Here is a 100470-nt window from a genome sequence, read left to right on the forward strand (position 1 = left end):
CAATTATCTGGCGCGGAAATTCGGCGTACGCTCGGCCATGTCCACCTACAAGGCCATGCAGCTGTGCCCGCATCTCAAGGTGGTCCCTCCCGACTTTGCCCGCTACCGGGCGGCATCCATGCAAATCCGAGATATTTTTGCTGACTTTACCGACAAGATCGAGCCGTTGTCCCTGGATGAAGCCTATCTGGATGTTACCGGCATCGACCTGTGCAAGGGCAGTGCGACCCTGATGGCCCAAGCCATCCGGACCCGTATCGAGCAGGAAGTGGGCATTACTGCCTCGGCCGGAATCGGCCCCAACAAATTGCTGGCCAAAATTGCCAGCGACTGGAACAAGCCCAATGGCCAGTTTGTGATTCGTCCGGAAGAGGTGGGGGAGTTTATCCGCACATTACCGGTGGCCAAGTTATGGGGGGTCGGCAAAGTGACGGCTGAACGCTTGCATCAGTTGGGAGCAACGACCTGTGCCGACTTGCAGGCATGGCCGCTCACGACCCTGATCGACCGGTTTGGCAAGTTTGGTCACCAACTATATGAACAGTGTCGCGGCATAGACAAACGACAGGTTGCCCCGCACGAACGCCGCAAGTCCTTATCGGTAGAATATACCTATGATCAGGATTTGCCTGACGAAGCCAGTTGTCTGGAAAAGCTGCCGGCCTTGTATGCTGACTGGCAAAAGCGCATGCAGCGCTCCGCCACCGAGTTGCCGCACAAGGCCTTTGTCAAAATCAAGTATGCAGACTTTACCCAGACTACCATGGAGTGCGTTTGCGATGCGCCGGATATGGCGGTGTTTAGCCGTTTGCTCAAGCAGGCCCTGCCGCGCCGACAGCTGGCGGTGCGGCTCCTGGGCATTGGTGCACGTTTTGCGGACCATGAACCGGTGATGCAGGGCGAGCAACTGCGCCTGTGGGAAGATGACTGAGGCACGGGGCATCCGTCATCCCAATCCGTTTACACGGTTTGTTTTTGTGGTTTGCTCTGGCGCAGTGACAGGATGACCGAACCGGCAATCAGCAAGAACACCACCCCCAGCGATACGCTGACCGGGATCTTCCAGAATTCGACGATCAGCATCTTTACACCGATAAAGCCTAATACCAGGGCCAGGCCATACTTGAGCAGATGGAAACGGTCTGCCATGTCGGCCAGCAAGAAGTACATGGCGCGCAGCCCCAGAATGGCAAAGATGTTACTGGTAAACACGATAAACGGATCCGTCGTGACGGCAAAAATCGCCGGAATGCTGTCTACGGCAAAGATCAGGTCAGAAAACTCGATCATCAGCAACACCAGCAGCAGGGGCGTACCGTAGCGGATACCGTCCTTGAGGACGAAAAACTTCTCGCCATGCAGCTCGTGGGTCAGCTTGAGGTGTTTCTTTAGCCAGCGCAGCAGTCCATTGCTGGCCAGGTCGTTTTCCCCCTCGCTGGCAAACCACATCTTGATGCCGGTAAAGACCAGAAAGGCACCAAAGAAGTACAGAATCCAGTGGAAGCGGGCGATGAGCGCACTACCAACCACAATCATGACGGCCCGCATGATGATGGCGCCGAGAACGCCATAGACCAGCACCTTGCGCTGGTACTGCGGCGGTACCGAAAAGTAGCTGAAAATCATCAGGAAGACAAAAATGTTATCAACCGCCAGGGCTTTCTCGATCAGGTAGCCGGTAAAGAAGGCCAGCGATTTCTCGTTGGCAATGTCTCGCCCGGCAGTAGCATCCAGATACACCCACAGACCCAGATTGAACAGCATGGCAATGCACACCCAGACGGCAGACCAGCCCAGGGCTTCCCGGGTCGAGATTTTATGGCTGCCTTTGGTTTTCAAGGCCAGCAAGTCGATGGTCAGCATGATCAGTACGATCACGATAAAGCCGGACCAGAGGAGCGGGTTGCCTGCGGAAGACATAGGTAGGTACCTTTGGGTGAACAAGAATCAATCGTATTATCTGGCATTGGACAAGACCGGCCTCCGGTTAGTTCATCCGGCGACAAGAGTTTTACGTGCGACCGTGGCTGAATCGTCATGGAGACGTATACAATAGGGGCCGGATTTCTCAGGGGGGCGGACACATGCTACCCGTCGACACACACTTGAATGGACACGCTTGATGACTGAACGCAGCATTTTGATTACCGGTTGTTCCAGTGGTATTGGCTTGTGTGTGGCCAAAGGATTGACCGAGCGCGGCTGGCGCGTGTTTGCCACGGCCCGCCGGCCAGAGGATGTGATTCGCCTGCAGGATGATGGTCTGGAAGCGCTGCAGCTGGATGTGGCCGATTCCGAGAGTATCCATACGGCTGTTGCCATCATTCTGGGGCGTACCGGCGGCAAGCTGGATGCTCTGTTCAATAATGCTGGCTACGGCCAGCCGGGTGCGGTAGAGGATCTGACCCGCGAGGCCATGCGAGCACAGTTTGAAACCAATCTGTTTGGTGCGCTGGAGCTGACCAATCTGCTGATTCCGGTCATGCGCAAACAAGGACACGGACGCATCCTGTTTAACAGTTCGATTCTCGGGTTTGCGGCCATGCCGATGCGTGGCGCCTACAATGCCAGCAAATTTGCCATGGAAGGACTGGTGGATACGCTGCGGCTGGAGTTGCGCGGCACGGGCATTTATCCGTCACTGATCGAACCAGGCCCGATTCGCAGCAAGTTCCGGCCCAATGCGTATCTGGCTTACCAGCAGTACCTGCAGCCGCATATCCAGCGCAAAGCCGACCCGATACACCAGGCCATTTACCAGACTCTGGAAGCCCGGCTGACCAAAGAAGGGGCGGTGGTGCCGTTTACACTGGGGCCGGAGGCGGTCTTGAAAGCGGCGATTCATGCGCTGGAAAGCAAGCGCCCCAAGGCGCGTTATCCGGTGACGACGCCCACCAAGGTATTTGCCATTCTGAAGCGAATCTTGCCGCAACGCCTACAGGACTGGGCTCAAGTAAAAGCGGGGAGCTAAAGCCCCCCGTTGTTTGTTGTGCTTCCGACCGCCATGATCTCAGGTGTTTAGCCAGGGATCAGCACCGTAGAACCGGTGGTTTTGCGTGCTGCCAGGTCAATCTGTGCCTGCGCGGCATCGGCCAGCGGATAGCGCTGGTTGACTTCAATTTTTACCTTGCCGGAGAGGACGACCTCAAACAGTTCACCGGCCGCTTTGTCGAGCGCTGCCCGGGTGGCAATATGCGGCGCCAGGGTAGGGCGTGTCAGGTAGAGCGACCCTTTGGCCGCCAGAAGGCTTGGCTCAAAGGCGGGAACTGCCCCCGATGCGTTGCCAAAGCTGACCATCAAACCACGGGGACGCAAGCAGTCCAGCGAGGTCATGAAGGTATCTTTGCCAATGCCGTCATACACCACCGGTACGCCTTGACCGCCAGTCAGGTTTTTCACTTCCTTGACCAGATCGACTTCCGACAAGATAAACACATGGTCGCAACCGTGTGCACTCGCGATGTCGGCTTTGGCCTGGCTTGAGACGGTGCCAATGACCGTCGCACCCAGTGCCTTGGCCCATTGGGTAGCAATCAGCCCGACACCACCGGCTGCTGCATGTAGCAAGATGGTATCGCCCGCTTTGACGTCATAGGTCTGGCGCAACAGATACTGGCTGGTCAGCCCTTGTAGCATCATGGCGGCCGCCTGCTCGAAGCCGATACCATCCGGCAGTTTGACCAGATTTTTGACCGGGTAATTGCGATCTGACGCATAGCCGCCAATCGGTCCGCCGGCATAGGCAACCCGGTCGCCTACCTTGAAATCCGTGACGCCGTCTCCCACCGCTTCTACCACACCCGCCCCTTCTTGACCGAGGCCAGACGGCAAAGGAACAGGGTAGAGGCCGTTACGGTGATAAATGTCGATGAAGTTCAGTCCGGCAGCATGCTGATGGATGCGCACTTCGCCCGGGCCTGGCGGCGGCAGGTCGATCGTTTCCAGTTTCAGGACCTCGGGTCCCCCATGTTCATAAAAACGGATGACTTGGCTCATGTACTACTCCGGGCAATGACATTCAGGTTGGTACGGATTGCTTGAGAGGGCGCAGCATCATGAAGACGGGGTCTGCATGATGCTGGCGACAGAACAGATGATGATCAGCGCGTGACTTCTGGCAGCTCGATTTTGACTTCCAGCACTTCCAGGTTGTCCTGTTTTTCCAGATGCACCTTGATGTCATCCGGGTTGATGGACACATACTTGGAAATCACGGCAACCAGTTCACGTTGCAGTGCCGGCAGGTAATCCGGTGCTGCAGACTTGCCGTTGCGCTCGTGCGCCAGAATAATCTGCAAGCGCTCTTTGGCAACGCTGGCGGATTTTTTCTTTTCTCCTAGCAGGAAACTCAGGAATGACATGACTTATCTCCCGCCAAACAGACGTTTGAAGAAGCCTGGTTTCACGGCATCCACAAAACGCAATGGCTTGTCTTCACCCAGGAAGCGGGCCACCACGTCTTTGTAAGCTTCGGAGACATCGCTGCCATGCAGGTGAACGGCTGGCACACCCTGGTTGGAGGCTTGCAAGACGCTTTCGGACTCTGGTACCACGCCAATCAGTGGCACGCGCAGGATTTCCTGGATGTCTTCCAGAGACAGCATGTGGCCGTCTTCTACGCGCAGCGGGTTGTAACGGGTAATCAGCAAGTGTTCCTTGATCGGCTCTTTGCTGTCCATGGCGCGCTTGGTTTTGGAGCCCAGCATGCCCAGAATTCGGTCCGAGTCACGGACAGAGGAGACTTCCGGGTTGGTCACGATCAGGGCTTCGTCAGCAAAATGCATGGCCAGCAGGGCGCCAGTCTCGATACCGGCAGGCGAATCACAAATGATGTATTCAAACCCCATGGCGATCAGGTCGTTCAGGACACGTTCTACGCCTTCCTGGGTCAGGGCGTCTTTGTCCCGGGTCTGGGAGGCCGGCAGGACAAACAGGTTTTCGCACTGTTTGTCTTTGATCAGTGCCTGATTGAGGTTGGCTTCGTTGTGAATGACGTTAATCAGGTCATAGACCACACGGCGTTCGCAGCCCATGATCAGGTCCAGGTTACGCAGACCCACATCAAAGTCGATGACGGCAGTTTTGAAGCCGCGCAGGGCCAGGCCGGAGGCAAAGCTGGCACTTGTCGTCGTCTTGCCTACGCCACCCTTGCCAGATGTTACCACGATGATTTTGGCCATCTTGTGTTGTTCCTTTTCAATGTATCTACCTGTTTTCAGGCAGATAGGGAGGTGTAAATCACTAAAATTCTTTTGCAGCCACATCCCTGTATGTCACATGGCTGGCATCGCGGATCAGAGCACCAAAGGCTCCATGATCATTTTTTCGCCATCCAGCCGGATTTGTGCGGCTTTGCCAGCGACATTGGCCGGTAGCGGTGTATCCGTTGTACGGTAGATTCCCGCAATAGACAACAGTTCCGGCTCCAGGTGCGTGGTGAAGATGCGTGCGTCCATATTGCCGCGGGCACCCGCAATGGCCTTGCCGCGCAGCGGGGCATAGACATGGATGCAGCCGTCGGCGATGACCTCGGCACCAAAACTGACCGCGGCCAGTACCACCAGGTCGCCGCCTTTGGCATAGACCTGCTGGCCGGAGCGCAGGGGACGGTCGACCACCATGGTGATACCCGGTGTGGCGACTGGTACTTCCTTGATGATTTCACGTACGACTTCCTGCACCACGGTTTCAACCCGGGTGGCAGGGGCAGCAGCGGCGACGTGAGAATCCGGTGCTTCGGTCAGGCCGGCATCCAGCGCAGCGTTCATTTGGGCATCGTTACCGCCCTTGGCCGCAATCGGGATCATCTTGTACTGGCGCAGAAGGGGAATCAGCGTGGCAAAGTCCGGGACCACGGCGCTGTCAGCCACCAGGGACAAATCAATGACCACCGGGTCCTGGCTGAAGAAGTTGGGGGTCTTGCCCAGACGCTCTGCCAGCTCTTGTGCCAGTTCGTTCAGGTCGGTTGTTTTTAGTACCACTGCGATCAGCGTCAGCGTGGCGCTTTTCAAGTCAAATATGGCCGGGGAATGCCCAGAAGAAGCTACTGTCATGTCGCGATGGGCTCTTAAAAAGTGCGTAATAATCAAAGGTATCAAGTTTACCGGTGAGTGGTAGTAAGAACAAGTTTTACCCGCCAGATTTGCGCTTTTTTGCAGTCGCTTAACCGCGTTCCGCGTGCTTTCGCGTTACAATCGCGTTTTGTCAGTCCGTCATGGAATATCAAGCATCATGGCATTAACCAAAGATACCCTGCGCCAGCGTCTGCAAAAGGCAAACGTTCTGGTGGTTGGCGATGTGATGCTGGACCGTTATTGGTTCGGCGAAGTGAACCGTATCTCTCCGGAGGCGCCGGTGCCGGTGGTCAAGGTCGAGTCCGTCGAGGAGCGCCCGGGCGGTGCCGCCAACGTGGCGCGCAACATTGCGGCGCTCGGTGCATCGGCCGGCCTGCTGTCTGTCGTGGGCGATGACGAACCTGCCATGGCGCTGGACCGGCTGCTGGCCGCAGATGGCGTGGATGCCGGCTTGTTGCGCGACAAACAGCTGGTCACGACCGTCAAGCTACGGGTGATTGGCCGTCAGCAGCAATTGTTGCGCATAGATTTCGAGACTCAGCCAAGCCACGAAGTCCTCGCCGCCAAACTGGCCGATTTTGAAGCCCGTTTGCCAAATGTGGACGTGGTGATCTTGTCGGACTACGGCAAGGGTGGGCTGGCGCATATCCATAAGATGATTGCGCTGGCGCGTGCCGCGGGCAAACCCGTGCTGGTAGACCCGAAAGGATCGGACTGGTCGCGTTATGCCGGGGCGACGCTCATTACCCCTAACCGCAGCGAATTCAAGGACGTGGCTGGCGGATGGTCCAGCGACGCCGAGCTGGCAGAAAAAGCCCGTCAGGTCCGCGAAAAATTCAACCTGGACGCACTGCTGGTAACCCGTAGCGAAGAGGGTATGACTTTGTTTGACGCCAGTCATACCTTCCATCAGCCGACCCTGGCGCGGGAAGTGTTTGACGTCACCGGGGCTGGCGACACGGTGATTGCCACGCTGGGGCTGATGCTGGCAGCGGGCGAGTCGCTGGATGCTGCTGTCGAATGGGCCAACCGTGCCGCAGGGATTGTGGTCGGCAAGCTGGGTACCGCGGTGGTACACCCGGACGAGTTGTTGGCCGACATCTGAGCCGGATGGCGCGTCAGCAAGACGCTGCCAGACAAATGAGGCGTGCGCGCTGGAAAAAATTAACCGGGCTGGTCATGTGACGGGCCCTGGCAGGAGATAGATTATGTACGTTGTAACAGGGGCAGCAGGCTTTATCGGGTCCAATCTGGTCAAGGCCTTGAACGAGCGCGGCATTACCAACATTCTGGCGGTGGATAACCTGACCAAGGGTGACAAATACCGCAATCTGGTGGATTGCGAGATTGCCGACTTTCTGGACAAGGAAGACTTCATCCAGATGATTGCGGCCGGTGATCTGGATGGCCAGTTGACCATGATTTTCCATCAGGGCGCGTGTTCTGACACCATGGAGCATAATGGCCGCTACATGATGGAAAACAACTATCGCTACACCCTGCATCTGTTCGAGTTCTGCCAGCAAGAAGAAATCCCGCTGATTTATGCCTCTAGTGCGGCCGTGTATGGCACCACCAGCGTGTTCCGCGAAGAACGTGAATTTGAAGGGCCGCTGAACGTGTACGGCTATTCCAAGTTCCTGTTTGACCAGATCATCCGCCAGCGTATCGAAACCCTGACCGCACCGGTGGTGGGGCTGCGTTACTTCAACGTCTACGGCCCGCGCGAGCAGCACAAGGGCCGCATGGCCTCGGTGGCCTACCATCTGTACAACCAGTATTGGGAAAACGGCAAGATCAAGCTGTTTGAAGGCAATGACGGTTACGCCAACGGTGCACAGATGCGCGACTTCATCTCCGTTGAAGACGTAGTAAAGGTCAACCTGCACTTCATGGATAACCCGGAAGTGGCCGGCATTTTCAACTGCGGTACCGGCAAGGCGCAAAGTTTTAACGATGTCGCCGTGACGGTGGCCAATACCTGCCGCCAGGCTGAGGGCAAGCCAGTCTTGTCACTGGAAGAACTGGTGAAGGAAGGTGTGCTGGAATATATTACCTTCCCGGACGCGCTCAAAGGCAAGTACCAGAGTTTTACCGAGGCAGACACGGTGCTGTTGCGTGAAGCCGGTTATGAAGAGGACTTCCTGACCGTGCAAGAGGGCACCAGCCGCTATGTGGAAGCACGCCTGAAAGCCGATGGCCGCCTGAAGTAAGCAGCGGACAGGGCGGACCCATTGGGGGATGCAGTGGTGGAAATCGCTGCGCTCCTTGCGCCCAAGATTTTGTGATGCATCACCAGACACAAAGCCAGCAAGCCCTGACCGGTTGCTGGCTTTGTGCTTTTGGGTGGCTTAGGGTGCCGGATTAGGGTGCTGCGTATGGATGGCCTGAATCTCTGCCAGCAAGTCGGCATTCAGGGTGACATGCACGCTCTCCAGGTTTTCTTTCAGCTGATCCAGATTGGTGGCGCCAATCAGATTGCTGGTGACAAACGGCTGCCGGTTGATAAAGGCCAGTGCCATTTGTGCCAGTGACAAGCCATGTTGGCGTGCTACCTCTGCATACAGGGCCGTGGCGCTGGTGGCTTCCTTGTTGGTATAGCGGCTAAAGCGCTCGAACAGGGTCAGCCGGGCTTTGTCCGGCTTGGCACCATTGAGGTACTTGCCGGACAGTACGCCAAAGGCCAGTGGCGAGTAGGCCAGTAGCCCCACCTGTTCCCGGTGAGCGAACTCCGCCAACCCTACTTCAAACGAGCGGTTTAACAGGCTGTAGGGGTTCTGGATGGAAACGACGCGGGGCAGCCCGAGTGCCTCTGCATAATGCAAAAAGCGGGATACACCCCACGGGGTTTCATTGGAAAGCCCGATGTAACGGATCTTGCCGGCATCCACCAGTTGCTTCAGGGCGTGCAGTGTTTCTTCGATCGGCACGGCGCCCGGGTTGTTTTCTTCTGCGGTATAACCCAGCTGGCCAAACATATTGGTTTTGCGATCCGGCCAGTGCAACTGGTAAAGGTCGATATAGTCAGTTTGCAGGCGCTTCAGGCTGCCATCGACGGCCTCGGTCAGGTTGGCCAGGTTGAAATTCAGTTTGCCGCCGCGTACATAGCCGGGCTGTTTCGGGTTCTGGGCCGGGCCGGTGGCTTTGGTGGCCAGAATCCAGTCCTTGCGGTCTTGGTGGCGGGCAAAGTATTCCCCCACAATCCGTTCGGTTTCCCCTTGGGTCTCGGCACGTGGCGGGACCGGATACATTTCGGCCACGTCGATCAGGTTGACGCCATGCGTTTTTGCCAGCCGGATCTGCGCGTGTGCTTCATCCAGCGTGTTCTGTTCTCCCCAGGTCATGGTGCCCAGCCCGATCAGGCTGACTTTCACATCGGTTTGTCCCAGTTGACGGTATTCCATGTACAAACATTCCTTTAATATGTTGGCTGAGGCAGGATGGCTTGTGCGGTACTTTGCAGGCTAAACGTTGTGAATCATCTTGGCGTAAAATCCAGCGCCTGTAAACTGGTTTGAGAGGTTGGCCGTGATCCCGGAATCATCAACTACTTGCCCATTGTGTGGTGGCAACAACCAGTGCGCGCCAGCCATCTGCGGTCGGCTGGACGTTGACTGCTGGTGTAGTGACAAGACATTTCCGCCGGCTTTGCTGGCACAAGTACCGGCTGACTTAAAGCACAAGGTCTGCATCTGTGCTGCTTGTCTGGAGAAAGCACAAACATCATGAACCGTATTGCATTGGTGACAGGCGCAAGCCGGGGGATAGGCGCAGCGACTGCTCGCTTGCTGGCCACACAGGGCTACCATGTGTGCGTGAATTATGTCCGTAACGAAGCCGCTGCCAATGCCGTGGTGGCACAAATCCAGTCAGATGGCGGGCAGGCATTTGCCGTCCAGGCGGATGTGTCTCAAGAAAAGGACGTGTTGCACCTGTTTCAGCAGATAGACCGTTATCAGGGCTACCTGCATGCGCTGGTGAACAATGCGGCTATCCTGATGCCGCAGATGCGGGTAGAGGACATGACGGCAGACCGGATCAACCATATGCTATGTCATAATGTGACCAGTGCGTTTCTCTGTAGCCGCGAGGCGGTGCGCCGCATGTCAACCCGGCATCTGGGCAAAGGCGGGTCTATCGTCAATGTTTCGTCTGCCGCCGCCCGGCTGGGTTCTGCGGGCGAGTATGTGGATTATGCGGCCTCAAAAGGCGCCATCGACACCCTGACCAAGGGGTTATCGATTGAAGTCGCGGCAGAAGGCATCCGGGTGAACGCGGTCCGGCCTGGGTTTATTTATACCGACATGCATGCCAGTGGCGGTGAGCCTGGTCGGGTAGACCGCATCAAGTCCAGCTTGCCCATGCAGCGGGGCGGGCAGCCGGAAGAAATTGCCGAAGCGATTGTCTGGTTGCTGTCGGATGCCGCGTCGTATGTGACCGGCACCTTTGTGGATGTAGCAGGAGGGCGATAAGCGTGACAACATTACCGGTACAGCGGGTCTGGATAAGACAGGATACCCCGGGTAAAGAACGATGCTGCCTGGCGCAACACGGCGACACATGGCGTTTGTCAGGCGAGGTAAGCGTCGAGGCCGAAGATGCCCGTCTGTCTTACGAGATCATTTGCGATGCCGGCTGGATCACCAGAACCGCCAGCATCAAGGGCAGTCTAGGGGCTGCTGTAGTCGACCTGCAGATTTGCCGTGACGCGCAGGGCCAGTGGTGGAGCAACGGCGAGTTGCTGCCCGATCTGGCTGGGTGTGCCGATATTGATCTGGGGTTTACGCCGGCAACCAACACCTTGCCGATCCGCCGCTTGCAGCCGGCGATGGGTACAACGGTGGCGGTGACGGCCGCATGGTTACGCTTCCCGGACCTGACATTCAGCCCTTTGCCCCAACGCTATACGGCGCTGGCGGACGGCTTGTACCGGTACGAGAGTGCCAATGGCAGTTTTACGGCCTTGTTGCGTGTGGATGAATATGCGCTGGTGCTGGACTATGGCGATATCTGGCACGCCGGATAATCAAGATACCTGGGAGACATGCAGCATGAATGTAGACGAAACCGGTTTACCCCCGGTGCTGATGGTGGCCGGCTTGTGGAATTCGGGCCCGCAGCATTGGCAGACCCACTGGGAGCAGCGTCACCCTGACTGGCAGCGCGTCCAGCAAGCCGACTGGACGACGCCTGTCTGCAAAGACTGGGTTGACGCCCTGGAGCTGGCGATACGGGCCTGTAAAGCGCCGCCGATACTGGTAGCGCATAGCCTGGGGTGTGCGCTGGTTGGCCACTGGGCGGCTTCTTCGCCCCGAGGGCGTGTTGCAGGTGCCTTGCTGGTAGCCCCCAGCGATGTGGATGCCCCAAGTTACCCGGACTGTACCCAGGGTTTTACACCCATGCCAATGGCCGCCTTGCCGTTCCCTTCGCGGGTAGTGGCCAGTACGGAAGACGAATACGTCACCCAAGCACGCGCCAGCCAGTTTGCCCGGGCATGGGGCAGCGAACTGACCTGGCTGGACAACGCCGGCCATATCAATGGCGCTTCCGGCTATGGTCCGTGGCCAGAGGGCGAGGCCTTGTTGTTATCGTTTGCAAGCAACATCTCTTCATCATCTTAACAAGTTAAAGGGGGTTATGTTGGCCTATGCTTCTCATCAAGGTGCGGTACTGGACCCTGTGACACCGGTGGCTGTGCATCTGCTGTTTGATATTGCCGATACCCATTTGGTCAAGGGGGCTTTGACCCGCTTGGCGACCATTGCCGATGGACAGCAACTTTGTATCGGGATTGGTCAGCCGCTTGCGACGCTGCTGAATGTCAGCCTGCCGGGCTTGAGTCAGTTTCAAGCACCAGACGGTGCCCGGGTGGACGTACCGTCCACGCCCCATGCCCTGTGGTGCTGGGTGCGTGGCAGCGAGCGGGGGGATCTGGTCCACTTGCAGCGCCATCTGATGACCGCGTTGGGTGGTGCGTTCCGGCTGGCCGGGCAGGTAGAGAGTTTTTGCTATCACCAGGGCCGTGACCTGACCGGTTATGAAGATGGTACCGAGAATCCGGAGGGGGATGACGCTGCCGATGCCGCGTTGCAACCCTCAGGCGCCAGTTGCGCTGTCCTGCAGCAATGGCAGCACCTGTATGACAAATTCGAGGCCATGAGCCCGGCCGAACAGGATAACGCGATTGGTCGCCGCAAATCAGATAATGAAGAGCTGGAGGATGCACCCGCATCTGCGCATGTAAAGCGGACAGCACAAGAGAGTTTTACGCCGGAAGCTTTCATGCTTCGGCGCTCGATGCCCTGGGCTGCCGGTGATGCTTCCGGGTTGATGTTTCTGGCATTTGGCCGCAATTTTCATGCGTTTGAAGCACAGTTAACCCGCATGACGGGCGCCGAGGATGATGTGGTGGATGCCTTGTTCACGTTCTCCCGGCCCTTGTGGACGGCGTATTTCTGGTGCCCGCCCGTCAAGCAGGGATGCGCCGATTTGTCGGCACTGGATTTGGCATAATTGTTCTCTGGGCTGAAAGAGGAGATGGCATGAAAAGAGTATGGGCAAGTTTATGGGTGTTCACCGGTTGCATGTCGCTGTCTGCGCTGGCTTTGGATCTGACGCAAATTCAGGCGCTCAAGCCGGCACAGGTACTTTCCATTCCACAGGGCGGCACCACTCGGGATTGGGTTGTCGAGCACATGAATACGTATGTTGAACCGGATGGTAACTGGTATGAGCTACAGATCAGAAACCAGGCTGGTGAAGAGCAGCATCTGTTTCTGACGCTGGATGGCAAAGCGGTGGATGGTGACATCACGGTCAAACCCATGACCCTGGACGAGCTGGGTACTAACCCGGACCAGCTGGACAAATTTGCCGAGCATGAAAAAGGCAAGGTATTCGTGGATGGTGTGCCCTTCCCCTATGATGATGCAGGTGATGCCATCATTCAGCGGGACGGGGATACGGCGTCAAAAGAGTCTGTGTCCTATATCGATTTTGTCTCGAAAAAGGACGAGAACGATGGCGTGCAAATCCTGGGGTACGACGATGATACCTACAAGGCTTGGCTAACCCGCACGGTAGACGTGCCGTCCATTGCCCTGAAGCCGTGATGATGCAAGTGATACCTGCCCCTGCCGAGATCTATTTTGCCGAAGATGAAACCGGCCAGTTTGCGGGCCGGCATCTGCTGCTGGACATGTGGGGGGGGCAGGGGCTTGCAGACATTCCGTTCATAGAGTCCACCTTGCTGGCAGCATCCCGTGCGGCTGGCGCAACGGTGCTGCATGCCCATTTTCATCCGTTTGGCGAGGGACAGGGCATTACCGGGGTATTGCTGCTGGCCGAGTCTCACATGTCTATCCATACCTGGCCCGAAGTCGGGTTTGCTGCGCTGGATATCTTCATGTGTGCGAGTTGTGACCCGATGCTGGCCCTGCCGGTGATCCGAGACGCCTTTCAGCCCCAGCGGCTGATAGTGAATCCGTTACGCCGGGGTGTGATTTCGCCTGCCGTGTCACCAGACAATCATTAGTCAGATGTTGGCGTGCCTGCCCATGGGCTCGCTGGCGAGCCGATCCAGCGGGTGCCTGCCGGAATGTTTTCGCCTTTCATGACCAGCGTCAGCGGTCCCAGGCGGGCATCTTTGCCGACGGTTGCATCGTAGAGCACGGTGCCGCGCGGATGCACCGTGGCGCCAGCTTCGATGCGGACTTGGCCAATCTTCATGATCCGGTCTTCAAACAAGTGCGTTTGTGGGCCTGTCAGGGCATTCATCTCGACATTGTCGCCAATATGAGCGCAATCAAACTCGGTAATGTCGGTGGTATCCAGATACACCCCTTTGCCGATCTTGGCTCCCATCAGGCGCAGCAGCCAGGGCAGCATGGGAGTGCCTCGCAGAAAGTTAACGCTATTGGGGACTGCAATCGATTCGTACAGGTTGGTGACTGCCTCGCTCAGCCAGACAAACGGGGTCCACATCGGGGCTGCCTTGGGCTGGTAGCGGCCAATCAGTACCCACTTGAGCAGAATCACAAACAGGAAGCAGCCCACACCATACAACACACCATCCAGGGCCAGCTCGCCAAACACGGTACCCCAGGCATCGTCTTCTACCTGTGGCAAAACATTCAGGACGATCAGGTAGCCCACGCCGATAATCAGGGCTTGCGGCAGGACGATGCGTGCGGCTTCAATCAGTCCCCTGGCCAGACGTCTGCGCCAGGAAGGGCGGAACGTCAGGTGCTCCGGAAAACCGGCCAGCTGCTCGCGGGCGGGCAGGCGCATGGACGGCGAGCCCATCCAGGTGTCTCCGCTACGAATGTCTGCATTGGGGGGTACCGTCGACTGCACGCCAATCAAGACGCCTTCCGGCAAGATCGTGCCATCCGGGACGTAGGCGCCATTGCCTACAAAACTGCGATCACCGATCACGGTCGGACGAATGGTCATCCAGCCTGCGTCAATCTCGTCGTCCCCCAGCATGACGGCGTCCGCGATGAAGGTATCGTCACCCAGCGTCAGCATGTCAGGTACCACCCCCATGGCAGTGGAGATTTCTGCCCCCTTGCCAATGCGGGCGCCCAGCAGCCGATACCACCAAGGCGCATACAGGGTAGCGTACACGCCGTGCAGTACACTTAAACTGGCCTCCTGAATCTGGTTGGTCAGCCATTTACGATAATAAATATGACTATGTACGGACCAGCTACCGGCTTCCAGCCGCGGCAAGACCGCCCAGCGGACTGCGGCAGACAGCAAGGCGGTGGTCAGAATCAGAATGGCTGTGGCCGGAATGGCCAGCAAGAAATACACAAAAGCGATAAAACCCGCACTGTAGCTGCCCTCCGACAAATCCAGCCAGGAGGCATCCAGCCAGTCCACCAGCACAAATGCCGGGAAAATCGGCACAAAGAACAACACAGCCATAAACATGGCGCCCGTCAGATACATCAGATGCTCGGCGGTGATTCTTGCGCGAGACGCAGGTACGCGGTGCGGCAGTTGGGCATGGTCCAGTTGCTCTTTGAAAGCAGCGGGTGCGCCGGCCCAGCGCTCGTCTTTGGGCAGTCTCGTGCCTTGGGGCAGAGAAGACAGGCCCTCCAGATGACCGTGGGCTTCAATGCGGGTATCGACGGCCAGGACGGCATATGAGCCCACATAGGCTTCATCTGCCAGCGCAATCCGGCCGACATGCAATTCGCCGGCCTCGACATGGGCGTTTTCGAAGTTGGCAGATGAACCGATGCTGACACCATAGCCAAGACTCAGCAGAGACGGCACCCGGATGGTCATGGAGCCAATGACGGTCTCCTTACCGACTTTGGCGCCCAGTGCCCGCAGGTAGACCGGGTACAGCGATGAGCCGGAAATCAGATTGACGGGTACGGTTTCCAGAAAACGGTTGCTTAGCCACCAGCGGAAATACTGAATGCCCCAAAGCGGATACTTGCCCGGTTTCATGTGCCCTTGCAGCAGGCGGGTCATCACAACCGGAATCAGGAAGCTCGCCAGAATGCTGAGCAAAAAGACCCCAATCGACATCAACAAGGCAAAAGGGATGCTGTCGGTCTCTTCGCCCGTGAGCATATGGTAAGTAAAGAATGGTGCCAACCAGTGCAAGATGCGCAGTGCAATCAGCGGTGGCAAGGCAATGGCTTGGGCTATGCCGCAACGCAACCGGCGCAGGGTACTGTTGTTGTGATCATGGGTGTGGTCCGCCGCTGGGGTGGTCTGGCTGTTCTGCAGTTGCAGTATGGCCTGGGCAATCCCCCCCACGCTCCGACGGCGATAGACGTCCTGTACTGTCAGGCAGGCAAAGGCAGCTTGCTGACGCACCTCAGACACCAGTCGTGCGGCCAGCAGCGAGTGCCCACCCATGTCATCAAAGAAATCCGCCCCCAGACGAACCGGCTGGCCGGGGAAGAGTTTTTTCAAGATGCCAAACAGCAATACTTCAGCCGGGTTTTGCGGCTCGTCTTCTTCCTCGTCAGGTTCCTGCGGGGATAATTCGCGTGCTTTAAGTGCTTTACGGTCAATCTTGCCAGAGGTCAGCCGGGGGATCGTCTCCAGAAATTCGACATACGCCGGCTCCATGTAAGCGGGCAACTTGCTGCGCAATCCCTGACGCAAGGCAGAGAGGGTCGGGCGCGTATCGCCTTCTGTCGCGATAAAGGCCACCAACTGATCCAGACCATTCAACTGCTTTAACAATACTGCTGCCGTGCCGACATGGGGCTGCTCGCACAGGACGGCTTCAATTTCTCCCAGTTCCACCCGGAAACCACGAATCTTGATCTGGTCATCTGCCCGACCCAGACACTGCACATTGCCTTCCTCGTCAATCGAGGCCAGGTCTCCGGTACGGTAAAGACGGCTGTTTTGCGGATGCTCCGCATACGGGTTGGCGATGAATTTTTCAGCGGTCAGGTCCGGCCGGCCAAGGTACCCATAAGAGACGCCCGGTCCAAAAATGCACAGTTCGCCGACTTCGCCGGCCGGGACGGCGTGACCTTGTTCGCTGATGACCAGCAAGCCATAGTTAGGCAGCGGTTTGCCAATGGTGACGGGCGTCCCTGCCTGCAAGCGTGCCAGACTGGCGGATACCGTGGCCTCGGTAGGGCCGTAGGTATTGAACATTTGTCGGCCCGGGATGGCCCATTTGTCGACCAGCGCATCCGGGCACATTTCGCCACCCAGATTGATAATCCGCAGCGACGGCACCTCTTCTGCAAACAGCGCCAGCAAGGTAGGTACGGCATGCATGACCGTAATGCCCGCTTCACGCAAAGCCTTGGGCAGGGCTTGCGGGTCACTGACCAGCTCTTTAGGGGCAATCCACAGACTGGCACCCACCAGATAACTGATCCAGATTTCTTCAAACGACATGTCAAAGGCTGCAGAGAAGCCTTGGTAAACATGGTCTTCTTCGCGAATGCCCAATTCGTGGTTTTCAGACCGCAAGAAATGACAAATGCTGCGGTGATGAATCTGGATGCCTTTGGGCTTGCCAGTGGAGCCAGATGTATAAATGACATAGGCTGGATGGTCCGGCGTATGGCCCTGCCGACGCAGCAGTGGCTGGATTGGGTCTTGCGTCAGGGTAGTGACGGTCCATACGGCAATACCTGCTGGCAAGGCACAACTTGCCAGTGTGACAATCCCCACGGCATTGGCATCAGACAAGCAGTCCAGTACCCGTTCCAGCGGAATGTCCGCATCCATGGGTAGCCATGCCGCCCCTGCTTTGGTGATGCCCGCCATGGCAACCAGCAGGTCCATGCCGCGCGGTAGCCACAACCCCACCATGTCGCCAGCCTTGACGCCGTTGGCAATCAAATGATGCGCTACGATGTCGGCTTGGTGATTCAGCGCCTCATACGTCAGGGATTTGTCCTGGAACGTGAGGGCGGTTTTGTGCGGGATGCGGGCCGCGGTGGCTTCTAGCAGATCAGGCAGGGTTTCTTCCCGCAACAAGTCGGGAACATGTGGGCCAAACAGGATTTTAGGGGCAGAATAAGACAATTGGATGCTCGGTATCGGGTGGCGAATATGCGTGTGTGACAATATGATGATTGTTACTTTACAAAGATTAACGCAGTCGGGATGATTGTGCTGACACGTCATTTGTAATAAATCATGTCAATCCAGCGGGGGGGTATATGTTTGGCATTCAAAACTACAGCAGCTTTATTCTGGCTATTCTGGTGTTTCAATCCATACCGGGCGCAGGGACGCTGGCGATTCTGAACGCAACGGCCAGAAACGGTGTTGGCGTCGGTATGGCGTCGGTCGCCGGTACACTGCTTGGCGATTTTTGCATGATGCTGGCCGCCGTGCTGGGTTTGGCCGCCGTCATGAAGGCTAACCCGATGCTGTTTAGCCTGTTGCAATGGTTTGGTGCCGCTTATCTGGTCTGGATGGGCGTACAACTCCTGCGTGCCAGACTGTCCGGCGCTGAGCAGATGGCGTCCGAAAAATTGCCCGCCCGTTTTTACTTCCGCCAAGGGTTTCTGGTCAGTCTGACCAACCCGAAGGTGATTCTGTTTTTTGTGGCCTTCTTCCCGCTGTTTCTGGACCGGTCAGCTTCCAGTCTGACGCTGGGCATCATGATGCTGCACGTGACGCTGCTGAGTCTGGTGTATCAGGCCGGGCTGGTGCTGGTAGGGAACCAGCTGGCTAAACGCCTGGCCGGTTTTCCGTCCGCCAGAAAAGTGGCAACCCGTCTGGCCGGCGTTGCCCTGGTCGGGTTCGGGGTCAAGCTGGCATTGGGTAACCGGTAAGGGGGGCGATGAGTCTCCGGATGTGCGGGCCAAGCCGCTTCGTTGCAAATTTCTTACACCGTTCGTCGACTTGGGTTGGCACGCACAATGTTGTGGTGCAAAATAACATACGCAAACTGATCAGGCGGGGATTCCGTCGTTAAAACAGGCTGCAAGGTCCGCAGCGATGCAGTCTTCGCTGTACTACATATTCAGAATATCCGGTGGCCAGAGAGACTGGCTACCCTTATATGCGTAGGAGGAACTCCTATGGCCAAGGTCGTTACACTTGCCCATTATTACACCACACCTGAAATCCAGCAGATGGCGGACAAGGTGGGTGACAGTCTGGAATTATCCCTGTTTGCCCGCGATGCCGAAGCCGACATCATTGTGTTTGCCGGTGTGCGTTTTATGGCCGAAACCGCCAAAATCCTGAACCCGAATGCCACCGTGGTGTTACCGGACCGTGGTTCTACCTGTTCTCTGGTCGAACAGACCGACGTGACCGCGCTCAAAGCCTGGCGCGAATCTTACCCCGACCATGTGCATGTGTCGTATATCAATTCTTCTGCCGAACACAAAGCACTGTCCGACTGGATCGTGACCAGCCGCAATGTGGACGACATCATTGCCCATCTGTATGCAGAGGGCAAAAAAGTGATCTTCTCGCCAGACCGTAACATGGGTGCCTACCTGAACTTCCAGTACGGCTACGACATGCCGCTATGGTCTGCCGTGTGCGAAGTGCACGACAAGTTCAACCAGAAAGCGCTCGACGAAGGCTTTGCCAGCGTGGGCGATTTGCCGCATTACCTGATTGCCCATCCGGAAAGCCCGTTGCCCGTGCTGCAACAGGCCGACTATGTCGGTTCGACTTCCGGCATGTTGAACTGGGTCAAGGCGTTTGACAAAGCCCCGGAAAGCGTCATTTTTGTCGCGACCGAAGACGGCATTTTGTACAACATGAAGCTGGCACGTCCGGATCTGGACATCCGCCAGGCGCCGATTTATGCCGGTTGCCAGTGCAACCAGTGTCCTTACATGAAGCTCAATACCATTGAAGCGGTGAAACGGGCCCAGCAAGGGCAGGGCGTGGTGATCGACTACCTGACGCCTGAGCAGATTGAAGCCGCGCGCGTGCCGATTGATCGCATGCTGGCTTTTTCTGAGCGTCAATACGCGCTGAATGTCGCTGTCAAACAACCAGAAGCGGTTCCTGCCTGATGCTGGATTACATCATCTACATTGGTCGTTTTCAGCCGTTCCACGTCGGACATTTGTCGACGGTGCAAAAAGCACTGGAACTGGCTGAAAAGATCATTGTGGTGTGCGGCTCTGCCCGACGGTCCAAAAGCTACGAGTTGCCGTGGTCGGTCGAAGAGCGCGAGGCGATGCTGCGCGCGTGTCTGACGCCTGAGCAGCAAAACCGGGTGTACTGCGTGGGGGTTTCCGACCGCATGTACAACGATCAGCAGTGGGTGACCGAAGTCCAGAATGCGGTGGATAAGGTGATTGCGGTGGATACCGCCAGCCTGGGTAGCCGCCCGGCCAGTTTCCGGATCGGCATGATCGGCACCCAGTTGGGGCTGGATACGGCATATCTGGATTTCTTCCCGCAATGGAAGCGCATCGGCATGGACGAGGTGCCGGGGCCGAACGCGACCGCCATCCGCCATGCCTACTTTGAAAATGCCGAGGCGTTTGAGCCCTTCGAAGCGCTGTTGCCCGAGTCCGTGCAAAGCTATCTGCAGCAATTCAAACAAACCCCGGCCTATGAAAACCTGGCCTCGGAATACCGGTTTATCCAGCAATACAAGGCTGCATGGCGTGCAGCACCGTATGCGCCGACCTTTGTGACGGTTGATGCCGTTGTGATTCACTCGGGCCATATTCTGCTGGTCAGACGGCGTGCGCAGCCCGGTAAAGGCCTGTGGGCGTTGCCTGGGGGGTTTGTCGAGCAGGAAGAGCGACTAAAAGACGGTGTCATTCGCGAACTGCGTGAAGAAACGCGCCTGAAAGTGCCCGAGCCGGTATTGGCGGGCTCCATTCGTGCTTCGCGTGTGTTTGATCATCCCGAGCGCAGCTTGCGTGGCCGGACCATTACCCATGCATTCCTGTTTGAATTGGCGCCGACCCAAGAGGGTTTGCCAAAAGTGAAGGGTGGGGACGATGCAGACAAGGCAAGCTGGGTGCCGCTTTCGCACTTTTCCAGAATGGAAAGCGACCTGTTTGAAGACCATTTCTACATTGTGAACTGGTTCTTGGGGCAGATTTAACGCTGGTTTGGCATCATCCTGCTGAAGGTATCCGGCGGTAGCTGGCTGGGGCTCAGAAGTCCAGTTCGTGGCTGGATTCTTCCGTCTGCGTGAACTCTGAGGTGATTTCTACATTGAAGCGGTAAAAATTGGCACCGATTTCTGCCAGCTCAATGATCCTGACCATGGCTTTCTCGCCATGAAAATAAATACCGTAAGTTTTACCGATACTGACGTTCTTGCTTTCCAGCATGATCATGGCCTGGCCATGGCTGTGCGGGCTGGCCGGAATCCAGATGCCAAAGATATTGTCGAACGCGGCGACATTGGTGCTGGTTTCCCACACCGATATCTTGGCTTCTTCCACCAGCCGGATGGATAACGGTGCCAGCGAGAGAACCTCTATCCCCAACAACAGGCTATTTTCTGCTTCCAGCGCGGTGACGCGCCGGATCACGCCGACCACCCATTTGGGGCTGCCTGCTACTTGCATGCCAATCGCCAGACCAACCTTGGCCCAGGTTGCATTCGGAATAGTGAGACCGACACCGCTTTGGCTGATGTCCTGTAGCACGCCTTTACCCAATCCCAGCGTGGCTGTTTTGAGCTGGAAATGCTCCGAGCCTGACAACTTCACCCGGATGGTCGGAAATTCATAGGCAATTTCGGCATCCCGCCCTAGTTTGCGACGTTCGTGGCGGCGGGTTTTGACCTTGCCCATCCATTTGTCACGCACCAGCTTGATGGTGACCAGCACTTCAGTGGTCTGCAGCGAATCATCGTAGTTCAGCTTGTTGGGTAGCTGAGCCTGTTCACCAATCAGGTACTCCAGTGAGCGCAGTTCATCCAGTACCCGCTCGTAATTCAGATACACGATATTATCGACACGGCTGACCGGTGTTTCGTCCGTGACCATGATCGGCGGCTGCTCTTCGTCCATGGACAAGACGTAGCACAGGCCCATCGGTTTCTTTTGCTCAAAATTGACAAACGGAGCAAGGCTTCTGGACAAACGGTTCAGAATCTCGACTTGCCGGACTTCGAGCTCCGAGGCCAAGCCCGTTGCGACCAGGCAAAAATGGGCCAGTTCCAGCTTGGCAGCCGACAGCGCCTGTGTAGGCAGCTTGTTTTGCAGGATGAGAGGGGCGCAGGCATAGATTTCGGTCCAGCGGGTATTCTGCGCCTGGTGCGTCGTGATGAATTCGATTTCCAGACGGCGCCCTGCCCACCAGAGCAAACCGGCATGCGGTGAGGCATTCTGGTTCATCAGGGTGCTTTTGTACTGGTTTACGCAGCGCAAATAGCTCTGGTACATGGCATCGATGAACGGAGCGGTGCTGGATGCAAACAGGTGCAGACGAAGGCGCGTTAGCTGGCCGCGCATCAACTCGGTTAACAGGGTATTGAAATGTTTTTGGCAGACAGGATCGATGCCATTGAGTAATTCAAACAACTTGCCAGACTGTTCTTGCATGCCTTGCTGCTGCGGAAGCCAGTCAGCCAGAAAGGCCACGGCAGCAGACGCTGTCATGTTTTCTGTATCCAACGCCGTGTCGATGGCCCGTTGTACCGGACTGAGCGATTTGGACAGGGCTTTTAGCTTGTTGAACATTATCAGATCGCAAGTTATATGAAAGAAATCAAACCATGAACATGTAGAATGAATATTAGCTTTTCAATTATAGGCAGCAATTTTGGGGGCGTGTGGATTTTTTGCAGCCGTTGCGCAATAACCGGTCAGTATTTACGCTGTACTCACGAAAAACCGCATGAATTAGCTGGTTTGGCGAAGGTTAATGCTGGGTGAGCAGCAAATGCCACAAGCCATAAATCCCGAGGGCGGCAACCAGACAACCCGCCAGCCGGCGCCATTTGGGGTGTTGTACAAACTGGCGCAACTGCAAAGAAAAACGGCCCATGACCAGCAGGTTGGGCAGGGTGCCGAGGCCAAACGCCAACATGGTGAGTGCCCCGGTTTTCACCGATCCAGCCAGCATGGCGCTGGTGAGTGCACTATAGACCAGGCCGCAGGGCAAGCCGCCCCAGAGCAAACCAGCCAGAAAACCTTGTCTTGGGGTGGTGGGCGGTAGCAGCGGTGCCAGGCGGGGTTGCAGATGCCGCCACAGGATTTTGCCGCGTTTTTCCAGCTGCGGCACGATGGACGGTAAGCCTGCCAGATATAGCCCCAGCGCAATCAGCATTAGCTGGGCGATGACATAGAGCGTGACCTGTACCGGAAAAAGCCGGCCAAATCCGTGCAGACCGGCACCGATCAAACCGGCTAGCGCCCCTAGCAGGCTGTATGTGCAGAGCCGTCCCAGGTTTAGTAACAATAGCTGGCGCATGCCATGCTGCTGGTGGCTACCCATGCCAAACGCCGCGACCAGCGCGCCGCACATGCCGATGCAATGCACGCCACCAAGCAAACCGACAATAAAAAGCGCGGAAAGAGATTCAAACAGGGCGGACGGCATAATGCACACAAGTAAACGGGATGGGTGCATTGTAGCGGATAAAACTGCCACTTGGTGGCGAGGTGGTCATCCCCTTGCCGGTTGGCCATGGTTTTGGCAGAGGGAATCTCTGGGAGCAACAAGCGCCAGCACAACGATGCCGGATTCCTGAAACTGCTGATTTCACTCGAAAAACACCTCGTTTTCGGGTATGATTCGCGGCGCTTGGCGTGGTTTTGTTCGCGCTGCTTTTCAATCGGTTTTCAACCTGTTTCTGGTGTCCGCATGCCTCAGATTACCCCGCTGTTTGGCGCTCAAGCGCTTTCTGACTTCCGTTTGGCAAAACTGGCCGATGCGCTTGCCGCAAAACTGCCACATGTGCCACGTATCCAGACCACTTGGGTGCACTTTATCGAACACGACGACGCGTTGACCCAGAACGCGACCGATACGCTGCAAAAACTGCTGACGTATGATGAATTCAAACCGGCCAGCGAGGGCAAAGGCAGCTTGCTGCTGGTACTGCCTCGCCTGGGCACGATTTCCCCTTGGTCTTCCAAAGCCACAGACATTGCCAGACATTGTGGCTTGTCCTCTGTTAAGCGCATTGAGCGCGGTATTGCCTACTATGTGAGTGACGCCAATGGCGCACCCGTAGACGATGCCACCCTGCAAGTGGTTTACGGGCTGATCCACGATCGCATGACCGAAACCGTGGTTCGCCGGCTGGAAGATGCTGCCGGTTTGTTCGTTCACCAGTCTCCTCGTGGTCTGGAGTCCGTGGATATCCTGACCGGTGGGCGCGATGCCCTGGTCAAGGCCAACCGCGAGATGGGCCTGGCGCTGTCCGAGGATGAGATTGATTACCTGCTGGAGAACTACCAGCGTATCAACCGTAACCCGACGGATGTTGAGCTGATGATGTTTGCGCAGGCTAACTCCGAGCACTGCCGTCACAAGATTTTCAATGCCGACTTTATCGTGGATGGTGAAAAACAGCCGCTATCCCTGTTTGGCATGATTCGCAATACCCACAAAACCAGCCCGGAAGGCACAGTGGTTGCCTATTCGGACAACTCTTCCGTGATTGAAGGTGCCAAGATTGAGCGCTTCTATCCGGACGGTTCGGATTACGCCTATCACGAAGACACCACCCACATTCTGATGAAAGTGGAAACTCATAACCACCCGACGGCGATTTCACCATTCCCGGGGGCGGCAACCGGTTCTGGTGGCGAGATTCGTGACGAAGGTGCGACCGGTATCGGCTCCAAGCCGAAGTCTGGCCTGTGCGGCTTTACCGTTTCCAACCTGAATCTGCCGGGTGCGACTCAGCCATGGGAAGTGGTCGAGGGCAAACCAGAAGGTTACGGCAAGCCGGACCGCATTGTGACCCCGCTACAGATCATGATTGACGGCCCGATTGGCGCCGCCGCGTTTAACAACGAATTTGGTCGTCCTAACCTGGCCGGTTACTTCCGCACTTTTGAAGAAACCGTCGAAGGTGAGCGCCGTGGTTACCACAAACCGATCATGATTGCCGGCGGCATGGGCAATATTGATGACCGCCACACCTTCAAGAAAGAAGTCATCCCTGGTGCCTTGCTGATCCAGCTGGGCGGTCCTGGCATGCTGATCGGTCTGGGCGGTGGCGCGGCATCCTCCATGGATACCGGTTCTAACGCAGCGGATCTGGATTTTGATTCTGTACAGCGTGGCAACCCGGAAATGCAGCGTCGCGCCCAAGAGGTGATCGACCGTTGCTGGCAGCTGGGCGACAACAACCCGATTCTGAGCATCCATGACGTGGGTGCTGGTGGTATTTCTAACGCCATGCCGGAACTGGCACACGGTTCTGAGCGTGGTGCGGTATTCCAGCTACGCGACATCCAGATCGAAGAATCTGCGATGGCGCCAAAAGAAATCTGGTGTAACGAATCGCAAGAGCGCTATGTACTGGCCATCGCACCCGAATCTCTGGACCTGTTCCGCAGTTTTGCCGAGCGCGAGCGTTGTCCGTTTGCGGTGATTGGCCACGCCACGGCGGAAAAACAGCTGAAAGTGGAAGACAGCCTGCTGGGGACGCCAGCGGTGGACATGGAAATGGACGTGCTACTGGGCAAACCGCCACGCATGACCCGTGACGTGAAACGCATCAACCGCCAGCTGCCTGATTTGGACCTGGCCGGCGTGTCGGTCAAAGAGGCCGCCTACCGCGTGCTGCGCCTGCCTACCGTGGCCGACAAATCCTTCCTGATTACCATTGGCGACCGCACCGTGGGCGGTTTGACCGCGCGCGACCAGCTGGTGGGGCCGTGGCAGATTCCGGTGGCGGACGTTGCCGTGACCATGATGGGTTACAAAACCTGGCAAGGCGAAGCCATGGCGATGGGCGAACGCACACCGCTGGCGCTGATTGACGCCCCGGCTTCTGGCCGCATGGCGATTGGTGAAGCCATCACCAACATCGCGGCAGCGCCGATTGCCAAACTAGGCGATATCAAGCTGTCTGCCAACTGGATGGCGGCCGCAGGTCACCCGGGGGAAGACGCCAACCTGTTTGATACGGTCAAGGCTATCGGTATGGAGCTGTGTCCGGAACTGGGCATCAGCATCCCGGTGGGTAAAGACTCGCTATCCATGAAAACCGTCTGGCAGGAAAACGGCGAAGCACGTGCCGTGACCTCGCCATTGTCGCTGATCATTTCTGCCTTTGCGCCGGCAACCGACGTGCGCAAGACACTGACGCCAGAACTGAAGGCGGGTGTGGACAGCAGCCTGTTGCTGATTGACCTTGGGTTGGGGCAATCCCGACTGGGTGGTTCTGCTCTGGCGCAAGTCTACAAGCAGGTCGGTAATGAAGCGCCGGATGTGGATAACGCCGCCTTGCTGTCCGGCTTCTTTAATGCTGTCCAAGCTCTGAACCAGCAAGACCTGATTCTGGCGTACCACGACCGTTCTGATGGGGGTGCTTTTGCAACGGTTGCGGAAATGATGTTTGCCAGCCGTCTGGGGGCAGAATTGCAACTGCTGGCAGAAGCCGATGTACTGGCCGCCTTGTTTAACGAAGAGCTGGGTGCGGTACTGCAGGTGCGTACAGCCGATATCGCAAAAGTACAGCAAGTACTGGCAGATGCCGGTATTGCCGCTGCAGGCAGCATCATCGGGCGTGTGAACGACAGTGACCGTCTGGTGATCCGTGCCGGTGATTCCATGGTGCTGGATGAGAGCCGTGTAGACCTGCAACTGGCCTGGTCAGAGACTTCATGGCAAATCCAGCGCATGCGTGACAACCCGGCTTGTGCCGATCAGGAACGCCAGCGCATTGCCGACAAGACCGACCGCGGTTTGTATGCAGAGGTGACGTTTGACCTGGCTGCGCCATATGTGTCTACCGGGGCCAAACCGAAGATGGCGATTCTGCGCGAGCAGGGTGTGAACGGCCAGCTGGAAATGGCTGCTGCATTTGATACCGCCGGGTTTGCCTCTGTGGACGTTCACATGAGCGACATTCTGGAAGGCCGAGTCTCCCTGAAAGACTTCGCTGGTGTGGTGGCGTGTGGTGGTTTCTCTTACGGTGACGTGCTGGGCGCCGGTGAAGGCTGGGCCAAGTCCATCCTGTTCAATGCCCGTGCGCGCGACGAGTTTGCCGCTTTCTTTGCCCGTAACGACAGTTTTGCACTGGGCGTGTGTAACGGTTGCCAGATGATGAGTAACCTGTACGAACTGATTCCGGGTGCCAACAACTGGCCGAAGTTTGTGCGCAATGCATCTGAGCAGTACGAAGCGCGTCTGGTGATGGTAGAAGTTGCTGACAGCCCGTCGATGTTCCTGAAAGGCATGTCTGGCAGCCGCTTGCCAATGGTGGTGTCTCACGGTGAAGGACGTGCCTGGTTCCGTCACGATGGCGACCAGTCTGCCAATGCCGGTCTGACTGCCCTGCAATATGTGAACAGCCAGGGCCAGGCAACCGAAGTGTATCCGCACAACCCGAACGGTTCACCAAACGGGATTGCCGGCGTCACAACGCCTGACGGCCGCTTTACCATCATGATGCCGCATCCGGAGCGGACCATGAAAGGCATTAACTTCTCTTGGCATCCAAGCGAGTGGACGGACGAAGGCCCATGGCTGACCATGTTCCACAATGCCCGCAAGTGGCTGGGTTAATGCACCGCAAGTAAACGGGTGTAGATGAAAACCAACAAAACGGGTGCCTCTGGGTGCCCGTTTTGTTATCTGGCAATTGCCAAGGTCGAAAGGGGAGTTACCCATGCAGCGCAGGGCGTTTATGTTGAAGTTGATCCCGGCGGGATGTGTGCTGTTAGCGGGCAAGGCCAGTTTTGCCGAGACCGCGATGGTGGACGAGCAAAGCGAGGTGGCCAGGTCGGTCGGGTATCGCACCTTGGCTGCCAATATCGACCTGCAAAAGTATCCGAATTACCGCAAAGGGCAGCAGTGCGATACCTGTCAGCTATTCATGCCGTCCCCGACAGATGCCAGCTCCGGCGAATGCCCGGTGTTTCAGGGGCAACGGGTGGCGGCAGCGGGGTGGTGCAGTGCATATGCGTGAGCATTGAATGGTTGGTGGTCGGTTAACGAACCTTGATGGATATTCTTAACTGGCCGAGTATTTCTTGCTACTGCCCTTGGCGGTCTCTACCGGGTATTTCAGCGCATTTTTCTGCATTTTATCGACGGCAGCCTGCAAGACATCAATCCCCAGTTTGTCCGCCAGCCGAAGCAGGTATAGCAGCACATCGGCAATTTCTTCCGCCGCATGCTGGTGGTCAGCCGGAGATAACTGGCTGGCCTGGGCTTCTGTCAGCCACTGGAAGATTTCCTGCAGCTCAGCAGCTTCTACGGTTAATGCCATGGCCAGGTTTTTGGGCGAATGGTATTGGTCCCAGTCTCGCTCGGCCGCAAAATCGCGCAGGCGCTGGGTAAGGGTGTCGATGGAAAGGGTGGTCATGGCGGCTATCGGTAAGAATGTCTGGCCATGAGTATGCCACGGCTGATCCGGATTTGCAGCGTTAGGCAAGGGGCGACCCGCATTGGAGCTACCCCTTGCTGGCAGGGGCACGTTAAAAAGCCGGATATTCGTGGGGACGCAGGTCAAAGACCAGCACTTCAGCTGCGACACCATCCGTGAAGCGGATGTCTTTGGCGTGACGCAGGCGCGCACCATCGCCAGCGGTCATGGCGTGGCCATTGACGGTGAGTTCGCCCTGGGCCAGATGAATGTAGACATGCCGGTCACCGTCAATTGACAGGCTGGAAGACTCGTTGCCATCAAACAAACCGGCATAGACGCGCGCATCCTGATACACCGACAGCGAGCCGTCTTCACCATCCGGAGAGATGATCAGCCGCAGTTTTCCGCGCTTGTCCGCTTCGCTAAAGTGAACTTGCTGATAGCGCGGTGTCACGCCGGTCTGGTTAGGCACAATCCAGATCTGCAGAAAATGCACGTCTTCAGCGCGCGAATGGTTGAACTCGCTATGGCGGATGCCGGTGCCGGCACTCATCATCTGTACGTCACCCGGCTGGATAACGGAACCCGTACCCATCGAGTCTTTGTGGGCCAGGGCACCCTGCAAGACATAGGAGAAAATTTCCATGTCCCGGTGCGGGTGAGTATCAAAACCGCCGCCACCGCGGACGGTGTCGTCGTTGATCACCAGCAGGTCAGAGAAACCGCGCTGGTTCATGTCCCGGTAGTGTCCAAAAGAAAAAGTATGTTTGCTATAGAGCCAGCCGAAGTCTGCAATGCCGCGTTCGCTGGCCGGGCGCAGTTCAAAAACAGGATGTGTCATGGTATCTCCTTGATGGCTTGGGCTGGTGTATGTAAGCAAGTATAGCGTGCTTTTCAATACGCATGCTGGCTGGCCCCTTGCGGGTGCCAGCCAGCATGCGGGTTTTCACGAAAATGCATTAACGGCCAAATGCGGTCAGATGGTCTCGCACATAGTCGTCGTGGTTGTGGTTCTCGGCAGAAGCTGTGCCGGCAATGGCCAGGGTGGCGATGGCCAATACGGAAGCGATCAGTTTTTTCATGGGGATTATCCTTTTCAATGTCGATGCGAATTAACGGCCAAAGGCGGTCAGGTGGTCTTGCACGTAGTCGTCGTGGTTGTGGTTTTCGGCAGAAGCAGTGCCTGCAATGGCCAGGGTGGCCAGGGCCAGTACGGAAGCGATCAGTTTTTTCATGGTGATTATCCTTTTCAATGTTGATGCGAATTAACGGCCAAAGGCGGTCAGGTGGTCTTGCACGTAGTCGTCATGATTGTGGTTTTCGGCAGAAGCCGTGCCTGCAATGGCCAAAGTGGCGATGGCCAGAACGGAAGCGATTAGTTTTTTCATGGTGTTGATCCTTTTCATTTCATCGTGTTGTAGAGTAGGTGGGCAAGCCACCTTGCTGTGTGTTTGGTTTCACTTACAGCTTGGATCGAATTATTGCATCGTAAAATTAAATAAAAAAGCGCAAAAAATAGCTTTAATTAATCAGTTAATTTGATGTTTTGCGTGGGCGTATAGAGGAGGTGTTCCATGGCAGCAGACCCGGTTCTAACGGATGAAATGCGGGCGGCCTTGTTTGGCCTGCCTGGGTATCAGGAAAAAAAGATGTTTGGCGGTATCTGCTGGATGGTGAACGGGCACCTGCTGTGCTGTACCCGCGGGGATAGATACATGCTTCGGGTCGGCAAGGAAAACGAGGCTAAGTGGCTGCAGTACCCCGGGGTAACGCCGGTTGAGGGGCCGCGGAAATCCATGCCTGGGTATATCTGGGTGGAGAGCGCCTATGCGACAGGCCCTGCACTGGAAACCTGGGTGAACAGGGCGCTTGCCTTTGTGCAGTTGCTGCCCCCCAAGTAAAGGTGGGTTAGCCGGTGACGCCCACAATGACGCTGGACGCTTTGAAAATGGCGGTAATGGTTTGCCCGACGGCTAGCCCGAGTTGCTGGCTGCTTTCGTTGGTGACCATGGCGGCAAGGGTGCCCCCGCCAGGCAAGGCCAGCACGACTTCGGTATTGATCGCACCCGTTTGTAATCGGACAATCTCGCCGGTCAGGCGGTTTCTGGCAGAGAAACCGATTTGGGTATTGGCTTCTATCAGGATGATGGATGACGATTTCACCAGTGCGATCACTTCTGTGCCGGTTGCCAGCCCGAGTGCCGTGGTGCTTTCGCTGGTAACGGTTGCAATCAGTACTTGCCCGCCTGCCAGTTGAATCTGGATTTCATCATTGACGGCTCCTTTTTGTACCTGCATGACTGTGCCGTAAAACTGGTTGCGGGCGGAGGTTTTCATGTTCAGTCTCTTCAGTAAGGCAAAATCATCGCCCATGCCGCTGGCTTGCTGATCCAGCTCAGCCAGGAATTGCTGGTGTGCCACGGCGATGCGCTGATAGTGGCTGACCAATTGTTGTCCGCGTGCCGTCAGCCGCGTGCTGCCACCGCCTTTGCCGCCCACCAGCCGTTCTACCAGCGGTTCGCCCGCGAGGTTGTTCATGGTGTCGATGGCATCCCAGGCGGCTTTGTAACTCAGACTGACTGCTTTGGCTGCTTTGGTGATTGAGCCTTCGGTGGCAATGGCGTTGAGCAGGTCGATGCGGCTTTGTCCGCCCAGCGCCTGGCCGCCAATGGTCATCCAGACCGATCCTTGCAGATGAATGTCGCCTGGTTGTTCAGTCATGGCTTTGTCCTTCGTGGATGTGCAGCACGGCATCGCCAAATGCGCTCAGGTCTTCCGGATCGTGCGTGATCAGCAGCATGGGGATCGCCAGTTGCTGCTGCAGTTCGTCCAGTATCTGGCGCATGCTGCTGCGCAGGGTGGTATCCAGTGCCGCAAAGGGTTCGTCCAGCAGCAGAATGTCTGGTTCGGTAATCAAGGTTCTGGCCAGTGCCACACGCTGCTTTTGTCCGCCGGAAATACTGGCAGGGTACTGGTCTGCCAGCGCGGCAATGCCCAGCCGCTGCAGCCAGTGTTCCACGCCTGGGTGTTGTGCCTGTTTGCGCGGGTTGCGCCAGCCGTGCTGCAAGCCAAAGGCAATGTTTTGCCGGACGGTCAGATGCGGGAACAAGGCGTAATCCTGAAACAGATAACCGGTACGCCGCTGCTGCGGACTCAGGTTAATGCTGCGTTGTGTGTCCAGCACGGTCCGGTCACCAAGGCGGATATGCCCCTCGTCGGGCGTCATCAACCCGGCAATGGCACGCATGGTCAGGCTTTTACCTGCGCCGGACGGGCCAAACACGACCATGCGTGACTGAGACGTCTGGAACCGGACATCTAGCCGGAAAGCCCGGTCTTTATGCTGGAACTGTTTCTGGATGTGCATCTCAAGCATGGGGAGAGCCTTGTCGCTGGTGGCCTGGTAGCAGCTTGCCGGCCAGTAACAAAATCACGATGCAGACCGCAGAAATCAGCAATACCAGCCGGTTGGCCAGCGGGTCATCTCCTGCTTGTACGGCTTCGTACACGGCGATAGACAGGGTTTGGGTTTGCCCGGGGATGCTGCCTGCCACCATCAGGGTGGCGCCGAATTCGCCCATGGCCCGGGCAAAGGCCAGCAGTACGCCAGCCAGAATGGCGCGCCAGGCCAGTGGCAGGGTGACCCGGGCAAAAATGGCCATCGGGCCCAGTCCCAGCACCCGGGCGGCGTCTTCCAGTTGCGGGTCGGTATTTTCGAAGGCAGCGCGTGCAGATTTGAACACCAGCGGGAAAGCCACCAGACTGGCCGCGATCACCGCCCCTTGCCAGCTAAAGACCAGCCGGATGCCCAGACTGTGTTCCAGCCAGCCGCCCAGCCAGCCTTTGCGGCCGATGAGTACCAGCAGGTAGTACCCGAGTACGGTAGGGGGCATCACCAGCGGTAGCGTCAGGATCGTATCCAGTAGCTCTTTACCCCAAAAACGGCCACGTGCCAGCAGGTAGCCTGCTGCCACGCCCAGCACCAGGTTGATGGTAGTGGCCCAGCCTGCGACTTTGAGCGACAGGCCGAGTGCGATCCAGGCGGCGTTCATGGTGTCAAACATCGGTCAGGGCTTGGTAAAGCCGTACTTGGCCAGAATGGCCTGCCCGCTGGCGGATTGCACAAACGTGCTAAAGCGGCTGGCCAGGTTTTTATGCTGGCTTTGGGCGATGGTGGCGATCGGGTAGGTAATAGGCTCATCCAGCGGAACGCGCAAAACCACCTTGACCTTGTCTTTCATTAGCAAGGCGTCTGTGACATAGACAAAACCGGCCTCGACTTCTGCCCGGGCAACATAGTCCAGACTCTGGCGGACGGATTGGGTATAGATGGCTTTCTTTTCCAGCTGTGGCCAGAGCTTTGCCTTGGTCAAACCGTCTTTGGCATAGCGCCCGGCGGGGACGCTGGCCGGATTGCCAAGTGCCATTTTCTGGATAGTTGGCTGGTTCAGGCCAGCTAGGGTAGTCATCTGGTAGCTGGCATCAGCCGGTACGACCAGGACAAGGCTATTACCGGCAAAACGCTTGCGGCTGCCAGCTTCCAGCAACTGCTGGGCCGCAGCCTTGTCCATGGCGTCTTCGTCGGCCGTGGCCAGCACATCAACGGGCGCACCCTGCGCAATCTGCTGGACCAGCACATCGCTTGCAGCAAAGTTAAAGACGATTTTGTCAGCCGGATTAGCGGCTTCGAAGCTTTGCCCTAACTGGCGGAACGCATTGGTCAGGCTGGCTGCGGCAGAGACGGTCAGCGTTTCTGCGGAGACCAGCGGGGTACAAGACAGGTACAGCAGACCGAGCAATGTATTACGTAGCAGGCGGCTTGACGGCATGGCAGACTCATCAGGAAGTTCGTTATGTAGTTGAGTATATAGCGATGACCGGATTTAGGAAATGACCCGCATCAAGAAAGTATTACCCTCGCGCCAGCGTGTCTGCTTAACGATTGGTGGGTAGCAGATGATGAAAACTCCATTTGCTGACCTCAAACAGGACGATGGCACTCGCGCCCACGGCAAAGGCGGTTAACCACTGCGCTATTGTCAGTGTGGAAAAAGCAAACAGCGTCGCCAGCGACGTAAAACGGGTAATCGCCAGCAAGATCAGCAATGACGCCCCGATGATCCAGAGAGCCAGGATATTGATGCCACCCATGGCCTTCAATACGCCCGGTTTACTGGTGCGGCTGCTGAATATCAGTCCGGTATTGGCGCTGATCAGGGTAACGAATGCGGCGGCGCGTGCTGTTTCGGCTGGCGTGCCGTTTTTCAGCAGATACAGATACCAGAGTGCGACCTGCACGCTGCAGGCCAGCCCCAGTAGCAGGCTGAGTACCATGCTCGACAAGGCCAAGAGTGGTTCATTGGCCTTTCTGGGGGGGCGCTGCATGAGGTTTTCTGTGGGTGTTTCGGCCTCGAATACCACGGAACAGACCGGGTCAATCACCAGTTCCAGAAAGGCAATGTGGATCGGGGCCAGTATCAGCGGCAATCCGGTCAGTAGCGGGAAAATCGACAGGACGATAATCGGCACGTGCACGGCAAAGGTATACACCATGGCCTGGCGCAGATTGCGGAAGATGCGCCGCCCAAGGCGAATGGCGTCGACAATGGCGCCGAAATTGTCATCCAGCAGGACCAGGGCTGCTGCTTCCCGCGCGACATCGGTACCGCGTTTGCCCATTGCAATGCCGATATGGGCGGCTTTTAGGGCCGGCGCATCGTTGACGCCATCACCGGTCATGGCGACGACCTCGCCATTGGCCTTCAGGGCATTGACCAGCTGCAGCTTCTGCAGCGGGCTGACCCGCGCAAAGATGTCGACATGACGAATGGCCTTGGCCAGTGACTCGGCTGGCATGGTTTGTACATCGGCTCCCGTCAGCATCTGTGTGGTATCCAGGCCGGCCTGCTGGCCGATGGCCTTGGCCGTACGCGGGTGGTCACCCGTGATCATGATCACGCGGATGCCGGCCGAACGGCATTCAGCCACCGCCGAGGGGACTTCTTGCCGCAAGGGGTCGATCAGCCCAATCAATCCCAGAAACTCGAAGTCGAAATCATGCTGGATGTCCGGCATGGTATCGCCGTGATGGCGGGCTCTGGCAATGCCCAGCACCCGCAAGCCTTGGTCTGCCAGTTGTCCGGCCTGTTTCAGGATGTGGGATGTACGGGTTTCGTCCAGATGGCACAGGTCCAGAATGGCTTCTGGTGCCCCTTTGCTGGCGACCGTGTTGCCGGGCATGGTCTTGCTTTGCCAGAGGTGCGACATGGCCAGCAACGTGGGCGAGAGTTCATATTCGTGGGTCAGGTCCCAATCCGGATGCAGGTGCTCGGTGTTAGCGAGATAAGCATTGGCCAGACGGTGAAACGCCAGCTCCATCGGGTCATGCGGCTGCATTTCGCTGGCGAGTACGGCGTATTCCAGCAGTTCATGGAAGGCCTCCGGCAGTTCTGTGACTTGCGTCGGGTCTTGCAAGTCCAGCAGTGCATCTCCGGCAATCAGTGCTGCAACGGTCATCCGGTTCTGGGTGAGCGTACCGGTTTTGTCGACGCACAGGACGGTAGTCGCGCCCAGGGTCTCGATAGCGGACAAGTGGCGGGTGAGTACCCGTTGGGTGGCAATGCGGCGTGCGCCAAAGGCGAGAAAGACAATCAGGATGACCGGGAACTCTTGCGGCAACAAGGACATGGCCAGGGTAATGCCGGACAGCAGACCTGCCAGATAATCCCCGCGAATCCAGATAAACAGCGCCGTCAGCAGGGTACAGACGCCCAGCCCCACAACGGTCAGCCGGCGGGTCAGCGCGGCTATTTCCTGCTTGAGTGGGGAGCTGCTGGTATCGATTGCTTGCAGGGATTGCCCGATCTTCCCCAGTTGGGTGTACTGTCCGGTGGCCTCTACCCGGACCACCGCCTGCCCGCCTGTCAGCAAGGTGCCAGCAAACACGCTGCCCAGTTCTGTCGGGTCATCAGCCTGTTTGCTGACGGTCTCGGATTCACCGGTCAGCATCGATTCATCCAGCGCCAGCTCGTGCGCTTCCAGAATGCGCCCGTCCGCTGCCACCCGGTCTCCTTCACTCAGCATCATCAGGTCGCCACGCACCACTTCCCGGCCGGGCAGACGTACCGGGACACCATCGCGGATTACCAGTGCTCTGGGGCTGGAGATGTCGCGCAGGGCTTCCAGTGCCCGCTCGGTACGGCGCTCCTGGATGGTGGTCACCAGCATGATGATGACCACAAACCCCAGCAGCGTCAGCGCCTCGCCAATATCGCCGATCAGCAGATAAATGCTGCCGGCGCCCAGTAGCAAAATGAACATCGGCTCGCGGATGACTTCGAGGGCAATGCGGTAAAACGAGCGTTGCTGGTCGATAGCCAGCTCATTGAATCCTTCTGCGGCTTGCAGGGCATTCGCTTCATCGGTGGTCAGGCTGGCGTGCTGGCGAGGCATGAGGGTATCCGGGCTGATGGTCACTTCAGCATAGCATCAAACCCGGAAAGCGGTTTGCGATAGCGCAAGTCTTTACATGTATTTGGTATTTATGTACCATGGTAACAAATGAATTATGGAGAAACAGCATGGCAGAAAACAAACCGATTCTGGTGGAGCGGGTACAAACAGGGGTGCGCCTGGAAAAACGGCTCCTGAAAGTCCTCAAGGGGCTGGCGGAGCACAAAGACATGTCACTCGGGGATCTGCTGGAAGGCATTTTGCTGCATGTGTTTGAAGGCAAGCAGCCGTTCTCCGAAGAAACCCTGCAGACCATTGCCAAACTCAAAGACGTCTACGGACTGGATCTGGATGCCGATGCCAGCCACCAGATGACGGATGGTCAGGAAGGGGAATCCCGTGTTTGAAGCCCTGCACGAACACGTGACGCATCGCATCGAACTGCCGATGCCGATCGAAGCCTGCTTCCCGTTATTTACCGCCCAAGGGGAAACCTTGTGGGTGCCCGACTGGCACCCGGTCTACGTTTATCCGGCAGATGGTCATACGACCCAAGGAATGGTGTTTATCACCGGTCAGTGTGACGAAACTACCTACTGGACCATGGTGGATTATGATCCGCTCCATCATTTCTCCCGCTACGCACGGGTCACGCCGGGTTCCCGGTCGGTGATGGTAGAGGTCAGGTGCGAGGCAGTGGCAGAAAATACCACCGCTGTACAGGTCAGCTATACCCTGACCGGGCTTAGCGAAGCAGGGAACCAGAGCATTCGCACTTTTGTTGGCGATGCCTATGTGGCCATGATTGAAGAATGGCGGACACTGATTCTGGCCTGGCTGGCACGAAGCGCAGGGTAAGTGAATCAGTTTTTGCGGGAGTTAAACCCGTAACGCTGTTCGATGGCGCCGATGGTGCCATCGTTTTCCATCTCTACCAGGATCCTGTTCAGCTGGTCTACCAGCCGGCTGGACACGCTGGGATGGCAGGCCAGATACAGTTCAACCCGGTTAAAGGTCAGTACAGGCACAATGCGGTCATCGTAAGCATTGTCTTCTACCGCACCTTGCGCCTCGAAGGGGCTGCTGGCCCAGAGATCAATGCGATTGGCGCGTAGCTTGACCGGGTTCAAGGCGTCATCAGGGGCGGTATCTACCGTAAAGCCTTTATCACGCAAGAAACTGTCCCGCACATCGGCGTTGTAGGTGCCAATCACATACTGTCTGGCATCTTCCAGATCCGTCAGGTGAATATTGCGGTCAGCTTTGCCATACAACACCCACAGATTGAACGCCAGTGGCCCCACCCATTTGAAGTGCGGCTCTCGTTCTTTGGTGCGGGTAGTAGAAAAGACACAGGTCTGGGGTAGCTCGAAAGCCATTTTATAAGCCCGTGCCCAGGGTAGCATTTCCAGTTTGAACGGGCGTTTGGCACGGCGCATCATCTCGACCACTTTATCGGTGGCGATACCGGCAATTTTGCCGTCAATTCGCGTGTTGTAAGGCGGAGACTCCTCGGTCACCAGATGCAGGGTGTCAGCGGCCAGTGCAGGAGAGGCCAGCCCAACTGCCAGTAGACTGCTTGCCACAAGTCTGATGAAGGTTTTCAAGGCCGTACTCCCCATCTCCACCCTATTGCAGTTTGCTGCAATATCAAGTGCTTACTTTAAATCTAGTCTGATATTTGCAACTTGCAAGGATGAATGATGAGGCAGGGACGTATGACGTACACTGGCCGGCCATGCATGGCGGCATGGCCGGGTGTTAATCCAGCGGGGGGCAATCCATCAGTTGCTGCGGGTTCCAAAGCCGTAGCGCTGCTCGATTGCGGCAGAGGTGCCATCCTTTTGCATTTCGCCCAGAATGCGGTTCAGCCGCGCCACCGTTCTCTCCGGCATGGCCAGGTTGCAGGCCAGATACAGCTCTGCCTTGTTAAAGGTCAGTACGGGCACGATGGTTTCTTGTGCATTCTCTGCTACCAGCACGGTTTGTGCCTTGAACGGGCTGGATACCCACAGGTCAATCCGGTTGGCCAGCAGTTTTTTCGGGTTGAGATCGTCATCGGGGGCGGCATCCACGCGGTAGCCCCGTTCCCGGAAGAAGGTATCCCCCACGTCCGACGTATAAGTGCCGATCAGGTAAGGGCGGGCGTCTTCCAGCGTTTGCAAGTGAATGTGGCGGTCTGCCTTGCCGTACAGAATCCATTGGTTGATGCCCAGCGGGCCGACCCAGCGAAATTTTGACTCCCGCTCCATGGTCCTGGTTGTCGAGAAGACACAGGTCTTGGGCAAATTGCTGGCCATCATGTAGGCGCGTGCCCAGGGCAGCAATTCCAGTTCATACGCCATATTCGCACGGCGCATCAATTCAATGGTTTTTTCGGTCGCAAGACCAGAGATTCTGCCGTGAACCAGGGTGTTGTAGGGCGGGTTTTCTTCGGTCACCAGATGCAGGCTGTCCGCCTGCGCCAGGCGGGTAGTGACGCCAAGTACCAGTAAGATTGTAAGGAGTACTGAACCGCTTTTTATCATGTCGTGTCCCCAAGGCCGTGCGGTCGAATCAGGTCAGGGAGTACTCCCGTTGACATGATGATCGCTTGCTAAACAGGCCGGGCCAGCCTGCAGGGGTGAACAGGAATAGCCCGGACATTTCTGCCTCACCCGTTGTGAAGGTGTTGGCTTTGCCGCTTGCCTGTGTGGGCAGGCAACAATGGCAGCAGGTCTTAACGGTGGGCTGCACTATATCCTAAGTTGCTGCAAAGGTCATCCGGATGACATATCAAAATGTCAATGAAGGCCCAAATACATTCAATATCTTGCGTTATGCATGCCAGTCAGGGCCTGGGGACATATCTAGCCAAGCGTGAGATGCGCCGCCAGATGGCTGAAAACGGCAGACACCCTGCGCAAATGCCGGGATTCGGTATGGGTTAACAGCCAGAGTTCAGTCTGGCATTCATCCAGCACCTCGGTAAGCTGAATCAGGTCTGTACGGCCTTGCACCAGAAACAGCGGCAAAACCCCCACCGCCAGACCATGTGTCACAAATTCGGCCACGGTCAGAATGCTGTTCACCCGATAGGTCGGCACCACTTTCGGGAAATGCTTTTTGCGCCATACCACCGACGGGTGGTCGGGCAGGGCATCATCGGGTGCAGCCCAGCAGGCCTCTGCCGCCAGGTCAGCCGTCAAGGACTGATAACCCGTGTGCCTGGCAGCAAACAGGGCCACCCGGATCGGCCCGACATGCTTGCCAACCAGATGCTGGGGCGGACGCTTGGTGGCACGAATGGCAATGTCGGCATCTCGCCGGGTCAGGCTGGCCAGCTCGTTGCCCGCATGCAGCTCGAAACTCAGTAACGGGTGCCTGGCCTGTAATGCCCCCAGTGCCGGTACCACCAGGCCATTCAAGATACTGTCCGTGGTGGTAATGCGGACAGACCCTGCTGCCTGCTCCGGGTGCAGCTGGGCGACAGACCTTGCGGCCTCCAGAGCGGCTTCCATTTGCTCTGCATGGCTGGCCAGGGCTTGTGCCATTTCCAGCGGCAGATAACCCGAGCGCGAGCGTTCATACAGGCGTTGCCCCAAGCCTTTTTCGATCCGCTGGATCGTCCGGAACACGGTGGAGGCATCCACGGCCAGCCTTTCCCCTGCGCTGGCCAATGTCCCGGTTCGGTTTAAGGCCAGAATCATTTCCAGATCGGCAGCACTGATGTTGTATTGCATTTTTGCATTCATGGTTTGTATTGGTGCTTATTTTTATTGCAATTCAGAAACATTACATTACATGAACCCTTTGTTCAATGGAGTCATGTCATGAAACATCACCTTGCCCCAAGTGCCGTCCCTAACGCAAGCGACTACGGCACCACCCTGCTGCGCCTCAGTCTCGCCGTCATGTGGATTGCCCATGCCTTACTCAAACTGCTGGTCTTTACCTTGCCCGGCACCGCGCAATTTTTTGCATCGGTCGGGTTTCCCGGTTGGCTGGCCTACCCGGTCTTTGTCATCGAATTGCTGGGCGGTGTGGCGCTGCTGCTTGGCATCTATGCCCGTCAGGTATCCCTGGCCTTGCTGCCAGTCATGCTGGCTGCCGTATCGGTACATGCCGGTAATGACTGGGTGCATACCAGCCCGAATGGCGGATGGGAATATCCGGTCTTCCTGAGTGTCGCTTCTGTGGTGCTGTGGTTGCTGGGCGACGGTGCATTTGCCTTGCGCCGCAGTACCCGTTTTGTCCCCGTATAATGAAGGAGTTCATCATGGCAACCAACCTTACCCTGATCAGTCATCCCCTGTGCCCGTATGTGCAGCGAGCCGCCATTGTGCTGGCAGAAAAACACATCCCGTTCGAACGCATTGATATCGACCTGGCCAACAAGCCGGACTGGTTTCTCGCCTTGTCGCCCCTGGGGAAAACGCCGCTCTTGCTGGTCGATGGCCAGCCTGTCTTCGAATCCGCCGTCATCTGCGAATATCTGGAAGACACCACCCCCCATCAACTGCACCCGGCAGACCCGCTGGTACGGGCGCAACACCGGGGCTGGATCGAGTTTGCTTCCAGCGTGTTGGGTGTCATCGCCGGGCTGTACGGTGCGCAGACCGAACCTGCATTGGCCACCCGGGTGGCAGAGCTCAGGAGTAAATTTGCGACTCTGGAAGCCGCACTGGGAGAAGGGCCTTACTTTGCCGGCTCACCGTTTTCAATTGTGGATGCTGCCTTTGGCCCGGTGTTTCGCTACTTCGATGTCTTTGATACGGTTGAAGATTTTGGTGTATTTGAAGCCACGCCCAAGGTAAGGCAGTGGCGTGCCGCCTTGCGGCAACGGGCATCAGTCAAGAACGCGGTCAGCGCCGATTATCCCGAACTGTTGCGCACCTTTCTGGCCCGTCGCGATTCCGCCTTGTCCGCGCGGATGACGGTAGAGGCATGTGCCATTGGCTAACCATGTCCACCCCGGTGCCGGGGACCCGGCATCGGGGTGACTGTCATAACCCCAGAAACGAGCGAATATCCTCAAACAGGCTGTCCAGCAAATCCGCACTCAGATGCTGGTAGTCATGATCGGTCTCGATCAAGCGCATGCTGATCTGGTCAGATAACGTGTAAGTGCTTGCCACATGTGCGCCACCATATTCATCCTGATGGCCCTGAATAATCCGCATGGGTTTGCTGATAAAGGCCAAATGCCGGGTGCGGTAGGGTTCATCCGGCTGCTCCGGATGCTTGAACGGGTAGCCAAAACAGACCAGTTTGCTAACTTCCGGCATGTCATGCAACAGAGAACACAGCACCCCGCCTGCCGAATGCGAAATAAACGATACTTGCTTGCTGGCACACGCTACTCGTATAAATGCCCGTAAATGGGGCAGGTGGGCATGGTGTCCGCGGATTTTACGCAGCATGAATCCCCACCGGAAAGGATGGCTAAGCCAGAACCCCCATTTGATGAATTCACGCATCAGACCCTTCACGTGCCTGTTTTGATTCAGAAACTGACCAGGACGAGAATGCACATAACGCGCAAATGCTGCCCCCAGCATTTTGCCCGTGGTCTGGGTTTTGCTCTCATACCACAACACACCAATACCGAGTGCATGCAGGCGCCAGATCAGCGAATCTATCGACCCGGAGGTTTTGGTATGATCATTGCGCCCCACCACCACTAGCAGACGTTCTGCCTGCAAAGACCCGACATAGCGAAGATTGGCTCCGCGAAAGTGCAGTGTGCTGAATGGGAAGGTGGGTGAATGGCTGCTCATGGTGGGGATAAAGTTTATTCGCGTCGAGCGGGGCATTTTGCAGGCAGCAAGCCAGCAGGGGAAGTGTACGTTGGTACAACGACAATATAAAACTTGCAAATAAATATATGACAGCCAGCCGATTCCTTGCGGACAATCCCGTAAACCGCTTTATTGAGACTTGCCTGGACTACCACCAGTTCAGGAGACAAATTTTGACCTCACATTGAGGCGCGCTCGTATGCCTCAAGGCTAACATGACCCAGATGGCTATGGCACAGTTTGTGACATCCTGTGCCTTTAGATGTAACCCGTATTCATCACGCGCATGCGGCTGTAGAAGTTTCATCCCTACAATTCAGTTGGGTCAATGGGCGAATTAGTAGTGTAGCTTTTATAGCTGTCTCTAAGCACTACCTATCATCTGGCGGGCAATGTCGAGTCTCGGGAGGTGTTAGTTTGATTTTATGTCTGTGATTACAGGCAGTTCAGATTGATGACACCCCCCTAAAAATACGGGGGATCATCAATCTGACCCGCCACGGCGGGTTTTTCTATTCGCGGCTAATTCAAAGCATCGGCGCATTCTTACCAATGTCGCATAGGGTATCCAGAATTTTCTTATATTTCCCAGCGGCGGTTACAAATGCAGAAGCGTCGTTACTCGTTCCAATCATTCCTGACTTACAGTCGGCAAAATACAGTGTCACCTTACGTGGATAATGATTTGATCCGGCAATCTCTGAAACAACAATCCCAGAGACTAACCCACGACCTTTTCTAACGGTACTTGAGTCAACATAACTCACCGAGGTGCCGTATTGCACTTTTTCTGTATTTAAAATAGCTTTTGTATCTTTAGTTGCCTGATCATTGTTGTCAGTTACAGTTTTACGTGCACCATTGTCCTGGATGGACTCTGATGCAGGCGCTTCGATGTAGTTAAAATTCGAGAAAAGAGATTCCACTTTGCTTGAAAGAAGCTCGAGGACCGCCCGCGTTCCAGTAACATCAAGAATCGCCACTCCATTATTTGAACCAATAATAAGCGATTTTATTGCTTTCTCAGGCTTAAAAAATCCACCGGGGATAACTTGAACAGTAGTAAGCGAGTCAAACCCATTATGTTTTGATCTGCTTACATTACCTGCTTTCATTGATACGACAGCATAAAGATTATCAAATGACACCCCGTTTGTAGCGGAAAGCATTGCAAACACGCAATTATCTTCATCAAACTTACTAGAGTTTTCCTTGCAGCCCATAAGCACGTTTTCGATATGGTCAGCTCCACCTGTTAACCGTAGGGCGGCGAACACTTGCTTGTCTAATTCATTCTTACTATCTCTTTTAAAGTTAACCCATTCCTTAAGGTCGTACTTAATGGAAAAGTTGCCGTCTTTTCCGATGATAGTTGACGTTGTATCTAAGGCGAACACTCCATTTGCGATCAATAGCGTGGCTAAAAGAATCAATAATTTTCTCATGGCATACCCTTATTGCATTTTTATTGATTCTACCTTATGACTATCCGGTCGCAAACATGCCTTTTCATCCGCTAAGTGTGAATGCCTTGCCAGCTGATTTGCTGCATTCGCTGTGGTGTCGATTAAAGGCATTTGTGGGTATCTCGTCTGGAGAGATCAGGAATTACCCCCAAGTACCCCTGCTGATCAAAGAAATGTATAGGAATGTTTGGGACGTAAAAAAAGCCAGAAACCCTGATTTTGCTAGGTTTACTGGCTTTCTTTAGACTTCGTTGGAAGTGAATATGGTGGAGGCGGCGGGAATTGAACCCGCGTCCGCAAGCCCTCTACAGCAAGTTCTACATGCGTAGTCGAATTAATTTGTATTTAACTGTGGACACGCCAACCGACAGGCTTGGACACAGCGAGTGACCTTGGATTTAGTATCTGTTCAAGTCACCCGGACAGACACGATCTGATGTAAATGACGTTGCTGCGGGTTACCCCGCCTGACCCATCAGAGAATCAGAGCAACGGCCGGCAGGTTATTAAGCTGCTAGGGCGTAAGTTTCGTCGTTTGCGACTAAATTTGTTCAGTGTTTTACGGGATGACTGAAATCCCGGCATGCCCTCGTCTGCTTTGCAACCCACGTCGAAACCAGGTCGCCCCCAGATAAAGCAATTCAAGTATACCACGGAAAGGTACGGTTGCCACCAGACACCCCCAAAGACAAAGCCCTGCCGGACGACAGGGCTTTGAGCGTGGATAAACGGTGGCTTGCTCAGGCTTCTGCTTCAACCACGTCCGCGTCTGGTGCGTTCTTTTGCACGGACTCAATGCCGTTTTCCATGGCACTGGCAGAAGAATACATTTCGCTGCGGCCGATTTCCTGGCCGTTACCGGCTTTCAGTACAAAGTAAGGTTCGCCATTTTTGGATTCGCGGCGTTCAAAACGGCCGTCTTCTGCTGCATTCTTTTTGACGGATTCGATACCATTCAAGGCAGCTGCCTTGGTGTTGTAGATTTCACTGGTCAGGATGATCTGGCCATTGCCTGCCTTCAGGTTGAACATGAAGCCATCGTTTTTGGTGGGTTTTAGTTCAAATTTGCCTGCCATATTCATCTCCGGATCAAATATAAAAGGTGGTTGTCGCATGGTTTTGCCACATGCTTACTATGGCAAATTCATAGCGATCAGGCAATGGGTGCGGGATAAATCTTTGACTCAGGCCAGCGACCAGCGGGCGGCGGCTTCTGCGTGCAGGCGGGTGGTATCAAACAGGGGGAGCGGGCTGTCTTCCGGGTGAATCAGTAACGATAACTCGGTACAGCCCAGAATGATACCTTCAGCTCCCTGATGCGCCAGTTGCTGCAGGATGCGTTTGCAGCGCTGACGTGAGGTATCGCTGATCATGCCCTGGCAGAGTTCGCTAAAGATGATCCGGTGCAGGTCGTCACGCGCTTGTGCATCCGGCACCACGCACTCGATCTCGTAGTGTGACAGCAGGCGATCGGTATAAAAAGGTTGTTCCATGGTAAAGCGGGTGCCTAGCAGCCCGACTTTGCCATACCCTTGCTGCAGGATGTATTCGCCTGTGGGGTCGACAATATGCAATAGCGGAATATCTACGGCGTTGCTGATGGCATCGGCTACTTTGTGCATGGTGTTGGTACAGAGTACCAAACCTTCTGCACCTGCCTGCGCCAGTTGCCGGGCGGCATTGGCCAGTCTCTGGCCGGCCTCGTCCCACTGGCCGTTTTTTTGCAGCTCGGCAATCTCGGCAAAATCAAGGCTGGCCAGCAGCAAGCGGGCAGAGTGAAGCCCGCCCAGCTGTTGGCGGATGGTCTCGTTGATATAGCGGTAATAGGGCAGGGTAGATTCCCAGCTCATACCGCCGATGAGACCCAGCATTTTCATCGGATCAGGCGTCCGGAATCAGTTCGATCAACTGGTCGGGAGTATCGATGGTGAAGACTGCTCCCCAGGTATCGGGCGTATCGTCTTCAGAGATGTAGCCATAATTGGCCAGCACCGTGGTCATGCCAGCTGCACGTCCGGCTTCGATATCGCGCTCTGCATCCCCCACGTACCAGCAGTCTTCCGGGTTCACGCCCAGTTCAGCTGCCGCATGGTACATCGGTTTCGGGTCCGGTTTGGCAACACCAACGGTATCGCCGCTGACGACGGTACCGGGTTCGGTCGTGAAGCCAAGCTTTGGCACCAGCCGGTCGGTAAAACGCATCGGCTTGTTGGTGACAATCCCCCACTTGATGCCTTTGGCAGTGAGCTGGTTCAGCAGTTGGTCTACGCCGTCAAACAGCACAGTGCGGTCGCAGAACAGATGCTCATAGTGGTTCAGGAATCGCAGCCGGTAACTCTCGAACTGATGATGATTCTTGTCGATACCAAAGCCGAGCTGGATCAAGCCGCGGGCACCATGAGAGGCCACCGGGCGGATACGGGTATACGGTACGCTGGCTTGCCCTTCTTCTTTTAACAGGCAGTTCAGTGCGCCACCCAGATCAATGGCGGTATCGGCCAGTGTGCCGTCCAGATCAAATAAAATGGCTGCGGGGCGTTTGTAGGTCATCCGGGTCAGTCCTTGCGGCAAGCCATCATGTAATTTACGGCGGTATCGTCAGAGAGTGCATAGCTCTGGTTCACCGGATTGTATGTCAGCCCAGTCATTTCAACCAGCGTCAGGCCGGCAGCACGTACCATGCGTCCAAGCTCGGACGGTTTCATGAATCGGCTATATTCGTGCGTCCCTTTGGGCAGCATGCCCAGCAGGTATTCTGCGCCCAACACCGCCATCACATAGGCTTTGGGGTTACGGTTCAGTGTCGAGAAGAACACGTATCCACCCGGTTTGACCAGTTTGGCACAACTGGCCACGATGCTGGCCGGGTCTGGCACGTGCTCCAGCATTTCCATGCAAACCACGCTATCGAATGCGCCCGGATTTTCTTCCGCAAACTGCTCGGCCGGCACGCACTGGTAAGTTACCTTGTTACCGCTTTCCAGCAGATGCAGGCGGGCGACTTTCAGCGATTTCTCGGCCAGATCAATGCCGGTGACCACGGCCCCTTTTTCGGCCAGGCCTTCACTGAGAATGCCGCCGCCACAGCCAACATCCAGCATGGTCTGGCCGTTGATGCCGGCAATGCGCTCGATGAAGTGGATGCGCAGCGGGTTGATGTCGTGTAGCGGTTTGAACTCGCTGTTCTTGTCCCACCATTTGTGGGCCAGCTGGCTGAATTTGTCGATCTCGGTCGGGTCGACGTTCACTTCGCGCAGGTTGTCAGTCGGGGTTGCTGTCATGTGTCTTCCTTGGCGTTGCGGCTGCTCAGGCGCTCAGTTTGTGTTGCCATGCCTTGGCCTTGGCTTTCAGTTCGGCCTCGTCCACGGTGGTCAATTCGCGATTGTTCAGAACATGGCTACCGTTCACCCATACGTTGGTCACATGCTCACGGCCAGCGACATAGACCAGTTGCGAGGTCGGGTCAAAGCAGGGCTGGCAGGCCAGATCAGACAGGTCTACGGCGGTGATGTCGGCCAGTTTGCCGATTTCCAGCGAGCCCAGGTCGTGTTCTTTGCCCAGTGCGCGTGCGCCGCAGATGGTCGCCATTTCCAGTGCCTTGGTGGCAGGGACCACTTCCGGATTCTCAACGCCGACTTTGGCCAGCAGGGCGGCGGTGCGCATCTCGGTAAACATGTCGATACGGTTGTTAGACGCTGCACCATCGGTACCGATACCGACGTTGATATTGAAGTCATGCAGGGCCGGTACCGGGCAAATGCCGGAAGCCAGTTTCATGTTGGAAGACGGGTTGTGTGCAATGTGCACGCCATGCTCGGCCAGCTGGGCCATTTCGTCTTCCAGCAGGTGCACCATGTGGACGGCAATCAGGCGCGGGCTTAACAAGCCCAGGCGGGCCAGTCGTTCCAGCGGACGAACACCATGTTCCTTGATGCTACCTTCGATTTCGGCACGGGTTTCGTGGATGTGGCAGTGAATCTGCATGTCCAGCTGATCTGCCAGCATGACCATGCGCTCGAACGTGTGGTCAGAAATGGTGTACGGCGCGTGTGGCGCCATGGTGAATTGCAGCAACGGGTGGTCGCCAAAACGGCTATGGGCTTCCAGACCTTTTTTCAGGTAATCATCCGCATCCACCGCGTACTGGGTCGGGAACTCGATGACGTTCACGCTGATGGCCGCGCGGATTTGCGCGTCAATCATGGCTTGTGCCGTTGGTGACGGGAAGAAATACATGTCGTTCAGGCAAGTGACACCGCTCTTGATGGATTCTGCGGCAGCCAGCAAGGAACCGTCATAGACAAACTGCTCACCCACATGCTTTTTCTCGGCCGGCCAGATATGGTCGTTCAGCCAGGTCATCAGCGGCAGGTCATCTGCAAACCCGCGCAGCAGGTTCATGGCAGAGTGCGTGTGCAGGTTGATCAGGCCGGGGATCAATGCCTGACCCGGCAAACGGATACGATGACTGGCTTCAAAGGCTTTTTCAGCTTCAGCGGTTGGCAGAATGGCCACGATACGTCCCTGGCTGACGGCGATGGCATGGTCTGTCAGGACGGTATTGTTATGGTCCACCGTAATAATCCAGCTGGCGGAAATCAACGTATCAATTTGATGAGGTAGCATGATGGTTGTCTTTAAAATGGGCAGGAACAAACAGTTCTAAGTATATGCGACTATTTTACCTGAGTTCTTCGGGCTGTGCTGCCTGTACCGACAGCAAACCAGGCGAATTTTATTCATGCTGTTTGCGCATAAAATATGCTGTATGGATGCGTGGCGCTTGTTTTTGATATATGCTGATGGCCTGAAAATGCATGTGCACCATACCATGCCGCCAGCTGGCAGGCCATGATGGACGGAAAAACATAATAGGCAGGAAATTGTATGCAATCGATGAAATCATCCAAACGCGCTTTTTTGATCATGGCTTGTGTCATGACGATGCCTGCCTTTTGTGGTTCTTTCCAGACCCCCAAGCAATTGGTGGATGAATTCAACCAGCGCTTGCAAACCGGTGTCGAAGTATCTGACCAGCTCTGGTTCGGTGAAAAGACCTTGCCGCTGCCGCCCGGCAAATGGGTGGTGGTGGCTGGGGATGCTGAAACGACCAATACCACGATTCAGGGCGGTGGCACTTTGTACGATAGCGGTGCCTATGCTTCGGTCAGCCTGATCCAGTGGAACCCTGAGCACACCACGGTGAGTGAGCGTTTATCGTTTGCCGGCCAGATTACCCCGGCCAAGGGGAGCGGCTGGTACGATAAAAGTGCCTTGTGCAAACCCTTGAAGTACAGCAGCGTTTTTAAGCAGGACATACGCAATAACTGGGAAGACAAGCAGGATTGCTCTGCCACTTACATCGATACCTTGCGTGCCGATGAGGCGGATGCCAGCCGCTTTGCCAAGAAGGAAGCGGCTGGCTACCAGCAACTGGGGGTACCGCTACCGCTGATCTTTATCGTGCACGGTACCTTCATGTCGAAATACATGAATGCGATGAGTATCCATTACGGCCTCAATATGGATGCGGCGTCGGACAAGCCCAAAGAGCTGGCGTACTGGAGTGACATGGACTGGAACAACAAATCGCTGGATGACGGACAGCAGGCATTTGTCGGCAAGGTGACATCCCTGGGGGATGTTTTGCGGACACAATTGAAAACGGCGATCGGGTTTTAATCCGTCGCCGTCGCCGTCATCGATAGTGATTGCGCTTTGTGCGGGGGGTTACCAGAGGGCTGATGCCGACAGGATGATGCCATCTTCATCGACATAGACATAATCGTTCGGGTGAAAATGTACGTCTGCAAAATACACGGTCAGGTTCTTTTCGCCCACCCCGCGTTTGACGCTCTTGAGCGGGTGGGTATTCAAAGCGCGCACGCCGATGGGCAGTGCATTGATGGCAACGCTGTCGCGGATGCAGCCATTGACAATAATCCCAGCCCAGTGGTTATCCACGGCCAGGGCCGCAATCTGGTCACCGACCAGCGCGCAACGCATGGAGGCGCCGCCATCCACCACCAGTACCTTGCCTTCGCCGGGTTCTGACAGTGCTGTTCTGACCAGTGAATTGTCTTCAAACAGTTTGAGGGTCACGATCCGGCCGTAAAAGCGCGGCTCGCCACCATAAGATTTGAAGATGGGGGCTGCAATCTGCAGATGCTCGCTGTGCGCATCACATAAGTCGGTGGTCAGAAATGCCATTTTTCTTTTCCTGAGTAAAGCCGCGGCAGGCAGGTGACCATGCTGGCGGTAACTATCTGTTTAACCCTTGAATCCACTCGCTGTAGATGTGGCGGGCAATACGGTTACTCTCCGGTATGCTTTTTTCCAGAGAGGCCAGAATACTGTCGGATGACTGGACACTCTCGTGGTGCTGTACGGCGTTGATTTCGCTCTGTTCTTCTACAGCCCAGTGACGTACTTTAGCCGCATTTACCTCGCAATGGAACTGCATTGCGAGGTGTTTTTGACCAATCACAAAGGCTTGATGCGCCCAGTACGGACTTTTTGCAATCAGGCGTGCGCCTTCCGGCAGGGAAAACCCTTCGCCGTGCCACTGGAACAGCGGTACGGTCGATTCTCCGCCCAGCCAGCGCTTGGCATCGGCAACATCCGGCATATGGATCTGGCTCCAGCCGATTTCCGGCATCGGTACGGGGCCTACCTTGCCGCCCAAAGCCTTTGAAATCAGCTGCCCACCCAGACAATGTCCGATGACAGGAATGTCTTTGCGAATGGCTTCTTGCACCAGTGCCATTTCCTGTTTGAGCCAGGGCAGGGTATCGTCATCATTGACACTCATGGGTCCGCCCAGCATGCAGTAGCCACTGAACGCATCCAGATTGTCTGGTAGCGGATCATGCTGGTCCATCCTGAACAAGGTCCAGGGAATCTGTTTTTCGGTCAGGAAATCGGCAAAGAAATCCGGTGTGTCGTGATGAACTTGCTGAACAATGGCAACGGGTTTCACAGAGACTCTCTTGCGGGTATATAACAAAATGGCAATGGCGCCGCTTATTGTCCGTATCTTTGGGGTTTGGCGCAGAAAACTCAAGTTGAAAACTGAAATTGTGTGTTGCAGATATACGAAGTAACACGCTGGCCGGCCGTATCGCCATCCTGCAAGCAGGGTGGATGGCAGAGCAGATAGCCAGCTGTTTTTAAAGGGTAAAAAACGGCGTATGCTAGACGTTAACGGCGCTGTTTACCCTTGATGGGCAATGGCTACGCTCACTGGCTGGGCGGCGGTGGCGGCACGACCAGGTTGTTATCCCGCAGGTATTGCTGCACGTGCTCCAGAAAAGCGGCGACTTTCGGGGAAAGCAGCCGGCGCTGCGGATAAACAGCGTACAGGGTATCCAGCTGGTCATCCACCACGCTTTGCCAGTCGGGCAACACGCGGATCAGCGAGCCGGTGGAGAGTTCGTTCTGAATGAGTTTGTTGGGCAAGCGGCAAATACCCAGACCGGCCAGCGTCAGTTGCTTCAGGCTGCTGATGCAGTTGCTTTGCAAGTGACCGGTCGGGACGACTTTTTCGCGCTTACCGTTTTTCTGGAACTGCCACACCATATCGCGGTTGGTGCGGTTGTACGGGATGCAGTCGTGATTTTTCAGGTCTTCCGGCGTGGTCGGAATGCCATGCGACGCCAGATAGGCGGGGCTGGCGCATAAGCTGCGATCGAAACGGAACAGGGTTCTGGCCACCACGCTGGAGTCATGCGTATTCCCTTGCCGGATGGCGACATCGAAACCGACGTCGATCAGGTTGAGATAATCGTCTGATAACTGCAGGTCGATTTTGACTGTGGGGTACTTTTTCAGGAAAGACGGAATCGCCGGCACAATGTACAAGGTGGTGAGTACCAGCGGAGCCGTCAACCGCAGGGTGCCGCTTGGCCGTTGTGTCAGCTGGTTGAGGACCGCGCTGCCGCTTTCGTGTGCTTCCAGCAGCGCTTGTGCGTGCGGCAAGTAGTGCCGGCCAGCTTCCGTGAGGGAGACATTGCGGGTGGATCGCTGCAGCAAGCGGGCTCCCAACGCGACCTCCAGTTGCTGGATCTGGCGGGTCACCGTAGAGGGGGTAACGCCAAAACGGGTAGCGGCAGAGGCAAAGGTACTGTGCTCGGCCACATGTACAAAAAGCTGCACGGCTTGCAAGGTAATCATTATTGCACTTTTGCTAATAAATAATTGCCATAATAGGGCTTGGTTGCAATGAGCGCAATGCTTATGATGCGTGTTATCGGTAGCGGTAGTGTATAGGTGCTACACGTACATCCTGGAGAAGATTTATGAAGCGCTATGAAAAACTGTTTATCAATGGTGACTGGGTTGAAGCCCATGGCAAGGGTTTTACCACGCTGGTGAATCCGGCGACGGAAGAAGCTTTTGCCGAAGTGATCAATGCCGATCAGGATGACCTGAATCGCGCGGTTGCCGCTGCCAAGGCCGCGTTTACGACCTGGTCCCAGACTACGTCGGATGAGCGTGCAGAATACATCCGCAAGCTGCAGAAAGCCCTGGAAGCCCGCAAGGAAGAACTGGCCGTGGCCATGTCCCAGAGCATGGGCTGCCCGATCAAATGGGCGCGCATCATTCAGGTGAACTGCGTGTCTGCTTTTGCCAAGTTTGCTGATCGCACCAAAGAGATGGACGTGGTGAAAGAAGTGAACAACTCGCTGGTGGTACGTGAGCCAGTAGGTGTGTGTGCCTTCATTACCCCATGGAACTACCCGCTGTACCAACTGATCGGCAAGGTTGCACCTGCGCTGGCCGCCGGTTGTACCATGGTGCTGAAGCCTGCTTCCATTACCCCGCTGCAAGACATTATCTTTGCCGAGTGCGTCAAGGAAATCGGCTTGCCAGCCGGCGTATTCAACCTGATCACCGGCAAGGGTGGTGAACTGGGCGATGCCCTGGTGACCCATCCTGATGTCGATATGGTGTCTTTCACCGGTTCTACCAATACCGGCGCACGCATTCAGCGCCTGGCTGCAGACACCATCAAGCGTGTTTGCCTGGAACTGGGTGGCAAATCACCATTGATCATTACCGAAGACGCGCCATTGGCTGACGCCGTGCGTGGCGGTGTGCGTGACGTGCTGATCAACTCTGGCCAGACCTGCGTTTGCCAGACCCGTATGCTGGTACCACGCAGCCGCTATGAAGAAGCGACTGTGCTGGCCAAAAAGTTTGTGGACGAAATGCCGGTTGGCCCAACCGACAGCGAAGAGACCGATATCGGCCCGTTGAGCTCCATGGCACAGCGTGAAACCGTCTTGAAATACATCCAGATTGGTCTGGACGAAGGTGCCAAACTGGTCACCGGCGGTCTGGAGCGCCCAGAAGGCTGTGAGAAAGGTGCTTACGTCAAGCCGACCATCTTCCGTGATGTGAACAACAAGATGACCATCGCCCAGGAAGAAATCTTCGGGCCGGTGATTGCCATGATTCCTTACGATACGCTGGAAGAAGCCATCGAAATCGCTAACGACAGCAAATACGGCCTGTCATCCGGCGTTTGGGCGGCCAACAAGGAAGAGGGCCTGAAAATTGCCCGTCGCATCCGTGCTGGCCAGTGTTATGTCAACGGTGGCGATTTTAACTACGATGCGCCATTGGGTGGCTACAAACAATCCGGCAATGGCCGCGAATGGGGCGATTTCGGGATTCACGAATTCTTCGAAATCAAATCCATTCAGCTGTAGTCTGATGTGTGTTGGGCGTTACGCTAACGGGTAACGCCATGTGTGGTTGGTCTCTAGGCCCCTTCATCGATTCCCCGGATGAAGGGGCTTTTTTTCGGCGGTGGTTTGGTCAGGGCCTGAAACTGCGAACGGCGGCCTCAAACTGCTGCAAGTCTGCCTGACGATCCGCCACGGTGGTTTGATATCGTAGCCGCAGGTAAAGCTGGGTGATCCGTGCGATCTGCGCTTGATGCTCGGGTAAGGCTGCGCCGGCCCGTGCAGCCAGATCTGCCGGCCCTTCGTGCCGGGCGCGTGTCAGCCCTTTGCGGGCCAGCGTATTGCAATACTGTTCATATAAACGTTGTTCCGGGGAGAGATGGCGCTTTCTGGGCCACAGCAATAGTGTCATGCCGGCCAGAATGATGCCGGACAAGACCGACACCATGACCCTGACCATGGTCTTGGTATCCCCATCCAGTCCCAGTTGCTCCAGCAATTGCTTCTGGCGCTGCCGGTCATAGCTGAGCACCCAGCGGTTCCACTGATTGACCAGATTGTCGGCTATCCAGCCAAACTCCCGCAGCCAGCCCGCGCTGCGGGTATTCTGAATGGCCAGGCCACTGTCTGCGGGCAATACCTGCTCGATACCCCGTTCGACCCGTTCCGGCGCGACGGCTGCTGTCGGGTCAACCCGTGTCCAGCCCTTACCGTCTAGCCAGACCTCGGCCCAGGCATGGGCGTCAGCCTGGCGGATAATATAGTAGTTGCCCACCGTGTTGTATTCGCCACCCAGATACCCCACCACCACCCGCGCAGGCACGCCGGCTGCCCGCATCAGGAACACAAAGCTGCTGGCATAGTGTTCGCAAAACCCTTTTTGGGACTGGAACAGGAATTCATCGACCGGGTCATCTCCCAGCTTGCCGGGGCGCAGGGTGTAGGCAAACGGCTTGCCGGCAAACATCTGCAAGGCCGCTTGAATGCGGGCTTCGGGTGCGGCATAGCGGGCGGCCCATTGCGCACCCAGGGCCGTTGCTCTGGGGTTGCCATAGGGTAATGCCAGAGCGAGCTGGCGAGTCAGGTTGTCGAGACGTTCCATGGGCCTTGGGCCAGACGTCGCCTGATAGCGTATGCGACCATCCGGTGGTGCAAACAGCAGGAATTCATCATCCACACTGAACCAGCCGCGTTCCCGCAATTGCACATTCAGGCCAGTTTGCAGCAAGTACAGCCAGCGATGGTTTCCCTGCTCCAGGGTGATGGTGTAGTCGGTCCGTTGGCCGCTGCTCTCGATAGGGGGGCGCTGATACTGCCGGCGGAAGGCGTTTTGCCGCCAGCTTTGTCCGTCAAAGTCCCACAGGGTCAGTCCGCGCCAATACAGGGAAGACTGTGGCGGGCGCGGGCCGGAGAATTCGGCACGGAATGCAATGGCGGCGGATTGCACGACTTCGCTCAGGCTACCTGGGCTAAGGGTGTCGCTGACGCCGGACTGGGCGGTTTGCGCGGCGGTGCTGATCTGCCAGATCGGGTGCTCCAGCCGGGGAAACAGCACAAACAGGGCAACAACCATCGGCAGGCCATATAGCAGCAAACGGCCGATGTATCGTCCCGGCAGCATACGCCCAGCACCCGGGTGCGCCAGGATCAGCCAGTTACGCAGGGTGAATACGGCACACAGTGTGACATATACCCCCAACCAGAAAGGCTGGTCATACAGAAACTGGGTCAGCAACACAAAGAAGTTTAGCTGACTGGCCAGCATGGCATCCCGTAATTGCCGGCTTTCCAGCCACTTCAGGCATGTAACGATGATCAGAATGGCGACCGCCACATCTTCCAGCGGGAAGCTGCCCAGCCAGGCAAGCAGAATGGTGGCGAGCACCACTACCAGGATCACCAGTCGGGTCTGGGCCACCGGCAAGGCGTTATAGGCTTGCTTCCAGCGCCAGAAACCCGTGCCGATCAGCACACCGGCGACCAGCAGCAATGGCCAGGGCAGATTCAAGACATGCGGCAGGCAGGCCAGTACCAGCTGCAGGCCCAGCAGGCCATACGCATGTTTCCCTAACTGGGGTGAGGTACGCATGGGGCTACCCCTGCCATCTGGCCAGCAAGGCCAGGCAGTGGGCCAAATGTGCCGGCCCTTGGGCGGTTGACGTTTCTGTGTGCGGCAACGACAGGGCAAAGGCGTGGCCTGAGGCTTCTGCCATCAACAGCCAGGCCGCCAATCGGGAGAGTCTGGCTTCGGTCTCCATATTGGCAGGCGTATCTTGCCAGCGGATCAGGCTGCTGGCAGGTTGATAGATATCCCCGTAGCGGGTCAGCAGGTCATCCTGCTTGGCGCTGTGCTTCCAGGCAATGCTGCGCAGCGGGTCGCCCGGCCGATAGTTGCGAATCTGGTCCGGCGTTTCGTCATCCGGCTGGGTTTGCTGGCTTTCGGCACCGGCCGTTGCTGCGGTCGGCAGTGGCGGAGGGTGTTGCTCGGGAGCCGGATAGACGATGACTTCTTGCATCAGGTCTGCATACGACCAGACATGCAGCAACCGGAAGGGAAATTCTGCCGAGATGCTCAGCCGGCCTGCCGTATGGACACCGCGCGGCAGTTGGGGCTGGCACAGGCTGATCAGCGTTTCCTGGTGCGGCGGCAGATCGGTTTCCTGACTGACCAGCCGGGCATGGCGCAGTTGTACGCCAATGCGCATCTGTCCGTCATCGTGCGTCAACCGGTAGGGGAACACACCGGTTTCACCGGCAAAGATGGCTTGCGGCTGGGCCACGGCAATCCGTACATCCTGCAGGTTCCGGTAAGCCATCCACATACTGGCCAGGGCTACGCCGATCAGGGCAAAGGTCAGCATCAGACCCAGGCTCAGGTTGAAATTGAGCGAGGCCAGCAACATGGTCAGCAGCAAGGTACCAAACACAACGCCTTGCCAGGTTGGCAAGATGTACAGATGCTTGCGATCCAGTTTCACCCAGCCATCAACCGGTAACCGCTTGCGCTGAAGCCAGCGGGTGAGTTGCTGCGGGAGTCTTGCGGCGACGTCGTTCAAGGAATGGCTACTTCTTGCAGTAATTGCAGCATCACGGGCGCGCAGGTATCCAGATCACTCCCCGGCATCAGCCGGTGGCCGGCCACCGCGGTAAAGATTTTCTGGATGTCTTCCGGAATCACAAAATGCCGGCCTTCCAGAAATGCCCAGGCCTTGCCAGCCTGAATCAGGGCCAGCCCGCCGCGCGGCGATAATCCGTGCAAGAACCGGCGAGGCTCTCGTGTGGCGGCAACCAAGGCCAGTACATACGCCGCCAGGGCTTCAGACACTTGCACATCATCAACCAGTTGCTGTAAGGCAAAGACATCGGTAGCCGATAAATGAGCGGTGGTCGCCTTAGTGTTGGCACCGCCAAGGTAGAGGGCTTTTTCTGCCTGAGCATCCGGATAGCCAATGGAGAGCCGCATCATGAAACGGTCCAGCTGTGATTCTGGCAGCGCGTGGGTACCAATCTGGCTTTGCGGGTTCTGGGTGGCGATGACAAAGAAAGGGTCTGGCAGGGTATGCGTTTCGCCATCGTGGGTAACTTGTCGCTCTGCCATGGCTTCCAGCAACGCACTCTGGGTTTTGGGGCTGGCCCGGTTGATTTCGTCAGCCAGCAAGACCTGGCTGAACAAAGGCCCGCGGTGGAACTCGAACCTGCCCGTGTCACGTAGGTAGACGGACACCCCGATCAGGTCAGCCGGTAGCAAGTCGCTGGTAAACTGGACGCGCTGGTAATGCAGCCCCAGCGTGGTGGCCAGTGCATGGGCCAGCGTGGTTTTGCCCACCCCGGGCACGTCTTCCAGCAGCAGGTGGCCGCGGGCCAGCAAACCGGCCAGCGACAGGCGGATGACCTCCGGCTTGCCCAGCAAATGCTGCCCGAGTATGGCCAGAATACCGTTCACTTGCTGGTTTGCCTGCAAAAACGTATTGTGAGTTGGCTGATTCATCTGTATGTTTCTTTAAAGATCCGGCTGGGTATCAGTCAAATAGTCAATTATTCATATGCCATGAATGTAATGGAAGAACATCACGCTGTAAATCAACCCTGTGTCTCCAAGGATGACCCAATACTGGCACTTCTGCAAAAAGAATTGTCAGCCAGGCTGCTTGGCAGGCTGTCACTTGGCCTGTTGCTGGTGCTGTTCGCCAGTGGCTTGCAGACATTGGACTGGTATGGCACCGGAAAAGTGCTCGGTATTGCCGGACTGGTGCTGATGGGGTGGGCGTTGTTTTCCGGCATGCGTATCTTGCAAGAATTGCGACGGTTATCTGCGCATGCGTCTGTTCCCTGGTCTGCCTTGCCGGTGCATGCGGCTGCCAGACGGCGGCGTGGATGGTAGCCAGCCAGCAGGAAAACGGTTAAGGTGTGTCATATGCTGTCATGCGTGGCCAGCCGCCAGATATTTACGGAAAACGCGCGTGATGGTTAAATAGATGGTAAGTGGTTGATTTAATGGTTTTATGTTCAGGTTATTCCCTTTTCAAATCGATAATGATGCACCGGTGGCCCATGGCATTGCTTCTGCTGGTCAGTGTTGATTTAAAAATGGAATAACACGTCAAACGTCAGGAGAACCGTGTGAAAAAAGTAGAAGCGATTATCAAACCATTCAAGCTGGATGAAGTGCGTGAAGCGCTGTCAAACGTCGGCATTACCGGGATGACCGTAACAGAAGTCAAAGGTTTTGGTCGCCAGAAAGGCCACACCGAACTGTACCGCGGTGCAGAATACGTGGTGGATTTCTTGCCTAAAGTGAAACTGGAAATGGTCATTGCAGACGACATGGTCGATGCTGCGCTGGACGCCATTACCCAGGCCGCACGTACCGGCAAAATCGGCGATGGCAAGATTTTTGTCATGCCGGTCGAGCAGATCATCCGTATCCGTACCGGCGAGCAAAACGAAGAAGCCGTGTAATTCCCTGGTACGCATCACCAACAAAAAGCCCCTTGCGGATCATTCCCAAGGGGCTTTTTGCTAGGTTGGTACGCCGGTATTGGATACCGTCATCCCTCCGGTCACGGACAAGTATTAGTCCTTTTCCGGTTCTCCGCCCAGCCAGTCCATCAGGTCTGCCAGCATGGAGCGCAAGGACTCTGCCTGGATGGTCAGCGTGGCTTCAACCAGCGCACGGCGGTCATCTGTGTCGGTGCTCAGCAGTTCGTCCTGGATCAGATCCATAAACTTCACGCGCTTGATCTGCCAGTCATCAGTCAGCATAAAGCTGATGCGATCCTGCCACTGCATGCCCAGTTTTACCGGTTGCTTGCCAGTGGCCAGATGAGCGGCGACTTCCGGTTGCAACAGGTTGTGGCGTGCAAAACGGACAATGCTCTGGGTGTCGCCATGGCCTTTCAGCTCGCAGTCACTATCCAGCTGGAAGAATTGCAGCTCCTGCTCGTCTTCCGGTACCAGCAGCAGATCCGCCATTTTGCTGGCAGGAGATTGCGCGGCCTCCGGGCGTTTCATCTTCAGTTCATCAATGGACTGAATCAGCGCGCTCACCACCTGTTCGGCCTTGCCCATATTGCTGGCATCTACGGCTACCCAGCCGGATTTCGGGTCGATCATCACCGCTACGCGGGAATAACGGCTAAACGCCTGTGGCAGCAAGGTATCCTCGATCTGCTCTTTCAGGGTCTGCTTTTCCTTGCGGCCCACCCGGCGCGCTTCGGTCGCCTCGATATGGTCCATCTTGGCTTGCAGTTCCTGGTTGATGACGCTCGATGGCAGGATTTTCTCTTCGGTCTTCAGTACGCACCAAAGTGCGTCGCCAGCAGCAATCACCAGCTCATCACAACCAAAAGCATCCGACCAGCCCGCCTGGGCGCGTTCGGACTTGCCGCAGCCGACAAAACGCTGGGCAGACAATTTGTCCGCCAGTTCGTCTGCTGTCAGTGAAATAGGGGCCGTCAAACGGTAAAGTTGCAGGTTTTTGAACCACATAATAATGATTAACCTTGTTGTTTCAGCAGCAAAGGGCGGAAGTTTACTATAATCATGCGTTCCATGTCTGATGACCGAACCCCGATGACGGACGAAGTGCAGTTTGATATTCCCGAATTCCTGAAAAACCTGCCGCTGCTGCCGGGCGTGTACCGCATGCTGGATGCCGCCGGCAATGTGCTGTATGTCGGGAAAGCCAAGGCGCTGAAAAAGCGGGTCAGTTCGTATTTCCAGAAAACCGACCATTCACCGCGTATCCGGCTGATGGTGGGGCAGGTAGCCAGAATTGAGGTCACCATTACCCGTAGCGAGGCCGAGGCGCTGCTACTGGAAAACAACCTCATCAAGAGCCTGAAACCCAAATACAACATCCTGTTCCGGGACGATAAAAGCTACCCCTACATCATGCTGTCCGGGCACGAATTCCCCCGGGTGGCCTATTACCGTGGCGGGCTGGATCGCCGGCACCAGTATTTTGGCCCGTTTCCCAACGTCTGGGCCGTACGTGACAGCGTACACCTGCTACAAAAAATTTTCCGCCTGCGCACCTGCGAAGACACCGTGTTCAATAACCGGTCGCGCCCCTGCCTGCTGTACCAGATCAAGCGTTGTTCCGGGCCTTGTGTCAATCTGATTTCGTCTGAAGACTATGCCGCAGATGTCAACGCGGCGCGCTTGCTGCTGGAAGGCAAGCAAAAGGATGTGACCGACCGCTTAACCGTGCAGATGCAGAAACTGGCCGAGAACTTCGAGTACGAAGCCGCCGCCGTGGTGCGCGACCAGATCCAGCAATTGCAGGCGGTGCAGGAGAAACAGTTTATCTCCAGCAACGTCAGCCAGCTCGATACCGACATCGTGGCCGCCGTCATGGCCGAAGGGCAGGCGTGTGTCAATCTGGTCATGATCCGGGGTGGCCGCCATCTGGGTGACAAAGCCTTGTTCCCGGGGCATGTGTCGGAAGGCACCACACCCGTCGAGGTACTGGAAGCCTTCCTGGAACAGCACTATCAAGAGCTTTCTCCGCCTGCGCTGATCGTCATTAACCAGCCCATCGAAGATGCCGGTCTGGCAGACATTCTGTCCGAGCAAGCGGGTCGCAAGGTCAAGCTCAACAGTAATCCCAACGGTGAACGCCGGGTCTGGCTGCAAATGGCCGAGAAGAATGCCCAACTGGCACTGGCCCAGCGCTTGTTGTCCAAAGCCGCCCAAGACCAGCGGCTGGCTGCGCTCGGTGAAGCGCTTGGGTTCAGCGAGCTGCCGGAACGGATCGAATGCTTTGACATCAGCCACACGCAAGGCGAAGCCACGGTGGCGTCCTGCGTGGTGTACGACAAACGCTCGATCCAGCCATCCGAATACCGGCGCTTTAACATCACCGGCATCACCCCGGGGGATGACTACGCCGCCATGCGGCAAGCCCTGACCCGGCGCTATGGCAAGCTGGTCGATCTGCAAGCGGCCGGTGAAGAAGTACGGCTGCCGGATTTGCTGCTGATTGATGGCGGTCTCGGACAGGTCAATATTGCGCTCGAAGTACTGGCCGAAGTCGGCCTGCCTGATTTGCCCATCGTCGGCGTGGCCAAAGGCGAAGAACGCAAGCCCGGGCTTGAAACGCTGGTCATTCCCCAGCAAGACTTGACCATCAATCTGCCTACGGATGCGCCGGCACTCCATCTGATCCAGCAGATCCGCGATGAGGCTCACCGGTTTGCCATTACCGGACATCGTGCCAAACGGGGCAAAGCAAGGGTACAATCCAGCCTGCAGGAAATCGAAGGGGTTGGTGCAAAACGTCGCCAGCGTCTTTTGACCCGGTTTGGTGGCATGCAAGGACTGCAGGCAGCGAGTGAAGAGGATATCGCTGCCGTTGAAGGTATCGGCCCGTCATTGGCCGAACGTATCTACCGGCAACTGCACTCATAATAAACAAGACGCAGGCGAATAACCGCCATCAAGCGTCATAACGACACTGGAAACAGAAGATGTTCAATCTTCCTACATTGTTAACATGGCTGCGCATTGTGCTGATCCCGATGTTTATCGGCATTTATTACCTGCCGGACAAATGGCTGCCGCCACTGGACAAAAACTATCTGGCCACGGGGTTTTTTCTGCTCGCAGCGATTACCGACTGGCTGGATGGCTACCTGGCCCGCAAGCTGAAGCAGACCTCCGCCTTTGGCGCTTTTCTGGACCCGGTGGCCGACAAGCTGATGGTGGCCGCCGCGCTGGTGATGCTGGTGCAGCTAGACAGGGCCGATGCCATGTTTGCCGTCATTATCATTGGCCGCGAAATCACCATCTCCGCCTTGCGAGAATGGATGGCCGAACTGGGGGCGAGAAAAAGCGTGGCTGTTTCCTATGTGGGTAAACTCAAGACAGCCGCCCAGATGGCAGCCATTACCGCCTTGCTGTTTGATGCGCCACTCATCCCCGGTATCGACACTCGGTTTGCCGGTCGGGCCTTGCTGGTCATCGCCGTGATCCTCACCCTGTGGTCCATGGTGTATTACCTGCGTCAGGCGTGGCCGTTGATGTCAGGTGAAGAAAATTCAACAAAATCGTAAGCAGGGTGTTGACAGAATTTTTAAACCCCTTATAATTGCGGTCTCTTGTGAATGCAACAGCAAGCAGCAAGACGAAGCGGGAGTAGCTCAGTTGGTAGAGCGCAACCTTGCCAAGGTTGAGGTCGCGAGTTCGAGACTCGTCTCCCGCTCCACTAAATACTTAGTGGTGGCACGTTAAAACCGGGTTCAACATCCGGGGCTAACAAAAAAGTTTCACACTCCATAATGCGGGAGTAGCTCAGTTGGTAGAGCGCAACCTTGCCAAGGTTGAGGTCGCGAGTTCGAGACTCGTCTCCCGCTCCAGTTTCTTTAGGTGCCATCTCCGGTGCCTGGCTTTACAGATTTGTATCATCCAAACGTTTAACAAGTCTGTCTAAGGCGGAGTAGCAAAATGGTTATGCAGCGGATTGCAAATCCGTCTATGCCGGTTCGATTCCGGCCTCCGCCTCCAGCATTTTTTCCTTTCCCCAAATTTGTTTGCTTCACTTTGTCTTTTTCTCTTTCTGTTTCCGGTTTCATGAACTAATCTTGTTTCAGATTAACAGGAACAAGTAGACGTGTGCCTTGCGATACTGGCATCTGGCGTGGCGTCATGGGGAATGGTTTTGATCAAGCGTCTGGGTTTGTTGATTTTATTTCTTGTTGCATCATCTTTTGCTTCTGCAGCGAAAATTTCTCTGGTCACTGGTGATTATGTGCCGTTAACGGGGCCTTCCCTGAAAAACCAGGGGCCCATCACCGAGCTGGTCACAGCGATATTTACCGCTGCCGGATATGATGTAGGACCAGTGACCATGCTGCCGTGGGCGCGTGGCCAGCTGTTGACCAAACAGGCGCGTTATCATGCGACCTTCCCGTACTCAAAAAATGCAGAACGCGAACAGGATTTTTTGTATTCGGACGTGATTTTGCACAGTGACATTTTTTTCTTTGTCCGGACCGAGGATGCAAGCCATGACCTTGGTCCGACATGGAAAAACAAAATCCTGTGTCGTCCTGTCGGTTACGTGATGGACAATATCCAGCCTTTGCTGGATCGGTATCAGATCAGTCTGGAGCGTCCGTATGACATTAGTGCCTGTTTCAAGCTATTGATGAATCATCGGGTGGATGTGGTACCGATACAGGACATTGTCGGCTGGAACGAAGTCAGGCAGCTACCGGCGCCGCATCCGGACGTGGCTGTGCTGCACAGCACCCTCAATACCACCGAAGGGGATTTGTATTTAATCGCCCCGAGGAAAAGTGCGTCGTCCCCCCTGCTGATCAAACGCTTCAACCAGACCTTGCAGTTGTTTCGGCAAAGTGGTCGATACAAAATGTTGCTGAAAGATTTGTTCATGCATTCGGTGCCGTAAGCCGTTTATCCTCGCATCCCTGCCATTTCGTTATCCGTTTTCAGCAATTTCTGAGTTGCACCATCTCCTGAATTTGATGTCCGTTTTCCGCGAGCAGTCCTGTGGACTTTGCAGTATGCTGTGATCCATGACAATCACAAGTGGTGATTCACGGTGGATAACGCCCAGTACTATAGTGCCTTGCTGGCCAGGGATCGCAAATTTGACGGACGCTTTTTTGTTGGCGTGACCTCGACCAGCATCTATTGTCGTCCAGTCTGCCGGGTCAAAACACCCAAATCAGAGAATTGCCGGTTTTTTGGCAGTGCTGCGGCGGCAGAGCAAGCCGGATTTCGGCCATGTCTGCGCTGCCGCCCGGAGTTAGCGCCTGGCTTGTCACCGCTGGATGCGGGAAGCCGCTATGTGCAAGTAGCGACCACCCTGATTGGACGGGGTTATCTGTCAGAGGCCGGTTGTGAAGGGTTGGCGCAGCGCCTGGGAATTACGGACCGGCATTTGCGCCGGCTGTTTGCCGAATCATTCGGGGTGTCTCCGGTAGAGTATGCCCAGTCGCAGCGTTTATTGCTTGCCAAGCGTTTGCTAATGGATACCGATCTACCCATGACTGACGTGGCTTTTGCGGCGGGTTTCGGGAGTGTCCGGCGGTTTAACGAACTGTTTGTGTCCCGCTACCGGCTGAATCCGGGCGAGATTCGTAAAAAGCGCGAGACCTCGCCGGAAGCTGTGGCTGACCATGTCCGCTTTAAGCTCGCCTACCGGCCACCGTACGACTGGGCATGGATGCTGCAGTTCTGGGCGGACCGATCGATTGCGGGTCTGGAGTCCGTAGCGGGCGGTACCTATTGCCGGAGCCTGTCTTTGCCCCATCAGGGCAGCATGTTGACGGGCTGGTATGCACTTACCCCCATACCGGATGAGCCGACTGTGCAGGTGACGATATCTGTGAGCTTGCTACCGGTACTGACTGTCGTGCTGCAACTGATCCGGCGGCAATTTGATCTGGACGCATCACCAGACGAAATTGCCCACGGGCTGGGGATGCTGGCCGACGCTTATCCGGGCAGTCGTTTGCCGGGTACTGTCTCCGGGTTCGAGGTGGCGGTCCGGACCATCTTTGAGCAAGTCATCAGTACGCAAGCGGCCAGACGTTTGTTGGGCGGGTTGGTAGCACTGTATGGCGAGGGGGTCGAAACCCCAAGTGAAGCAGTCAACCGGCTATTTCCGACGCCAGCCGTATTGGCTGGGCTTGAGGTGGAGGAACTGGCTGCGCTCAAGATTACCCGGCAAAAAGCAGCGGCGATCATCGCGTTGGCGAAGCAGGTTGAAGCCGGTACGCTGGAGCTGGATCACGTAGTCGATGTGGCAGAGGCCACCCGGCAACTGCAGGCAATAGAGGGTATCGGCCCGTGGTCGGCCAATTATATTGCCATGCGGGCCTGGGCTTGGCCGGATGCTTATTTGCCGGATGATTATGTCGTCAAGAAGCTGTTCCCGCAGCACAGGACGCGAGCGCGAGAGGCCATGTCGTCGCAGTGGCGGCCATGGCGAAGTTATGCGGTATTTTTGTTATGGCGGCACTGGGTAGACCAGCGGCCATTGCCAGATGCATACCTGAATCAGGAAGCTTGATCATGAAACAACTTGTATTTTCATCCCCGCTAGGCGACATGCTGGCCTGCGAAACCGATGGGGCCTTATGCGGACTGTACTTCTTGCCGCAAAAGCATGGGCGGATGCCTGACCCGGCGCTACAGGTGCGTACCGAGCTGCTGATGGCGGTAGAGGCCCAGATGCAAGCTTATTTTGCCGGGACGCTCACCGTCTTCGACGTGCCGTTGCAACCCGTTGGCACGGCGTTTCAGCAAGCCGTCTGGAAGGCGCTGCTCGCGTTACCTTATGGCGAGACCATCAGTTATCAGCTGCTTGCTGACCGGCTGGACAAGCCGACAGCCACGCGCGCCGTTGCCAATGCGGTAGGGCGCAACCCTGTATCCATCATCATCCCGTGTCATCGGATTATCGGCAGTAATGGCAAACTGACCGGTTACGCTGGGGGGGTAGATAAAAAAGCCTGGATGCTGAACCTGGAACAAGGTGGGCAGTTATTCTGATGTGCTCATCCATCAGTCAGACTGATGTAGCGCAGTAAAAATTTCCGTTTGAGTCATAGCGGGTTTCTCTCTATGCTCAACACATATCACAAGAGAACAGATCGGATACGGGATGAAAACCAGAGACGTCATGGATTTGCTGCTGCTGGCGGCATTGTGGGGTGCATCGTTTATTTTCATGCGACGTGCCGTGCCGGAGTTCGGACCGGTGGTGCTGATTGCCCTGCGGGTGAGTATTGCAGCCGCTTTTCTGGTGCCCTTACTGCTGATGCGCCAGGGCAAGGCCGGTTTTGAAGCCCTCAAGGGCAAATGGCTGCGCGTCTGGGTGATGGGGGTACTGAACACGGCATTACCGTTTTGCATGCTGGCCTTTGCCTTGCAATACGTGACCGGCGGTTTTGGCTCTATCCTGAATGCCACAACGCCCCTGTGGGGCGCGGTAGTGGCCTGGCTATGGCTGGGTGACAAACTGAACCATAGCCGGCTGAGCGGCTTGGTGATCGGGTTTGCCGGTGTACTGGTGCTGGTATGGCACAAACTGTCTTGGCAGGGTGGGGGCGCTGCGCTGGCGGTGCCTGCTGCGTTGCTGGCGACGCTGTCTTACGGCGTGGCAGCCAGTTTTGCCAAACGCTTCTTGCCCGGGGTGAACCCGTTGTCGCTGGCCATGGGCAGCCAACTGACGGCGACCATTATCCTGCTGCCGGTAGCGCTGCTGATCTGGCCGACGCATCCGGTGTCGATGACGGCCTGGCAAGGCGCTGGCGTACTGGGCATTGCCTGTACCGCGATTGCCTACATCATCTTCTTCCGCCTGCTGAACAATGTTGGTCCGGCCAAGGCCATTGCCGTGACGTTCCTGATCCCAGTATTCGGTGTGGTGTGGGGCGGTCTGTTTTTGTCTGAGGCACCCACACTGAACATGCTGCTGGGGTGTTCCATCATCTTGTGCGGTACCGCGCTGAGTACAGGGTTATTGACCCTGGGAGGCAAGCCACTGGCGGCCACTGTCGCTACCAAAAAGGCCTGAGGATTGTTGTTGTAGCTGTCTGATGCAGTTTCTCCTGCATCAGACAGCTGTGCTGTCGGTGTAATTAGATATGCTGGCCCATCTCGGCTTCGATGCCTTTACGCAACTCCATCAGTTTCAGCGCATAAGACTGCTGGGCTTTTTCATCTTCTGTCTGCGGTTCCCACGCCGGTACCGGCGTCGGGTTGCCGTGGTCGTTCGTCGCCACAAACACCATCACGCAATGGGTGGTTTTGTTGAACTCGCCGTCTTTCAGGTCTCCCGCACTCACGTCCACAGCCACGTGCATACTGGTTCTGCCGGTATAGATGACACGGGCGGAGACTTCTACCATGCTGCCTAGCAATACCGGTTTGTAAAAACGGATACCCCCCACATACACGGTGACACAATAGCGGCCACTCCAGCCAACCGCGCAGGCATAGCCGGCCTGGTCAATCCATTTCATCACGGTGCCGCCGTGCACTTTGCCGCCAAAGTTAACATCGGTGGGTTGGGCCAGAAATCGCAGGGTGACTTCTCTCGGGTTGGTTTTGGCCATGGTGCATCTCTCTTTATGAGTTTGTTTTGGATAAGGGGGTATTTGTATTAAAGCCTGATTCATGCCCAAGGTGAAGCGTGTGATTACCTACGGCGGTAAAAAAATCCATCTACTGCCGCTGCTGTTGCGTCATGCGCAAAAGCATTTTCGGCCCGATGCCGTTTCAGCTTTTGCCTGACGCGCTCAATATCCTTATCAGTGATGTGGCTATCGATATAACAACTGTAATCATCCCGATAAGCCGCAGCGTGTAGCAGGTCATATTTCAATGTTGAGGAGTCATCGAGTATGTCTAAACGAAGCCTGTTGGCCAGTTTATTGGGGTTGGTGTTTGCAGGGTCTGCCTTTGCGGCAGAAGAGCCGGTACTGAATATCTATAACTGGGCAGATTATTTCGGTAAAACCACGCTGGAAAAATTCCAGAAAGAAACCGGTATCAAGGTTACTTACGATAAATACGACAGCAACGAAGCGCTGCAAGCCAAGCTATTGTCCGGACATAGCGGCTATGATCTGGTCTTCCCCAGCTCGCAGTTCTACGCCAAGCAGGTCAAAGCCAATGTGTTTTTCCAGCTCGACAAGCGTCAGCTACCAAACCTGAAGAATCTGGACCCGACCGTACTGAAGGCCTTGGGCGAGATCGACCCGGGCAACCAGTTTGGCTTGCCTTATGCACAAGGGACGAACGGCCTGGCCATCAATGTGGATAAAGTGACCAAAGCACTGGGTGGCAAACTGCCGGACGATCCGTTGGCCCTGATTTTTGACCCGCAATATGCCAGCAAGGTAGCCAGCTGTGGCGTATCCTTCTTTGATTCCGCCAGCGAAATGTACACACTGGCCTTCTCTTACATGGGCAAGGATCTGGCGACTGCCACGGCGGATGACATGAAAGCGGCCGAGGCCATGCTGAAGAAAATCCGCCCGCATGTGCGCAAATTCATCGGTATCCCGACCCAGCAGATGGCCAGTGGCGAATTCTGTGTCGCCATGGATTACTCGGGTGACTCTGGTCTGGCGGCCAGCCAGGCCAAGGCCGCCAAGAATGGCGTCAAGCTGCAGTATCTGACCCCCAAGCGCCATACGCCATTCTGGATCGACATGATGGCGATTCCGCGTGATGCCAAACATCCGGGCAATGCGCTCAAATTCATGAACTTCATGATGCGTCCGGAAATCATTGCCGAACTCACGCACGATATTTTCTATACCACGCCAAATACCGGTACTCAGCCGTACCTGAACGACGAGTTGCGCAAGAATACGGCGATTTTCCCGACCCCGGAAATGAAGAAAAACTTTGTGCTGGTCAAACCGCTGTCGCCAGATCGTCAGCGTAATCTGATTTCCAGCTTCAATAACTTCAAGGCAGGTCAGTAAGCTGCTTGCGTACCGGACGACAAAACAGCCGCATCTGCGGCTGTTTTGTCGTCCGGGTATGTGTGGGCTACGTTTCCTGGGGCAAGTATTTCTGGCTGCGCCTGGCGAGCTCCGCAAAGGCATTCATCAGAAAACTGCGCAAGACACGCACCTTTTCTGCCTGCCGGCGGTGGGGCGGGGTGGCAAAATACAGCGAGCTCCCAAACGGGGAAATCACTTGCCAGTCGTTCAGGATCGGGACCAGTTCGCCTTTGTCGAGTTCGTCGATGATGGCCCATACCGGCATCAGGACAATCCCCAGGCCGGCAACGGCCGACCCGATCAGTAATAAAGAGTTGTCGGTGGCCAGTGGTCCCTGCGGGAACACCACCAGTTGCTGGTGCGCCTGGAAGAAGCTCCAGCCAAGCTCGGAATGCTTGTGATGGTGAATCAGGCAGGCATGCTGTTTCAGCTGGTCCGGATGGGTCGGCGCACCATGCTTTGCCAGATAGGACGGGGCCGCGCAGGCAACATGTGCATTGGACAGGAAAGGGTGCAGAATCAGGTCAGGGACTTCATGCTCGCCCACCCGCACGGCAATATCGACCCCTTCCTGAATCAGGTTCAGGTAATGGTCCGTCAGGCGGATATCGACATGCAGTGCCGGATACTGGTTCAGGAAAGGCGGCAATAAGGGCGTCAGGTACTTTTGCCCGAAGGTCATGGGGGCCGTCAGGACAATCTTGCCAGAGAGTTGATGGTCTAGCCCCTGGATGTGACGGATCGCGTCATCAATATCGCCCAGGGCCGTTCTGGCATGCTGGATCAGGGTCAGCCCGGCCTCGGTCGGGGTCAGACTGTGCGTGGAACGGATCAGGACCGGGGTGCCCAGGTGCTTTTCCAGTGCATCAATCTGACGGGTAATCGATGACACCGCGACATCGGCTGCGCGTGCGGCAGCCGAAAAACTGCCGTGTTCGATGACTTGCAGAAAGGTTCGGATCGTGACAACGGGTTCCATGTATTGTGCCTGGTGCAAAATGGTTTTTCATCATAGCGGGTTTCAGCAAAACCGGCAGCTAAAGTAAGATGCAATGGTAGAAAAAAGATGGCAAAAGTCAATAATTGGCCATCTAAATGCCGATAAGTTCGTCAAAATAGCCGTTAAAATGTAATCAGGAGAGTGGAATGTCTGCAAAAACCGTTACCGTCGCCTCAGTCCAGATGCAATCGGGTGACTGGGATATCCAGAAAAACATCGACCGCGCCGAGCGATTGATCCGTCAGGCCGCCAGCCAAGGTGCGCAGATTATTCTGTGCCCGGAACTCTTCATGATGCCGTATTTCTGTATTGACCAGAACGCAGCCCATTTTGCCCATGCACTGCCGTTTGAAGGACATCCGGGGATAGCCCATTTTGCGGCACTGGCTAAAGAGCTGGCGGTGGTGATTCCGGTTGGCTTCTTCGAGAAAGCCGGCTACGCGTATTTCAACTCCATTGCCATTGTCGATGCTGACGGGACGGTCATGGGCGTCTATCGCAAGACCCACATCCCGGACGGCCCAGGCTATACCGAGAAGTATTATTTCACGCCGGGCGACACCGGGTTCAAGGTCTGGAATACCCGTTATGCCAAGCTGGGCGTGGGGATTTGCTGGGACCAGTGGTACCCGGAAACCGCGCGCAGCATGGCGCTGATGGGGGCAGAAATCCTGTGCTTCCCGACCATTATCGGTTCAGAGCCACAAAACGCGGCACTGGATTCTGCAGGTCACTGGCAGCGGACCATGCAGGGGCACGCGGCGGCCAATATGGTGCCGCTGATTGCCGCAAACCGCATCGGTTCAGAAACCGGTATCGGCAATGCCAACGGCACCAATCCACCATTTACCAATACTTTCTATGGCAGCAGCTTTATTGCCGATCATACCGGTGAGAAAAAAGCCGAGGCCAACCGCACGGATGAAACCATCCTGATCCATACCTTTGATCTGGATGCCATTGCGCTGGACCGGGCTTCCTTCGGCTTCTTCCGCGATCGTCGTCCTGCCTGCTACGGTACTTTGCTGACCAGCGATGGCAAACATCGTGCGGTCTAAGGTGATTCTTTAAAGCAAAAAGAGCCGGCACGTGTGCCGGCTCTTTTTGCTTCCAATGTGCTTAACGCACCAGAAAACCGTTCATCCACGGGTCGTCCGGGTCCAGCAACCAGTTAGCCGTGCCCACCATGTAAGCGCGTCCCCGGATTTCCGGAATCACCGCCTCAAAGGGGCCGCACTGGGTCTGTGCCAGAATGCGCGCACTAAACTGGCTGCCAATGATGGACTCGTTAATAAGCGTTTCGCCCAGGCCAATCTGGCCACGGGCGAACAGTTGCGCAATGCGTCCTGCCGTACCGGAGCCGGTCGGAGAGCGGTCTACTTCGCGGTCGGCAAAGATGCAGCAGTTGGCTTGTGTGGCTTGGCTGTCTCTTGGGGCACCATCAATGATGGTGCCGTAAATATGGTTCAGTTCCGGAATCAGCGGGTGGACGACCGGATACGCCTTGTTGGCCGCCGTTTTCACTTCATGGCCAAAGCGGATCAACTGTTCAACCTGGTGCTCGCGAATCTCCAGCCCGTGCGGCAAGCCGCTGGTATAAAAATAGAACGCACCGCCAAAGGCAATGTCACCGTTTACCCGTCCGAATGTCGGTGTTTCAACGCTGACGTCTTTCAAATACATGAAGGAGGGCACATTCACAAACCGTACTTCACCGGCCCGTTGCCCATCCCATGCCACAAAGGCTTCGATAAACCCGCAGGGCGCATCAATACCTACCCGCGTTTCCGGGCTGGTTCTGTCTACCCACCCCAGCTGAACCGCAGCCGTCGCCAGCGCAATCGTGCCATGGCCACAGTGGTCGCTATACCCTTCGTTGTGCACAAAGATCACCCCAAAGTCGGCCGTGTCACTCACCGGTTCGGTCAGGTAGCCAGCGTACATGTCGGCATGGCCGCGAGGTTCCAGAATCAGGGCACGACGGATGTCATCATGATGCGCCAGTACATCATTGCGCTTTGCCACAATACTGTCGCCATGCAAGCGGGGCAAGCCGCTGGTGACAATCCGGAAAGGTTCTCCGCCAGTGTGCATTTCAATCGTACTGATACTGCGGGTAAAGTGCATGGTCTTCGCCTTTATGTAGAATGTGCCGGTTTACAGTCAATTCAATGATTGAATATTGTATACAAATATTCGGGTATGAAAAGCAGTTTGTGATGCCTGCAAGCAATTATTCTTTTGCGCAAAAATGCATACACCTCAACGGATGAACGATATAGTAATCAGGATAGAATTTTCGGGCCTGTCTGTTGAATTTATTTGCAGCAACACAGGTCAGAGACGTTATTGCTTCTGCAACAGGAACCTCCAATGAAACGACGCAGTTTTATGACCCAGATGGCGGGTGCATTTGCATTATCGACTATCTCCTCCCGATTGCTGGCCGAGACCAACCCAATGACCATGCCCATGGGGCACGATATGGGGGCCAAGCCGCTACAGCCGGCAGTGCCCTTGGCAAATATCAATGCGCTCAAGGGAGGGCAGGTACTGCAAGCCCTCGTACCGCTCAAGAACGAATCTACCCGCAACGGGCTATTCAAAGGCACCCTGATTGCCGCCCCGGTAGATGTCGGTCTGATCAGTGCAGGCAAAACCACCTTCTGGGCGTATAACAATGCCGTCCCCGGACCCATGATCGAAGTCATGGCTGGCGACCGGGTGGAAATCCTGTTCAAGAACCACCTTTCGCAAGCCTCCACCATTCACTGGCACGGGCTGCCCGTCCCGCCGGATCAGGATGGCAACCCGGACGACCTGGTACTGCCGGGTGAGACGCGCCTGTACCAATTCACCCTGCCCAAAGATTGTGCCGGGACCTACTGGTACCACCCGCACCCGCATGGCGATACGCCGGAGCAGGTGTATCGCGGGCTGGCCGGTGTCTTTATCGTGCGGGATCCAGAAGATCCGCTGGCCGGCATTCCAGAGCGTCATCTGGTCATCTCCGACCTCAAGCTCCAGCAAGATGGCCAGATTGCCCCCAACGATGCCAATGATGAAATGAACGGGCGTGAAGGACAGTTTGTGCTGATCAACGGTCAGTATCAACCACAGATACCGATCTCAGCCCCGCAGGAGCGGTGGCGCATCTGGAATGCCACCAATGCCAGGTACCTGAACCTCTCCTGGGGTGACGCGCGCTTCACGCAAGTGGGGACGGACGGCGGCTTGCTGTCGCGCCCAGTGCCGGACCAGAAGGGGCTGCTACTGGTGCCCGGCCAGCGGGCCGAGTTACTGGTGAACGCCGGTGTCAGATCTGTCACGCTGGCGGCCGAGATTTATCAGCGTGGCAAGATGGGCGTGGTGGCACCAGAAGTGCGCCGGGTACTGGCAGACATCAAGTCCGCCAGTGTCGCTGGCGTGGTCCCAGCCTTGCCACTGGCCTTACGTCAGCTTGCCCTGCCGGGTCCGGTCAAAGCCAAAAAGCTGGTGGTTTTCTCGGAAAAGATGAGCATGCAAAACGGGCAGCACAGCATGCAGTTTCTGATCAATGGCGGCCAGTTCGACATGAACCGGGTCGATCTGGTCAGTCGTCTGGGGGAGGTCGAAGAATGGGAAATCCAGAACAAGGCCGATATGGACCATCCCTTCCATATTCATGGGGCCCAGTTCATGGTTACTGAACGCCTCCGTAACGGACAAATACACCCAGAGCCGTATCTGGCCTGGCGCGATGTCGTCAATGTCACGGCGGGCGAGACGGTGCGCTTCAGGATTGTGCAGCATTTCCGTGGTCGCCGCATGTTCCATTGCCATATCCTGGAGCACGAAAGTGCCGGCATGATGGGCAACTTGCTGGTGGTCTAAGGCCAAAACAAACATCCGCGCATGATTTCAAGAAAAGGGCAGGGCGCATACTTCCCTAACTTGACATCCCGCGCGTATAATGGGTAGCTTTTGCTATACCCATATTCGCTCTTTGGGCCGGATTATTATTGCAGTGTTGTTCAACACGAATGCAGTAATAGACAGGGTTTATTTACACAGTCGTGTTGTAACATTGTTGCAAGTTATTGAATCGTTGAGGAATTTTTGACATGTCAGTTAATGTAGAAACCGTGAGCACCTTAGAGCGCCGCGTAAAGATCTCTGTGCCATTTGCCCAGATCGACACCGAAGTTGATGCACGCCTGAAAAAAGTGGCCCGTACCGCTAAAGTGCAAGGTTTCCGCCCAGGCAAAGCACCTCTGAACATTGTTGCCCAGAACTACGGCATGCAAGTACGTGAAGACGTGCTGAACGAGACCGTTGGTACCGCATTTTCAAACGTTGTTCGCGAACAAAACCTGAAAGTAGCCGGCTACCCTCGTTTCGAGCCAGTTGAAGGCGAGCCATCAAAAGAAGCTTTCGAATTCAATGCAACCTTTGAAGTCTACCCGGAAATCAAACTGGGCGACCTGTCAGAAAAAGCCATTGAAAAACCTGTTTCAGAAGTAACTGAAGAAGCCGTTAACAAAACCGTAGACGTACTGCGCAAACAGCGCGTTAGCTACGAGCCTACCGATGCTGCCGCTGCAGACGGTGACCGCGTAGTGGTTGATTTTGTTGGCAAGATTGACGACGTCGCATTCGCTGGCGGCACCGCCAACGACTTCGCATTCCAGCTGGGCCAAGGCCAGATGCTGCCAGAATTCGAAAATGCTGCCCGTGGCCTGAAAGCTGGCGAAAGCAAAGTATTCGATCTGGCTTTCCCTGAAGACTACCATGGTAAAGACGTGGCTGGTAAAACCGCCCAGTTCGAAATCTCCGTGAAATCTGTTGCCAAGGCTGTACTGCCAGAAGTCAACGAAGAGCTGGCCAAACAACTGGGCGTGGCTGACGGCAATGTAGAACAAATGAAAAACGAGATTCGTGAAAACGTCGCTCGTGAAGTGAGCCGTCGCCTGAAGAGCAAGATCAAGGAAAACGTACTGCAAGCCCTGCTGGACGTGACCCCGATCGAACTGCCAAAAGCCCTGGTCGGCATGGAAGTTCAGCGCTTGGTTGAGCAAACCAAGAAAGACTTCCAGTCTCGCGGCATGGACGTGAACAAAATGCCATTCCCGGCAGAACTGTTCACCAAAGAGGCCGAGCGCCGTGTTGCTCTGGGCCTGATCCTGTCTGACCTGGTTGATGCAGAAAACCTGCGTGCAACGCCAGAACAGGTTCGTGCCGTGATTGACGACTTCTCTGCCAGCTACGAGCAGCCAGAAGACGTGGTTCGCTGGTACTACGCAGACCCGTCACGTCTGGAAGGACCAGAGTCTCTGGCCACTGAAGACAACGTGGTTGCATGGGCGCTGTCACGTGCTAAAGTGGAAGAGAAAGTAGTCGCATTTGACGAACTAATGGGTCAAAACAATGCCTAATGACAGCATGATCGTTACCCCTCAGGGGCCACAGGCCCTCGGATACATTCCGATGGTCATCGAGCAAAGTGGGCGCGGTGAACGCTCCTACGATATCTACTCACGTTTGTTGCGTGAACGGGTTATCTTCCTGGTGGGGCCGGTCAATGACGCTACGGCCAACCTGGTCGTAGCACAGCTGTTATTCCTGGAGTCCGAGAATCCTGACAAGGATATCTCCCTGTATATCAACTCTCCGGGTGGTTCGGTAACTGCAGGCATGTCAATCTATGACACCATGCAGTTCATCAAGCCAGATGTTTCTACCCTGTGTATCGGCATGGCTGCCAGTATGGGTGCTTTCCTGTTGGCATCCGGTGCGAAAGGCAAGCGTTTCTCGCTGCCGAATTCGCGCGTGATGATCCATCAGCCACTGTTGGGTGGCTTGCAAGGCCAGGCATCCGATATTGAAATTCATGCGCGTGAATTGCTGAAAACCAAGGCACGCATGAATGAACTGCTGGCGCACCATACCGGTCAGTCCGTCGAGACACTGGAACGTGATACAGACCGTGATAACTTCATGAGTGCGGACGAAGCCAAGGCTTACGGTCTGATTGATGAAGTGCTTGTGACCCGCAACGCGGGCTAAGGGCCAATATCCGCTAGGCGGATATTGGCAATTACGCTGTAGAAGCGCACAATGATGTGGGCGTGACAGGGCCGCCGTCCGTTGAAAAACGGTACGGCGGTTCTTGTCTTATTAAGAACTGCGCTTTTTAGAGGTTTTGGCATGAGCAAAAGCGGCGACGAAAAGTTGCTATATTGTTCTTTTTGCGGCAAAAGCCAGCATGAAGTGACCAAATTGATCGCTGGTCCGCAGGTGTTCATCTGCAACGAGTGTATCGATCTATGTAACGATATCATCCGGGAAGAAATCCAGAGTCAGGCAAAAACGACAACGGGTGAATCCGGTCTTCCTACACCTGCTGAAATCCGTGGCGAGCTGGACCAGTACGTCATTGGCCAGGAACCGGCCAAAAAAGCCTTGTCAGTTGCGGTGTACAACCATTACAAGCGTTTGGCGCACCCAGCCAAGAAAGACGATGTCGAACTGGCAAAAAGCAATATTTTGCTGGTGGGTCCTACCGGTTCGGGTAAAACCCTGCTGGCACAGACCTTGGCGCGTTTGCTGAACGTACCGTTTGTGATGGCCGATGCCACAACACTGACCGAAGCAGGCTATGTGGGTGAGGATGTTGAAAACATCATCCAGAAGCTGCTGCAGAAGTGCGATTACGATGTAGAAAAGGCCCAGCGCGGCATTGTTTATATCGACGAGATCGACAAGATTTCCCGCAAGTCTGACAACCCGTCCATCACCCGCGATGTCTCCGGTGAAGGGGTTCAGCAGGCTTTGCTGAAACTGATTGAAGGTACGGTTGCATCTGTACCGCCACAGGGCGGACGCAAGCACCCGAGTCAGGAATTCATCCAGATTGATACCACCAATATCCTGTTTATTTGTGGTGGTGCATTTGACGGTCTGGACAAAGTGATTCGTGACCGGACAGAAAAAGGCGGGATTGGTTTCTCGGCTCAAGTTCGCAGCAAGGATGATGACAAGTCTCTGACCTCGGTATTTCGCGAAACCGAGCCGGAAGATCTGATCAAGTTCGGGATTATCCCTGAGCTGGTGGGGCGTCTACCGGTGGTTGCCACTCTGGCAGAGCTGGACGAGACGGCCTTGGTGACCATTCTGACTGAACCGAAAAATGCACTGGTGAAACAGTATCAGCGTCTGTTCAGCCTGGAAGGCGCCGAACTGGAGCTGCGTGATGCCGCCCTGCATGCGATTGCCAAAAAAGCCATCAAACGCAAGACGGGGGCACGTGGTTTGCGCTCCATCATGGAAAATGCATTGCTGGACACCATGTACGAACTGCCATCGTTGAAAAACGTGACTAAAGTCGTAGTGGAAGAGGCCGTCATTAATGAAGATGCAAAACCATTAATGGTCTTTGCAGATGAGGCAGAAAAAACCGCCTGATACGGGTAGTGTTTCGATGCTCCAGAAAACCGGCCTTATGGCCGGTTTTTTGTTTTTATTTCATGCGGCGCAGCAAAAAGTTACAGGTTTTCTTTGCGGGAAAGTAACGGAGCGTGTAGATTTATTAAACCATCAGATAAAACGGCTTGCCTGGCGGCCCGGATGGTGCTGTTTGCCATGCAATTATTGGTTTAGTGGTGATCTACGGGATTAAAACTGCAGCTAATAGTGAATCCACCCCTTGAATTTCCGGTTTTTGTTGCCATTTGCAATAACAGAACCACAGCCAATATGTGAGTACAACAATGACTGAAAAAGTAATTACACCAGGAGAGGCCGTTTCCCTGCCTCTGCTCCCGCTACGCGATGTCGTAGTCTTTCCACATATGGTCATTCCGCTATTTGTTGGGCGAGCCAAATCCATCAAGGCGTTGGAATACGCGATGGAAAACGGCAAAACCATCATGCTGGTGGCCCAGAAACATGCCGACAAGGACGAGCCTGTCGCAGAGGATTTGTATGATATTGGTGCGACTGCCAATATTCTGCAGATGCTGAAACTGCCCGACGGCACCGTCAAGGTCCTGGTAGAAGGTACCGAGCGTGCCAATATCAGCGAGGTAAGCGACAAGGAAGGTTTCTTTACCGCAGTGGCTACCCCGGTTGATACCACCTCGCCTGAAACACCTGAGCTGGAAGCGATGCGCCGTGCCATGCTGGCCCAGTGCGACCAGTACGTCAAACTGAACAAGAAAATCCCGCCAGAAGTGCTGACTTCGTTGTCCGGCATTGAAAGTGCAGGCCGTCTGGCCGATACCGTGGCGGCACATTTGCCACTGAAACTGGAACAAAAGCAGGAAATCCTGGAAATGTTCCCGGTGGATGCACGCCTGGAGCATTTGCTCGGGCTGATGGAATCCGAAATTGAAATCCTGCAGGTCGAGAAGCGAATCCGTGGCCGTGTCAAACGGCAGATGGAGAAGAGCCAGCGCGAGTACTATCTGAACGAGCAGGTCAAAGCGATTCAGAAAGAGCTTGGCGAAGGTGACGAAAGCGCCGATCTGGAAGAGTTGGCCAAACGGATTCAAGCCGCGCATATGCCTAAAGAGGCTCGTGAGAAAGCCGAGAGCGAGCTCAAGAAACTGCGGTTGATGTCGCCCATGTCAGCAGAGGCATCTGTCGTGCGTAACTACATCGAGACGCTGACCAACCTGCCATGGAAAAAGAAAACCAAGATCAGCAAAGATCTGGCAGCGGCAGAAGGCCTGCTGGACAAAGACCACTTTGGTCTGGAGAAAGTCAAAGAGCGCATTCTTGAGTATCTAGCCGTGCAACAGCGCGTAGATAAGCTCAAGGCGCCTATCCTGTGTCTGGTCGGGCCTCCTGGCGTCGGCAAGACCTCGCTTGGGCAAAGCATTGCCAAGGCAACCAACCGCAAGTTTGTACGGATGAGCCTGGGTGGCGTGCGTGACGAGGCAGAGATTCGCGGCCATCGCCGTACTTATATCGGTTCCATGCCCGGCAAGATCTTGCAGAACATGACCAAGGTGGCTGTCAAGAACCCGCTGTTCCTGCTGGATGAGGTGGACAAGCTGGGTCAGGATTTCCGTGGTGACCCTTCCAGTGCCTTGCTGGAAGTGCTGGATCCGGAACAGAACGGCACCTTTGTGGATCACTACGCAGAGGTTGAGTATGACCTGTCGGATGTGATGTTTGTTGCAACCGCGAACTCGCTGAACATCCCTGGCCCGTTGCTGGACCGGATGGAAGTGATTCGTCTGGCGGGTTATACCGAAGACGAAAAGGTGAATATTGCACTGAACTATCTGGTGGGCAAGCAGCTGGAAGCCAACGGTTTGAAACCGGAAGAATGCAGTATTGCCGAGAGCGCCGTGCGGGATGTGATCCGCTACTACACCCGTGAAGCTGGCGTGCGGGCGCTGGAGCGCGAAATCAGCAAAATTGCCCGTAAGGTGGTCAAGGCGCGTTTGCTGAAGCCTAAAGACGGCAAGGTGCAGGTAACTGCGAAAAATCTGGATAAATACCTGGGTGTGCGCCGTTACACCTACGGTATTGCCGAACAAAGCAACCAGGTGGGTCAGGTGACCGGGCTGGCATGGACAGAAGTGGGTGGTGAGCTGTTGACCATCGAAAGTGCTGTCATGCCAGGCAAGGGGACCATGCTGCAAACCGGTCAGCTCGGTGATGTGATGCAGGAGTCCATCCAGGCCGCCAGAACGGTTGTGCGCAGCCGCGCCAAACGCCTCGGGATCGATCCGGAGTTCTACCAGAAGCAGGATATTCACATCCACTTGCCGGAAGGTGCTACGCCGAAGGACGGCCCTTCTGCGGGGATTGCGATTACCACTGCACTGGTGAGCTCACTGACCGGTATTCCGGTGCGCTGTGATGTGGCCATGACGGGCGAGATCACGTTGCGAGGAGAAGTGCTTGCGATTGGCGGCCTGAAAGAAAAATTGCTGGCAGCGCATCGTGGCGGCATCAAAGATGTGCTGATTCCACATGAGAATGTAAAAGACCTTGTGGATATTCCGGACAACATCAAACACAAGCTGCATATTCATCCGGTGAAGTGGATTGACCAGGTGTTGGAACTGGCACTTGAGCGTCAGCCAGAACCTTTGCCAGAGGTAGAAACACCGGTAGCCGCCGTTGAACTGGCGACCAAACCGGAAGAAGAGAAGCCTGCAATTGTGACAAAACACTAAGTTTTCGGGTTTTGCCAACAAATGAAAATGACCACTTCGGTGGTCATTTTTTTTGGGTTTTTGCAAATTATCGCAGTGCAATATGCAAATAAAGGTATTTATTTGCTGAAAGCCCCGTATTTACTGGGTTTCCCGCTTGACATGTCATTTTGCACCTTGCTATAAATCGACTGCTGTTAACGTCTTGTAAACCCATACTGAAAGGGGACGGAAGTGAATAAATCCGAACTGATCGATCAAATTGCAGAAACGGCAGAAATTTCCAAAGCAGCAGCAGGTCGTGCATTGGACGCTACGCTGAGTGCAGTAAAAGATGCATTGGCAAAAGGTGAGTTGGTGACTTTAGTTGGCTTTGGTACCTTTTATGTTGGTGAACGTGCTGCACGTAGCGGTCGCAATCCACGCACCGGCAAACCGATTAATATCAAGGCAGCAAAATCTCCTAAATTTAGGGCTGGTAAAACCCTGAAGGATGCTGTAAACTAACGGTCTTTGCTGATTGCTGCTTAGGAAATTAACGGCAACCAGCATTGGGTGTTTAGCTCAGTTGGTAGAGCATCTCCCTTACAAGGAGGGGGTCGGGGGTTCGAATCCCTCAACACCCACCAGTCAAAAAATAAATTGGCTGGCGACGAAAAAATTGCTAGACAAACAGTTTTTCAGTCGTTAAAATGCGCGCTCTTCTGATGTTGCGAATACGGAGCGGTAGTTCAGTTGGTTAGAATACCGGCCTGTCACGCCGGGGGTCGCGGGTTCGAGTCCCGTCCGCTCCGCCAACTTGCAATATCAAATCAGCTTTGTCTGATAGTAGTAAGACCCGGGTGTTTAGCTCAGTTGGTAGAGCATCTCCCTTACAAGGAGGGGGTCGGGGGTTCGAATCCCTCAACACCCACCACCATGCTCTGGTGGTGACAACAAAAAACGTTGTCAGTATGTCATTGCGAAAGCAACCCGATTTGGAGCGGTAGTTCAGTTGGTTAGAATACCGGCCTGTCACGCCGGGGGTCGCGGGTTCGAGTCCCGTCCGCTCCGCCAAATCACAAATTCCCAGGTTTATTGCTATTAAGTTGGTAGTGCTGCATTAGCAATGCACCATGTAATATCCCGATGGTGGTGGTCAATAATGCATTGATTGACATGCTGTCAGGCAACGCTTCTGGAGCGGTAGTTCAGTTGGTTAGAATACCGGCCTGTCACGCCGGGGGTCGCGGGTTCGAGTCCCGTCCGCTCCGCCAGAATATATAAAAGCCCACTAGCTAGTGGGCTTTTTGTTTTTGTAATGCTCGGTTCCCTTTTCTTGGGAACATATGCTTGTCCGCTGAAAATCATGACGGGTTGAACCATGTTTCCATGGCAGCCATCTTTCGTCGTAATGACTCTCCCCATTTTGTCGCAGATTTGGTGCTACAGCGCAAAAGCTTGCCTATGCCTAGTAATAGGGCTACAAACTCTGCTATGCTAGCAAGTTATTAACGTAAAAACTGCTGTCTTTTTCAGGAAGTTCAGATGTTTGATTTTGTACAAAAAAACCAACTTTTCATTAAAGTGCTGCTGGGCGGCATTGCTCTGACATTTGCAGGCTTCGGCGTTAGTTCTTATAACAATGTATCGGACAGCACGGTTGCGAGTGTGGATGGTGCAAAAATCGACCTGCAAGAACTCGAGAAATCCTTGCAGTCGCAGAATGCGACTCCTGAGCAAAAGCAGCAGGCTTTGCAAAGCCTGATCTTCAAAAAAATGCTGGATAACCAGGCGGGTAATTTGCGTCTGACTGCCACGGATGAGGCGCTCAGAAAGAGCATTGCCGAGATTCCTGCTTTCCAGAAGAATGGCCGGTTTGATCAGGGTCAGTACACGTTGGTACTGGCGAACAACAACCTGACTGCCGAAACCTTTGAGGCCGACATGCGTAGCCGCCTTGCGGTGGATCATTTGCTGGCCCCATTGGCCTCTACCGGGATTGTGGGCAAGGCACAGGTTGAGCGTATTGTGCAACTGATGACCGAGCAGCGTGACGTAGCGGCCTGGGCATTTCTGCCATCTGCCTATCTGGCTGCTGCCAAGGTATCGGACGCAGATATCAAACAGTATTACGATCAGCACAAAACCGCGTTTAATGTACCGGAGCGCGTGAAGGTTGATTATCTGGTGCTGTCTCCGGAAACGCTGGCGCCAGCGATTGCGGTTAAGCCTGAAGATGTACAGGCTTATTATGACAAAAACAAAGCCAAATACCTGAATGAAGAGCGCAAGCTGAGCCATATTCTGGTCAGTGTGGCTGCCAATGCCAAACCGGATGTGGTGGCTGCCGCCAAAGCCAAGGCTGAAAAACTGCTGGCTGAAGTAAAAGCGAAACCTGCTGCGTTTGCTGAGATTGCCAAGAAAAGCTCGGATGATACCGGTTCTGCAGAGCAGGGTGGCGACTTGGGCTTTGTGACACAGGACAAGATGGTGAAGCCGTTTGCGGATGCTGCGTTTGCGCTGCAAAAAGGGCAGATCAGCGATGTGGTCCGTTCTGAGTTTGGTTTTCATATCATTCAGGTAAACGATATCAAGCCGGGTGATGAGGCTGTTGCCAAGTCCAAGGTTGAAGCGGATCTGAAACAGAAAGAGGCCGTTGCCAAACTGGCACGTGACGGCGAAGTCTTCAAGAATCTGGTCAATGAGCAGGCAAAGTCTTTGCAGCCGGCAGCGGCCAAGTTTGGCTTGACCGTGAAACAAAGTGACTGGCTGGACAAGACACAAGCTGCGGATGCCGCGTTGAATTCGGCCGAAGTGCGTGATGCCATTTTCCAGTCTGACGTCTTGAAAAAAGGCTATAACACCGAAGTTGTCGAGCAATCTGGTGGCGTATTGGTGGCTGCTCGCGTGACAGCACACGAAAATGCCCGCACCAAGCCACTGGCTGAAGTGACAGCCCAGGTGCGTGACATTCTGGTTAAACAGGCTGCCATCAAGCTGGCCAAGCAGGCGGCGGCGACACAACTGGCGCTACTGCAGGCAGGGAAGCCCGTTACAGCCGCCTGGACACCGGTTCAGCAAGTCAGCAGGGGTGACGGTAAGGGACTGGACGCAAACGCACTGAGGGCCATTTTCCGGACTGCCCCAGTGGCTGGTAAGGCTGCTTATGCGACGACCGATTTACCGGAGGGTGGTAGCGTGATTTTCCAGATCAACAAGTCAGCAGCACCTGTGGTACTGGATGCCAAGCAAAAGGCGATGCTAATCCAGCAACTGACGCAGGCTTCTGTGCAAGGCGAGGTGATGGCTTACCAGAAATGGTTGCAAGCTGAAACGCCGGTCAAGATTTATCCGAAAGCACTCGGGGTTGATGCCCAGCAGTAAATTCGGTTCTAGTTTGGCTGCTCGTGCGCAACATAAAAAACCCGGTGCTAAACCGGGTTTTTATTTTTTATTTTGGATTGATGCGTCGAATGTATGTATTTGCGGACCCGTGCAGGTTGGGCTACCAACAGACAAGTCAGTATGAGCGTGTGACTGTCCGAAGGAACCGGGTAGCCAGAATGACCAGCCAGGCGGTGATCCCGCTGTTAAGGAGGAGGCCTGGCAAATCAGAAGCAATGCTGCCAATGTCTCGCGCGGCGATGCGGATGATAAAGCGGGTTGGCTTGGACAGACTGGCCAGAGGCTATTCATGGAGAGGATGATCTCCTGAGCAATAAAAAACCCGGCCTGTAGCCGGGTTTTTTATTGGGCGGGACGTGGATTATGCTTCGTCCAGAACACCTGCGGTGATGTTGAAGCCTGCATCGACATAAGTAATTTCGCCGGTGACGCCACTGGCCAGATTACTCATCATGAATGCGGCAACATTGCCCACTTCTTCAATGGTCACGTTGCGCTTCAGTGGTGAGCGGGATTCTGCAATTTTCAGCAATGAGCGGAAATTGCCAATGCCGCTGGCTGCCAGTGTGCGGATAGGACCGGCTGAAATGGCGTTCACACGGATGCCTTGCGCGCCCAGGCTGGTGGCCATGTAGCGTACATTGGCTTCCAGGCTTGCTTTAGCCAGGCCCATGACGTTGTAGTTTGGCATCACGCGCTCTGCACCCAGATAAGACAGGGTGAGCAGGGCTGCATCGTCATTCAGCATTGGACGAACGGCCTTGGCCAGTGCGGCAAAGCTGTAAGAGCTGATGTCGTGTGCAATGCGGAAATTTTCGCGGGTAACTGCATCCAGATAGTCACCATCGAGCGCTTCGCGTGGTGCAAAACCGATGGAGTGAACGAATCCATCAAATTTATCCCAATGCTTTTGCAGTTCAATGGCTAGTTGCTGAATGTCTTCATCACTTGAAACATCGCAACGGATAAGGACGGTGCTACCGAATTCCTTAGCCATGTCTGCTACACGTTCCCTCAGGTCTTCGTTTACATAGGTAAATACCAGCTCGGCACCTTGCTTGTGCATTGCTTGCGCAATACCGTATGCAATTGAGCGGTTAGACAGCAGGCCAGTGATCAGTACACGTTTGTTAGCCAGAAACCCCATAAATTCCTCGCGTTAATGACAGGTTAAGCCGGTCATTATACATTACAGTGGCAGATCGCGTGTATTTGATGTGAAAGTACGGGAATAATCGGCAATTTACTTATTCGGCCGTTTCATTCTGTTTGTTGCGGATAATGTCGGCCAAGAGGGCATCAGCGGCTACCGCCATTTCCCCTAATTTGCTTTCTGCCTGCAAAATGGGATCTGCTACGTGTCGTGACGGCTGGTTGATGGCCTGCAGGGTGTCACTGACCAGCTGGCGAAATTCCTGATGACATTTTTCCAGTACCAGGAAGTCTGGTAAATGTGCCCATCTTTTACCCCTGTGTTGCATCCAGTGTTCGAGACGGCAGCAGTCCAGGGTGCCAGCCCGCAGATAAGGAAACGGATTACCATCCTTCCAGAGCAGCTCCAGTTTATTCAGCCATCTGCGGTGTTCCTGGATGGCCAGCGCAAGGGCACTGTCTTCAATGGGCCAGGATGCGTCAAAGTGAGGGCGCCACTGTGCTGCAGACACCGATTCTGACAAGGGGGTGATCTCGTCGGCTTCGTGTGGCGCCCGTATGGCATAACCTTGTGCCAGATGGATGCCAAGCCGGGCAAACACCACGCCCTGTTCGATCAACTCCAGATGCTTGGCAATGACGCGGATATTCTGTTTTCCGCACAGGTTATGCAAGAACTGGACATGCAGCAAGGTTTGCTCGTCTTCCAGCATGTCGTGAGACAGGTAGGGGGACAGTTTGACCGCATGGCAGAGCGTGAGGTACGGGTATTCTTGCTGGCCAACACTTTGCCCGAAATTATCGATGATGATCTTGAGGCCGGCGAGGCGCACCTGTTCCAGCGGCTGCCGCAAGTGATCGATATGGTGAATCAGGTCCTGTTCTGAGATTTCCAGGCAGATTTGTTCCGGATTGACTTCCGGATAATAGTTCAGCATGGTTTTTAGCCGGTCGCAGAAATGCGGTGTTTCCCATTGTTTGAGAGAAATGTTCAGGCTGATGGTGGGGGAGAAACCGGCGCGGTGCCATATCCTTAGCTGTTGCAAGGCAATATCCAGTACCTGGCGCCCTAGGGCGAGTGACAGGTTATCGCCATTAAGCCGCTCAAGGAATGTTGCAGGCAGCCAGACATTCTCGTCTTCACTGTGCCATCTTAGCAAGCCTTCATAGCCTTCTGTCCGGCCCGTCCTGAGGTCTATCCAGGGTTGCCATTGCAACCGGAATTCGCTGGCATTGATGGCTTTGCGAACCTGCTGCCGGAATTGGTGATGCTGCTGTATGTGTTCTTCCTGAGCGGGATTGAAGTAATGCACCCGGTTTCTGCCATGCTGTTTTGCAACGTACATGGCCTGGTCCGCGTGTCGCAGCAGGGTATCGGCATCCTGGCCATCCAGCGGAAAGTGGGCGACACCCAGGCTGGCCGAGATATGAACATCAGTTTGTGGCTCCAGATGAAACGCGCGCCGCAAGTCATGCAGCAGCCTTTGCAATATCCGGTCGGTTTCTTCGATATTGGTGATGTCCGTCATGATGATGACAAACTCGTCTCCACCCAGCCGGGCGACCGTATCTTGTACCCTGACACCGGTTTGCAGGCGCCGCGCAACTTCTACGAGCAACTGGTCACCGGATTTGTGGCCGTACCGGTCGTTGACCGGTTTGAAATCGTCCAGATCCAGATAACAGACAGCGAGTAATCCGTGTCCGCGCGCGTTGTGGGCGAGGGCCTGGCGCATGCGATCCCCCAACAGAATCCGATTGGGTAGCTGGGTGAGGGCATCATAATAGGCCAGGTGCTCGATAGATGCCTGCTGGCGTTTTCTGTCGGTAATGTCCGAGAGCAGGCCGATGTAATGCGTTGTCTCGCCGGTTCGGTTTTTGACGGCGCTGATTGTAAGTTCTTCGGCGTAGATTTCTCCGTTTTTGCGTCGGTTCCAGAGCTCGCCCTGCCAGTGACCTGTGGCCGTCAGGGTTTGCCACATCTGGGCGTAAAACACCGGCGGCTGGTGGCCTGACTTGAGCAGACGAGGATTCCGGCCGATGAGTTCGTCTTTGCGATAGCCGGATGTACTGCAAAATGCCTGGTTTACATCCAGTATGCTGGCATCCGTGCCGGTAATGATGATGCCTTCGTTCGCTTCTGAGAATACACTGGCTGCCAGCTTGAGTTTTTCTGCTGCTTCTTCCTGGGTGGTGATGTCTTGTGCGGAGATGAGTAGGCCGGCAATTTCTTGTTGTTCATCATGGAGCGGGGCCAGTTTGACCTCCATCCGGATGTCTTCTGACCGGGTATTCTGGATAGTGCAAGCGAAAGACGGGATATCTGTCTGCCGGAGAGCGTCGGTAAGGGTTGACCATGATTCAAGCCGGTTACCGTAAGTGAGTTCCCATTGCATGAACAGTCTGGACAGCTCGCTGGCTGATAGCAGTGTCATCGGCAAGGGCTTGCCAGTCAGCTCGCCTGGCTGGTGATTGGTCAGCTGAGTCGCGACTTTGTTCATCAAGGTCACGTTGCCTTGAAGGTCCAGCGCGATCAGTGCACTGTTGGGCGTTGCATCCAGCACGGTTTGCAACAGTTGCTGCTGTTCATGCAATATCTGGTTAATCCGGAGTTCGCGCGCGACGGCGGCGGTTCGCTCTGTCACATCATGAATGATGGAGCAAAGCGGCGCTTCGGGGGCGTCAAAAATGGGCGTGGACGAAACCTCTACTTGCCGGATATCTCCGTTCGCCAGACGATGGCTGAAGCTGAAGAAATTTTTGTTTTCGGATACGGCACGACGCATTTCTTCCGCCACTTGATCTGGTGGCAAGGTGTTCAGGTCGAAAATCTGTCTGGCGCAGAGGTCTTGGCGAGCATAGCCATAGAAAACACAAGCCGCGTCATTCGCATCCAGTATTTTGCCACTGGCTGGCGAAATGAGCAGCATGGGCATGCTGGCACGGCGAAACAAACTGTCTAGCGAAACCCCTGTGGTCGTAACAGGTGGCTGCGGGCTTGTCATATGCTACTTTCACACAACGTTGCTAATTTAGTCATAGTCTAGCGGCTCGGGTTTTGCAAACCTTGTTTCAGATCAGTACAGACGGATAAAGAGCTGGTGGCATGGGCAATCTTCATCTTCTGGCACATGACAGTCCACTATTTGATCTTTCTCAATATTTGACAGTCTGCATTGATGCAAAATCGCGAGTCAATAATAAGAATGAAAACAACTCTCGTTAGTATGGTTTGTGTGCTGGACAAGGCTGCAACAGCCGTCCTCTACCCTCAGATGCATGCCGCTTGTCTGTTTGTGTATCCGTGCGAGACAAGAATGGTTTACCTTTCGCAATAAATTACTGATTTTTCAGTTACATAGAATTGTTAGGCACGCATGATCATGGTTTATGCAGGTAAACTGCTGAAAAAGAAACTGCTCTCGCTGGTCATTGCTACCCTGCTATTGCTAGGGTTGATTGCCATGGTGGTCATCGGCTTGTGGATCATGCATGGTCGTGAGAAAGCGCTGACTTTCCAGGCCGAACACAATATGGCCCGCGTGCTGGAGGAGCATTTGCGCGCGACCGTGGTGAAGGCGGACATCGTGCTGCAGCAAGCAGTCCGGGAAACTTCGCCCCTGCTGGCACAGCGCTTTGACCGGCGCATGGTGGATCATCGCCTGACCGAACTCTTGAAAATGCTGCCGGAGTCCCGGAGCCTGCGGGTCATGGATGTGACCGGGACGCTTGTTTATGATGCCGAGGGCGGATCGTCCCCCGGACGAATTGCGGACAGAGCGTATTTTATTCGCCACCTGACAGACCCGAATGCAGGGCTGGTGATTTCAGAACCGATCTTTTCCCATGCAACCCGCAACTGGGTCATAACCCTGAGCCGTCGCCTGAATGACCAGCGCGGCAATTTCATTGGCCTGGTTCAGACGACCATTGATGCGGACTATTTTTCCCAGTTTTACAAGACGTTTGATGATGGTGAAGGCGCGATTGCACTGTATGACCTGCAAAGTCGCCTGATTGCCCGGCATCCGTTTGTCAGCGAGCAGATGGGGAAACCCCTTTACCAGTCACCGATCGGAGAGGCAATCCTGTCGGGGCAGATGCATGGTGACATTGTCTTTAACTCGACGCTGGATGGGGTCAAGCGCTTGTATGTTTACCAGCGTGTCAGGGGTTTGCCGTTTTATGTGGTGGTCGGGCAGAGTGAAACGACCGTCTACCGCAGCTGGTACATGTATGCCTGGGGGGCCGCAGCCGGGGTGATTCTGCTCACGCTGGCGTTGATGTTCATGGTGTATCAATGGTTGCAGACGTATCGCAACGCGGTGCGCATGGCCGAGAATATGCAGGCACTGGCGATGACCAAGGATTCACACGTGCAGGCACTGCTGGATGGCTTGCCGGACCTTGCCTGGATTTGCGATCTGGACGGTCGGTTTCAGGTCGCCAATCACGCATTTGCACGCTTTATCGGCCGGCGTCAGGACCAGATTCAAGGTCAGTTGCTCAAGGAAATCTGGCCCCCGCATGTGGTGGCCATGTTCGAACAGTATGACCAGAGTGCCATGCTGCAAGGCCAAGTCTACAAGACCGAGCTGATGCTCAAAGACGAGATGGACGATCTGCGTACGTTCCTCTACGTGCGGGTGCCGGTCAAGGATGTAAAGGGGCAACTGATTGGCACGGCGGGCGTGGCGCATGACATTACCGCACTCAAGCAGGTCGAATACCAGTTGCGTGAACAGCAGAAAGTCTTGCAGCAGTTCATTGATAACAGTCCGGGTCTGATCTGCATGCTGGATATGGAAGGCAACTTCCTGCTGGCTAACCGGGCATGCGAGAAGGTCTTCGGTTATGCGGATGGCAGCCTGATAGGCCGTGCCTATGAGGACTTGCCGACCAGCTTCAAGGACGAGATTTCCTGGCATGATTTAAGGCTGGCTATCGCGACAGGCAAGCCACTGAATCTGGAGCTGAAACTGCTGGTAGCGGAAGAGAAACGCACCTACCTGATGCTGAGCTTCCCGGTATTGTCACCCGATGGGGACGTGATTGCCATCGGCTGCATTGCGACCAATATTACCGAGCGTATCGAGGCAGAGCAGCGCTTGCTATTGCTGGCTAGCGTGTTTGAACATGCACACGATGCGATTGCAATTACGGACAGCAAATCGCGCATTCTGGAAGTAAACCCTGCATTTACGCTGATTACCGGCTATCAAAAGTCGGATGTGATTGGTCATTCTCCCAATATCCTGCAGTCTGGCCGCCATGGCCCCGATTTTTACCAGAAGATGTGGGAGCAGCTGACCCAGAACAGTTTCTGGCACGGAGAAATCTGGAACCGGCGTAAAACCGGAGAGGTGTATCCGGAGCTGTTGACCATTACCACGGTAAAGGATAACGAAGGTGCGGCCAAAAATTACATTGCGGTGTTCTCGGATATCTCCTTGCTGAAAGAACAGCAAAAGCGGCTGGAGCACCTGGCCAATTTTGATGCACTGACCCAGTTGCCAAACCGGGTGATGCTGGCGGCACGGCTGGATTCGGCCATGATGCATGCGGTGAGCAAGGGCAAGTTACTGGCGGTCTGTTTTCTGGATCTGGATGGCTTTAAGCCGATCAATGATACGCATGGTCATGAATGTGGTGACCGTTTGCTGGTAGAAATGGCCAATCGTTTCCGCGCAACCTTGCGGGAGACTGATACGGTCGCCCGACTGGGGGGCGACGAGTTTGTCTTGCTGCTGACCGGGTTGAATGCTGCGGCAGAGTGCGAACACACCCTGGACCGGATTCTGGAGGCCGTCGCACGGCCGCTGTGGGTACAGGGGCGGTCATTGAGTGTCTCTGCCAGTATCGGGGTGGCGTTGTTCCCGCATGACGATGTCGATGGTGACACCTTGCTGCGGCACGCTGATCTGGCCATGTACCAGGCCAAACAGGCCGGGCGTAGCCGTTACACCTTCTTTGATTCTGTACTGGATCGCAAGGAGCGGACACGCCGCAGCAGGCTGGAACGTATTCAGCACGGGTTGGCTCATGGTGAGTTCATCATGTATTACCAGCCCAAAGTGGACATGCGTGACCATACCGTGGTGGGGCTGGAAGCCCTGATTCGCTGGAATCACCCGGAATGGGGCGTGCTGTTGCCGGGCCGGTTCTTGCCGGACGTGGAAGGTACCGAACTTGCTATCCCGTTGGGGGAGTGGGTTATCGAAACGGTACTGACGCAGCTGGACCACTGGCATGCACGCAATCTGGAATTGCCGGTCAGTATCAATATTGCTGCCGAGCATTTGCAGCAGACGGATTTTGTGGCCCAGCTGACCAAAGTGCTGTCGCGTCACCCCTTGGTGCCGGGACGACTGCTGGAACTGGAAGTGCTGGAAACGACCGCGCTGAATGATATCAGCCGGGTGTCCGAGATCATGCAGGCCTGCGAGGCTGCGCTGGGCGTGACATTTGCCCTGGACGATTTTGGAACGGGTTATTCGTCGCTGACGTACTTCAAGCGACTGCCCGCCGCAACCATGAAGATCGACCAGTCGTTTGTACGGGACATGCTGCAAGATCCGGAAGACCTGGCCATTGTGCAGGGGTTGATCGGATTGACCAAAGCATTCCACCGCGAGGTGATTGCCGAAGGGGTAGAAACCAACGAGCATGCCCAATTGCTGATCAGTCTCGGCTGCTACCTGGGGCAAGGCTATGGCATTGCCAAGCCGATGCCGGCAGACCAGGTTGAAGCATGGGTGGCGTCTTACAACGCAGCGAATCCGGACGTGCATACGGTGAGTAACCTGTGACGTTAGGATAACGCAGCGGTAGGGGATGACACAAAAAAGCCCGGACAATGGATTGTCCGGGCTTTTTTGTCGGTGATGGTTCACCAAGGCATGACTTGCTGCTTAGCGAATCCGCATACCCGGTTTTGCACCTTCATGTGGTTCCATCAGGAACACGCCGCCATTGTCTTCGGTACCACTAGCCGCCAGGACCATGCCTTCGGACAAGCCGAACTTCATCTTGCGTGGTGCCAGGTTGGCAATCATGACGGTATGTTTGCCGACCAGTTTGGCCGGGTCGTACCAGGCTTTGATACCAGAGAAGACGGTACGGTGCTTGCCTTCGCCGACATCCAGCGTCAGTTTCAGCAGCTTGGCGGCGCCATCCACGTGTTCTGCGTTGACGATGAGGGCAATGCGCAGGTCTACTTTGGCAAAGTCATCAATGGTCACGGTGTCGGCCAATGGTTCGACGGTGGGGGCGGCAGGCGCTGCTGCCGGGGCTTCCATGCCCTGTTTGTTTTCTTCAATCATGCTATCAATCTGTTTCTTGTCGATACGGGTCATCAAATGCTGGTATGGCTGGATCTGGTGGCCAAGCAAGAGCTGCTGGCTGTCCTGCCAGGCCAGTTCCGGCACGTTCAGGAAGCTGGCAATGCGCTCTGCCAGCGTTGGCAGCACCGGTTTCAGGTAAATGGCAATCAGGCGGAACAGGTTAAGGGCGGTGGTACAAACCTGATGCAGTTCGGCCTCGGCGCCTTCCTGTTTGGCCAGATCCCAAGGCTTTCGTTCATCCACAAACTGGTTAGCCAGGTCGGCCAGTGCCATGATGTCTCGCGTGGCTTTGGCATAGTCACGCGATTCGTAATGACTGGCGATTTCTTCGGCAGCAGATTGCAGCTTGTCCAGCAGGCTGGTGTCGTTCAGGGCGCTGGCCAGTTTGCCGTCAAAACGCTTGCTGATGAAACCGGCGGCACGGCTGGCAATGTTGATGAACTTGCCGACCAGATCACTGTTTACACGGGCGACGAAGTCATCCAGACTCAGGTCGATGTCTTCGATGCGGTTGTTGAGTTTGGCGGCAAAGTAGTAGCGCAGGTATTCCGGGCTCAGATGCTTGAGGTAGACCTCGGCATTGATGAAGGTACCGCGGGATTTGGACATCTTGTGGCCGTCAACGGTCACGAAACCGTGGGCAAACACGCCAGTCGGGGTACGGTAGCCGCTGAAGTGCAGGGTGGCTGGCCAGAACAGGGCGTGGAAGTACAGAATGTCTTTACCGATGAAGTGATACAGCTCGGCATCGGAATCTTTGCCAAAGTAGCTGTTGAAATCCAGACCGCTGCGTTCGCACAGGTTCATGAAGGAGGCCATGTAACCGATAGGCGCATCCAGCCAGACGTAGAAGAACTTCTCGCCGTTGGTGCCCGGGATCGGGAAGCCAAAGTACGGTGCATCACGGCTGATGTCCCAGTCCGCCAGGCCGCCTTCGATCCACTCGTTCATCTTGTTCAGGGATTCGGTTTGCAGGTGAACCTGCTTGCGACCGTCCGCCAGCGTGCTTTCTCCGCGGGTCCAGTCTTTCAGGAAGTCTGCGCATTCACCCAGCTTGAAGAAATAGTGCTCGGAGTCGCGCATGACCGGTGTCGCGCCGGAAACCGCAGAGTACGGGTATTTCAGTTCTGTCGGGCTGTAGGTGGCACCGCACGACTCACAGGAGTCGCCATACTGGTCTTTGGCGCCACATTTTGGGCACTCGCCCTTGACGAAGCGGTCCGGCAGGAACATGTTTTTTTCCGGATCATACAGCTGGCTGATGGTGCGAACGGCGATTTTGCCGTTGGCTTTCAGCGCATTGTAGATGCCTTCGGACAGTGTCTTGTTCTCTGGCGAATTGGTGGTGTAGTAGTTGTCGTAACCAATCAGGAACCCCTGGAAGTCGCGCAGATGCTCTTGCTGCATGCGGGCTACCAGTTCATCCGGGGTGATGCCTTCTTTTTCGGCACGCAGCATGACCGGGGTGCCGTGGGTATCATCTGCACACACATAATGGCAGTCATGCCCGCGCATTTTCTGGAAACGCACCCAGATGTCCGTCTGGATGTGCTCCAGAATGTGGCCTAGGTGGATAGGACCATTGGCATACGGCAATGCGCTGGTCACCAGAATCTTGCGCTTGGTAAACGGGGCTGATGTCATGTTGGATAAGCTCTGGAATTTGATTCGAAACAGCTATTTTAAACTATGTGAGGTATAACTTGTCGTATTCTATCGAGCATTATGCCCATTTTGGTTTAAAATCATGTTCTTAACCGGTAAAAGACCTTGCCTGGAGGATGGTTTCTGACCATTTTTGGCAAAATGACCGGGCATCCGTGATGTTATGAAATCGAATTGCGTGGTTTGTTGGCCCGATTGACGGGCAACAGACCACTTGACCATGTTATTCAGGAATCCGCCATGACTGTGCAGGACGTATTAAAACAGATTGTAGACCCAAATACCGGCAAAGACCTGGTAAGCGGCAAGTATGTGAAACGCTTGCAAGAAGACGGCGGTAAGGTGGAGCTGGAGCTGGTGCTACCTTACCCCGGCAAGAAATTTATCCCCGGATTTACGGAAACCGTACGGCAAAAGCTGATGACAGAAGCCGGCGTGACCGAGGTGACACTGGATATTCGCAGTGAAGTGGTATCGCATGCGTCCCAACGCGGTGTGCCGCATATCCCCGGTGTGAAGAACGTGATTGCCGTGGCCAGTGGCAAGGGCGGGGTGGGTAAATCGACCACCGCGGTCAACTTGGCGCTGGCGCTGGCGGCCGAAGGCGCCCGTGTGGGCATGCTGGATGCCGATATCTATGGACCGTCCCAACCGACCCTGCTGGGGCTGGAAGGGCAGCAACCCGAATCACCAGACGGCAAGAGCATGAAGCCGGTGATCGGTCATGGCATCCAGACCATGTCGATCGGTTTTCTGATTGATCCGGAGCAGCCAATGGTGTGGCGCGGCCCGATGGTGACCCAGGCCTTGCTGCAACTGATCAACGAAACCAAGTGGGATAATCTGGATTATCTGGTGATCGACCTGCCGCCAGGCACGGGTGACATCCAGCTGACACTGGCCCAGAAAGTGCCTGTGACGGGAGCGGTGATTGTGACCACCCCGCAAGACATTGCGCTGATTGATGCGCGCAAGGGCCTGAAGATGTTCGAGAAGGTCAATGTGCCGATTCTGGGCATTGTCGAGAACATGAGCGTGCATATCTGCTCTAACTGTGGCCATATCGAACCGATCTTTGGCGAAGGTGGTGGCGAGCGCATGGGCAAGGATTACAACATCGAAATGCTGGGCCAGCTGCCATTGAGCATGTCGATCCGTTTGAATGCCGACAACGGCAAGCCCACCGTGGTGGCCGAGCCGGATGGCCCGATTGCTGATATCTACCAGAAGATTGCCCGCCGTGTGGCGGTCAAAGTGGGCGATATGCAGCAGGACTTCAGCAGCAAGTTCCCGAAAATCGTGATTCAGAACAGCTAAGAGATTGTCTTCCGGAGGCCCGCGGCAGCGACATGCGTCGCCGCAGGCCCGGATGGCGCTGGTCAATTATTTACTGATACACCCAACCCCTCGTGTGGAGTGCAATACATGTCGATCAAGTCAGATAAGTGGATTCGTAAGATGGCCGAGGAACGCGGCATGATCGAGCCGTTTGAGCCGGGGCAGGTCAAGGAAGTGAACGGTAACCGGATTGTCTCTTATGGCACGTCCAGTTACGGCTACGATATCCGCTGTGCCAACGAATTCAAGATTTTCACCAACATCAACAGCACCATTGTGGACCCGAAGGATTTCGACCATAACAACTTTGTCGATTTTGTCGGTGACGTGTGCATTATCCCGCCCAATTCGTTTGCATTGGCCCGCACGGTAGAGTACTTCCGCATTCCGCGCGAAGTACTGACCATTTGCCTGGGCAAGTCTACCTATGCGCGCTGCGGCATTATCGTAAACGTGACCCCGTTCGAGCCAGAGTGGGAAGGTTACGTGACGCTGGAGTTCTCTAACACCACGCCGCTGCCTGCCAAGATTTACGCCAACGAAGGTTGCGCGCAGGTACTGTTCTTTGAGGCGGATGCGAATGATGTGTGCGAGACGTCCTACAAAGACCGCGGCGGCAAGTATCAGGGCCAGGTTGGCGTGACCTTGCCGAAAACGTAATGATGTGCTGAATTTGCTGATGGGCGTAGCGGCCATCACAGGAGCATGTTGTACCAGCAGCTATGGTTCAGCCACACATAAAAAAGCCACAGTATTTTGCTGTGGCTTTTTTATGTGTGGTTGACTCAGACAGCCAGATGCCGAATTTATCCGTTCAACCCTAACTCATCATCCGTTGCACTGGTGTTGTATTTGTCTTTGGGCGGCCACGGGCGTGTTTTCCAGTGGGGTTCGAAAACGAACGAGGATTTTTGCCTTCCTGGCAACAGTGTGCCATTACCGGCACCTTTGGCGTAGTCGTAATAGTTTTTGACAATTTCTTCCCGCGTGACTTGCTGGGCTGCCGGGTGAGCCAGACAGGCGGCCTGCCATTTTTTTACCCGCTGGTATGACGGGGTATCGGGCAACTGGAAGTCTTCATAATAGTCCAGAAACCAGAAGCGCATGAAAAATGGCGTGAAAATGGTCTCGGCCCAGCCAAAATCATCAAACAGATAGGTGCCATCCGGCGAGTGGGCCAGCAGGAAGTCATTGAGCTTGGCGTATTGGGCCAGCATTCCCTCGCGCAGTTCTTGCTGCCGTGTCGGGTTCTGGTTCATGACAAACCGGTAGCCCTGGTTGCAAAAGTCACCTTCCATGCGCGCCATCATGCTTTCTACGGCATGTTTGTAAGGGTCTTGCTGCGCGACCGGTCGTGCGGGGTAGATGGACTCCAGATATTGTAGCAGTACCAGGCTTTCTTTCAGGATGCGTCCGTCCGGTAACTCCATGACAGGTAGTGATGTGGTGCCATGGGTCTTGGCCAGTAACCAGTCTGGCCTTGGTTTGGTGATGTCGATGACCTGAAAATCGACCTGATCACGACAGCCCTTGAGCGTGAGCAGGATTTCCAGCCGCTGGCTAAACGGGCAGACGGGGATGTGATACATGGTGTGCTTCATGCGGGCACCTGACCAATGGGTAAGGCTTTTACTGTAGCCTAAAATGCCCGTTGCAGCACATCAAACCCGTAAGAATTATCCACCGCGCAGCGCCATTCCCCATGAGGGTTCTTTTTGAACACGTAGCTGGCGTGCCGCTCCAGGTTCTCGATGATGTCGGCAGTGACTGTTGCTTTGGCCATGACGAGCGCCACATCGCCTGTTTCCAGTATATGCATGCCGGATTGGCTGATTTTCAGCGTATGGTTGAAATAACCGGCAATGGCTTCAAAGGCCTGGCGAATCTGGGCTTTGCCCGTGGCGTTGAAACCTGGCTTGATCACGACCACTGCATCGTCTGTATAGATGTTCAGCAGGGCGTCAAAGTCTTCGTGGTTGATGGCGGTGCCTGCCTGATGCAGCAGCTTGGCGATTGGGTGGTTATGCATAATGGGTATGGCTAAAGTGAGCTTGGTATCTGCACTATAGGATACCACGATATGACTCGCCACCCATTTACATTTGCAATTGAACGTTGCTGCCAATATATGCGCTGTGTCCACCGGATCCGGGCTGCTAGGTGGGGGATGCCGCGCGTGATCTGCTTCTGTTCTTGCGTCTGGACGGGTGTGTCGTCCTGTGGCAAGTCATGGTCGTCTGTGTTTGTTGCCTGCCTGTATCTACCTGACATGATGCACAGGCTGTCTGGCGACGGTCGGATGGTGTATTGCCGACATTCCACACAAATACTTAGGAGGAGATCTCATGTCAGGTAATCGTGGTGTTGTTTATGTAGGACCGGGGAAGGTTGAAGTACAGAATATTCCATTCCCGAAACTGGAAAACCCGCAAGGCAAGAAGATTGGCCACGGGGTGATCCTGAAAGTGTTGTCTACCAATATCTGTGGTTCTGATCAGCATATGGTGCGCGGTCGTACAACGGCGCCATCCGGGCTGGTGCTGGGTCACGAGATTACAGGTGAAGTCATTGAGGTAGGTCCAGACGTTGAAACCATGAAGGTAGGTGATCTGGTTTCTGTGCCATTTAACGTGGCATGTGGCCGTTGCCGTACGTGTATCGAACAAAATACCGGTGTGTGTCTGAGCGTGAACCCTGCACGTGCCGGCGGTGCTTATGGTTATGTGGACATGGGTGGCTGGATTGGTGGCCAGGCAGAGTACGTGATGGTGCCTTACGCCGACTTTAACCTGTTGAAGTTCCCGGACCGCGATCAGGCGCTGGCCAAGATCACGGATCTGACTTGTTTGTCTGACATTCTGCCAACCGGCTACCATGGTGCCGTGATGGCGGGTGTCGGCCCGGGTAAAACCGTGTATGTAGCGGGTGCCGGCCCTGTGGGCATGGCAGCTGCCGCTTCTGCCCGTTTGCTGGGTGCGGCTGTCGTGATTGTCGGTGACATGAACGAAGCCCGTCTGGCGCACGCCCGTGCAGTGGGTTTCGAGACGGTTGATTTGTCTAAAGATGCAACCCTGGGTGAGCAGATCGCCGCCATTCTGGGTGTACCAGAAGTGGATTGTGCCGTGGATGCAGTGGGCTTTGAAGCGCGTGGCCATGGTCACTCCGGTTCTCAGCACGAAGCACCTGCAACGGTACTGAACTCGCTGATGGAAGTGACCAAGGTTGCCGGCAAGATCGGTATCCCCGGTCTATACGTAACGGATGATCCGGGTGCGGTGGATGAAGCGGCCAAGCGCGGCAGCCTGTCTGTCCGTTTTGGTCTGGGCTGGGCAAAAGCGCACAGCTTCCATACCGGTCAGACCCCGGTGATGCGTTACAACCACCAATTGATGCAGGCTATCCTGTGGAATCGGATCAACATTGCCGAAGTGGTCAATGTAGAGCTGATTTCTCTGGATGATGCACCAAAAGGCTACGCACAATTTGATGCGGGTGTAGCCAAGAAGTATGTGATTGACCCGCACAATCAGTTGCGCAAATAAGCATAGCTGATTTACGTTTGGCGAAACGTAAAAGCCCCGCAAGGCCATGATGGTTTGCGGGGCTTTTTTATGCCGGTCGTGTGTGCAGGATCAGTAACGTTGTCCGGTAGGGATCTGCTGGGTAATGCAATGAATATTACCGCCGCCCAGCAATATCTCGCGTGCCGGTACACCGACCACCTCATAATCCGGAAAGATATTGCGCAGGATGCTGGCTGCCGTGTCATCCAGTTTCTCGTCCAGTAACGGGAACACAATCCGTTCGTTGGTGATCAGGAAGTTGACGTAAGACGCGGCCAGACGGGCGCCGGCCTCGCGGGGGATGGCCTGATGCTGGACCACGTCTTTGGTTTCGTCCGGGGTGGCGTATAGCGGGCCGGGCTGCGGCATTTTCCAGATTTTCAGGCGACGGCCCTTGGCGTCGCGCGTCTGGTCCAGAATGTCAAAGGCCGCCTGAGAGCGCTCGTATTGCGGGTCGTTGACGTCGTCTGTCCAGTGCAGGATGACCTCGCCAGGATGGGCAAAGCAGGCCATATTGTCGATATGGCCATCGGTTTCGTCCATGTATACACCGGCGGGCAGCCAGATGATTTTTTGCACGCCAAGGTAACTGATCAGCAGGCGCTCGATCTCGGAACGGCTCAGGTGCGGGTTACGGTTGGCATTGAGCAGACATTCTTCGGTGGTCAGCAGCGTGCCTTCGCCATCCACATGAATGGAACCACCTTCCAGAATGAAAGGGGCAACATAGCGCTGGAACTGGTGTTGTTCCAGTACCTGTTGGGCAATTTGCTCGTCGTTGTACCAAGGCACATACAAGCCCCCCTGAAACCCGCCCCAGGCGTTGAACTGCCAGTCGATACCCCGACGTACGCCTTCTTCATTGATGACGATGGTGGGCCCGGTATCTCTCGCCCAGGCATCGTCACTGTCCATTGCAACCAGCGTGACGCCAGCCGGCATGGTTTTTTTGGCCAGGTCCATCTGGTCGGCCGGTACCGCCATCCAGACGGGGGTCACGGCTGATATGGCTTCCGCAATGCGGGCAAAGGCCTTTTGTGCCGGAGTGGCGTGCTGGCGCCAGTTGTCTGTGCGGTAGGGCCAGATCATCCAGATGGCTTCATGCGGCGCCCATTCGGCGGGCATGAAAAAACCTTCCTTGTAAGGAAGCGTGTCGAAGGAAAGCGACGAGGTCGGCATGATGTAATCTCGGTTGGTATGACGACATCTTAGCAACCGGGTGCGTGGGTGAGAATGCCAGAAGGTGGAAATGTCTATTGCGTATTGTGCAAATAAACACTTCTTATTGGATTATTGATGAGTGAATTGCAATTATTTGGCGCGATGCAAATGGCGCCAACTCTGTATGCAGGTCAGTTCATGGCCAGTGCGGTCACCGGTTTGACTGAGGTATTTGCCCAGCGTTTCATCAGGCGATGATACTCCCCGTTGCGACGGATGGTGGCAAACCCCTGGTCAAACCGTGCTTTGGCCAGTCTGGCCATCGGATTGCTTTGCGAGAAAGAAATGTAAACGGGAATCTCGAGCGCGGTACCGACCTGATGGATGCGGTTGGCTAATTCGTGCGGATGTGCGCTGACCAGATAACGGCCAACCTGTTCATACACCAGCGCAAATTCGACCCGACCCAAGGCCAGTTTTTTCAGGTTGCTGTAATCGTCGTCAGAGCGATCTTTGATAAACCCCGGGGTTTTCTCGATGGCGTCCCCGTAGGTATAGCCGTTGGTCAGCCCGATACGCTTGCCCAGCAGGTCCGAGAGCTGAACCGGCTGCCCTTTGTTGGTCAGCGGATTGCTACTTACCGACGGATTGGTGCGGGCATAGATGCTGACCCTTGCGTTAAACAGTGGGCGCTCGGAAAACCGGTACAGGGGCAGGGTAGTGGCATCCTTGCTGGCGTTGAAGCAGCCGGTTTCATGGCCGGTCATCAAGAGTCGTCGGCAGCGTGCATACGGCATGGTCACAAAGTTGACTTTGGTCTTGCTGGCCCGAAACGCGGCCCTGATCAGTTCGACTGACAAGCCGCTGGCCTGGTTACGGATATCTGCAGAGTAAGGAAAGTTGTTTTCCTCTGCCACTAGACGGATTTCTTGTGACTGTGCTGACAAGCCGACTGTGACGGCAGGCAAAAACATGGTGTACAAAAGAACGCGACGCATAAACCGGCAAACCAATCCGAACGAACCCGATGCAGCTTGGGTTGATAGCAATGAACAGGGCCGCCATTTTACAACAATTGCCGCCAATGCCTAACCCGTCTGATCAAGTATTTTCCATGTTCTGCCAGTCGGTTTGGGCGGGTTTGGGGCGGATAAATGCGCTTGAATCGACGCTTTGTCGAAAATCAACAAATCATCGTCCGATCCTGTCAATCGGAGTGGCGCTGTAATTTGAAGAATAGCAACGTCGGGAAAGCCGGTTCAAAAGTCGTATTTTGCCGGAATGCTTTCCTCCACTGGATTGATTAAAAACGGGATGAACCATGTCATCAAACCGCTACTCCCTCTGGAGCCTGTTCAAGCAAGGGCTCAAGCATAACAAAGGCTGGGAACCTGCCTGGACCAGCCCGCAGCTCAAGCCATCGTACGATGTGGTGATCATCGGCGGCGGCGGCCACGGTCTGGCGACGGCCTACTACCTGGCCAAGAACCACGGGGTGAAGAACATCGCCGTGCTCGAGCGCGGTTATCTGGGGGGCGGCAACACCGCCCGTAACACCACCATCGTGCGCTCCAACTACTTGTGGGACGAAGCCTCGCAGCTGTACGAGCACAGCATGAAGCTGTGGGAAGGCCTGTCCGAAGACATCAACTACAACGTGATGTTCAGCCAGCGCGGCGTGTTCAACCTGTGCCATACACTGCAGGACATGCGCGACGGCGAACGCCGCGTCAACGCCAACGCGCTGAACGGCATCGACGCCCAACTACTGACCACCGCCGAAGTCAAGGCCCATATTCCGCTGCTGGATTGCAGCAGCCGTTCCCGTTATCCGGTGCTGGGCGCCACGTACCAGCCACGCGCCGGCGTCGCCCGTCACGATGCGGTGGCCTGGGGCTTTGCCCGTGCCGCCAGCGCACTGGGGGTCGACATCATCCAGCAATGCGAAGTACTGGGCATGGACATTGAAGACGGCCGCATCAAGGGCGTGGAAACCTCTCAGGGTTATGTGCGCACCAACCGCGTCGGCTGTGTCACCGCCGGCCACTCTTCGGTGATGGCCAAGATGGCCGGTATCCGCCTGCCGATCGAAAGCCACCCGCTGCAGGCGTTTGTGTCCGAATCCATGCGCCCGTGCCTGGACACCGTGGTGATGTCCAACGCCGTACACGGTTACGTCAGCCAGTCCGACAAGGGCGAGCTGGTGATCGGTGCCGGTATCGACAGCTACCTGGGTTACGGTCAGCGCGGCAGCCCGCACATCATCGAACACACCGCCACCGCGATCATCGAACTGTTCCCGATGTT

At 55.5% G+C, this 100470-nt stretch carries 92 protein-coding genes, 8 tRNA genes and 1 other RNA gene (1 of these 101 only partly in view); 53 read left to right on the top strand and 48 right to left on the bottom strand.

Annotation, left to right across the window (positions count from 1 at the left end):
* Positions 1-931: the 3' portion of a DNA polymerase IV gene (gene dinB / locus F552_RS0112920; protein WP_018152173.1), read on the top strand. Its footprint begins 143 nt before the window's first position; only the last 931 of its 1074 coding nucleotides appear in the window; its start codon lies off the left edge, out of view; its stop codon occupies positions 929-931.
* A gap of 29 nt (positions 932-960) precedes the next feature.
* Here dinB and F552_RS0112925 read toward each other — a convergent pair whose 3' ends face one another.
* Entirely contained in the window at positions 961-1920 is a 960-nt protein-coding gene (locus tag F552_RS0112925) for a TerC family protein (protein ID WP_018152174.1), read from the bottom strand.
* 202 nt (positions 1921-2122) lie between these two features.
* Between F552_RS0112925 and F552_RS0112930 the strand changes: the two genes are divergently transcribed.
* Positions 2123-2971, top strand: coding sequence for an SDR family NAD(P)-dependent oxidoreductase (locus F552_RS0112930; RefSeq protein ID WP_018152175.1), 849 nt, complete (start codon positions 2123-2125; stop codon positions 2969-2971).
* 47 nt (positions 2972-3018) lie between these two features.
* On the opposite strand, the gene F552_RS0112935 is transcribed toward F552_RS0112930, so the two are convergent.
* From F552_RS0112935 to minC, 4 genes are all read right to left on the bottom strand, one after another.
* Positions 3019-3996: a quinone oxidoreductase family protein gene (locus F552_RS0112935; protein ID WP_018152176.1), complete on the bottom strand. Its 978-nt coding sequence runs from the start codon at positions 3994-3996 to the stop codon at positions 3019-3021.
* 104 nt (positions 3997-4100) lie between these two features.
* A complete protein-coding gene (minE, locus tag F552_RS0112940) occupies positions 4101-4361 on the bottom strand; it encodes a cell division topological specificity factor MinE (RefSeq protein ID WP_018152177.1) in 261 nt (86 codons plus the stop codon).
* Between the two features lie 3 nt (positions 4362-4364).
* A complete protein-coding gene (minD, locus tag F552_RS0112945) occupies positions 4365-5180 on the bottom strand; it encodes a septum site-determining protein MinD (RefSeq protein ID WP_018152178.1) in 816 nt (271 codons plus the stop codon).
* A 114-nt stretch (positions 5181-5294) separates the two neighbouring features.
* Positions 5295-6053, bottom strand: coding sequence for a septum site-determining protein MinC (gene minC, locus F552_RS0112950; protein WP_018152179.1), 759 nt, complete (start codon positions 6051-6053; stop codon positions 5295-5297).
* 178 nt (positions 6054-6231) lie between these two features.
* On the opposite strand from minC, the gene rfaE1 reads away from it, so the two are divergent.
* Both rfaE1 and rfaD read left to right on the top strand, forming a co-directional pair.
* The gene (gene rfaE1 / locus F552_RS19370; RefSeq protein WP_018152180.1) at positions 6232-7179 is read left to right on the top strand and encodes a D-glycero-beta-D-manno-heptose-7-phosphate kinase; all 948 of its coding nucleotides are present in this window, start codon (positions 6232-6234) and stop codon (positions 7177-7179) included.
* Positions 7180-7279: 100 nt separating this feature from the next.
* Positions 7280-8287 carry an ADP-glyceromanno-heptose 6-epimerase gene (gene rfaD, locus F552_RS0112960; protein WP_026182701.1) on the top strand — a complete coding sequence of 336 codons (1008 nt, stop codon included), beginning with the start codon at positions 7280-7282 and terminating at the stop codon, positions 8285-8287.
* 138 nt (positions 8288-8425) lie between these two features.
* Here rfaD and F552_RS0112965 read toward each other — a convergent pair whose 3' ends face one another.
* The gene (locus tag F552_RS0112965; RefSeq protein ID WP_018152182.1) at positions 8426-9478 is read right to left on the bottom strand and encodes an NADP(H)-dependent aldo-keto reductase; all 1053 of its coding nucleotides are present in this window, start codon (positions 9476-9478) and stop codon (positions 8426-8428) included.
* Positions 9479-9602: 124 nt separating this feature from the next.
* Here F552_RS0112965 and F552_RS21120 point away from each other — a divergent pair, with 124 nt between their 5' ends.
* From F552_RS21120 to speD, 7 genes are read left to right on the top strand one after another with little or no spacing between them, the layout of a single operon-like run.
* Complete coding sequence (locus tag F552_RS21120) at positions 9603-9803, top strand: cysteine-rich CWC family protein (RefSeq protein WP_373280224.1); 201 nt, start codon at positions 9603-9605, stop codon at positions 9801-9803.
* A complete protein-coding gene (locus F552_RS0112970) occupies positions 9800-10546 on the top strand; it encodes an SDR family oxidoreductase (RefSeq protein WP_018152184.1) in 747 nt (248 codons plus the stop codon). The genes F552_RS21120 and F552_RS0112970 overlap by 4 nt, the downstream gene beginning before the upstream one ends.
* A gap of 2 nt (positions 10547-10548) precedes the next feature.
* The gene (locus tag F552_RS0112975; RefSeq protein ID WP_018152185.1) at positions 10549-11100 is read left to right on the top strand and encodes a putative glycolipid-binding domain-containing protein; all 552 of its coding nucleotides are present in this window, start codon (positions 10549-10551) and stop codon (positions 11098-11100) included.
* Positions 11101-11125: 25 nt separating this feature from the next.
* Positions 11126-11695, top strand: coding sequence for an RBBP9/YdeN family alpha/beta hydrolase (locus F552_RS0112980; protein WP_018152186.1), 570 nt, complete (start codon positions 11126-11128; stop codon positions 11693-11695).
* A gap of 16 nt (positions 11696-11711) precedes the next feature.
* Complete coding sequence (locus F552_RS0112985) at positions 11712-12587, top strand: Dyp-type peroxidase (protein WP_018152187.1); 876 nt, start codon at positions 11712-11714, stop codon at positions 12585-12587.
* Between the two features lie 29 nt (positions 12588-12616).
* Positions 12617-13186, top strand: coding sequence for a DUF4178 domain-containing protein (locus F552_RS0112990; RefSeq protein WP_026182703.1), 570 nt, complete (start codon positions 12617-12619; stop codon positions 13184-13186).
* Positions 13186-13608, top strand: coding sequence for an adenosylmethionine decarboxylase (speD, locus tag F552_RS0112995; protein WP_018152189.1), 423 nt, complete (start codon positions 13186-13188; stop codon positions 13606-13608). Before F552_RS0112990 ends, speD begins: the two co-directional genes overlap by 1 nt.
* Here speD and F552_RS0113000 read toward each other — a convergent pair.
* Positions 13605-17600, bottom strand: a complete 3996-nt coding sequence (locus F552_RS0113000) for a Pls/PosA family non-ribosomal peptide synthetase (protein WP_051078314.1) — start codon at positions 17598-17600, stop codon at positions 13605-13607. The genes speD and F552_RS0113000 overlap by 4 nt on opposite strands.
* Positions 17601-17737: 137 nt before the next feature.
* Between F552_RS0113000 and F552_RS0113005 the strand changes: the two genes are divergently transcribed.
* The 3 genes from F552_RS0113005 to F552_RS0113015 all read left to right on the top strand — a co-directional run bounded on the left by F552_RS0113005 (position 17738) and on the right by F552_RS0113015 (position 20616).
* Positions 17738-18358 carry a LysE family translocator gene (locus tag F552_RS0113005; protein WP_018152191.1) on the top strand — a complete coding sequence of 207 codons (621 nt, stop codon included), beginning with the start codon at positions 17738-17740 and terminating at the stop codon, positions 18356-18358.
* A 249-nt stretch (positions 18359-18607) separates the two neighbouring features.
* A complete protein-coding gene (nadA, locus tag F552_RS0113010; protein WP_018152192.1) occupies positions 18608-19564 on the top strand; it encodes a quinolinate synthase NadA in 957 nt (318 codons plus the stop codon).
* Positions 19564-20616 carry a bifunctional nicotinamide-nucleotide adenylyltransferase/Nudix hydroxylase gene (locus F552_RS0113015; RefSeq protein WP_018152193.1) on the top strand — a complete coding sequence of 351 codons (1053 nt, stop codon included), beginning with the start codon at positions 19564-19566 and terminating at the stop codon, positions 20614-20616. The genes nadA and F552_RS0113015 overlap by 1 nt, the downstream gene beginning before the upstream one ends.
* A 52-nt stretch (positions 20617-20668) precedes the next feature.
* Here F552_RS0113015 and F552_RS0113020 read toward each other — a convergent pair whose 3' ends face one another.
* Both F552_RS0113020 and F552_RS0113025 read right to left on the bottom strand, forming a co-directional pair.
* The gene (locus F552_RS0113020) at positions 20669-22207 is read right to left on the bottom strand and encodes a hypothetical protein (protein ID WP_018152194.1); all 1539 of its coding nucleotides are present in this window, start codon (positions 22205-22207) and stop codon (positions 20669-20671) included.
* Between the two features lie 181 nt (positions 22208-22388).
* A complete protein-coding gene (locus F552_RS0113025; protein WP_033375532.1) occupies positions 22389-23069 on the bottom strand; it encodes a sulfite exporter TauE/SafE family protein in 681 nt (226 codons plus the stop codon).
* A 264-nt stretch (positions 23070-23333) separates the two neighbouring features.
* Between F552_RS0113025 and purL the strand changes: the two genes are divergently transcribed.
* Entirely contained in the window at positions 23334-27218 is a 3885-nt protein-coding gene (gene purL, locus F552_RS0113030) for a phosphoribosylformylglycinamidine synthase (protein ID WP_026182705.1), read from the top strand.
* Between the two features lie 121 nt (positions 27219-27339).
* The gene (locus tag F552_RS0113035; RefSeq protein ID WP_026182706.1) at positions 27340-27621 is read left to right on the top strand and encodes a high-potential iron-sulfur protein; all 282 of its coding nucleotides are present in this window, start codon (positions 27340-27342) and stop codon (positions 27619-27621) included.
* Positions 27622-27666: 45 nt separating this feature from the next.
* On the opposite strand, the gene F552_RS0113040 is transcribed toward F552_RS0113035, so the two are convergent.
* The 5 genes from F552_RS0113040 to F552_RS20990 form a co-directional block, all read right to left on the bottom strand.
* On the bottom strand, positions 27667-28020 hold the full coding sequence (locus tag F552_RS0113040) for a nucleotide pyrophosphohydrolase (RefSeq protein WP_018152199.1): 354 nt from the start codon (positions 28018-28020) through the stop codon (positions 27667-27669).
* Positions 28021-28132: 112 nt separating this feature from the next.
* Positions 28133-28864: a pirin family protein gene (locus F552_RS0113045; protein ID WP_018152200.1), complete on the bottom strand. Its 732-nt coding sequence runs from the start codon at positions 28862-28864 to the stop codon at positions 28133-28135.
* A 118-nt stretch (positions 28865-28982) separates the two neighbouring features.
* Positions 28983-29105 (bottom strand): hypothetical protein, encoded by a 123-nt coding sequence (locus F552_RS20980; RefSeq protein WP_018152201.1) that lies wholly within the window; start codon positions 29103-29105, stop codon positions 28983-28985.
* A gap of 30 nt (positions 29106-29135) precedes the next feature.
* Positions 29136-29258, bottom strand: a complete 123-nt coding sequence (locus F552_RS20985) for a hypothetical protein (protein ID WP_018152202.1) — start codon at positions 29256-29258, stop codon at positions 29136-29138.
* Between the two features lie 30 nt (positions 29259-29288).
* Positions 29289-29411: a hypothetical protein gene (locus F552_RS20990; RefSeq protein WP_018152203.1), complete on the bottom strand. Its 123-nt coding sequence runs from the start codon at positions 29409-29411 to the stop codon at positions 29289-29291.
* Positions 29412-29597: 186 nt separating this feature from the next.
* On the opposite strand from F552_RS20990, the gene F552_RS0113065 reads away from it, so the two are divergent.
* The gene (locus F552_RS0113065; protein ID WP_018152204.1) at positions 29598-29924 is read left to right on the top strand and encodes a TfoX/Sxy family protein; all 327 of its coding nucleotides are present in this window, start codon (positions 29598-29600) and stop codon (positions 29922-29924) included.
* A 7-nt stretch (positions 29925-29931) separates the two neighbouring features.
* On the opposite strand, the gene F552_RS0113070 is transcribed toward F552_RS0113065, so the two are convergent.
* The 5 genes from F552_RS0113070 to F552_RS0113090 all read right to left on the bottom strand — a co-directional run bounded on the left by F552_RS0113070 (position 29932) and on the right by F552_RS0113090 (position 35475).
* On the bottom strand, positions 29932-30744 hold the full coding sequence (locus F552_RS0113070; protein WP_018152205.1) for a TOBE domain-containing protein: 813 nt from the start codon (positions 30742-30744) through the stop codon (positions 29932-29934).
* Positions 30737-31399 carry a sulfate/molybdate ABC transporter ATP-binding protein gene (locus tag F552_RS0113075; RefSeq protein ID WP_018152206.1) on the bottom strand — a complete coding sequence of 221 codons (663 nt, stop codon included), beginning with the start codon at positions 31397-31399 and terminating at the stop codon, positions 30737-30739. The genes F552_RS0113070 and F552_RS0113075 overlap by 8 nt, the downstream gene beginning before the upstream one ends.
* Complete coding sequence (gene modB, locus F552_RS0113080; RefSeq protein ID WP_026182707.1) at positions 31392-32075, bottom strand: molybdate ABC transporter permease subunit; 684 nt, start codon at positions 32073-32075, stop codon at positions 31392-31394. Before modB ends, F552_RS0113075 begins: the two co-directional genes overlap by 8 nt.
* A gap of 15 nt (positions 32076-32090) precedes the next feature.
* Positions 32091-32852, bottom strand: coding sequence for a molybdate ABC transporter substrate-binding protein (gene modA / locus F552_RS0113085; RefSeq protein WP_018152208.1), 762 nt, complete (start codon positions 32850-32852; stop codon positions 32091-32093).
* Between the two features lie 106 nt (positions 32853-32958).
* Entirely contained in the window at positions 32959-35475 is a 2517-nt protein-coding gene (locus F552_RS0113090) for a cation-translocating P-type ATPase (RefSeq protein WP_018152209.1), read from the bottom strand.
* A 128-nt stretch (positions 35476-35603) separates the two neighbouring features.
* On the opposite strand from F552_RS0113090, the gene F552_RS0113095 reads away from it, so the two are divergent.
* Complete coding sequence (locus tag F552_RS0113095; RefSeq protein WP_018152210.1) at positions 35604-35882, top strand: hypothetical protein; 279 nt, start codon at positions 35604-35606, stop codon at positions 35880-35882.
* Complete coding sequence (locus tag F552_RS0113100; protein WP_018152211.1) at positions 35875-36333, top strand: SRPBCC family protein; 459 nt, start codon at positions 35875-35877, stop codon at positions 36331-36333. The genes F552_RS0113095 and F552_RS0113100 overlap by 8 nt, the downstream gene beginning before the upstream one ends.
* Before the next feature lie 5 nt (positions 36334-36338).
* Here the strand turns inward: F552_RS0113100 and F552_RS0113105 are convergent, their stop codons facing one another.
* From F552_RS0113105 to F552_RS0113115, 3 genes are all read right to left on the bottom strand, one after another.
* On the bottom strand, positions 36339-37082 hold the full coding sequence (locus tag F552_RS0113105) for a substrate-binding periplasmic protein (protein ID WP_245546691.1): 744 nt from the start codon (positions 37080-37082) through the stop codon (positions 36339-36341).
* 177 nt (positions 37083-37259) lie between these two features.
* Positions 37260-38003 (bottom strand): substrate-binding periplasmic protein, encoded by a 744-nt coding sequence (locus F552_RS0113110; RefSeq protein WP_018152213.1) that lies wholly within the window; start codon positions 38001-38003, stop codon positions 37260-37262.
* A gap of 321 nt (positions 38004-38324) precedes the next feature.
* Positions 38325-39197, bottom strand: a complete 873-nt coding sequence (locus F552_RS0113115; RefSeq protein ID WP_211208278.1) for a LysR family transcriptional regulator — start codon at positions 39195-39197, stop codon at positions 38325-38327.
* A 90-nt stretch (positions 39198-39287) separates the two neighbouring features.
* Between F552_RS0113115 and F552_RS0113120 the strand changes: the two genes are divergently transcribed.
* Both F552_RS0113120 and F552_RS0113125 read left to right on the top strand, forming a co-directional pair.
* Entirely contained in the window at positions 39288-39719 is a 432-nt protein-coding gene (locus F552_RS0113120) for a DoxX family protein (protein ID WP_018152215.1), read from the top strand.
* A 14-nt stretch (positions 39720-39733) separates the two neighbouring features.
* Positions 39734-40417: a glutathione S-transferase family protein gene (locus F552_RS0113125; RefSeq protein WP_018152216.1), complete on the top strand. Its 684-nt coding sequence runs from the start codon at positions 39734-39736 to the stop codon at positions 40415-40417.
* Positions 40418-40460: 43 nt separating this feature from the next.
* Here F552_RS0113125 and F552_RS20120 read toward each other — a convergent pair whose 3' ends face one another.
* The 9 genes from F552_RS20120 to F552_RS0113165 all read right to left on the bottom strand — a co-directional run bounded on the left by F552_RS20120 (position 40461) and on the right by F552_RS0113165 (position 47661).
* Positions 40461-41234, bottom strand: coding sequence for an alpha/beta family hydrolase (locus tag F552_RS20120; protein WP_018152217.1), 774 nt, complete (start codon positions 41232-41234; stop codon positions 40461-40463).
* Positions 41235-41782: 548 nt separating this feature from the next.
* Positions 41783-42700 carry a hypothetical protein gene (locus F552_RS0113135; RefSeq protein WP_018152218.1) on the bottom strand — a complete coding sequence of 306 codons (918 nt, stop codon included), beginning with the start codon at positions 42698-42700 and terminating at the stop codon, positions 41783-41785.
* A gap of 285 nt (positions 42701-42985) precedes the next feature.
* Positions 42986-43350: a transfer-messenger RNA gene (gene ssrA, locus F552_RS20390) on the bottom strand.
* Between the two features lie 111 nt (positions 43351-43461).
* A complete protein-coding gene (locus F552_RS0113140; protein ID WP_018152219.1) occupies positions 43462-43797 on the bottom strand; it encodes a YegP family protein in 336 nt (111 codons plus the stop codon).
* Between the two features lie 108 nt (positions 43798-43905).
* Positions 43906-44598: an aspartate/glutamate racemase family protein gene (locus F552_RS0113145; protein WP_018152220.1), complete on the bottom strand. Its 693-nt coding sequence runs from the start codon at positions 44596-44598 to the stop codon at positions 43906-43908.
* Between the two features lie 4 nt (positions 44599-44602).
* The gene (locus tag F552_RS0113150) at positions 44603-45271 is read right to left on the bottom strand and encodes an HAD family hydrolase (RefSeq protein WP_018152221.1); all 669 of its coding nucleotides are present in this window, start codon (positions 45269-45271) and stop codon (positions 44603-44605) included.
* A gap of 5 nt (positions 45272-45276) precedes the next feature.
* The gene (gene ubiG / locus F552_RS0113155; protein ID WP_018152222.1) at positions 45277-46002 is read right to left on the bottom strand and encodes a bifunctional 2-polyprenyl-6-hydroxyphenol methylase/3-demethylubiquinol 3-O-methyltransferase UbiG; all 726 of its coding nucleotides are present in this window, start codon (positions 46000-46002) and stop codon (positions 45277-45279) included.
* Between the two features lie 25 nt (positions 46003-46027).
* Positions 46028-47347, bottom strand: coding sequence for a TRZ/ATZ family hydrolase (locus F552_RS0113160; RefSeq protein ID WP_018152223.1), 1320 nt, complete (start codon positions 47345-47347; stop codon positions 46028-46030).
* A gap of 113 nt (positions 47348-47460) precedes the next feature.
* Positions 47461-47661, bottom strand: coding sequence for a hypothetical protein (locus F552_RS0113165; RefSeq protein WP_018152224.1), 201 nt, complete (start codon positions 47659-47661; stop codon positions 47461-47463).
* Between F552_RS0113165 and F552_RS0113170 the strand changes: the two genes are divergently transcribed.
* Positions 47660-48403: a hypothetical protein gene (locus F552_RS0113170; RefSeq protein ID WP_018152225.1), complete on the top strand. Its 744-nt coding sequence runs from the start codon at positions 47660-47662 to the stop codon at positions 48401-48403. The genes F552_RS0113165 and F552_RS0113170 overlap by 2 nt on opposite strands.
* Positions 48404-48451: 48 nt before the next feature.
* Here the strand turns inward: F552_RS0113170 and rraA are convergent, their stop codons facing one another.
* The 3 genes from rraA to F552_RS19380 all read right to left on the bottom strand — a co-directional run bounded on the left by rraA (position 48452) and on the right by F552_RS19380 (position 50893).
* Positions 48452-48931 (bottom strand): ribonuclease E activity regulator RraA, encoded by a 480-nt coding sequence (gene rraA, locus F552_RS0113175; protein WP_018152226.1) that lies wholly within the window; start codon positions 48929-48931, stop codon positions 48452-48454.
* A gap of 52 nt (positions 48932-48983) precedes the next feature.
* Positions 48984-49700, bottom strand: a complete 717-nt coding sequence (locus tag F552_RS0113180) for a type 1 glutamine amidotransferase (RefSeq protein WP_018152227.1) — start codon at positions 49698-49700, stop codon at positions 48984-48986.
* A 260-nt stretch (positions 49701-49960) separates the two neighbouring features.
* Complete coding sequence (locus F552_RS19380) at positions 49961-50893, bottom strand: LysR family transcriptional regulator (RefSeq protein ID WP_018152228.1); 933 nt, start codon at positions 50891-50893, stop codon at positions 49961-49963.
* Between the two features lie 125 nt (positions 50894-51018).
* Between F552_RS19380 and F552_RS0113190 the strand changes: the two genes are divergently transcribed.
* A complete protein-coding gene (locus F552_RS0113190; RefSeq protein WP_018152229.1) occupies positions 51019-52434 on the top strand; it encodes an aldehyde dehydrogenase family protein in 1416 nt (471 codons plus the stop codon).
* Between the two features lie 109 nt (positions 52435-52543).
* On the opposite strand, the gene F552_RS0113195 is transcribed toward F552_RS0113190, so the two are convergent.
* From F552_RS0113195 to F552_RS0113205, 3 genes are read right to left on the bottom strand one after another with little or no spacing between them, the layout of a single operon-like run.
* On the bottom strand, positions 52544-54499 hold the full coding sequence (locus tag F552_RS0113195; protein WP_018152230.1) for a transglutaminase TgpA family protein: 1956 nt from the start codon (positions 54497-54499) through the stop codon (positions 52544-52546).
* 4 nt (positions 54500-54503) lie between these two features.
* A complete protein-coding gene (locus F552_RS0113200) occupies positions 54504-55466 on the bottom strand; it encodes a DUF58 domain-containing protein (protein WP_018152231.1) in 963 nt (320 codons plus the stop codon).
* On the bottom strand, positions 55463-56398 hold the full coding sequence (locus F552_RS0113205; RefSeq protein ID WP_018152232.1) for an AAA family ATPase: 936 nt from the start codon (positions 56396-56398) through the stop codon (positions 55463-55465). Before F552_RS0113205 ends, F552_RS0113200 begins: the two co-directional genes overlap by 4 nt.
* Before the next feature lie 69 nt (positions 56399-56467).
* Between F552_RS0113205 and F552_RS0113210 the strand changes: the two genes are divergently transcribed.
* Positions 56468-56791, top strand: coding sequence for a hypothetical protein (locus F552_RS0113210; protein ID WP_018152233.1), 324 nt, complete (start codon positions 56468-56470; stop codon positions 56789-56791).
* Positions 56792-57030: 239 nt separating this feature from the next.
* Positions 57031-57369, top strand: coding sequence for a P-II family nitrogen regulator (locus tag F552_RS0113215; protein WP_018152234.1), 339 nt, complete (start codon positions 57031-57033; stop codon positions 57367-57369).
* Positions 57370-57483: 114 nt separating this feature from the next.
* Here the strand turns inward: F552_RS0113215 and F552_RS19385 are convergent, their stop codons facing one another.
* Positions 57484-58398 carry a recombination-associated protein RdgC gene (locus F552_RS19385; RefSeq protein ID WP_018152235.1) on the bottom strand — a complete coding sequence of 305 codons (915 nt, stop codon included), beginning with the start codon at positions 58396-58398 and terminating at the stop codon, positions 57484-57486.
* Positions 58399-58482: 84 nt separating this feature from the next.
* Between F552_RS19385 and uvrC the strand changes: the two genes are divergently transcribed.
* The 9 genes from uvrC to F552_RS0113265 all read left to right on the top strand — a co-directional run bounded on the left by uvrC (position 58483) and on the right by F552_RS0113265 (position 65461).
* Positions 58483-60321, top strand: coding sequence for an excinuclease ABC subunit UvrC (gene uvrC, locus F552_RS0113225; protein WP_033375635.1), 1839 nt, complete (start codon positions 58483-58485; stop codon positions 60319-60321).
* 59 nt (positions 60322-60380) lie between these two features.
* Positions 60381-60965 carry a CDP-diacylglycerol--glycerol-3-phosphate 3-phosphatidyltransferase gene (gene pgsA / locus F552_RS0113230; protein ID WP_018152237.1) on the top strand — a complete coding sequence of 195 codons (585 nt, stop codon included), beginning with the start codon at positions 60381-60383 and terminating at the stop codon, positions 60963-60965.
* Between the two features lie 76 nt (positions 60966-61041).
* Positions 61042-61117 (top strand) — tRNA-Gly (locus tag F552_RS0113235).
* Between the two features lie 75 nt (positions 61118-61192).
* Positions 61193-61268 (top strand) — tRNA-Gly (locus F552_RS0113240).
* Between the two features lie 74 nt (positions 61269-61342).
* Positions 61343-61416, top strand: a tRNA-Cys gene (locus F552_RS0113245).
* Between the two features lie 343 nt (positions 61417-61759).
* Entirely contained in the window at positions 61760-62323 is a 564-nt protein-coding gene (locus F552_RS20125; RefSeq protein ID WP_373280222.1) for a substrate-binding periplasmic protein, read from the top strand.
* A 153-nt stretch (positions 62324-62476) separates the two neighbouring features.
* Positions 62477-63952 (top strand): DNA-3-methyladenine glycosylase 2, encoded by a 1476-nt coding sequence (gene alkA, locus F552_RS0113255; RefSeq protein WP_018152239.1) that lies wholly within the window; start codon positions 62477-62479, stop codon positions 63950-63952.
* Positions 63953-63954: 2 nt separating this feature from the next.
* On the top strand, positions 63955-64434 hold the full coding sequence (locus tag F552_RS0113260; RefSeq protein ID WP_018152240.1) for a methylated-DNA--[protein]-cysteine S-methyltransferase: 480 nt from the start codon (positions 63955-63957) through the stop codon (positions 64432-64434).
* A 112-nt stretch (positions 64435-64546) separates the two neighbouring features.
* A complete protein-coding gene (locus F552_RS0113265; RefSeq protein WP_018152241.1) occupies positions 64547-65461 on the top strand; it encodes a DMT family transporter in 915 nt (304 codons plus the stop codon).
* Positions 65462-65525: 64 nt separating this feature from the next.
* Here the strand turns inward: F552_RS0113265 and F552_RS0113270 are convergent, their stop codons facing one another.
* Positions 65526-66002, bottom strand: a complete 477-nt coding sequence (locus tag F552_RS0113270; protein ID WP_018152242.1) for an acyl-CoA thioesterase — start codon at positions 66000-66002, stop codon at positions 65526-65528.
* Positions 66003-66290: 288 nt separating this feature from the next.
* On the opposite strand from F552_RS0113270, the gene F552_RS0113280 reads away from it, so the two are divergent.
* A complete protein-coding gene (locus tag F552_RS0113280; RefSeq protein ID WP_018152244.1) occupies positions 66291-67382 on the top strand; it encodes an extracellular solute-binding protein in 1092 nt (363 codons plus the stop codon).
* A 67-nt stretch (positions 67383-67449) separates the two neighbouring features.
* Here F552_RS0113280 and F552_RS19395 read toward each other — a convergent pair whose 3' ends face one another.
* A complete protein-coding gene (locus F552_RS19395; protein ID WP_018152245.1) occupies positions 67450-68382 on the bottom strand; it encodes a LysR family transcriptional regulator in 933 nt (310 codons plus the stop codon).
* A 167-nt stretch (positions 68383-68549) separates the two neighbouring features.
* On the opposite strand from F552_RS19395, the gene aguB reads away from it, so the two are divergent.
* Positions 68550-69461, top strand: coding sequence for an N-carbamoylputrescine amidase (gene aguB, locus F552_RS0113290; RefSeq protein WP_018152246.1), 912 nt, complete (start codon positions 68550-68552; stop codon positions 69459-69461).
* Positions 69462-69522: 61 nt separating this feature from the next.
* Here aguB and lhpH read toward each other — a convergent pair whose 3' ends face one another.
* Entirely contained in the window at positions 69523-70530 is a 1008-nt protein-coding gene (gene lhpH, locus F552_RS0113295) for a trans-3-hydroxy-L-proline dehydratase (RefSeq protein WP_018152247.1), read from the bottom strand.
* Positions 70531-70776: 246 nt separating this feature from the next.
* On the opposite strand from lhpH, the gene F552_RS0113300 reads away from it, so the two are divergent.
* From F552_RS0113300 to F552_RS0113360, 12 genes are all read left to right on the top strand, one after another.
* A complete protein-coding gene (locus tag F552_RS0113300) occupies positions 70777-72276 on the top strand; it encodes a multicopper oxidase family protein (protein ID WP_018152248.1) in 1500 nt (499 codons plus the stop codon).
* 230 nt (positions 72277-72506) lie between these two features.
* A complete protein-coding gene (tig, locus tag F552_RS0113305; RefSeq protein ID WP_018152249.1) occupies positions 72507-73817 on the top strand; it encodes a trigger factor in 1311 nt (436 codons plus the stop codon).
* Positions 73810-74448, top strand: coding sequence for an ATP-dependent Clp endopeptidase proteolytic subunit ClpP (gene clpP, locus F552_RS0113310; protein ID WP_156802323.1), 639 nt, complete (start codon positions 73810-73812; stop codon positions 74446-74448). The genes tig and clpP overlap by 8 nt, the downstream gene beginning before the upstream one ends.
* Positions 74449-74589: 141 nt before the next feature.
* Positions 74590-75846, top strand: coding sequence for an ATP-dependent Clp protease ATP-binding subunit ClpX (gene clpX / locus F552_RS0113315; RefSeq protein ID WP_018152251.1), 1257 nt, complete (start codon positions 74590-74592; stop codon positions 75844-75846).
* A gap of 305 nt (positions 75847-76151) precedes the next feature.
* Positions 76152-78575: an endopeptidase La gene (lon, locus tag F552_RS0113320; RefSeq protein ID WP_018152252.1), complete on the top strand. Its 2424-nt coding sequence runs from the start codon at positions 76152-76154 to the stop codon at positions 78573-78575.
* A gap of 213 nt (positions 78576-78788) precedes the next feature.
* A complete protein-coding gene (locus F552_RS0113330) occupies positions 78789-79061 on the top strand; it encodes an HU family DNA-binding protein (protein ID WP_018152254.1) in 273 nt (90 codons plus the stop codon).
* Positions 79062-79107: 46 nt separating this feature from the next.
* A tRNA-Val gene (locus tag F552_RS0113335) sits at positions 79108-79183 on the top strand.
* A gap of 91 nt (positions 79184-79274) precedes the next feature.
* Positions 79275-79351 (top strand) — tRNA-Asp (locus F552_RS0113340).
* A gap of 43 nt (positions 79352-79394) precedes the next feature.
* A tRNA-Val gene (locus F552_RS0113345) sits at positions 79395-79470 on the top strand.
* Between the two features lie 63 nt (positions 79471-79533).
* Positions 79534-79610, top strand: a tRNA-Asp gene (locus tag F552_RS0113350).
* A 123-nt stretch (positions 79611-79733) separates the two neighbouring features.
* Positions 79734-79810: transfer RNA gene (locus tag F552_RS0113355), tRNA-Asp, on the top strand.
* Positions 79811-80081: 271 nt separating this feature from the next.
* On the top strand, positions 80082-81920 hold the full coding sequence (locus F552_RS0113360) for a SurA N-terminal domain-containing protein (RefSeq protein WP_018152255.1): 1839 nt from the start codon (positions 80082-80084) through the stop codon (positions 81918-81920).
* A gap of 382 nt (positions 81921-82302) precedes the next feature.
* Here the strand turns inward: F552_RS0113360 and fabI are convergent, their stop codons facing one another.
* Complete coding sequence (gene fabI / locus F552_RS0113365; protein WP_018152256.1) at positions 82303-83088, bottom strand: enoyl-ACP reductase FabI; 786 nt, start codon at positions 83086-83088, stop codon at positions 82303-82305.
* A 100-nt stretch (positions 83089-83188) separates the two neighbouring features.
* On the bottom strand, positions 83189-86098 hold the full coding sequence (locus tag F552_RS20130; RefSeq protein WP_083917510.1) for a sensor domain-containing protein: 2910 nt from the start codon (positions 86096-86098) through the stop codon (positions 83189-83191).
* A gap of 378 nt (positions 86099-86476) precedes the next feature.
* On the opposite strand from F552_RS20130, the gene F552_RS20135 reads away from it, so the two are divergent.
* A complete protein-coding gene (locus F552_RS20135) occupies positions 86477-89902 on the top strand; it encodes a bifunctional diguanylate cyclase/phosphodiesterase (RefSeq protein ID WP_169333602.1) in 3426 nt (1141 codons plus the stop codon).
* Positions 89903-90004: 102 nt separating this feature from the next.
* Here the strand turns inward: F552_RS20135 and metG are convergent, their stop codons facing one another.
* A complete protein-coding gene (metG, locus tag F552_RS0113380) occupies positions 90005-92080 on the bottom strand; it encodes a methionine--tRNA ligase (protein WP_018152259.1) in 2076 nt (691 codons plus the stop codon).
* 261 nt (positions 92081-92341) lie between these two features.
* Here metG and apbC point away from each other — a divergent pair, with 261 nt between their 5' ends.
* The gene (gene apbC / locus F552_RS0113385; protein ID WP_018152260.1) at positions 92342-93418 is read left to right on the top strand and encodes an iron-sulfur cluster carrier protein ApbC; all 1077 of its coding nucleotides are present in this window, start codon (positions 92342-92344) and stop codon (positions 93416-93418) included.
* Between the two features lie 108 nt (positions 93419-93526).
* On the top strand, positions 93527-94099 hold the full coding sequence (gene dcd, locus F552_RS0113390) for a dCTP deaminase (RefSeq protein ID WP_018152261.1): 573 nt from the start codon (positions 93527-93529) through the stop codon (positions 94097-94099).
* A gap of 146 nt (positions 94100-94245) precedes the next feature.
* Here dcd and F552_RS0113395 read toward each other — a convergent pair whose 3' ends face one another.
* Both F552_RS0113395 and F552_RS0113400 read right to left on the bottom strand, forming a co-directional pair.
* Positions 94246-95040, bottom strand: coding sequence for a glutathione S-transferase family protein (locus tag F552_RS0113395; protein WP_018152262.1), 795 nt, complete (start codon positions 95038-95040; stop codon positions 94246-94248).
* A 38-nt stretch (positions 95041-95078) separates the two neighbouring features.
* On the bottom strand, positions 95079-95468 hold the full coding sequence (locus tag F552_RS0113400) for a YybH family protein (protein ID WP_018152263.1): 390 nt from the start codon (positions 95466-95468) through the stop codon (positions 95079-95081).
* A gap of 316 nt (positions 95469-95784) precedes the next feature.
* On the opposite strand from F552_RS0113400, the gene fdhA reads away from it, so the two are divergent.
* Entirely contained in the window at positions 95785-96981 is a 1197-nt protein-coding gene (gene fdhA, locus F552_RS0113405; protein ID WP_018152264.1) for a formaldehyde dehydrogenase, glutathione-independent, read from the top strand.
* 90 nt (positions 96982-97071) lie between these two features.
* Here fdhA and aguA read toward each other — a convergent pair whose 3' ends face one another.
* Both aguA and F552_RS0113415 read right to left on the bottom strand, forming a co-directional pair.
* A complete protein-coding gene (aguA, locus tag F552_RS0113410) occupies positions 97072-98181 on the bottom strand; it encodes an agmatine deiminase (protein WP_026182714.1) in 1110 nt (369 codons plus the stop codon).
* Positions 98182-98354: 173 nt separating this feature from the next.
* A complete protein-coding gene (locus F552_RS0113415) occupies positions 98355-99161 on the bottom strand; it encodes a substrate-binding periplasmic protein (protein WP_083917511.1) in 807 nt (268 codons plus the stop codon).
* A 323-nt stretch (positions 99162-99484) separates the two neighbouring features.
* Here F552_RS0113415 and F552_RS0113425 point away from each other — a divergent pair.
* The coding region (locus F552_RS0113425) for a sarcosine oxidase subunit beta family protein (protein ID WP_018152268.1) at positions 99485-100470 on the top strand (986 nt) is incomplete at its 3' end.

The sequence above is a fragment of the Leeia oryzae DSM 17879 genome (assembly GCF_000376945.1).
In the GTDB taxonomy this organism is placed as follows: Bacteria; Pseudomonadota; Gammaproteobacteria; order Burkholderiales; family Leeiaceae; genus Leeia; species Leeia oryzae.

Excerpts from the sequence above, each read along its gene's own strand:
- F552_RS20125 (WP_373280222.1), top strand. The coding sequence starts at position 61,760 with ATGCTGCCGTGGGCGCGTGGCCAGCTGTTGACCAAACAGGCGCGTTAT.
- uvrC (WP_033375635.1), top strand. The coding sequence starts at position 58,483 with ATGACGGACGAAGTGCAGTTTGATATTCCCGAATTCCTGAAAAACCTG.
- F552_RS20135 (WP_169333602.1), top strand. The coding sequence starts at position 86,477 with ATGGTTTATGCAGGTAAACTGCTGAAAAAGAAACTGCTCTCGCTGGTC.
- F552_RS0113205 (WP_018152232.1), bottom strand. The coding sequence starts at position 56,398 with ATGAATCAGCCAACTCACAATACGTTTTTGCAGGCAAACCAGCAAGTG.
- F552_RS19395 (WP_018152245.1), bottom strand. The coding sequence starts at position 68,382 with ATGGAACCCGTTGTCACGATCCGAACCTTTCTGCAAGTCATCGAACAC.
- F552_RS20130 (WP_083917510.1), bottom strand. The coding sequence starts at position 86,098 with ATGACAAGCCCGCAGCCACCTGTTACGACCACAGGGGTTTCGCTAGAC.
- F552_RS0113270 (WP_018152242.1), bottom strand. The coding sequence starts at position 66,002 with ATGGCCAAAACCAACCCGAGAGAAGTCACCCTGCGATTTCTGGCCCAA.
- F552_RS0113110 (WP_018152213.1), bottom strand. The coding sequence starts at position 38,003 with ATGATAAAAAGCGGTTCAGTACTCCTTACAATCTTACTGGTACTTGGC.
- tig (WP_018152249.1), top strand. The coding sequence starts at position 72,507 with ATGTCAGTTAATGTAGAAACCGTGAGCACCTTAGAGCGCCGCGTAAAG.
- F552_RS0113075 (WP_018152206.1), bottom strand. The coding sequence starts at position 31,399 with ATGCTTGAGATGCACATCCAGAAACAGTTCCAGCATAAAGACCGGGCT.
- F552_RS0112965 (WP_018152182.1), bottom strand. The coding sequence starts at position 9,478 with ATGGAATACCGTCAACTGGGACAAACCGATGTGAAAGTCAGCCTGATC.
- dcd (WP_018152261.1), top strand. The coding sequence starts at position 93,527 with ATGTCGATCAAGTCAGATAAGTGGATTCGTAAGATGGCCGAGGAACGC.
- F552_RS0113015 (WP_018152193.1), top strand. The coding sequence starts at position 19,564 with ATGCTGGATTACATCATCTACATTGGTCGTTTTCAGCCGTTCCACGTC.
- F552_RS0113115 (WP_211208278.1), bottom strand. The coding sequence starts at position 39,197 with ATGCAATACAACATCAGTGCTGCCGATCTGGAAATGATTCTGGCCTTA.
- F552_RS0113135 (WP_018152218.1), bottom strand. The coding sequence starts at position 42,700 with ATGAGAAAATTATTGATTCTTTTAGCCACGCTATTGATCGCAAATGGA.
- F552_RS0112985 (WP_018152187.1), top strand. The coding sequence starts at position 11,712 with ATGTTGGCCTATGCTTCTCATCAAGGTGCGGTACTGGACCCTGTGACA.
- ubiG (WP_018152222.1), bottom strand. The coding sequence starts at position 46,002 with ATGACAGCAACCCCGACTGACAACCTGCGCGAAGTGAACGTCGACCCG.
- F552_RS0113095 (WP_018152210.1), top strand. The coding sequence starts at position 35,604 with ATGGCAGAAAACAAACCGATTCTGGTGGAGCGGGTACAAACAGGGGTG.
- F552_RS19385 (WP_018152235.1), bottom strand. The coding sequence starts at position 58,398 with ATGTGGTTCAAAAACCTGCAACTTTACCGTTTGACGGCCCCTATTTCA.
- F552_RS0113040 (WP_018152199.1), bottom strand. The coding sequence starts at position 28,020 with ATGACCACCCTTTCCATCGACACCCTTACCCAGCGCCTGCGCGATTTT.
- minD (WP_018152178.1), bottom strand. The coding sequence starts at position 5,180 with ATGGCCAAAATCATCGTGGTAACATCTGGCAAGGGTGGCGTAGGCAAG.
- F552_RS0112925 (WP_018152174.1), bottom strand. The coding sequence starts at position 1,920 with ATGTCTTCCGCAGGCAACCCGCTCCTCTGGTCCGGCTTTATCGTGATC.
- fdhA (WP_018152264.1), top strand. The coding sequence starts at position 95,785 with ATGTCAGGTAATCGTGGTGTTGTTTATGTAGGACCGGGGAAGGTTGAA.
- F552_RS0113160 (WP_018152223.1), bottom strand. The coding sequence starts at position 47,347 with ATGCTACCTCATCAAATTGATACGTTGATTTCCGCCAGCTGGATTATT.
- minC (WP_018152179.1), bottom strand. The coding sequence starts at position 6,053 with ATGACAGTAGCTTCTTCTGGGCATTCCCCGGCCATATTTGACTTGAAA.
- F552_RS0112980 (WP_018152186.1), top strand. The coding sequence starts at position 11,126 with ATGAATGTAGACGAAACCGGTTTACCCCCGGTGCTGATGGTGGCCGGC.
- aguA (WP_026182714.1), bottom strand. The coding sequence starts at position 98,181 with ATGCCGACCTCGTCGCTTTCCTTCGACACGCTTCCTTACAAGGAAGGT.
- F552_RS0113165 (WP_018152224.1), bottom strand. The coding sequence starts at position 47,661 with ATGACACAAGCCATGATCAAAAAAGCGCGTTTGGATGATTTCATCGAT.
- F552_RS0113140 (WP_018152219.1), bottom strand. The coding sequence starts at position 43,797 with ATGGCAGGCAAATTTGAACTAAAACCCACCAAAAACGATGGCTTCATG.
- aguB (WP_018152246.1), top strand. The coding sequence starts at position 68,550 with ATGTCTGCAAAAACCGTTACCGTCGCCTCAGTCCAGATGCAATCGGGT.
- rraA (WP_018152226.1), bottom strand. The coding sequence starts at position 48,931 with ATGGCATTTCTGACCACCGACTTATGTGATGCGCACAGCGAGCATCTG.
- F552_RS0113195 (WP_018152230.1), bottom strand. The coding sequence starts at position 54,499 with ATGCGTACCTCACCCCAGTTAGGGAAACATGCGTATGGCCTGCTGGGC.
- F552_RS0112970 (WP_018152184.1), top strand. The coding sequence starts at position 9,800 with ATGAACCGTATTGCATTGGTGACAGGCGCAAGCCGGGGGATAGGCGCA.
- F552_RS20120 (WP_018152217.1), bottom strand. The coding sequence starts at position 41,234 with ATGAGCAGCCATTCACCCACCTTCCCATTCAGCACACTGCACTTTCGC.
- F552_RS0113400 (WP_018152263.1), bottom strand. The coding sequence starts at position 95,468 with ATGCATAACCACCCAATCGCCAAGCTGCTGCATCAGGCAGGCACCGCC.
- F552_RS0113170 (WP_018152225.1), top strand. The coding sequence starts at position 47,660 with ATGACGATGCCTGCCTTTTGTGGTTCTTTCCAGACCCCCAAGCAATTG.
- F552_RS0113415 (WP_083917511.1), bottom strand. The coding sequence starts at position 99,161 with ATGCGTCGCGTTCTTTTGTACACCATGTTTTTGCCTGCCGTCACAGTC.
- F552_RS0113120 (WP_018152215.1), top strand. The coding sequence starts at position 39,288 with ATGAAACATCACCTTGCCCCAAGTGCCGTCCCTAACGCAAGCGACTAC.
- purL (WP_026182705.1), top strand. The coding sequence starts at position 23,334 with ATGCCTCAGATTACCCCGCTGTTTGGCGCTCAAGCGCTTTCTGACTTC.
- modA (WP_018152208.1), bottom strand. The coding sequence starts at position 32,852 with ATGCCGTCAAGCCGCCTGCTACGTAATACATTGCTCGGTCTGCTGTAC.
- F552_RS0113125 (WP_018152216.1), top strand. The coding sequence starts at position 39,734 with ATGGCAACCAACCTTACCCTGATCAGTCATCCCCTGTGCCCGTATGTG.
- F552_RS0113360 (WP_018152255.1), top strand. The coding sequence starts at position 80,082 with ATGTTTGATTTTGTACAAAAAAACCAACTTTTCATTAAAGTGCTGCTG.
- F552_RS0113280 (WP_018152244.1), top strand. The coding sequence starts at position 66,291 with ATGTCTAAACGAAGCCTGTTGGCCAGTTTATTGGGGTTGGTGTTTGCA.
- pgsA (WP_018152237.1), top strand. The coding sequence starts at position 60,381 with ATGTTCAATCTTCCTACATTGTTAACATGGCTGCGCATTGTGCTGATC.
- nadA (WP_018152192.1), top strand. The coding sequence starts at position 18,608 with ATGGCCAAGGTCGTTACACTTGCCCATTATTACACCACACCTGAAATC.
- minE (WP_018152177.1), bottom strand. The coding sequence starts at position 4,361 with ATGTCATTCCTGAGTTTCCTGCTAGGAGAAAAGAAAAAATCCGCCAGC.
- F552_RS0112935 (WP_018152176.1), bottom strand. The coding sequence starts at position 3,996 with ATGAGCCAAGTCATCCGTTTTTATGAACATGGGGGACCCGAGGTCCTG.
- F552_RS0113210 (WP_018152233.1), top strand. The coding sequence starts at position 56,468 with ATGGAAGAACATCACGCTGTAAATCAACCCTGTGTCTCCAAGGATGAC.
- F552_RS20990 (WP_018152203.1), bottom strand. The coding sequence starts at position 29,411 with ATGAAAAAACTAATCGCTTCCGTTCTGGCCATCGCCACTTTGGCCATT.
- lon (WP_018152252.1), top strand. The coding sequence starts at position 76,152 with ATGACTGAAAAAGTAATTACACCAGGAGAGGCCGTTTCCCTGCCTCTG.
- clpP (WP_156802323.1), top strand. The coding sequence starts at position 73,810 with ATGCCTAATGACAGCATGATCGTTACCCCTCAGGGGCCACAGGCCCTC.
- F552_RS0113260 (WP_018152240.1), top strand. The coding sequence starts at position 63,955 with ATGAAACAACTTGTATTTTCATCCCCGCTAGGCGACATGCTGGCCTGC.
- F552_RS0113265 (WP_018152241.1), top strand. The coding sequence starts at position 64,547 with ATGAAAACCAGAGACGTCATGGATTTGCTGCTGCTGGCGGCATTGTGG.
- F552_RS0113090 (WP_018152209.1), bottom strand. The coding sequence starts at position 35,475 with ATGCCTCGCCAGCACGCCAGCCTGACCACCGATGAAGCGAATGCCCTG.
- apbC (WP_018152260.1), top strand. The coding sequence starts at position 92,342 with ATGACTGTGCAGGACGTATTAAAACAGATTGTAGACCCAAATACCGGC.
- F552_RS0113070 (WP_018152205.1), bottom strand. The coding sequence starts at position 30,744 with ATGACTGAACAACCAGGCGACATTCATCTGCAAGGATCGGTCTGGATG.
- F552_RS0112930 (WP_018152175.1), top strand. The coding sequence starts at position 2,123 with ATGACTGAACGCAGCATTTTGATTACCGGTTGTTCCAGTGGTATTGGC.
- lhpH (WP_018152247.1), bottom strand. The coding sequence starts at position 70,530 with ATGCACTTTACCCGCAGTATCAGTACGATTGAAATGCACACTGGCGGA.
- F552_RS0113300 (WP_018152248.1), top strand. The coding sequence starts at position 70,777 with ATGAAACGACGCAGTTTTATGACCCAGATGGCGGGTGCATTTGCATTA.
- F552_RS20985 (WP_018152202.1), bottom strand. The coding sequence starts at position 29,258 with ATGAAAAAACTGATCGCTTCCGTACTGGCCCTGGCCACCCTGGCCATT.
- F552_RS0113150 (WP_018152221.1), bottom strand. The coding sequence starts at position 45,271 with ATGACCTACAAACGCCCCGCAGCCATTTTATTTGATCTGGACGGCACA.
- F552_RS0113145 (WP_018152220.1), bottom strand. The coding sequence starts at position 44,598 with ATGAAAATGCTGGGTCTCATCGGCGGTATGAGCTGGGAATCTACCCTG.
- F552_RS0112990 (WP_026182703.1), top strand. The coding sequence starts at position 12,617 with ATGAAAAGAGTATGGGCAAGTTTATGGGTGTTCACCGGTTGCATGTCG.
- F552_RS20980 (WP_018152201.1), bottom strand. The coding sequence starts at position 29,105 with ATGAAAAAACTGATCGCTTCCGTATTGGCCATCGCCACCCTGGCCATT.
- speD (WP_018152189.1), top strand. The coding sequence starts at position 13,186 with ATGATGCAAGTGATACCTGCCCCTGCCGAGATCTATTTTGCCGAAGAT.
- F552_RS0113190 (WP_018152229.1), top strand. The coding sequence starts at position 51,019 with ATGAAGCGCTATGAAAAACTGTTTATCAATGGTGACTGGGTTGAAGCC.
- F552_RS0113035 (WP_026182706.1), top strand. The coding sequence starts at position 27,340 with ATGTTGAAGTTGATCCCGGCGGGATGTGTGCTGTTAGCGGGCAAGGCC.
- rfaE1 (WP_018152180.1), top strand. The coding sequence starts at position 6,232 with ATGGCATTAACCAAAGATACCCTGCGCCAGCGTCTGCAAAAGGCAAAC.
- F552_RS0113045 (WP_018152200.1), bottom strand. The coding sequence starts at position 28,864 with ATGACACATCCTGTTTTTGAACTGCGCCCGGCCAGCGAACGCGGCATT.
- F552_RS19380 (WP_018152228.1), bottom strand. The coding sequence starts at position 50,893 with ATGATTACCTTGCAAGCCGTGCAGCTTTTTGTACATGTGGCCGAGCAC.
- F552_RS0113020 (WP_018152194.1), bottom strand. The coding sequence starts at position 22,207 with ATGTTCAACAAGCTAAAAGCCCTGTCCAAATCGCTCAGTCCGGTACAA.
- F552_RS0113395 (WP_018152262.1), bottom strand. The coding sequence starts at position 95,040 with ATGAAGCACACCATGTATCACATCCCCGTCTGCCCGTTTAGCCAGCGG.
- fabI (WP_018152256.1), bottom strand. The coding sequence starts at position 83,088 with ATGGGGTTTCTGGCTAACAAACGTGTACTGATCACTGGCCTGCTGTCT.
- metG (WP_018152259.1), bottom strand. The coding sequence starts at position 92,080 with ATGACATCAGCCCCGTTTACCAAGCGCAAGATTCTGGTGACCAGCGCA.
- F552_RS0113005 (WP_018152191.1), top strand. The coding sequence starts at position 17,738 with ATGTTTGGCATTCAAAACTACAGCAGCTTTATTCTGGCTATTCTGGTG.
- modB (WP_026182707.1), bottom strand. The coding sequence starts at position 32,075 with ATGAACGCCGCCTGGATCGCACTCGGCCTGTCGCTCAAAGTCGCAGGC.
- clpX (WP_018152251.1), top strand. The coding sequence starts at position 74,590 with ATGAGCAAAAGCGGCGACGAAAAGTTGCTATATTGTTCTTTTTGCGGC.
- F552_RS0113025 (WP_033375532.1), bottom strand. The coding sequence starts at position 23,069 with ATGCCGTCCGCCCTGTTTGAATCTCTTTCCGCGCTTTTTATTGTCGGT.
- F552_RS0113065 (WP_018152204.1), top strand. The coding sequence starts at position 29,598 with ATGGCAGCAGACCCGGTTCTAACGGATGAAATGCGGGCGGCCTTGTTT.